This is a genomic window from Streptomyces sp. NPDC037290 (assembly GCF_055603245.1).
Genome location: NZ_JBVJVZ010000004.1, coordinates 66,492 through 178,398 on the forward strand (window position 1 = coordinate 66,492; position 111,907 = coordinate 178,398).

Genomic DNA, 111,907 nt, shown 5'->3' on the forward strand with positions numbered 1-111,907 from the left:
CAGCTTTTGCTCGCAACCTTCCGTAACCCCAAGCGAAGAACCGGTTGGTCCCCCCAGAGGCACGCGGCACCACAGCGGGCTCTGCTCCTCCGTCCCCCCCGGACCCGTCGACCCGTGTCTCACGCGGCGAGAGCGTGCCCCGGGTGGAGCACCACCTTGGTGTAGCCCTCGACCCGCTTGTCGAACTTCTCGTACGCCTGCGGTGCCTGGTCCAGGGGCAGCTCGTGCGAGACCACGAAGCTGGGCTTGGCCCGCCCGGCGATGATCATGTCGCGCAGCTGGCGGTTGTACCGCTTGACGTTGCACTGACCGGTGCCCATCTGCTGGCCCTTCTCGAACATCTTGCCGATGGAGACCAGCAGCTGGCCGTGCTTGGCGTGCTCGTCGGGACCACCGGGGTCCGAGGGCACGTACAGGCCCGGTACGCCGAGCATGCCGGTGGGGCGTACCGTCATGACGAGCTCGTTGAGGACGATGGCGGGTTCCTCGTGGCTGGCGTCGTGTGCCTGGGCCTGGTAGCCGACGGCGTCGACGCCCTTGTCGGTTCCCTCACCTCCGGTCTGTTCCTTGATCTGCTCGGCCGGGTCGCCCTTGGTGAAGTCGATGGGGATGGCTCCTATCTCCTCCGCCTTGGCGAGCCGCTCGGGCACCCGGTCGACGGAGAAGACCTTCGCCGCACCGCGCAGCAGCGCCGAGTAGGCCGCCATCAGACCCACCGGTCCGGCACCGAAGACGGCCACGCTCTCACCGGGGGAGACCTGGGCGAGTTCGCAGCCGTGGTAGCCGGTCGGGAAGATGTCGGCGAGCAGCACGAAATCGGTCTCGAACTCCTCGCCCGGCGGCAGCTTCAGGCAGTTGAAGTCGGCGAACGGCACCCGCAGCAGCTCGGCCTGGCCGCCCTTGTACGGGCCCATCGCCACATAGCCGTAGGCCCCGCCGGCGAATCCGGGGTTGACCGTCAGGCAGAAGCCGGTCTTTCCGGCGAGACAGTTCTTGCAGAATCCGCAGGCGACGTTGAAGGGCATCACGACGCGGTCACCCTCGGACAGGGAGGTCACGCCGCTGCCGACCTCCTCGATGATGCCGAGGTTCTCGTGTCCGAAGACGATGCCCGACTCGGCCGCCGTGCGGCCCTCGTACATGTGCAGGTCCGAGCCGCATATGGCGGTCGACGTGACCCGTACGAGCACATCGTTGGGATGCTGGATCTGAGGGTCCTGGACGTCCTTCACCGCCACGCTGAAGGGCTCTTCGTAGACGACCGCTTTCACCTCTGTCACCTCCGCGTCGAGCGCTGGACGACGGCGGAGAGGAGGGGTTGCTGCCGAGGGGACGCACGCGCGGGGACGCACCCGGGGACGCGGGCCCTCGGACTGTGCCGTGACCCCATGTGCCCGCTTCACCGCCGGTACTTCCAGGTAACGCCCGTACGAGAAGCGGTGCAACCCGCGTGGGACGGGTCCGCGGCCGAGGCGCTCACCCCCGTGTGCGAACGCATATTCGACAGTAGGGTTCGTTCCATGACCCTCACCGGCGCGGCCCCGCCCGAGGTGCCCCACAGCGCCCTCGCCGACACCGTGCTGGAGCGGCTGACGGCCGTGTACGGGGGCGCCGCCGAGCCCGAGCGGGCCGGCCCGATGCGGGCGTACATGAAGGACGTGGCGCCCTTCCTCGGCATTCCCGCCCCGGCCCGCCGCGCCCTGTCCCGCACCGTCCTCGCGGGGACGCCCGCGCCCGCCGAGGCCGACTGCGTCGCGATCGCGCTGCGCTGCTGGGCGCTGCCCGAGCGCGAGTACCACTACTTCGCCGTGGACTTTCTGCGCCGGAACGCGGGGCGGTGCGGCCCCGGCCTGCTGCCGGTGGCCCGGCACCTCGTCACGACCGTCTCCTGGTGGGACACCGTCGATCCGCTCGCCGCACACGTCGTCGGACGGCTGGTCGCCGCCGCCCCGTCGCTCACCGCCGCCATGGACACCTGGATCACCGCCGACGACCTGTGGGTGGTCCGTACGGCCCTGCTCCACCAGCTGCCCTACAAGGAACGCACCGACGCCGAGCGGCTGTTCAGCCACTGCCTGCTGCAGTCCGGGCACCCCGACTTCTTCATCCGCAAGGCCATCGGCTGGGCCCTGCGCGAGTACGCCAAGACCGACCCCGGGGCCGTACGGGCCTTCCTGGCCCGGGAGCGGGGCCGGTTCTCCCCGCTGACCGTGCGGGAAGCACTGAAGAACATCGGCGCCTGACCGGCTCCAACTCGCCGGCCGCCGAAAATCGTTCGACGCGGGACATCCGGTCGGCGATGATCGACCGCATGTTCCGGTACGCCTTCCTCCTCGCAGCATCCGCCGCCGCGGATGCGCCGAAGGCTGCCGTCATGATCCTCGTGGCCGCTGTCGACGGCGCCCGAAGCTGACCCTCTCCGGAACGTCCGGCGGACCCCGCAGGGGGAGGGCCGGCCAGTCCCGTGGGGTCCCGCATTCCCGTACGACCAGCAGAGGCTTCGAGGTACAGCCATGTCCAAAACGGCCTACGTGCGCACCAAGCCGCACCTGAACATCGGCACCATGGGTCACGTCGACCACGGCAAGACCACCCTGACCGTCGCCATCACCAAGGTCCTCGCCGAGCACGGCACCGGTACCTTCGTGCCGTTCGACCGCATCGACCGGGCCCCGGAGGAGGCCGCCCGCGGCATCACCATCAACATCGCGCATGTCGAGTACGAGACCGACACCCGGCACTACGCCCACGTGGACATGCCGGGCCACGCCGACTACGTCAAGAACATGGTCACCGGAGCCGCGCAGCTCGACGGCGCGATCCTCGTCGTCTCCGCGCTCGACGGGATCATGCCGCAGACCGCCGAACACGTGCTGCTCGCCCGGCAGGTGGGCGTCGACCACATCGTCGTCGCCCTCAACAAGGCCGACGGCACGGACGACGAGGAACTCATCGACCTCGTCGAGCTGGAGGTGCGCGACCTGCTCACCGCCCAGGGCTACCCCGGCGACTCCGTACCCGTCGTACGGGTGTCGGGCCTGCGGGCGCTGGAGGGCGACCCGCGCTGGACGGCGTCCGTCGAGGCGCTGCTCGACGCGGTGGACACGTACGTGCCGATGCCGGAGCGGTATCTGGACGCGCCGTTCCTGCTGCCGGTGGAGAACGTGCTCACGATCACCGGCCGGGGCACGGTCGTCACGGGCGCGGTGGAGCGGGGCACCCTCCGTCTGGGCGACCGGGTGTCCGTGCTGGGCGCCGACGTGGACACCGTGGTCACCGGCCTCGAGACCTTCGGCAAGCCGATGGAGGAGGCGCAGGCCGGGGACAACGTGGCGGTGCTGCTGCGGGGTGTGCCGCGGGACGCGGTGCGGCGGGGGCACGTGGTGGCGGCTCCGGGGAGCGTGCTGCCCGCCCGGCGGTTCTCGGCGCGGGTGTATCTGCTGTCGGGGCGCGAGGGGGGCCGTACGACGCCGGTCGCGAGCGGGTACCGGCCGCAGTTCTACATCCGTACGGCGGACGTGGTCGGGGACGTCGACCTCGGGGAGCTGGGCGCCGCCCGGCCGGGGGAGACGGTGACCATGACCGTCGAGCTGGGGCGGGAGGTTCCGCTGGAGCCGGGGCTCGGGTTCGCGATCCGGGAAGGTGGCCGGACCGTGGGCGCCGGGACCGTGACCGCTGTGGACTGAGCCCCACAATGGACGGGTGAACGAACCCATACCCGTCACCCGGACCACCGATCACGGCACCGCCAAGCTGATGCCCGATGTCGACCGGGCGCGGGCCTGGCTGCTGACCGTCGACGGGGCGCCGCAGTCGTACGTCGATCTCGACGAGCCCGCCCACCTGGAGTTCGAGTACGCGCGGCGGCTCGGGCACGTGCTGGACACCGTGGCCGTGAGCGGGCGGGCGCTGGACGTGGTGCACCTCGGCGGGGGTGCGCTCACGCTCCCCAGGTATGTGGCGGCCACCCGGCCGGGATCGCGGCAGGACGTCGTCGAGGCCGACCGGGAGCTGCTGGAACTGGTCGCCGAACACCTGCCGCTGCCGGAGGGCTCGGGCATCGCGCTGCACGCGGCCGATGCCCGGGCCTGGCTGGAGTCGGCGCCGGACGATCATGCCGATGTGCTGATCGCCGACGTGTTCGGCGGGTCCCGGGTACCGGCGCACCTGACCACGCTCGCCTACGCCCGCGAGGCCGAGCGGGTGCTGCGGCCCGGCGGGGTCTATCTGGCCAACCTCGCCGACGCGGCGCCGTTCGGGTTCCTGCGTTCCCAACTGGCCACGTTCGCCGCTGTCTTCGAGGAGCTGGCGCTGATCGCCGAGCCCGCCGTGCTGCGTGGGCGGCGTTTCGGGAACGCGGTGCTCGTGGCCTCGCACCGGCCCCTCGACACCGCCGCCCTGGCCCGTCGTACCGCGGCGGACGCCTTTCCCGCGCGGGTCGAACACGGGGCGGCGGTGCGGGACTTCACCGGTTCCGCGCGGCCCGTCGGGGACGCCGACGCGGTGCCGTCACCCGAGCCGCCCGACGGGGCGTTCGGCATCGGCTGACGCCGTCACCCGACCGGGGCTCCCCCAGTCGGCTGCGCTCGGGGCGAATTTGCTGGTGGGGGCGTGCATGGTGAGTCCATGAACACTGCACAGCACACCCCCGCCACGTCCGCCCACCCCGCCTCGCGCATGCGGCGAATATGCACGGCGACCGCCGTGAGCGCCGTCCTCGCCACAGCCTGGGTGGCGGGCTCCGCGAGCGCCGCATCGGCCGCGGCGCAGACGCCCGTTCCGCACGTCGCCGCCCAGGCCACCGTCGTCACACCGGCTCCGGCCCACGGCCACCCCGCCCCCGCGGCCCAGCGCGGCGGCGGCGACTACGGGGACGACGACGAGTGCGACGGTCTCATCATCGTCCTCTGCATCTGACGGTTCCCCGGCGGCACTTCGTACCGCGTCCCGCCCCGTCGAGGCACCGACGGGGCGGGACGCCCGACTTCTCGCCCGGGTCGGAGTCCTGCGACCGTTCCCCACCGTTGGGAGAGACGCATGACACGTGCGGCAGGCAGACCGCGGGGGTTCACGTCGCGAGCCACCGGCCTCGTCCTCCTGGTCTGTGCGGCGGCAGCCCTCGCGCTGGTACAGCCGGCTCCCGCCGTGGCGCGGCACGCCGCAGCCGTACGAGGCACGGATCCGTCCCCCGGCGACCACATGCCGATGCCTCCGGACGTCCACGGCGAGGTCGTGCCCGAGGCGGCGATGCGGCCGCCCGCTCCCACCCTGCCGCGGGACGGGTGGACCGCCGGCGCCGACAGCGAGGAGACCCAGGCCGGCGACCAGCGCGCCCAGATGGTCCTGGACGGCGACCCCGGCACCCTGTGGCACACCAAGTGGTCCGGTGACGGCCCGCCGCCGCACACCCTCGTCATCGACATGCACCGCATCGCGGTGGTCTCAGGGGTGGTCTACCAGCCGCGTCAGGACGGCAGCCCCAACGGCCGGATCGGCGAGTACGCCGTCTCGCTGAGCGGCGACGGCCGTCGGTGGGGGAAGCCCGTGGCCACCGGAACGCTGGCCGACGACGCGAGCACCAAGACGCTGCGGTTCGCCGCCGCCCGCACCCGCTATGTGCGGCTGACCGCCCGCTCCGAGGCCGGCGGGCGCGGACCGTGGACCTCGGCGGCGGAGATCAACCTGCTCGGGGACCCGGGCGGCCCCGCAGCCGGTGCCGACCTGCCGCGCGACGGGTGGACCGCCACCGCCGACAGCGAGGAGACCCAGGCGAAGCAGGACAGTGTCCGCAACGCCGTGGACGGCGACTCCGGCACCGTGTGGCACACCAGGTGGACCGGTGACGTCCCGCCGCTGCCGCACAGCATCACCATCGACATGCACCGCGCAGCGGTCGTCTCCGGTCTCACCTACGAGCCGCGTCTGGACGGCAGCCCCAACGGCCGGATAGGCCGGTACTCGATCACCACGAGCGTCGACGGCACCACCTTCGGGGAGCCCGTGGCGACCGGGACCTGGCAGGACGACGACACCGTCAAATCCGCCGCGTTCAGCCGCTCCGTCACCGCCCGCTACGTCCGGCTGACCGCCCTCACCGAGGCCGGCGGGCGCGGACCGTGGACCTCGGCGGCCGAAGTGCGCCTGAGCGGGCCGGCCGACCCCGCCGTACAGGGCCAGTGGGGCCCCGTGATCGGCTTCCCGCTGGTGCCGGTGGCCACCGCCGTCCTGCCCGACAACAAACTCCTGGCCTGGTCCGCCTACGCCCCCGACCGCTTCGGCGGAGCCAACGGCTACACCCAGACCGCCATCATGGACCTCGCCACCGGCAAGATCACCCAGCGCCGCGTCGACAACACCAAGCACGACATGTTCTGTCCCGGCACCGCGATGCTCGCCGACGGCCGCGTCATGGTGACCGGCGGCAGCAACGCCGAGCGCGCCAGCATCTACGACCCCGCCACCGACAAGTGGACCTCCACCGGCGACATGAACATCGCGCGCGGCTACCACGGCATGACCCTGCTCCCCGACGGTGACGCGTTCGTCATCGGCGGCTCCTGGCAGCAGGACAACGCCCCGGACAAGGAGGGGGAGGTCTGGTCGGCCGCCACCGGTACCTGGCGCAAACTGCCGGGCGTACCGGTCACCCCCATCCTGACCGCCGACCCGGCGGGCCCCTTCCGGGCGGACAACCACGCATGGCTGTACGCCACCTCCCAGGGACGCATGCTGCAACTCGGCCCCAGCAAGCAGCTCAACTGGATATCCACCGACGGGGACGGCAGCATCACCCCGGCCGGCACCCGCGCCGACAGCGCCGACGCGATGAACGGCGACGCCGTCGCCTACGACGTGGGCAAGCTCCTCACCCTGGGCGGCGCCACGGCGTACGAGGACGCGACGGCCACCAACCGCGCCTACACCGTCGACGTGACCGGCCACGACGGCAAACCCGTCAGCACCCGCACCGGTGACATGTCCTACGCCCGTTCCTTCGCCAACAGCGTCGTGCTCCCCGACGGCAAGGTCGCCGTCTTCGGCGGGCAGTCCTACGCCAAGCCCTTCAGCGACGGCCACTCCGCCCTCACCCCCGAGATCTGGGACCCCGCGACCGGCCGCTTCACCCCCATGGCGGCCATGGCCGTCCCGCGCAACTACCACAGCTCCGCCAACCTGCTGCCCGACGGGCGTGTCTACACCGGAGGCGGCGGACTGTGCGGCGACTGCCAGACCAACCACGAAGACGGCGCGATCTTCACCCCGCCCTCCCTCCTCAACCCCGACGGCACCGAGAAGTCCCGGCCCCGCTTCGTCGGAGACGTCCCCGCCACCATCGGGTACGGGCAGCGGCTGAAGGTGTCGACCGACGTGCCGGTGGCCACGTTCGCCCTGATCCGGGCCGCGGTCGCGACCCACTCCGTCGACAACGACCAGCGCCGCATACCGCTGACGCCCCGCAAGACCGGGACCGCCACCTATGAGCTCACCGTCCCGGCCGACTCCGGTGTGGCACTCCCCGGCACGTACATGCTCTTCGCGCTCGACGGCAAGGGCGTTGCCAGCAGAGCCGCGATGATCACGATCAAGGCCGCCGGCGCCCACTGAGCCCGATCCCGCCTCGTTCCAACTCGCCGTGATCCGCGCTTGTTTGACTGTCCGGTCGGCCCCTCTTAAGGTGATCAAGTCATGTCCATGATCATTTGTCAGGGCAATGACGTATATGCACCACAAGAGAAGAAAGGACCGTCATGCGCAAGCATGCCGCAGCCCTCATCGGTACGGCAGCGCTGATCGGCGCGGCCCTGCCCGCCCTTGTCGCGGCGCCCGCCTCGGCGTCCGGGGCGATCAGGTGCCAGCCCGTCGCCCACCGCTATGTCGTGACCAAGAGCAAGGCTCCCGTGCACAAGACGCCGCGCCCCGGCGGCAAGGTGATCGGCCACGTGGACAAGGGCCAGCACGTCGTCTCCAGGTACGAGTGCGACAACAGCGACGGCACCTGGGAGTGCATCTCCCGCTGCCAGGTCTCCGACAACGGGGACGACAGCTTCTGGGGCAACTGGGTCTACCGCGGCTACCTGCGGCAGGGCTGAGGCTCCACGGTGTTCCGGCCCGGCGTGCCACGGCGGGCCGGAAACACCCCGCGAGCTCACTGGTGCGTCGGGTCCCCGTGCAGCCGGACCGTGCTGAGGATCTTCAGCACGGTCGCCTTGGACACCTCGCCGTCCACCCCCGTGGCGCCGTAGAAGTCGAACGACACGTAGTCGTGCGCCGCGTTCTGGAAGCCGAAGGTGAGCGCCTTGCCGTCGGTGACGCACTTGCCCTTCCGCGGCGTGTGGGTCGACTGCGCCCACGCGTAACTGCCCTTGACGCCCGAGGCGGACGTGAAGGGAGTGGCCTTCTCGTCCCATGAGATGCTCTTCTTGTCCGGCATGGTGTAACCGCCGAACACCCACCAGGGCGGTGTGTTGAGGGCGATCTCGTCCGTGTTCTTGGCCCCGCTCGCCCCCTTGCTGCCCACGACCGCCAGCGAGGTGTCCTCGGTGCGGCCGTCCTTGTCGTCGTCCGAGGTGCACCAGTCGGACTTGTACTCGGCGAGACCCGACATGGTGATCCCCGTGTCCTTCTCGCCCTTGGGGAACGTGAAGTTGACCGCGACGCCGGGGCGCTGGACCTCCCACTCCGCCGGCACGTCGAAGGCGATGCCCCACTTGGGGTTCACCACGACCTTCCAGCCGGCGATGGTCGGCTTCTCCGCCCCGGTGCCGCGCGGGTCGTCCGTCGTCGAACCGGCCGTGGGCTGCGACGAGGGAGACCCGTTCGTGTGCTGCCCGTTCTTCCCGCCGCCGGCCTGGACCTTCTTGTCGTCCTTCCCGCCGAGGACGAGAAAACCGGTCACGCCGGCGGCGACCACGACCGCCGTGGCCGCGAGGATCGCGACCAGTTTCGTGCGGCCGCCGCCCTGCGGCGGCTGCGGAACGGGCGCGGTGGGTGGCTGCTGCTGCCCCCACTGCGACTGCTGGCCGTACTGCCCGGCCTGCGGATACTGCTGGTACCCCGGCTGCTGGTACGGGTTCGGCTGCTGGTAACCCGGCTGCTGATACGGATTCTGCTGCGGGTTGTGCTGCGGGTTCGGCGCGCCCCCTGGCGGCTGCTGATCTGGCCACATGGCCAGTAACCCTAGTGCCGCCAGGGACACGATTCGGTCACCGGGCCTCGTCAGGGTCGTAGCGAACGTGGGTGAGCGACGGCTCGTGCTGGTCAGATTCTGCTACTCGTGAGTAACATGGCGCCATGAGCGCAGACCAGATGTCGATCGGCGAGATGCTCGCCGCCACCGTGCCCATGGCCCGGACGCTGAACCTGGAGTTCCTGGAGACCACCGGGGACCGGGCCGTGGTGTCCCTGCCGGACCAGGGCGCGTACCACAACCACGTGGGCGGGCCGCACGCCGGCGCGATGTTCACCCTCGGTGAGTCGGCCAGCGGCGCCATCGTGCTGGCCGCCTTCGGGGACCAGCTCTCGCGCGCGGTGCCGCTCGCCGTGCGGGCCGAGATCGCCTACAGGAAGCTGGCGATGGGCGCCGTCACCGCGACCGCCACACTGGGCCGCCCGGCCGACGAGATCGTCGCCGAACTGGACGCCGGACAGTGTCCCGAGTTCCCCGTGGCGATCGAGATCCGGCGCGCGGACGGGGCCGTGACGGGCGAGATGACCGTCGTGTGGACCCTGCGCCCCAACCAGCAGGGCTGACGCACCTCACGTGAAGAGGGCCCCGCGCGGGGCCCTCTTGCCGCGTCCTGCGAGAGTCTTCCTCCCGCGCCCTCAGGCGGCGTGGCGGCCTTCCCGGAAGTCGCCGCGACCGTCCTGCAGTCCCGCCGCGAACTCCCTGAGCCGGCTGGTGAATTCAGGTCCGAGGTCCGGACGGGCGCAGGCCGGCCGGACCACCGTGCGCAGACAGCCGCCTTGTCGCCGGTGTCGTAGCGCAGACCGCCGAAGACGACCCCGTGCACGGTGCCGCCCGCCGCGAGGTCCCGGAGGGCGTCGGTCAGCTGGATCTCGCCGCCGCGCCCCGGGCGGGGTGCGCTCCAGGATGCCGAAAACGGCCGGAGCGAGGACATGGCGGCCCCTCCGGGGCGACCTCCGTCAACGCGACCACATGCCGCCCCTGCTGGGGGCCGCGGATGTGAGCAGGCCCGGAGAAACGTGGGGACCACCCGTGGACGTGATACCGCCGGTAACTATTGTCGATTTCCCTGACTTTGATGCCGAGTCAATCGAACTTCTTGTTTCCTGTGAGCCGCGTGTGCCAAGGTGAGCCTCCCCGCGGGAGGGCAAAGGCAGGCGTCGAGCGCCAGGGCCGGCCCTTTAGGTATGCACCAATTCGGCACTGCTTTCCGACAGGACGGCATTTCGTGTGCCGTCCTGCGGCTGGAAAGGAAATGGTTCCGTGCACCCCCCACACCCCCCACGCCCGCCGTATTCGCCCCTGCCCGGTTCGACCGGGGAGTCCGACCGCAATCTCGCCGCCGGGCTCGGCGGCCCGCACCCCGTCCGCCATCACGCCGTCGCGCTGCTGCTGGCCCGCCACTGGCGGGCCGCCCGCGACTACGCCGTCGTCTGCCTGACCTCCGCCGGTCCCACGGCCCACCTCGTGGCCACCGCCGCCTTCCACGAGGTACTCGGCCGTACGGCGGGCGGGGTGGCCGGCGGTGCCCTGCGCCCGCAACTGCTGGTGGTCGTCCGCGACATCGTCCGCGCCTGGGCGGACGACGACGCGGCCTGTGCGACTCTGCCGGAGTTGCGCAAACCCGCCGGCGGTCGCGCACTGCGTGCGACAAAGCCCGGAACGCCGGAAAGACGGCACCTCGCGGAACGCGCTTTCCATGCTCTGCCCGGCGCCTCGCAATGCCTTCTGTGGCACACCGAGGTCGAGGCGGAACCGATAAACGTACCCGCCGGTCTGCTGGGGATCGACCCGGCCACCGCCACGGCCGCCCTGGAGCAGGCCCGCGAGCAATTCCGCGCGGGGTGCGTACGCGCGCACCGCGAACTCGCACCCACCAGAGAATGCCGTTTCTACAACCGGCTCCTCGACGTCCCGCTGCGCCGTGGGGGCGCCCTGCTGCCGGACGTCCGGCAGCATCTGACGGCCTGCGCGTACTGCCGGCACGCCGCAGAAACCTTTGGGCTGTTGGACGAGAGTCCGGGGCTGCTGCTCGCCGAGACCGTCCTCGGCTGGGGAGCCCGCCGCTATCTCGACTCGCGCCCCGGGAGCGGCCCCGCCGAGGAGGCGCCGCCCGCGCCGGCCTCCGAACGGGCGGGAGCCGGGGCCGGCGGCAGGCACCGCACCGGGACCGGCGGTCGCCACCGCACGGCCCTGGCCGTCGGCGTCGGGCTGACCTCGCTCGCGCTGCTCGCCACCGTTCTCGTGGTCCGAAGCTGGTCCGATGACAACGGTGTCCCGGCGCCCGGCGCGACCTGGGGGGGGCTCCGGCCGGCCACACCGCACGCCGGGGCGGCAGCGGCGCCCGCTCCGCCGCCTCGCCCTCGACCGCCTCGACCGCCTCGTCGGCATCGAGCGCATCGTCTGCCTCGTCCGCCTCGGTCGGCGGACCCGTCGAGGTCGCCCACGGCAGCCCGCGCGGCCTCGCCTCCGGGCGCTGCCTGGACGTGGCCCGGGGCACCGTCGCGGCGGGCGCGGGCGCGGGCGCGGGCGCGGACGTCGCACTCGCGCCATGCTCGTCCGCCGCCTCGCAGCAGTGGCCGTACCGGGAGGACGGCTTGCTGCGCAGCGCCGCCGACCCGTCGCTGTGCCTGAACGCCGCCCCCGCGGCGAAGAGCGTCGTCCGGGCCGGATGCCTCGTGCACGCGGGAGAGGTGGCGTACGACGTCACCGTGCGGGGCGAGATCCTGCTCCGCCGTCCGCAGGACCTCGCGCTCGCTGCGGGAGGTTCGTCCATCCGGGTCGGGCCGGCGTCGCGCGACGGTTCGCCGGAGCGGCGCCGGGTGCTGGAGCCGGGAGCGGAGGCGGTACGGCGGCCCGGTACGGCACCGGGTGCGCCGGGCGCCGGCGACGGTCCGGGCGCACGGGACGGTGCCGGGCTGCCGGACGGGGCGGAAGCACCCGGTGACCGGCAACCGGGGCACGAGGAGGGGGGCGCCGGGGGAATCCCGTACGGGAACACCTCGCAAGGCCGGCCCGAGGGCGACGCGGGAGGGTCCGGGCCCGCGGGACACACCGGGCCGGGCAGGCCGGGGGCGGCGAACGAGACCCGGATCGCCCAGGTCCGCGCCGACCACGACCGCCGGCGCCCCCGGGCGGTGGCGGCCGGCGGGGCGATACGCGCGGTCGGCGAAGGTCTTCCGCGGGTGCGGACGCACGATGTCCTCCCGCGGGTTCGGGGGCACGAGGCTGTGCCGTTGGTTCGGGTGCGCGGGGCTCTGCCGCCGGTTCCGGCGCGCGGGCCTTTGCCGTCGGTGTCGCTGCGCGGGGCTCCGTCATCGGTCGCGGGGCGTAAGGGTCTGCCGTCGATTGCGGGCGGCGAGGCCCTTCCGTAGGTGGGGATGCGCGAGGTCTCTCCGCCCGGCCCGGTTCGCGCCACGGCGTCGACGGCAGGCGGGATTTACAGACTTCGCGTGGATGTCCGGGTGTGGTGCAGCAGGGTGGGTGAGCGGTGAACAGGCTGGGAGGTTTGCCGGGGTTGTGGGGATGTGGCGTGGGGGCCTGAAGGGTTCCGGGCCCGCCCCCGTGAAGGGAATGACCGTGTTTTCCGGTTCTTGCGCGGAATTCGTCCCGCTGGCCGAATCGATGTCACCGCGCACGAAAAGGACGCGACGTTATTGACCCGTGAGTAGGCCGGGGCTAGGTTCCGGTGCCCTCGCACCAGAGCGTTCCGCCGCACACCCCCCACCGTGCTGTCTCGCCGATCGTGCCGGAGCATCATGACCTCGCCTGTGCGCGCCCACGACCTCATCCTGTGCCTCACCCCCTTCGGAGCACCCGACGCCGGTCTCGCCGCCGCGGCCGGCGCCGCCGGCGCGCTCGGCGTCCTCGATCTCGGCGCCGGCGACCGAAGATCCCGGGAGGAGCTGTCGCGGCTGAGCCGTGCCGCTCCGGGGCCCTTCGGAATACGGGTGACCGGGCGCTGCGCCCTGACCGCGGCCGAGGTCGAAGACGCCCCCGACACCGTGGTCCTCACCCCGGACGCCACCTGGAGCCGATCCGAACTCCCCGCAAACTGGCGGGTGTTGACGGAGGTAACGGACCTCGGGCAGGCACGCGCCGCCATACGCGCCGGTGCCCACGGGCTGATCGCCCGGGGCAGCGAGAGCGGTGGCCGGGTCGGCGAGCTGAGCACGTTCGTGCTGCTGCAACAGCTGCTCGCCGACGAGGAGTTGAGCGGCGTTCCGGTCTGGGCCTGTGGCGGCATCGGGCCGCGCACGGCGGCGGCCGCCGTCGCCGGTGGTGCCCGCGGAGCCGTCCTCGACAGCCAGCTGGCCCTGCTCGCCGAGTCGGGCCTCACCGAGACGGTCCGGTCGGCGCTGCGCTCCCTGGACGGCTCGGAGACGGTGGTGCTGGGCGGCCACCGGGTCCTGCGGCGCCGGGGCCCGCACGCCCCGCGTCCGCCGGCCGACGACCCGGAGACGGTCGCGTCCCTGCTGGGCGCCGACGGTCTGCCCGGCCGGCTGCTGCCGCTGGGCCAGGACGGTTTCCTCGCCGCCCGCTTCGCCGAACGCTGCGGGGACGTACGAGGGGTGGTGCGGGAGGTGTCGGAGGCGATCCACGGCACCGGCCACGGCGATCCCGCTGCCGCCCTGCGTTCCGGGTCGGCCATGAGCAGGGCGCTCGGGACCCGGCTCCCCGTCGCGCAGGGGCCCATGACGCGGGTCAGCGACCAGGCCGGTTTCGCCGCCGCCGTCGCCGAGGACGGGGCGCTGCCGTTCCTGGCGCTGGCCCTCGCCGACGGCGAGCGCACCCGGACCCTGCTCACCGAGGCCCGCACCGCGCTGGACGGGCGGCCCTGGGGCGTGGGCGTGCTCGGCTTCGCGCCCGAGGGCATCAGGAACGCCCAACTGGACGCCGTACGGGAACTGCGGCCCACGCACGCGATCGTCGCGGGCGGACGGCCCTCCCAGGCCGAGACGCTGGAACGGGCCGGGATCCGCACCTTCCTGCACGTGCCCTCGCCGGGACTGCTGCGCCAGTTCCTGGACGCGGGCGTGCGCCGGTTCGTGTTCGAGGGATCCGAGTGCGGGGGGCACGTGGGACCCAGGGCCTCCTTCCCGCTGTGGGAGGCCCAACTCGCCGTGCTGGACGACTTCTTGGCGGACGCCGACGACACCGCCGGGCAGCTGGAGGTGTTCTTCGCCGGCGGCGTCCACGACGAGCGGTCGGCGGCGATGGTCGCGGCCCTCGCGGAGCCGCTCACCGCCCGGGGCGCCGCCGTCGGCGTACTCGTCGGCACCGCCTACCTGTTCACCGAGGAGGCCGTCGCGCACGGCGCCATCCGGCCCCTCTTCCAGCGGCAGGTCCTCGCCGCCACCACGACCGCCCTCCTGGAGACCGCCCCGGGCCACGCCACCCGCTGCGTCCCGAGCCCCTTCACCGGGGACTACCGCGAGCGGGAGGCCGCCCTACGGGCGCGGGGCCTGCCCGACCGAGAGATTTGGGAGAGCCTGGAACGGCTCAACGTGGGCCGGCTGCGCATCGCCAGCAAGGGCGTCGAGCGGGATGCCGCCGGCGCGCTGACGGCGGTCGGCGAGGAACGGCAGCTCACGGACGGCATGTTCATGGCCGGCGAGGTCGCCGTCCTGCGCTCGTCGACCACCACCCTCGCGGAGCTGCACCGCTCGGTGACCGAAGGCGCCGCCGACTTCCTGGCCCGGCGGGCCGCCCAGCCGAGCCGGCCCCTCGCGAACGCCGAACCGGCGCCGCCCGCACCGCTCGACATCGCGATCGTCGGCATGGCCTGCATGTTTCCGCAGGCCCCCGACCTCGCCAGCTACTGGGCCAACGTCGTCACCGGACGCGACGCCGTCACCGAGGTCCCGCCCGGGCGCTGGGACCCGGCCGTGCACCACACCGCCGGCAACACCGCGTCCCGATGGGGCGGCTTCCTGCCCCGCAACCCCTTCGACCCGCTGCGCTACGGCATCCCGCCCGCGTCCCTCGGCAGCATCGAACCCGTCCAGCTGCTGTCCCTGGAGGCGGCCCGCCGTGCGCTGGAGGACGCCGGATACGGCGAACGGGGCCGGGCGTTCGACCGCTCACGGACCTGCGTGGTCTTCGGCGCCGAGGCGGGCAGTGACCTGTCCAACGCCGTCACCCTGCGCGCCGTCCTGCCCTCGTACTACGGCAAGGTCCCCGATGGCATCGAACAGCAACTGCCCCGGCTGACCGAGGACTCCTTCCCCGGCATGCTCGCCAACGTCATCTCCGGCCGGATCGCCAACCGGCTGGACCTCGGCGGCGCCAACTTCACCGTCGACGCCGCCTGCGCCTCCTCCCTCGCCGCCCTTGACGTGGCCTGCAAGGAACTCGTCCTGGGCACCAGCGACCTCGTCCTGTGCGGCGGCGCCGACCTGCACAACGGCATCAACGACTACGTCCTGTTCTCCTCCGTCCACGCGCTCTCCCCGACCGGACGCTCCCGCGCCTTCGACGCCGCCGCCGACGGCATCGCCCTCGGCGAGGGTGTGGCCTGTGTGGTCCTCAAGCGGCTCGCGGACGCCGAGCGCGCCGGCGACCGGATCTACGGTGTGGTCAAGGGTCTCGGCTCCGCCAGCGACGGCCGCTCCCTCGGCCTGACCGCACCCCGCCCCGAGGGCCAGCGGGCGGCACTGGAGCGGGCCTACCGCAACGCCGGTGTCTCGCCCGCCGACGTCGGTCTGGTCGAGGCGCACGGCACCGGCACGGTGGTCGGCGACCGCACCGAACTCTCCGTGCTCGCCCAGGTGTTCACGGAGGCGGGCGCCACCACGGGCGGCTGCGCGCTCGGCTCGGTCAAGTCGCAGATCGGGCACACCAAGTGCGCCGCCGGACTGGCCGGCCTGATCAAGACCACCCTCGCCCTGTACACCGGGATCACCCCGCCCACCCTGCACCTGGACCAGCCCAACCCGGCCTGGACGGAGGACGACAGCCCGTTCGTCTTCCACACCCGCGCCCGGCCCTGGACCGCACCGGCCGCCGAACGCCTCGGCGGGGTCAGCGCGTTCGGCTTCGGCGGCACCAACTTCCACGCGGTGCTGGCCGCGCACGCCGACGCCGTACCGCCCCGGCTGGCCCTCGACGCCTGGCCGGCCGAGCTGTTCCTCTTCCGGGGCCGGGACACGGCGGCCGCCCACCGGCAGGCCGAGGAGATCCTCCGGGCCGCCGAGGCCGAGGGCCGCCCCTGGCGCCTGCGCGACCTCGCCCTGGCCGCGGCCCGCCGCGCCGACACCTCCCATGAACCGGTACGCGCCGCGATCGTGGCCCGCGACACCGGCGAACTCGTCGCGCTGCTACGGCGACTCCTCGCCGGGGAGCACGACCCGGCCGCCGGGATCCATGTGGCGGCCCCGGCGGGGGTTGGTGTCGCGGGTCTGCCGGGTGGCGGCTCGGTGGGAGTAGGTGTTGCGGGTCTGCCGGAGGGGGGCTCGGCGGGGGTTGGTGTCGCGGGTCTGCCCGGTGGCGGCCCGGTGGGGGGTGGTGTCGCGGGTCTGCCGGAGGGCGGCTCCGTGGGGGACGGCGTCGCGGCTCTGTCCGAGGGCGGCTCGGTGAGGGTCGGCGTTGCCGGCCCCGTGGGTGGCGGCGGTGGGGGCCCCGCGCGTGGCAAGGTCGCCTTCCTCTTCCCCGGCCAGGGCAGCCAGCGACCCGGCATGCTCGCCGACCTCTTCGTCCACCTCCCCGAGCTGCGGCACTACCTGGACCTCGGCCGCACCCACGCCGACACCGTCCACCCGCCGGCCGCCTTCGACGACGCGGCCCGTGAACGCCGCCGGGCCGCCCTCACCGACACCCGGACCGCGCAGCCCGCCCTCGGTATCACGGGCCTGGCCGCCCACGCCTTCCTCACCTCGGCCGGCATCCATCCCGACCAGGCCGCCGGGCACAGCTACGGCGAGCTGGTCGCCCTCGCCGCGGCCGGCGCCCTCGATCCCGGGACCCTGCTGGAGCTGAGCGGCGAGCGGGCCGGCGCGATCCTGGCGGCGGCCGGCGACGACCCGGGCACCATGGCCGCCGTCGGCGCCGCCGCCGAGACCGTCGTACGCACCCTGCACACGACCGGAGCGCCGGCCTCGGTGGTGGTCGCCAACCTCAACTCACCGGAGCAGACGGTCATTTCGGGGCCGACGGCGGACATCGAGACGGCCGTGGGCCTGCTGCGCGCGGCCGGGCTCGGGGCGCGGCGCATCCCCGTGGCCTGCGCCTTCCACAGCCCGCTCGTGGCAGCGGCGGGGGAACGGTTCGGCAAGGTCCTCGCGGACAAGACGGTACGGGCGCCCGAGTTCCCTGTCTGGGCCAACCGCACCGCCGCGCCCTACCCGCCGGACCCCGACGCGGTGCGCGCCGGACTCGCCGCCCAGATCGGTGCCCCGGTCGCCTTCGCCGCCCAGATCGAGGCGATGTACGAGGCCGGTGCGCGCGTCTTCGTCGAGGCGGGCCCCGGCACGGTCCTCACCCGGCTGGTCGGACGGATACTCGGGGACCGCCCGCACCACACGGTCGCCTGCGAGCCGGACCCCGACAGCGGCCTGCGCGGCTGGCTCGACGCCCTTGCCCGACTCGCCGTCGTCGGGCAGCCCGTACGCACCGCCTGGCTCCTGCGGGGCCGGGACGCCGTCGACGCGCTGCGCACCCCGGCGCCGCCGCGGCCCGGCTGGACCGTCGACGGACACCTCGTCCGCACCGCCGACGGAGCACTCCTGCCCGGTGCGCTCGCACCGGCCCGACGAGTCGTGGAGACGACCGTGACCACCGACCAGCCGCACGGCGCCCCGGCCGACCGGGACGCGCTCATCTCCGAATTCCTGCGCACCAGCCGGGAGATGATCGCCGCGCAGCGTGATGTCCTGCTCACCTACTTCGGCGCCACGCCCGGCGCCACACCGCCGTCGCCCGCCGCGCCCGTGCCGCCCCCGCAGACTGCGGCTCCTGAACTTCCCTCCCAGGAAACACAGTTGCTGGTCGGGCCGGACAACATGCAGCCGGCGGACGCCGTGCAGCCGGCGGACGACGTCGCGCGAGTCGTCCTGGAGATCATCAGCGAACGCACCGGCTACCCCGTCGACATGATCGAGCCCGACCTCGACCTGGAGGCGGACCTCAGCATCGACTCCATCAAACGGGCCGAGATCGCCGGCGAACTCGCCAGGCGCCTGGGCATCGCCGGCGGCGCCGAGGTACTCGCCGACGCCGAACTGGAGGAGCTGGCCAAGGCGCGTACGGCAGCGGCGGTGACGGGCTGGCTCACGGCGCGGGTGGGCGGGCAGACCGGCGACGGGGGCGGGGGACCCGGTGCGCGGGTCGGGCCGTCGGACCAGGGCGTGGGGAGCGGGCGGACCGAGTCGTCGCCCGCCCCGGTCCCCGGTGTGGCGCCCCAGCGGAGTGAGGTGCGGCCCGTGCCCCTTGCGGAGCCGGACGCCGAGGCCGGTCAGCACACCGCCCTGTCCGGCCGGCGGTTCGTGGTCCTCGGGGACGGTGAGGGTGTCGCGGCCGAGGTCGTGGCGCGGCTCGGGGCGCAGGGGGCGCAGGCCGTCACCCTCGGCCGGGGGCACCTCCTCACCGCCGCCGACGGCCCGGTCGACGGGGTCGTGTACCTGGGTGCGCTGCCCGGCCCGGACCTCCCCGTGCTGCCGGACGCCTTCCCGGTGTTCCGGGCGGCGCTCGGGCGCGGCCCCCGCCGGCTGCTGGCCGTCCGGGCCGCGGACCGCACGGGGGCGCTGCGGGCGGCCGGTCTGGACGGGCTGTTCCGCAGCGTCGCTCGCGAGTACCCGGACCTGCTCGCCCGGGTCGTCGCCGTGCAGGACACCGCCCCGGCGGCCGTCGCCGACGCCGTGCTCGCCGAGCTGCGCGCCCCCGAACCGGCCCCCGTCGTCCTGCGTACGGCGGCCGGGGCCCGGCAGGGGCTCGCGCTGGTGCCCGCACCGCTCGGTACGCTCGCCGCCACCGGCGCCGGACCCGCCGCGGACGGCGCCGCCGAAGCGGCCGCGCTCGGCCTCGACCAGGACTCCGTCGTGCTGCTCGTCGGCGGCGCCCGGGGCATCACCGCGAGGTTCGCCGCCACGCTGGCCGGCGCCTGCCGCTGCCGTATCGAGCTGCTGGGCCGTACTCCAGCGCCCACCGCGCCCGAGGACCCGCGCACCGCCGCGGCCCGTACCGCCGAGGAACTGCGTGCGGCGCTCGCCACCGGGTCCGGCGCGCTCGGCCCCGCCGCGATCAAACGGGACGCCGAACTGATCCTCGCCCAGCGGGAGATCACCACGACCCTCGCGGAACTCGGCGCGCTCGGCAGCGGGGCCCGCTACCGCTCGGTGGACTTCCGGGACCGGGACGCCGTCCTGCGGGCGGTCAAGGAGATCCACGCCGAACACGGCCGGCTCGACGGAGTCGTCTTCGCCGCAGGGGTGATCGAGGACCGGCTGATCGCCGACAAGACCCCCGAGTCCTTCCAGCGGGTGTACGGCACGAAGACGGCCGGGGCCGCCGCGCTGTTCGCCGCCCTGGACGACCTGCCCGGAGCGCCCGCGTTCACCGTGCTGTTCGGCAGCGTCGCCGCCGTCCTCGGCAACCGTGGCCAGGCCGACTACGCCGCCGCCAACGACGCCCTGGAAGCACTCGGCGCGGACCGGGCCGACCGGACCGGCGCCCGCACGCTGACCGTGCACTGGGGGCCCTGGGCGCCGTACGGTACGCACGGCGGCATGGTCGGCGCGGAACTCGCCCGCGAGTACGCCCGGCGCGGCATCGAGCTGATCGACCCGGACGAGGGCACCGCGGCCCTGCTGCGGGAACTCGCCTGGGGCGAACCGTCGGCCCGTGCCGTCGTCTACACCGCCTCGGGCTGGTGACATGACGCGACGTCAGGAACCCGTCGCGGTGGTCGGGATGGCGGTGCTGCTGCCCGGTGCCCGCGACCTCGACACCTACTGGCGCAACCTGCGCGACGGCGTCGACGCGATCCGCGACGTCCCCGCGGACCGGTGGGACGCCGCCCACTACCGGCCCGGCTCGGCCGCCGGGCCCGCCGTCGCCGGCGAGGTGTACTGCCGGCGCGGCGGCTTCGTGGACGGCCTGGCCGAGGTGGACGTCACCCGGTACGGCATCATGCCCGCCTCGGTGCCCGGCACCGAGCCCGACCAGCTGATCGCCCTCGACGTGGCCGCCGCCGCGATCGCCGACGCGGGCGGCGAGGACCGGCTCCCCGCCCGGGACAGGATCGGCGTGGCCCTGGGGCGCGGCGGATACCTCACCCCGGGCCTCGCCCGTCTGGACCAACGGGTCCGTACGGCCGGGCAACTCACCCGCACCCTGGGCGAGTTGTTACCGGAGCTCTCCGCCGCCCAGGTGGAGCGGATCCGCACGGCGTTCACGGAACGACTCGGCCCCGACAGCCCGGAGGCCGCGATCGGGCTGGTCCCCAATCTCGCCGCCTCCCGCATCGCCAACCGCCTCGACCTGCGTGGCCCCGCCTACACCGTGGACGCGGCCTGCGCCTCCTCCCTGGTCGCCGTGGACCACGCGGTCACCGAACTCGGCACCGGCCGCTGCGACCTGATGCTGGCGGGGGGAGTGCACCACTGCCACGACATCACCCTCTGGAGCGTCTTCGCCCAGCTGCGCGCGCTGTCCCCGAGCCAGCGGATCCGCCCCTTCCACCGCGACGCCGACGGCATCCTGATCGGTGAGGGCACCGGCGTCGTCGTACTGAAGCGGCTCGCGGACGCCGAACGCGACGGCGACCGCGTGTACGCGGTGATCCGTGGTACGGGCGTGGCCAGCGACGGCCGTACGGCCGGGCTCGTCTCACCCGACCCGGGCGGCCAGGCCAGAGCCGTGCGGCAGGCCTGGCGGGCCGCCGGACTCGACCCCGCCGCACCCGACGCCCTCGGCCTGCTGGAGGCGCACGGCACCGCCACCCCCGCCGGCGACGCGGCGGAACTCGCCACGCTGGCCGAGGTGTTCGGACCCCCCTCGGCCCGTGAGGGCGACGGTGGGCGCCCGGTCATCGGCTCGGTGAAGTCGATGATCGGCCACACCATGCCGGCCGCCGGGGTCGCCGGCCTGGTCAAGGCCGCCCTCGCCCTCCACCACGGCACCCTCCTGCCCACCCTGCACTGCGACGCCCCCCGCCCCGCGCTCGCCGCCACCCGCTTCCGCCCCCTGGACCGGGCTCGGCCCTGGGAGACCGACGCCCGGCAGCCGGCCCGCCGAGCCGCCGTGAACGCCTTCGGCTTCGGCGGAATCAACGCCCATGTGGTGCTGGAGGAGGCACGGGGGGAGACGAGGGGCACAGGCCGCACGGGGCTGTCGGGGGGGTTGGTTGCGGTGGGGGCGGTGTCGGCTGGTTCGGGGTCGGTGGGGATGGTGCCTGCGGGTTCGGTTTCGGCGGGGGCGGGGCCTGGAGGTTCGGTTTCGGCGGGGGCCACTTGTTCTCGTCCGGGGACCGCGGAGGCGGCGCCCGTCGTGCGCGCCGCGGCCGGTGCCGCCCAGGTCGCCGAGCCCGAGCGGATCCTGTTGCTCGCCGCCGACAGCGTCGCGGATCTCGCCGACCTGCTCGGCGCCGACGACTCGGCCGTCCTCGGCGCCGGTCTGGCCCCGGCCCGGCCGCACCCCGACGCCGGCCCCGTCCGGCTCGGGGTCGTCGCCCCGACCGCCAGACGGCTCGCCCTGGCCCGGCGCGCGGTCGCCAAGGGCCGTGCCTGGCAGGGCCGTAGCGACGTCTGGTTCCGGCCGGGACCGCTGCTGGGGCGGGCCGGCGGCCGGCTCGCGTTCGTCTTCCCCGGCCTGGAAGGCGACTTCGCGCCCCGCACCGACGACATCGCCGCCCACTTCGGCCTCACCCCACCGCCCGGCACGGACGTCCGGGTCGGCGACGTCGGGCGGCACGGCTTCGGGGTCGTCGGTGTGGGCCGCCTGCTGGACCAGGCCCTGCGCCTCATGGGTGTCGTACCGGACGCGGTCGCCGGGCACAGCGTCGGCGAGTGGACGGCCATGGCGGCGGCCGGGCTCTACTCCGCCGACCAGGTGGACGCGTTCATGGGCGAGTTCGACCCGGACGCGGTCACTGTTCCCGGTCTCGCCTTCGCCGCCCTGGGCGCCTCCGCCGCACAGGTCCGCGGCGCGCTCGCCGAGTCCTGGACGGACTCGGGGATCGTGCTCTCCCACGACAACGCGCCCCGCCAGTCCATGGTCTGCGGGCCCGGGACGGCGGTCGAGGACTTCGTGCGGTCCCTGCGCGCGCAGGGGGTGATCTGCCAGGTGCTGCCCTTCCGCTCCGGGTTCCACACACCGATGCTGGAGCCGTACCTCGCCCCCATCAAGGAGGCCGCCGACCGCTTCCGGCTGCACCCGCCGACCGTGCCGGTGTGGTCCGGGACGACTGCCGCGCCCTTCCCGCAGGCGGAAGCGGAGGTGCGCGCGCTGTTCGTACGGCACCTGGTGGAACCCGTCCGCTTCCGCGAGCTGACCGACGCCCTCCACGCCGCCGGGCACCGCGTCTTCGTCCAGGCGGGCCCCGGCCGCCTCACCTCCCTGATCGACGACACCCTCGGCGACCGCGACCACCTGGCCGTCGCCGCCAACACATCCGAACGCAGCGGCATGTCCCAACTGCGCCGTGTCGCAACGGCGTTGTGGGCGGCCGGTGCGCCCGTGGCACCGGCGATGCCACCGCGCCCCGCGAGGGCGTCCGCCGTGCGGCCCGTACCGCCGCTCCATCCGGAAGCGTCCGTGCCGACGACGGCCCCGCCCGTCCCTGCGGAAGCGTCCGCCCCGTCGGCGTTGCCGGCCCGTACCGCAGCGCCTCGGACGGCACACCGCCGCCCGGCCGTCCGGCTCGGCCTCGGAAGCGCCCTGGTCTCGTTGGAGGGACCAGTACTCGACACACTCCGCGCGGAACTGCGGGCACGGCCGCTCACCGCGCCTGCTCCGACCCCGTCTGACACGCACCCCATGACCCCAAGCCCCACGAGTGATCCCGGCCTCGGGGAACTCGACGGCCTCGCCGCGCGCCACCCGGCCGCCGCCGAGCTGGTCGCTCTGCTGCGGGACACCGCGGACACGGCGGCGCAGCTGATCAGCGCAGCCCGCCGCACGCCCTCCGGCGTCGCCCCGGCGCACGCCGGCCCTTCCCCCCTCGGCCCGAGCCGCGCCACCCCCGCGCCCACCCCGACCACGACCACCGTCCACGTGTCCCCGGACGCCATGCCCCACCTCCTGGACCACTGCTTCTTCCCGCAACGCCCCGGCTGGCCGGACGTCGAGGACCGTTGGCCGGTGGTCCCCGCCACCACGATCGTGCGGCACATGATGGACGCCGCGGAGGCGGCGGTCCCCGGCCTGCGGGCGATCGCCGTGCACGAGGCCCGTTTCGACCGCTGGCTCACCGCCACACCCCCCGTCGACGTACCGGTCACCGTCACCCCGTCCCCGGAACCCCCCGACCGTGCGACCGTAACCCCGTTCCCGGGCTCCCCGCACCGCGCCACCGCCACCCCTTCCCCAGGCGCCCCGGACGGCGCGCCCTCCGGCCACCCGCACCCCGCGACCGCCACCCCCTCCCCAAGCCACACGAACAGCAGCACCGCCACCCCAGCCCCGGGCCCCCCGAACAGCACCACCGCCACCCCAACTCCCGCCCCTCCCCACCGAGTCACCGTCGCCTTCGGTCCCACGGCGCGAGCCGTCGTCGAGCTCGCCGGCGACCATCCCGCACCGCCCGCACCCAGCCCCCTGCCGGCCGCCCCCGAGCGCCGCCCGGAGCACACCGCGGCCCAGATCTACCGGGAGCGGTGGATGTTCCACGGTCCCGGATTCCAGGGCCTCACCGACCTCACCGCGGTCGGTGAGCGGCACGTCCGCGGAGTGATCACCGCGCCCTCCGCCCCCGGTGCCCTGCTCGACAACGTGGGCCAGCTCCTCGGGTACTGGATCATGGCGACCCACACCGAGCGGACCGTCGTCTTCCCCGTGCGGATGCGGCACATGCGGTTCCACGGACCGCACCCGGCACCCGGCACCGAGGTCGGCTGCGTGCTGCGGATCACCTCCCTCACGGACACCGTCCTGGAGGCCGACGCGGAGCTCACCGTCGGTGGCCGGGTGTGGGCCGTGATCAGCGGCTGGCAGGACCGTCGCTTCGACAACGACCCGAGCACCCGGCCCGTTGAACGCTTCCCCGAGCGCCACACCCTGTCCGCAGCCATGCCCGGCGGCTGGGCTCTCGTGCACGAACGCTGGCCGGACCTCGCCTCACGCGAGCTGATCATGCGCAACACGCTCGGCGGCGGCGAACGGGCCGAGTACGCCGCGCGGCCCCCGCGCGGCCGCCGGCAGTGGCTGCTCGGCCGCATCGCGGTCAAGGACGCCGTACGGCAGTGGCTCTGGCGGCACGGCGAAGGCCCCGTCTTCCCGGCGGAACTGCGCGTGCACAACGACGAGTTGGGCCGCCCGTACGTCACCGGTGTGCACGGCCGCGCCCTGCCCCCGCTGGACGTCTCGCTCGCCCACCGAGCCGAGGCGGGCGTGGCGATCGTCCGGCCGCACAGCCCGCTGCCCGGTCCCGGCATCGACATCGAAGAGGTCACCGAGCGCGATCCGGCGACCCTCGCCACCGCGCTCGGCCCGGCCGAACTGCGCCTGCTTCGCGCCCGCTCGGGGGACGGCCCCGCCCCGGCGGCGGTGTGGTTCACCCGCTTCTGGGCCGCCAAGGAGGCCGTCGCCAAGGCCGAGGGCGTCGGATTCGGCGGCCGGCCACGGGACTTCGCGGTGCTGGAGACCTCCCCGGACGGCGACCGGCTCCTGGTGTCCGGGCGCCTGGAACGCCTCTACACCGTGCACTGCGCGTCCGTGGCCAATCCGCCCGCCCTGCCGCACCGCGCCTACGTGGTGGCCTGGACGCCCGGCCCCGGAGCCGACGACGGACCAACCGACGAAACCCCCCACCAGGCAGCCGAGGAGCATCCCCGATGAACCCCACCCAACCGGCCCCGATGAACCCCACCCAACCGGCCCCGACGAACCCCGCCCACCCGGCCCCGCCGCAGCCCACCACCGACGCCGTGCTCGCCGACGTCACCGGCATGCTCCGCACCGTGCTGGCCGAGCACGGAGACGACGACGTGGTGATCGGCCTGTCCACCACCTTCAACCGCGACCTGGAACTGGAGAGCATCGACCTCGTCACCCTGGCCGGCCTGCTGGAGGAGCGGTACGGGCAGCGCGTCAACCTCGCCGAGTTCCTGGCCGGCATGGAGTTCGACGAGATCATCGAGCTGACCGTGGGCCGTCTCGTGGAGTACGTGGTGTGGAGCCTGAAGACCACGCAGGCGGGCTGAGCGGTGGCGATGGTCGACGCAGGCGGCATCCGGCTGCACGTCCAGCGCATGGCCCCCGCCGGCGACGTCATCCCGCGCGCCACCGTCGTCCTGGTACACGGCCTGCTCACCGACAGCCTCGCCAGCTACTACTTCACCGTCGCGCCGGCCTTCGCCGCGGCCGGACTCGACGTCGTCATGTACGACCTGCGCGGGCACGGCCGCAGCGAGCGCCCGTCGCGGGGCTACACCCTCGACCACAACATCGACGACCTGGAGGCCCTGCTCGACCGGCTGGCCGTCACCGGCCCCGTCCACCTGGTCGGCAACTCCTACGGCGGCACCATCGCCTTCGGCTTCGCCGCCCGGCACCCCGAGCGCGCGGCCGGCCTGACGCTGATCGAGTCCGAGCCCGCGACGGCGGCGTGGGCGGCGAAGCTCGGCCGCATCCTCGACCGGGTCATGACCGAACTCGCGCACAACGAGCCCGACGCCCTCGCCTGGATCACCGCCCACCGGGGCCACAACACCGCCCGGCTGGCCAGGGGCGCGGCCCGGCTCGCCCGCGAGACCACCCTCGGCCGGGACATTCCCGCCAGCCGCGTCCTGACCGAGGACGCCATCAGGGCCGTACGCTGCCCGGTCCTCGGGGTGTACGGCGGCGAGTCGGACCTCGCCGATCTGGTGCCCCTGATGCGGGCGCTGCTGACGGACTACCGGGCGGTCGTCCTGCCGGGGCACGAGCACTCGGTGCTGGTGGAGGCGCCCTCGGCCGTCGGCGGACACATCCTGGATCTGATCCGCGCCGGGGCGGGTGTCGGATGAGCACCTTCCTCTTCGTCGTGCCGCCGCTGACCGGCCACGTCAACCCGGCCGTGGGTGTGGCCGCCCGGCTCGCCGGGCGCGGGCACCGGGTGGCCTGGGTGTGCCCCGACCCGGCGCTGGTGCGGCGGCTCGCCGGGGCGGACACCGAGGTGTTCGGGTGCGCGGGCCCCGTGCCGGGCGCCGGGGGCGTCGTACGACCGCCGGACCTGCGGGGTGCGGAGGCACTGAGGTTCCTGTGGGAGGGGTACCTGCTGCCGCTCGCCGACGCCATGGCACCCGGTGTCCGCGCGGCGGCCGGGACGCTCCGCCCGGACGTGGTCGTGGCCGACCAACAGGCCTTCGCCGGCGCCCTGGTGGCGGAACGCCTGGGGCTGCCGTGGGCCACCTCGGCCACCACCTCGGTGGAGTTCACCGGCGCCTACGACGGCCTCCCGAAGGTCGCCGAGTGGCTGCGGCACCGCCTCGCGGAACTGCGCGCCCGCATCGGCGACCGGTCCGGCACCGCCGATCCACGGTCATCGCCGCATCTCCTGCTGATCTTCAGCACCCCCGAACTCATCGGACCCCAGGCACCCTTGGCGCCCCACATCCACTACGTCGGCCCCTCACTCGCCGGCCGCCCGGCGGGTCCCGGCTTCCCATGGGAACGACTGTGCCACGCCCGGGCCAAGGTCCTGGTGACCCTGGGCACGGCGAACGCCGACGCGAGCGGCCGGTTCCTCGCCGAATGCCTCACCGCGTTGCGGCAACGCGCCGATCGCGTCCAGGCGGTGATCGCCGACCCGGGCGGCGTCCTCGCCGTGCCGCCCGACGACAAGGACGCCCTCGTCCTCGCTGCCGTGCCCCAACTCCCGCTGCTGTCACGGATGGACGCCGTCGTCTGCCACGCGGGACACAACACCGTGTGCGAGGCACTGTGGCACGGCGTCCCGCTCGTCGTCGCGCCGATCCGTGACGATCAGCCCGTGGTGGCCGGGCAGGTCGTGGACGCCGGCGCCGGCGTCCGCCTCCGCTTCGGCCGGGTCCGCGCGGACCGGCTGGGCGCGGCGCTCGACACCGTCCTCACCGACCCCGCCCACCGGGCCGCCGCCGCCCGGATCCGCGCCGCGTTCCGCGCGGCGGGCGGCGCCCAGGCCGCGGCGGCCCACCTCGAGCGACTCGCAGCGGAGGCCCGATGAGCGACCACGACGACAGGAAATCCCGGATCACCGCCCTGCGCCCCGCCTACCGGAAGGACCTGGCCGCGGGAACCGGCCGCTTCTTCGCAGCCCGGCGCGAGACGTGCCCCTGGTGCGGTTCGGACCGGCTCGCCACCCGCCTGCGCACCACCGACCTGCTCCAGCACAAACCCGGCCGCTTCACCCTCGACCAGTGCGCCGACTGCAGCCATACCTTCCAGAACCCCCAACTGAACGAGGAGGGCTTGGAGTTCTACTACCGGGACTTCTACGACGGCCTCGGTGAGCAGCGCATGAGCGGCACCTTCGGCGGCCGTGGCGCCATGTACCGGGGCCGCGCCGAGGCGATGCTGCCGTACGACCCCGCCCCGAAGACCTGGCTGGACGTCGGTACCGGCCACGGCCACTTCTGCGGGAGCGCCCGCACCGTCCTGCCCGGCACCTCCTTCGACGGGCTCGACTTCACCGACGGCGTCGAACTCGCCGCCCGCGAGGGCCGAGTGGACCACGCCTACCGCGGCGCCTTCCCGGACCTCGCCCCCGAACTCGCGGCCCGCTACGACGTGGTGAGCATGTTCCACTACCTGGAGCACAGCACCGACCCCGACCGTGAACTGCGAGCCGCCCACGAGGCCGTACGCCCCGGCGGTCACCTCCTCATCGAGGTGCCGGACCCCGAGAGCCGTTACGCCCGGTTGCTCGGCCGCTGGTGGCTGCCCTGGCTGCAGCCGCAACACCTGCACCTCCTGCCCGTGGCGGGCCTGAGGCGGCGGCTGACCGAGCTGGGCTTCACGGTGGTCGCCGAGCAGCACGCCGAGGCGCACGACCCGGTCGACCTGCTCGCCGCCGTCTGGCTGGCCCTGGACCACACCGCCCCGCGCGAGGACGCCCCCTGGCTGCCCGAGCCACCCGGCGCCCTGCGCCGTGCCGCGCGCGCCACCCTGCTCCTTGCCGGGGTGCCCGCGCTCCTCACCGCGACGCTCCTCGACCGTTTCGCGATACGCGCGCTGTCCCACCGCCTCGGCCTGTCCAACGCCTACCGCCTGGTGGCCCGCCGGAACTGACCATGGCACCGGTGCCTCGAAGGGCAGCTCGTGAACGGCCGAGTCGGCGGGTGCGTGGGAAAGCCGGGTTCACAGCACCTTCGCGCGGATCAGCGCCGACAACAGCAGGGAGCCCGGCAGCAGCGGCACCCAGTCGGTCAGCACCCGGTACCCGATGACCGCCGCGGCGGCCGGTGCAGGCGGGGAACCGAAGGCGACCAGCGTCCACACCAGCGCCGCGTCCACCGCGAGCCCGCCCGGCGCCGGGACCGCCCCGACCGCCGTGCCCGCCGCGAGGTAGGCGAGCACCACGTGCGCCCAGGGCAGCTCCAGTCCGAGCGCGGCACCGACACAGGCGAGGGCGGTGCCCTGCACCAGCGGCATCGCGACCGCCCCGCCCCACAGGGCGGCCACCCGGGAGGGCCGGGCGTGCACCTCCCGCGCGTCGGCGAGGGCGGAGCGCAGCAGCCCGGTCATCGGCCGCCGGAGCGGCCGTACGACCGTCACCAGCACCACCGCCACCGCGACGGCCGCGCCCACGACGCAGAGGCCCGGCACCACCATCCGTCCGTCCGGAACCAGCTCACCGAGGCGCCGCCGGGCCGGTGACGCCACCAGGAACACCACCAGCACCACGGTCTTCGCGCCGGACTTCGCCAGCGAGTACAGCCCGATCGACGCGGTGGCCCGGGCGGGCGGCACCCCGCGGCCCCGCAGGAAGCGCAGGGTGACGGCATGGGCGCCGAGCCCGCCCGGCAGCACGTGGTTCGCGGCGCCGGCCGCGAACTGCGAGGCCAGCAGCAGCCCCGGCGGCACCCGGTCGGGCAGGGCGCCCTGCCGGACGCACGAGGCCGCCACACAGTTCAGGCCGGTGAAGCCGGCCCCGGCCAGCAGCCACCACGGGTCGGCCGCCACGAGCCGCCGGACGCCCTCGTACATCACAGGGCGGTTGGCGACGGCCCAGCCGGCGGCCAGCAGCAGGGGGGCCACGCACAGGACCAGCCGTACGGGCGTGGCCGCCAGGAGGGACGGGGGCCGGGCGGCGGCCTGCGGCCCGGCGGACGGCGGGTCAGCGGACCCGGCGGGCGGGGGAGCCGCCGTCCGGGAGCACGGCGGAGAGGAGAGCGAGGGTGACGGGGACGGGGACAGTGAGGACACGGGGACGTCGTCCTTCCGCAGCGGGTCCCGCGGCGGGGACCTGGGGGAGGCGGGTCGGGCGAAACCGCGGGGAGCCTTCCCCACCCGTGTGACGCCGGGATGTCCGAAAACCGAAGGGGTGAGGGCGGGACGGTGCCGCCGGGCGAGCGCGCGCGGGCCGCCGTTCACCGCCGACCAGGTAGCCTTCCCTTGGGGCGCGCTTTACATACGGCACCCCGGAAGACAGGGACGGCGACAGGGGAGGAACCGGCGGTGCACGTCCAGGAATGGCTCGACACGGTGCCCGCGGCCGCCGTCTACGCCGTGGTGGCCCTGGTGATCGGTCTGGAGAGCCTGGGCATCCCGCTGCCGGGCGAGATCGTCCTGGTCTCCGCGGCGCTGATGTCCTCCCAGCACTCCGGCATCAATCCGGTCGTCCTCGGCGCCTGTGCGACCGCCGGCGCCGTGATCGGCGACTCCATCGGCTACGCGATCGGCCGCCAGGGCGGCCGCCCGCTGCTGGCCTGGCTCGGCAGGAAGTTCCCGGGACACTTCAGCGGTGGCCACGTGGCCACCGCCGAGCGGTCCTTCGAGAAGTGGGGCATGTGGGCCGTCTTCTTCGGCCGTTTCATCGCCCTCCTGCGCATTTTCGCGGGCCCGCTCGCGGGTGTCCTCCACATGCCGTACTGGAAGTTCCTGATCGCCAACGTCCTCGGCGGCATCTGCTGGGCGGGCGGCACGACGGCCGCCGTCTACTACGTCGGCGTGGTCGCCGAGGGCTGGCTCAAGAAGTTTTCCTACGTCGGCCTGGCGGCGGCGGTGGTGCTCGGCCTCGCCACCATGCTGATCATCAAGCGCAAGGCGAAGAAGGCCCAGCCGGCGGAACGAGAGGCAGAGCCCGTGAACGCCGGCGAGTGACCTCGCCGAACCGGCCTACTCGTGCACCCCGCGATGCGCCTTCGCCAAGTCCGCGTACATCGTGCCGTTCAGGGTGACCCCCTGCCGCTCCTCCTCGCTGAGCTCCCGCCTCACCTTCGCCGGCACCCCGGCCACGAGCGACCCCGGCGGCACCACCATCCCCTGCGGCACCAGAGCCTGAGCCGCGACCAGCGACCCCGCCCCGATCACGGCCCCGTTCAGCACGGTCGCCCCCATCCCGATGAGGCAGTCGTCCCCCACGGTCGCCCCGTGCACAACCGCGTTGTGCCCGATGGACACCCGTTCGCCCACGCTCACGGGAAAACCGGGGTCCGCGTGCAGGGTGACGTTGTCCTGCACATTCGCCTGCGCACCCACGGTGATCTTCTCGACGTCCCCGCGGACCACAGCGCCGTACCAGACGCTGGCGCCCGCGTGCAGTGTGACGTCCCCGATCACGGAAGCCGTCGGCGCCACGAACGCCTCCTGGTCGACCCGGGGCTCCTTGCCCCCGATGCCCACGATCAGCGCCTGCTGCGTCATCACCGTCTCCTCGCATCCGTAAGTACCCCGCACGGTACGACACGGCGTGGGGCAAAGATCACAGCAGCCCACCCTCTCGCCGAAGGCAACCGCTGAGTAACGTGACCCCGTGCCGAAGCGCAAGAACACGTTCTCATCCTGGAGGCAGGGCCTCGCCCAGCGGGCCGTACACGCGGCCTGGGCCTGGGCCCAGCGCACCGGCTCCGTCACCGCCGACCATCCCGGCCGTCTGAACTTCGGCTCGATCGGCGAAGCCACCCGGCTCGCCTTCCCGCTCGGCACCGTCTTCGGCGAACCCTGGATCCACCTCGGCTCGCACTGCATCATCGCCGAGCAGGTCACCCTGACCGCCGGCCTGATGCCGGACCTGGACCTCGGTCCGGACCCGATCCTGCGCATCGGCGACGGGGTGGTCCTCGGCCGCGGCAGCCACGTCATCGCGGACACCACGGTCACCATCGGCAGCGACTGCTACTTCGGCCCGTACGTCTACGTCACCTCCACCAACCACTCCTACGACGACCCGCACGAGCCCATCGGCCGGCAGTGGCCGCGCATGGAGCCCGTGGAGATCGGCCCGGGCTGCTGGATCGGCACCGGCGCGGTGATCCTGCCGGGCGCGCGGATCGGCCGGAACGTGGTCGTCGCGGCCGGTGCCGTGGTCCGCGGCCGGGTGCCCGATCACGCCGTGGTGGCCGGGGCACCGGCCCGGGTCGTCCGCCGCTGGACCCCCGAGGACGGCTGGCAGCCCCCACTCAGAACCCCGGCGCCGGTGCCGATCCCGGACGGGATGACACCGGAGCAACTGCGCGCGCTTGCGGAGCTGGACGAGGACGACGTGGCCCGCCTCGCGGAGCTGGAGCCCGAAGGCTGATTCGGCCGGGAGTTGAGGCCGGCCCAGCCGCAACTGGAGACCGGAGGCCGGCTTGGCCGCGCCTTGAAACCGGAGGCCGGCTCAGCCGGTTGCCAGGAGTAGCGTGCCGAGGAGGGCCAGGCCCGCGCCGGCCGCCTGGATCGCGCGCAGCCGCTCGCTGAGGAAGCCGCGGGCCGCCAGCGCGGTCACCACCGGGTAGAGCGAGGCGAGGACGGCCGCCACGGTGACGGGGCCGTGCTGGGCGGCGATCGCGTAGGTGCCGTTGGCGGCCACGTCGGCGAGTCCGACGAAGGCCAGCGCGGGCAGCGAGGCCCAGGGGAAGCCGCCCTCCGGCAGGGCCCGGCCGCCGCGCCGGACGGAGACGGCGAGCGCGGCCCCGCCGACCGCGACGTTCGTCAGCCGCTGCACGAACAGGGCGAGGAACAGGCCCGTGAGGGTGGTCGAGGCCTCCGTGATCAGGGCGAAGACCGTGCCGAATCCCAGTGCCGCGACCAGCGTGAGCAGGATCGTCCGCCGCTGTACGGGCGCGCCGCGCAGCTGAGGGCCGCCCGCGAGGACCACACCCGTGACGGCGACCGCGATGCCGGCGACCTGGAGCAGCCCGGGCCGCTCGCCGAGCACGAGGCCCACGCCGACCGGCACGGCCACACTCAGCGTCGCGAGCGGCGAGACGACCCCCATGGGCCCGAGTGCGAGGGCCTGGTAGAAGGAGAGCAGGGCCACCGGACCCACCAGCCCCGCTGCGCATGCGAACCACAGACGGGGCCCGGCCTCGCTCCACCCGCCGGTCGCCACGACGATCGCGCCCAGCACGGCCGCCGCGATGGCCTGCGAGACGACCACGACCGTCAGGGCGGGCGTACGCCGGGTCAGCAGTCCGCCGCCGAAGTCGGCCAGCCCCCACAGGAGGCTGGTGGTCAGGGCGAAGAATGCTGTCACGGCCGGCCTCGCAGTACAGTTCGGTGAACGATCAGGTGCACGCCACCGTAGTTCAGTCAAGTGAACTCCGTCATCCCATATATTTAACCTCCATCGATGGACGTGATGTGTCGGACCTCGACCTGCTGACCCAGTCCCTGGCGCGCAACGTCAAGCGCTGGCGCACCGAGCGCGGCTTCACCCTGGACGCGCTCGCCGCCCGCGCGGGAGTCAGCCGCGGCATGCTGATCCAGATCGAGCAGGCCCGGACGAACCCCAGCATCGGCACGGTCGTCAAGATCGGCGACGCCCTCGGCATCAGCATCACCACCCTGCTCGACTACGAACAGGGCCCCACCGTCCGCATCGTCCCCGCCGAGCAGGCCGTGCGCCTGTGGCACACCGACGCCGGCAGCTACAACCGCCTCCTCGCGGGCACGGAGGCCCCCGGCCCGCTGGAGATGTGGGACTGGCGGCTGATGCCCGGCGAGCAGAGCCCCTCCGAGCCGCATCCGGCGGGCACGGTGGAACTCGTCCACGTCACCGCCGGCGAACTGACCCTCACCGTGGACGGAGTCAAGCACCTGGTGCCGACCGGCGCGAGCGCCACGTTCGAGGCGAGCACGTCGCACACGTACGGCAACGAGGGCGACGTCCCGATGGAGATGGTGATGGCCGTCTCCGTGCCGCCCGTGCGCTGAACCGCCGTCCGTGCGCTGAACCGTGCCGCGGCGGGCTGTTAGCGTGCGGCCATGCGCGCACCCATCGGAGACTTCGAGACCGCCATCCCCGTCCCGGACTGCCGTCAGGAGCTGATCACCCCGGTCGCCGACGCCGTACGCCACTGGCGGGGCGCGGTCCCCGCCGACCGCATCCTCTATGTGGAGACCGACCCGCAGTGGGCGGACACCGCCGCCTTCGTGGAGCACTACGGCCGCGATCTGCTGGAACAGTCCGCGAACTGCGTGGTCGTCGCGGGCAAGCGGGGCGGCGAGAGCACCCTCGCCGCGTGCGTGGTGCTCTCCACCACCCGGGTCGACGTCAACGGCGTCGTCCGCCGCCAACTCGGCGCACGCAAGGCCTCGTTCGCCTCGATGGAGACGGCGATCGGCGAGACCGGCATGGAGTACGGCGGCATCACCCCGCTCGGACTGCCGGCGGGCTGGCCGGTGCTGATCGACTCGGCCGTGGCCGACCTGCCCTACGTGCTCGTCGGCAGCGGACGCCGGCGCGGCAAGCTGCTGGTGCCCGGCAAGGCCCTCGCGGAACTGCCGGGCGCGGTGGTGCTGGAGGGCCTCGGGGTCGCCTGAGGCCGGTGACTGGCGGATCTGTTCCACCGGCCCCGGCGAGAACCGGAGGTCAGGACCGGGCGGGAACGGCCCCGGCCGGAACGGATCTGCCGATCACACCGTCAGGTGGTGAGCCAGGGCGAGATGCGGGTCCGTCTCGCCCGGCACCGGCGCGGGGTCGGCGTGCACCAGGGCGGCCGTCAGCCTCGGTACGGCGTGCAGCAGGGCGTGTTCGGCCTCGACGGCGATCGCGTGCGCCTGCCGCAGCGTCGCCTCGCCGTCCACCACCACCGCGAGTTCGGCCCGCAGCCGGTGCCCGATCCACCGCAGCCGCAACTCACCCACCTCGCGCACGCCCGGCACCGCCCGCACCGCTCGCTCGGCCAGGTCCACCAGCGCCGGGTCGACGGCGTCCAGCATCCGCCGCACCACCTCGCGCGCCGCGTCCCGCAGCACCAGCACGATCGCGGCAGTGATCACCAGCCCGACGACCGGGTCGGCCAGGTGCAGGCCGAGGGCCGACCCCCCGGCGCCCACCAGCACGGCCAGCGAGGTGAAACCGTCGGTACGGGCATGCAGCCCGTCGGCGACGAGCGCGGCCGAACCGATCTCTCGGCCCACCCGGATCCGGTACCGCGCCACCCACTCGTTGCCCACGAACCCGACCAGCGCGGCCACCGCGACCGCCGGCAGATGCGTCACCGGGCGCGGATCGAGCAGCCGCCCCACGGCGGCCCACGCCGCGAAGGCCGCCGACGCGGCGATGGTCAGCACGATCACCAGCCCCGCGAGATCCTCCGCGCGCCCGTAGCCGTAGGTGAACCGCCGGCTCGCAGCCCGCCGGCCCAGGACGAAGGCGATCCCGAGGGGCACGGCGGTCAGGGCGTCGGCGGCGTTGTGCACGCTGTCCCCGAGCAGCGCCACCGACCCGGACACGGCCACCACGGCCGCCTGCGTCAGCGCGGTCGCCCCGAGGACTGCCAGCGAGACCCACAGCGCCCGCATCCCGCGCGCCGAGGCCTCCATGGCCGGGTCCAGCTTGTCGGCGGTGTCGTGGGAGTGCGGGGTGAGGAGGTGCACGAGACGGTGCCGCAGCCCGGAGCCGTGGGCGTGGCCGTCGTGGCGGTGTCCCTGCGTGTGGGCGTGCGTGTGCTCGCTGTGTCCGGGCGTGCCCCTCCCCGTCTCGTGCCCGTGCCGATGAGGGTGCCGGTCGTTCACGTGCGTCCCCTTCCGGTGTGCGGGAGTGGACGCGTGGCGCCCACGGGACCATTATGTGCGTATGAGCGCACGCATGCACCTGTCACCTGCACACCATGCGCACCCGCGTACCCCGGGCGAGGAGCAGTTCGCGCTCGCCGCCGAGCTGATGGCGCTGCTCGGCGACCGCACCCGCCTCACCCTGCTGCACGCCCTGGCGGCCGGCGAGGCCGACGTCACGACGCTCACCGAGGCGTGCGGCGCGGCCCGTCCCGCCGTCAGCCAGCACCTGGCCCGGCTGCGGCTCGCGGGCCTGGTGAAGACCCGCAAGGAGGGCCGCCGGGTGATCTACTCACTTCCGCACGGGCATCTGCGCCGCCTGGTGGAGGAGACCCTGAAGACGGCGGACCACCACCTCGCCGACCGGCACGCCGCACCTCAGTAGGCGACTGCCGTGCCGAGGTACTGCTCGGCGAAGGCCGCCGCCGCGGCCGGCGAGGTGAACAGCCGGCGCAGCCGGGCCAGCGTGGTGCCGGCGCGGAACGGGTCGTCCGACGCGACACCGTGGTAGATGTCCGAGAGCCACTGCGAGAACTCCTGGTAGTCCCACACCCGGCGCAGACACGCCGCCGAGTAGCCCTCCAGGCCGCCGCCGTCGCCCTTCGTGACGTATGCCGCGAGCGCGTCGCCGAGCAGGAAGGCGTCGTGCAGGGCGAGGTTCATGCCCTTCGCGGCGATGGGCGCGACCAGGTGACCGGCGTCGCCGGCCAGGAACAGCCGTCCGTGGGTGAGGGGTTCGACGACGTAGTGGTGCATGTCCAGGACGCGCTTCTCGATCAGCCGGCCTTCGGTGAGCGGTGGCGCACCAGCCGCGGCGAGCCGCTCGTGCAGCTCGCTCCAGACCCGGTCGTGCGACCAGTGCTCCGGGTCGTCGCCGGGCGGGCACTGCAGGTAGAAGCGGGTCACCTCGGGGCTGCGGGGCATCTGCCCGGCGAAACCGCGTGGGTGGACGCCGAACAGGACGCAGTCCGTGGACGGCGGCACCTCCGCGAGCAGCGCCAGCCAGCCGATGCCGTCGTCCCGCCGGGCGATCCGTCTGGCCTGCGCGGGTATCGCGTCCTGTGTCACCCCGCGCGCCCCGTCGCAGCCCGCGACGAAGTCGCAGCGCAGCAGCCGCCGTTCACCCGTCTCCGGGCACCGGTACGACACCGCCGGCCGGTCGGAGTCCAGGTCGTGCAGCCGTACGTCACGTACCCCGAAGCGGATGTCGCCGCCGCGTGCGTCGGCGTACTCCCGCACGAGGTCCGTCACGAGCAGCGGCTGCGGGTAGACGTAGTGGTGGCTGTTCGTCAGGTCGGCGTAGGGGAAGCGGTAGCGCTCGCCGCCGAAGCGGAACTCGCAGGAGTTGTGCGCTTCGGCCAGCTCGGGCAGCCGTCCGGTCAGTCCGCGCCGCCCGAGTTCGCGCACCTCCCACTCCTCGATGACACCGGCCCGGGGCCGCGTCTCGATGAACTGCCGGCTCTCGGTCTCCAGGACGACACAGTCGACGGAGGCGGCCCGCAGGATGTTGCCGATGGTGAGCCCGGCGGGCCCGGCGCCCACGACGACGACCGTACGGCGTTCGTCGGGCGCGGAGTTGAGGTGGGGGGACGGGAAGATCACCCCCGCATTATGACGGTGTCCCGTCAGCCGGGGGTCGGCTGACGGGACACCGTCACGGGGTGCGGGGTGGTCAGTGCGCCGGAGCGTCGGTGACCACGACCTCCTCGATGTCGCGCTCGATCTGCTCGGGCTTGGAGGCGGTCGCCTTGGCCCAGTAGTAGATGCCGAGCGAGAACACCGCGACGACCAGGATGTCCCACCACAGCGGCAGGTCACCGTTACCGCCGAAGGTGCTCAGGTAGGAGATCACGCCGATGCCCAGGAGGTAGGGCGGCAGCCACTGCGCGGCCTTGAAGTCCAGGCGCGGCGCGTTGGGCAGGTTCTTGCGGATCGCGTACCAGGCGTAGGAGCCGAGCAGCACGTAGCCGATGAGGATCGCGAAGCCCAGGCGCCACAGGGTGTCCCAGCCGGACCAGAAGATGATCAGGTTGGCGACCACGAAGGACAGCGGCGAGATGATCTTGCCGGCGGGCAGCCTGTACGGACGCTCGTGGTTCGGCAGCCGGTCGGCGAAGACGCCGTAGGCCAGCGGGGCGCCCGCGTACATCAGCACGCTCGCCGAGGTGATGAAGCTGACCAGGGTCTGCCAGCTCGGGAACGGCAGGAAGCAGATCACACCGGTGACGAACGAGATCGCCAGACCGAACCACGGCACGCCGCGGGTATCCGTCTTGGCGAACACCTTCGGGGCGTAGCCGTTCTTCGCCAGACCGTAGGAGATACGGGACGTGGCGGTGGTGTAGATCAGGCCGGTGCCGCCGGGGGAGATGATCGCGTCGGCGTACAGGACCCAGGCCAGCCAGCCCAGGCCGACCAGCGAGGCGAGACCCGCCCACGGGCCGCTGATGCCGGCGTAGGCCAGGTTCGCCCAGCCCTTCGCGAAGGAGGCGTGCGGCAGGGCGCCGATGAACACGACCTGGAGCAGGACGTAGATCACGGCACCGATGGCGACCGAACCGAGCGTCGCGCGGGGCAGGTCACGCTTCGGGTTGCGGCTCTCGCCGGCCAGCTGGATCGCCTGCTCGAAGCCGAGCAGGGCGAAGATGATGCCGCTGGAGCTGATCGCGGTGAGGACACCCTTGGCGCCCATCGGCGCGAAGCCCTCGGAGGTGAAGTTGGCCGGGTGGAAGTTGCCGATGGCGATGATGAAGATCGCCGCGAGCGGGACCGCGATCTTCCACCAGGTGGCGGCGCTGTTGGTGTGCGCCAGCACACGGACGCCCAGGAAGTTGACCGCGACGAACACGGCCATGAGGAGCACCGCGACGACGATGCCGCTGGTGGTGAGCGTGCCGTTGGCGTTCTGCAGGCCGTCGGCGAAGTGCCAGTGCTTGGCATAGCCGATCATGGCCTCGACCTCGATCGGGGCCACCGTCGCGGCCTGCAGCCAGGAGAACCAGCCGAACGACATGCCGGCCAGGCCGCCGAAGGCGTAGTGCGGGTAGCGCGCGGTGCCGCCCGCCACGGGGAACATGCCGCCGAGTTCGGCGTGCACGAGGGCGAGCAGCACGATGGCCACCGCGCCGATCACCCACGAGATGATCGCGGCGGGGCCGGCCACCGTGACCGCTTTCTCGGCACCGAAGAGCCAACCGGAGCCGATGATGGAGCCCACCGAGGCCCACATCAGACCGATGAGTCCGACGTCGCGGCGCAGACCACCGGTATCGCTTGTGGCTACCGGTGCAGCCTGGTCGACATTCGCCATGTCAAGTGGCCTCTCAGATCGTAAACGCAGGATTAATGAGCAAGGAGGCCACAGGCTAGGGATGCTTTCCAAGTGAGCAAAAGACTGTTAACCAAATTTTGACCCGGGATCTTAGGTGTCTTGGGCGCACGCTCAGTCACAGCCTTGTCACAGGTCAGACGCCTATGCGAATGTCAATATTCAGCGGAGAATTGTAAGTAGAAGGAGAGATTCGCTAGCGCAGACGGGGAATTTCGATGGCCGGGCAGCGGTCCATGACCATGTCCAGGCCGGCCGACCGGGTCCGCGCGTAGGCGGCCGGGTCCATGACGCCGAGCTGGAACCACACCGCCCGCGCGCCCTTGACCACGGCTTCGTCCGCCACCGCGCCGGCCAGCCCGCTGTTCACGAAGACGTCGACCACGTCCACGTCGAAGGGGATGTCCGCGAGCGAGGCGTACCCCCGCTCGCCGTGCACCGTCTCGGCCCTCGGGTGCACCGGCACGATCCGCTTGCCGAACCGCTGCAGCACCTGCGCCACCCCGTACGCGGCCCGGCCGCGGTTGGCGGACAGGCCGACCACCGCCCAGGTGTCGCCCGACTCGGTCAGGATCCTGCGGATCGTCGCGTCGTCGCCGTACACGGTGCCTCCTCGGGCCACGGGGAACTCTTCGCCTTGGCAACAGCACCCCGGCGGTCCGGATTCCCGTCCCTCGGCCGCCACCATGTCCGGAATCGGCGCAAGGTGCCTGCGCGGGACCGCCCGCCCGCCTACGCTCGCCCCGTGCTGCGCATCCTCGACGCCCGAACCGGTGAGCCCGTTCCCGCCGCGCCCGCCCGCCGCGGTCTGACCCGCATCGAGGCCTACGCCTCCGGTCTCGACCCGACCGCCCTGCGCGTGCTGCTCACCGCCGACCTTCTCGTTCGCGCCCTGGAACTTTCCGGCACCCCCGTCTGGACGATCCTGACCGCCCCCCACCGCCACGCCGAGCTCCGCACAGCGGCGGCCACCCTGTCCGTCCGCCCCTTCGAGGACGGCCGTGACCTGGCATCGGGACTGGGAGAGGCCCAGGCGATCCACGTGACGTCCGAGCCCACGGACGTCCTGGGCGCCGGTCCGGTGATGCGGGTGGCACCCGTGGAGTGGAGGCCGGGTCCGCCCGACGGCCCGGCACCGGATACGCCCCAGCTCACCGAGCCTCCCGCGCACCCGGCGCTCCCCGCCCTGCTCGCCGCCCCCGACGCCCTCCGCCTGGCCCTGCTGTCCGTGCCGCGCGGCGAACCCGTCCGGCTGGACGCCGCGGTGCTGGGCGAGGCCGCCGGGCGGCTGGCCGGGTGGCGGCGGGCCGTGGCCGGGTGGGCGCGGCAGCCGTCGAGACCGGTACCCGACGAGGTGCGGGCCCGGCTGCGCTCCGCGTGGGAGGACGATCTCGACCTGCCGGCGGTGCTGGACGTCCTGAGCTCCGTGGCCGGTGCCGCGGACCTGCCCGACGGAGCCCGCTTCGAGACGTACGCCTACGCCGACCGCCTGCTGGCCCTCGACCTCGCCCGTGACCTCGGGAGCCTCGCGTGATCGCGCGGGCGGGCGCGGGCCCGCTGCGCCGGCTGGTGGTGCTGCGGCATGCCAAGTCCGCCTGGCCCGAGGGCGTCGAGGACCACCGCAGGCCGCTCGCGCCGCGCGGCCTGCGTGACGCCCCGGCCGCCGGACGGGCCCTCGCCGACGCCGACTGCCTCCCCGACCTCGCCCTGTGCTCCACGGCCGTACGCGCCCGTCGCACCTGGGAACTGGCCTCCGCCGAGTGGGGCACTCCGCCGCCGGTGCGCTACGACCGGCGGCTGTACGCGGCCGGCGTACCCGAGCTGCTGGAGGCGGTCCGCGAGGCGCCGCCCGAGGTGGAGACCCTGCTGCTCGTCGGGCACAACCCCGGTCTGGAGGACCTGGTCCTGGAACTGGCCGGGGACGGCCTCGACGACACCCTGGACCGGCTGCGGACCAAGTTCCCGACCTCCGCGATCGCCGTCCTGTCCTGGCACGGCACCGGCTGGCCGGCCCTCGGCCCCGGTGTGGCCCTCCTGACGGCGCTCACCGTGCCCCGCGGACGAAAGGGCTAGCACCCGAAGGGGCGCGGGTGAACCGCGCGACCGGCCACGACCTACCCGCGGACGACCGGCACCCCGGCCGTGCACCTCCCGTCCCGGCCCTCCCGGCGGAGCGCATACGCTGGCGGGATGCAGGACGAGTACCGCACGGCAGCCCGCACGGGCGTGCACGAGATCGAGATCAACCGCTCCCGCTTCCTGTGCGCCCTCGCCCCGGCCGCCACCGAGCAGGAGGCACAGGACTTCATCGCCTCCGTGCGCAAGGAGCACGCCGACGCCACCCACAACTGCTGGGCGTACGTCATCGGTGCCGACGCCTCCGTGCAGAAGGCCAGCGACGACGGCGAACCGGGCGGCACCGCCGGCGTGCCCATGCTCCAGATGCTGCTGCGCCGTGAGATGCGCTACGTCGTCGCGGTCGTCACCCGCTACTACGGAGGCGTCAAGCTCGGCGCCGGCGGACTCATCCGCGCCTACGGCGGTGCCGTCGGCGAGGCCCTCGACACCCTCGGCACGCTCACCCGGCGCCGCTTCCGGCTGGCCACGGTGACCGTCGACCACCAGCGCGCGGGCAAGGTGCAGAACGACCTGCGCGCCACGGGCCGCGAGGTGCGCGACGTCAGCTACGGCGAGGCCGTGACGATCGAGATCGGCCTGCCCGACGCCGATGTGGCCGCCTTCCGCGCCTGGCTGGCGGATGTGACGGCGGGCACGGCGCGGTTCGAACTCGGTGGTGAGGCGTACGGTGACGCGTGAGTCAGGACGGTGACGGCTCCGGGGTCAGACGCTCCTCGCCGATCTGCCTGCCCGACTCGTAAATCGTCACGACACCGCCATGGATGACATAGCGGTACACGCCGTTGCGGGCCTCGTAACCGTCGCCCGTCGCCTTCGCCTCCATGGCGATCCCCTGCTCCCGTCCGTCGCTGAACTCGCCGTAGTAGTACAGCGATCCGGCGGTCGTACGGCACAGGGTGATCTGCTTGTTCTTCGTGCGGAACGCCTGGACCAGCTCGGCGCCGTCCCCGTCGGGCAGCTCGGCGGCGATCCGGTCCGGGCAGGTCGGCGCGACGCTGGTGCCGCTCGAGCCGTCGGACCGCGCCGAGCTGTCGCAGCCCCGGGCCACCAGACCGAACAGGAAGAGCACGACGAAGACCCCGATGCAGCCGCTCAGACAGCCTCCGGTGCCGGACTTCCTGGCGGGCGGGGTGTACGGCGCTCTGGGCGGCGGGGTGCGGACGGGACGCGGGGGCGGGGCGCTCGGAACATGCGGCGAGGTCGGCCGGTAGCCGGTGGTGTCGGACGTGGGGAAGAAGACGCCTGTCTCGGTGCGCGGCCGGTACGCGCCGGACGAGGTGCCCCCCCGCCCGCCCGCCGTACCGGACGTGCCCGCACGCGGCGTCCGCGGTGCGCTTGGGGGCGTGGTGGGGGAGGAGGCGGTGCTGCGCGGCGTGGACCGGGGCGTCGAGGACGACGGGGGCGTGCTCCGGGGCGTGGACGTCCTGGGTGGTGCCTTGCGGGGCGTTGGTCTCTTGGCGGCCGGATCCCCGGGCGCCGGCGGCTTCGGGGTGGTCTTCCTCGCAGCCTTCCAGGCCGTGCCGCACGCGATGCACGACAGGTCCGTGCGCGCGTTGTTCGTGTCGCACGCGGCGCAGCGCCAGGGGCCAGGCGGGCGTCCGGCACCCCCGGGGCGTTTCGCGGCGGGGCGCGCGGCGCCCCCGCCGGAGCCCGGCTTCTTCGCTGCCGGCTTCGCGCCCGGTTCCGGCCGTGGCTTCGCGGCCGGCTTCGGCCCGGACCCGCGGGGGAGCGGCGCGGTGTCACGCCGGGTCCCGCCACAGGTCGTACAGGACGTATCCGCGGGTGCGTTGAACGTGTCGCAGTCCCCGCAACGCCAGTTGGCCGATGCCGCCACGTCGTGCCGCCCTCCTTCTCGTGTCCGTACGGGCGCGCGGTCAGCCCGTGTCGCTGTCGACCCGGGCCGTCACCGCGGCGAACAACTCCTCCGACGCGGCGGAGGCGGGCGCGATCAGCCACTCCGCGGTGTCGAGCGGCACTCGCTTCAGCTCGGGCTCCTCGGCGGTGTCCGGCGCGTGTTCCGGGATGCCGAAGCGCCGCCGCAGCAGCTCGGTGTAGTCCTCCGCCTCCTTCTGCCGGTCCGCGGGGACGTCCACCCGGACCACCAGGAGCCCGGGCGTCGGCCCCTCGGGGAAGCGCAGATGGAAGACCCACTGGGACAGCCCGTCCGAGCCCTGCGGCAGCAACCGCAGCTGCGAGCAGTGCCGCACGAGCGACCTGACCCGGCCGTAGCGGTGCCACTGGAACGTCAGGTAGCCCGATTCGTCGCAGTCCAGCTCGAAATCGGGCCAGTCCAGCTTCACAGGCTGTTCGCGATCGTCTCGATGATCTCGTCCATCTCGAACTCCTCCAGGCCCTGTCCGGCCTTGGACGCGAAGTGCAGCGTGAGGTCCCACTCCTCGGCGATCGGATCGGACCACGGCGCCTGGTCCGGCGCGAACAGCACCAGACGCTTCGCCGACTGTTCCATCACCGCGGTCTGGCTGCGCGCGTACCCCCACTGCTCGAACAGCTCGTCCAGGCTGCGCGGGATCCCTGCCGGGTACCCCTGCACCGAGGCGTGCTTGCCCAGTGCGTGCGCCGGGGCGTCGGTGAACATCACGATGACGTGACGCCTGCGGTCGAGCCCCTGCTCCCAGGGCGAGTTGACGGCCAGTGCGAGTGCCTCCAGCCCCGACTCGGGAATGTCGCCTCCGCCGGAGGCGTCGATGCCGCGCACGAACTCCTCGAAGTCCCTGGCCTGTTCGGGCAGGTGCAGGAACCCGGTCTGCTGGACGGCGTTCGAGGCGTCGTCGCCGAAGTCGCGGAAGGCGATGACCTTCAGCCGCAGCTGGCTGATCGCCTTGCCCTTCTTCGCCATCACGTCGTTGAGCCGGTCGTGGAACTGCAGGGCGCTCGACTTCACCGTGTCGAGAACGGGGAACATGCTGCCCGTCGCGTCGATGCACAGCACGATGTCGACGGCGTACTGCAGATTCCCCTGGTACTGCTCGACGTTGCTCATATGGAGTCTCCTGGGTGGTACGGGCGGGTGCGTCGGTCGCCGGTGCGACCGGTGTCAGGACGAGCCGGGGCGCGGGCGCCGGTCGCCGAGGTTGATGCGCACGCGGGAGGTGCGTTCCGCCGGGGCGTCGGTGGCCGGCGGTGTCGCGGGGGTCGCCGGTGGGGCGGGCGGTGCCGGCGGCTCGGGAGTCGCCGGGGGCGCGGGCCTGTCGGTCTCGGCGGGGGTGCGGGGCCGCTCCGGCCGGGGCGGCCTGGTGCCGGGACGCGGGGCCGGGGTGAGGTTCTTGGCCTTGATCCGGCTGGTGCGCGTGCCCGGAGGGGAAGGCTTCGCGGATCCGGGCGTCGGACCGGGTGGGTCTGCCGGGGGCCTGACCTTGGCGGTCCCCGGCCGGCGGGGCTGCAGGGCGCACACCTTCGGGTCGGACAGCGTCTTGAGGAACGTCGCGATCCGCGGGCGGCTGCCCGGGGCGCGGGCGGTCATCGCGCGCAGCAGCCCGAGTATGTCGTCGGACAGCCGGGTGTCCAGGTCGAGGTGTTCGCCTGCGTTGACGGCGTCGGCCGGCGAGCCGTACCGGCTGTCGTGGTGCGGCAGTTCGCCCGTCAGGTACAGATGGGTCATCAGCCCGAGCGCGAAGACGTCCACCGCACAGGTCAGGTGCTGGGGGCCGACCGAGTCGTCGCGCTGCATGTAGCGGCGCCACTCCGGGGCGCCGTAGACCGAGTCGCCCGCGATGTCGTCGGGCTCCGGCGGCCGCCCCGAGACGTAGGAGTCGTCGAAGTCGATCAGCTTCGCCGTGTGGAACGTGGCGCCGTCCCGCTTCTGTACGAGCACGTTCAACGGTTTGAGGTCGCCGTGCACGATGTCGATGTCGTGCAGCTGCTTCAGACTGTTGCCCAGCGTCTTGAGCAGCACCATCTTCTGGCGGGGGTCCAGGGCCTGCGGCTTTTCCAGGCTGGTCGTGTCGATCCGCTCGGTGACCTTGTAGTAGGTGCTGCCCTCGTGGAAGAAGTCGGTGGCCAGCACCAGGTTCCCGCCGCCGCGGGCGTCCGGGCGCAGCCGCTCCATGATCGTGCGGTGCCGCTCCTCGAACTCGCGGGCCAGCTGGCGCCGTATGCGCACGCTCTGTGAATCCGCCGCGTCGTCACGGGGCCGCTTGGGCTCCAGGAACCGCTTGACGAAGTACTGGTTGCCCCCCTTCTCGGCGAACGCCCATATGCATTTGCCGCCGTTGGCGTTCGTGGGCTCGCTGATGATGCGGTAGCCCCCGATGACATCGCCCTGCTTCATGCGTGCTCCTCGGGTGCCGGGGGAAGATGGGTCTCGTAGCCGGGCCGGTAGGTGTGCCAGGTGCTGTCCTGCCAGGCGCGGACCCGGGCCGGGAGGTCCGCGAGGTCCTCCGGTGCGGCGGCCGGGCCGGGCCCCGCCCCGGCGGCGGAGAGGCGGTCCAGGCCGCGTGGTCGGGTGCGCACATAGCGGTCGGTCAGCTCGTCCAGACGCGCGGTGAACTGTTCGCGCAGGTCCTTGAAGCCGTGATAGCCGAGCGCCACGAGGGCGAGGGAGGCGTCGTCCGCGGTGCAGGCCTGTACCGCCCGGCGGATGAGGTCGGACCACTCCTCCACGGTGCCGGCATCGTGCAACGTGCTCAGCAGCAGGGCTTCGAAGTCGGCCGGGGTGTGCACATAGCCGAAGAACCCGTCGGTCGCCGCCAGCAGGACACACGGGAACGGGTGGATCAGCAGCTGACCGCCGACCTCGAAGTCCCGGTCCGCACACACCAGATTGGTCATCGGCGGGTCCGTGCGCAGCAGTTCCAGGGCGTCGCTCTCCCGGGTGTGGTCCCGGGTGAGCACCTGCAGACCCGTGTCGGGACGCAGCACGTACGCGCGCGAGTCACCGGCCCACAGCGGCCGCAGCTCCAGCTGCGGCTTGTCCTGGGGGCGCACCAGCCGGTAGTGCACGCCCGCGAGGGTGGTGGGCAGCTGGCGGCGCATGGTGCCGCTGATCTTGCTGCGGCGCTGCGGCGCATGGCCCAGGAAGTACTGGAGGTAGTTGCGCAGGGTGTCCGGGGCCGCCAGTTCGCCCTCCGCCGCGACGTCGTGGAACCAGTGGTCCGTGGCCAGCCGCGCGACCCGCGAGCCCACCCAGGCGCCGGTACGGCTCTCCCCGTCGGAGGCCTGCCAGACGGGAGCGGCGCCGGCACCGCCCGATCCGTCGAAGACCGCGAGCATGCCCTGGTCACTCTCCTTGTGATGGGCCACGAACGGCTCCGCGTCCTCGCCGCGCCCCGGCACCTGCTCGGTCCACACGGACACCGCCAGCAGCCCCACGTGGTCCACGCACCAGATCCGCTGCGGCAACGGCCGCCCGGCCGGCCCGCCGTCCGGTGGCGCGGCGGACGGGGACAGCGCGCCTTCGGCCGGGGGCGGCGGTGGGGCGGCGGCCGGTGAACCCTGCCCGTGCGGGAGAGCCGGGTACCCCGCCGGCGCGCCGACCGGGGCCGGGGGCTGCGCGGTGTGTTCCTGGTGGCCGGTCATCGACGCTCCCCGTTGCTGTCGGACGTGTCCGGGCGCTGCCTCTTGGCCGTACCCCGTACGCGGCTCACCCTGGAGGCGGTGCCGTCCGCACGCCGCTCGGCCGTACCGCCGTCGCCGTCGGTACGCCGCTCGGCCGTACCGCCGTCGCCGCGGGCACCGGCACGGTCCGCCGTACCGCGGTCGGTGCGGCGTTCGTCGCGGAGACCGGGTTCCGTACCGCCGTCGGCACGCCAGTCGTCCCGGGAATCGGCTGCCGTACCGCGGTCGGTGCGGAGTTCGTCAAGGGCACGAGGTGCCCAGTCGTCGCCGTGCTCAGCTCGTGAGGCGCGGTCCTCGGCGGCGCGTCCGCCCGTCGCGCCGGGCAGCGGCTCGTCCTCAGGCGGTCCCGTGGGCCGCTCCGACCGGGGGCGCCGGCTGCCGGTGCCGGACAGCCGGGAGCCGGCTGCGCCCTCCTCCCAGGGGCGGGCACCGTCCGGGGCCCGCTCGGCGTCGTAGCCGTACCGGTCCCGCAGCACCTCCCCCTTGAGCGGCTCGCGCTCTGCGCCGCGCCCGCCCCGGTCCTCGTCGCGGTCGTCGGCACCGGGCTCCAGAGCGCGGGCGAGACTGCCGCGCAGCCGCCCGCGCCGGGTGGCCGTGTCGAACAGGCCGTCGCCGTCCCGCAGTACCTCCTCCAGCACGGCGCGCTCCAGCTCCGCCTGCTCGAAGGGTTCCCGGTCCGCGTCACCGCGCTCCAGGACCATGCGCATGACCTCGCGCCGGACCTCCCGCTTCTCCGCCTCGCCCTTCTCGATCCAGGCGAGGGCGGCCCGCGGGCCCTCCTTCTCCATGAGCCCGGCGATCAGGCTGTCGACCCCCTCCTCGCGGATCATGTCCAGGTGCCGTCTGCGGCGCATGCCCTCGAGCCGGGTCTCGCGCACGACGTCCCGGTACTCGCGCCCGCTGCCGGCGATCTCCTCCTCGTCGACGAGGAGCTCGATCTGAATGTTGCGCAGCCGGATCGCGTCGTCGCCGGTGAAGGCGGTCAGGGCCGCGTTCAGCGCCATCTCCGTCTCGTGGAACTCGCCGATGTCGTAGTTCCGGGCGACCGACTGCAGCTGCTTGCGCAGATAGCCGTAGAGCGCGCCGCTCATGTCACGGATGCCGCGCGCGACCACCTGGGCGGGGTCGGCGACCCGGCACACGAGGTCCACGCGGCTGCGGAACGAGAACGTCGCGTCACGGCTGAGCAGCGGGATGTCCAGGATCAGCCGGTGCTCGGTCATGTCGACGGTGAACACACTGCGGTACGCCCCGAAGCGCGCCGAGGGGATCTCCTCGCCGCTGCGGACCGTCAGCGAGGGGCCGCTGTCCCGGACGAGGACCAGGGCCCGGCCGGGAGCCGGTGCCCGCAGCGGGTTCACCAGCCGCCACTTGGGTATGTCGTCGCTGCTCAGGACCGGGTCGTAGGTCTGTTCCTGCATGTCTCCCCCTCCTTCGGTGCTGTCGCGGACAGCGCCCGCGCGGTGGGCCTCACCGGGCGTGGTCGAGTGTGCGGAGCAGGCGGGCGGCGCCTGCCGAGGGCTTGTCGCGGTCGTGGGCCCACTTCTCCAGCCACCAGGTGAGCCGCTCGCCGTGCCGTCCGGGCCGGCGGGCGACGGCCCGCAGCAGCGCGCCGATGGCGTCGAGGGAGCCCGGGCTCTTGCCGGCGTGGTCGTCGATCCACGCGTGCAGTGCTTCCAACGCGGCGTCCTGCACCGGCCGGCGGGCCAGGGCGCGCGCCCACAGCTCGACGAGCCGGTCGTGGTGCCGCGGCAGCTCGCTGAGCAGGACGGGCACGCCGGGCACGCGTGCGTGGCCGCGGTCGTCGGTGGTGCCGACGACCGGCTTCTCGTACGGCTGGGACACCGCGAACACGAACGCCGACAGCGACTTGACCACCATGGGGGACAGGTCCTGCGGTTCGGACCAGTTCAGGTAGGCCTCCAGGACCGCCGCGGTCTGCCCCTGGTGGATGAGGTGGACGCCGCCCCAGGCCACCGACGGCAGGGTGCCCCAGTCGTCCTCCCGGTCCAGTGCGCTGCGCAGGACGGCCACGGCCCGGTCCGGGTCCGCACGGCCGAGCAGCCCGCCCACCGCGTTCGCAGCCGTGCCCGCAAGCCGGCGCTGGTGGGCGGAGGCGTCGCCGCGGGCCCACTGGTGCAGCAGCTCCCACACCGCCTCCGCCGTCTCCGGGCGGCTGCCCGCCACCCCGAGGGCGGTGGCGGCGGCCTGCCGCAGCGGCCAGGAGGTACTGCCCGCCCAGGTGGTGAGGAACCGGTGCACCGCGTACTGCGGATCGGTCCGCGCCAGTACGCCGGCCGCGACCGCGGCCCGGGCCCGCACCTCGAGGTCACGGTGGCTCAGCAGGCCGCGCAGCCAGCCCAGCAAGGCCTCGCGGCGCCCGTCGAGCAGGTTCCAGGCGTAGGTCAGGATGGCCTGCCCCAGCAGCGCGTTGCGGAACCGGACGCGCGGAGCGGCGAAGCCGCCCTCGCCGGGCACGTCGAGCCGGATCCACTGCTGTTCATGCCCGAGCCGGTCCCCGAACCGGAGGTCGGGCGGGGCGGCTTCGGGGGCGACCAGGGCCGCCCGCAGCCTCACCGCGGCGTCCGCGACGGTGAGGTAGCCGCACTCCTCCAGCACGGCGGCCGCGAGCGCGAAGGCCACCGCGTCCGGGACGCGGTACCGGTTGAACCAGGCCCGCACCTGTTCGCTCGGGTCGCGCAGCTGGGCCACCTCGGCGGTCACGTCACCGTCCGCGCGGATCACCGAGGCGAGCCGGGCGGCGTTGCGCGCCGCGGGTTGCTCCCGCAGCGCCGTCCCGGCACCGGTGCGTTCCAGCAACCGGTGCAGATCGGCGTACGCGTCCGGGCTGCCGCCGTGGCCGAGCACCCGCCGTTCGACGATGGCCAGGGGGTCGACCGGGACGAGGGTGTGCCGGGCCACCTGGTCGCCGCCCGGTCCGGCCGCGAGGACGTCCAGGTCGTGACCGCCGGTCAGGACCAGGAAGCAGCCGGAGGCACGCAGCGCGGCGACGATCGCGGCCCACTGGGCCGTGCCGTGGGTGTGCCCACCGAGGAAGGCGGAGGTGAACGTGTCGTCGACGCCGGGTCCGTCGTCGAGTGCCGCAAGGTAGCCGGAGTTCTTCACCGGTGGTTCCCAGCCGGCCTCCAGCACGGTCGCGGGTCTCAGCAGTCGGTGGCAGCCCCCGCCGCCGCCGTCCATGGCCAGCGCCTCCGCCAGCAGGTTCACGGCGACGGCCGTCCGGCCGCCGCCCGGCGCGGAGGTGAGCACCAGCACCCGCTGTTCGCGCAGGGCGTCCAGCACCTCGCCGTAGCCCTCCGGTGCGACGAACAGCTCGGTGTGATCGGCGATGTCGGTGGCGTCCATGGCGAGCACGGACACGCCACCCGCTCGCGGTCCCCCGGCAGGGGCGCCGCCGCTGTGGAAGCCGCCGCCGAAACTCACGTCCGCGTTGAACAGCGCGAGTGTCCCGATGCTGGTCCCGGAGGCGTCGGCGCTCAGCCGCCGGGCGATCTCGTCGGCGATGGCCCCGGCCCGCAGCGCCTCGGACCGCTCGGCGCCGGCCCGCCCGCTGCCTTCGGTCAGGGAGCGCAGGGCGTCCTTCTCGCTGACCGGACCGTCGTGCTCCTCGGTGTCCGCGGGCCGGGGCTCGGGGTCCGGCGCCGTGGTGTCCTTCTCGGGCTCCGCCGCACCTGCCTCCGCGCCGTGGCCCCGCTTGGCTGGTTCCCCGTCCTTGCGCCGGGGCGGATCGCCCGTGCGGTCCGCGGAGTCGGCCAGGGACCGGGGAGCAGCGGAATCGCTGTCCTCGCTCATGATCTTGTTTCTTCGGCCTTCGAATCTAGCGGTGCGGTCGGTGGCGTGGCCGCCGTGCGCACGGCGGCCACCCGGCACGCTCGCGCGTGCCCCGGGCCAGGTGGCGGAAGGAGGACGGGGGCCCTGCCGTGCACCGGACATCCGGCCGGTCCGGCGGCAGTGGCGGAGTTACGACGTCGTCCAGTTCCCCTGGACTTCGACGTTGCCGTTGATCACGTGGGCGTTCTTGATGACCGCGGCGCTGATCTGGGCCCCGGACCGGCCCTGCGCGGCCACGGCCTCGTCGACGAACCGGCGGACCTCCGCCTCGAAGTCCGGGTCGAGCAGCATGTGCGCGGCGAGCTGCCGCTGCAGCGCCTGCTGGGCGCCCTCGTCGCCCGGGGATTCGGTGAGCCGGCCCAGGGCGTTCTCCGCGTCCGCGTTGCCCCGGAAGCGCGCGCGGATCCGTTCCAGCAGGCGGGTACCGCCGGCCCAGCCCGAGCGGCCGGCCTCGTGTCCCGCCGTCTCCAGCGCCCCCTTGATCACGAGCGCTACTCCCGCCGCTGCCACGGTCGTCACCGGATCCATCGCGTTCCCCCGAAATCCCGCCCGAACAGGGCAGCCAATCTAGGCGACGCCGACGGGCCACGGAGTGCTTCTTCTCACATTGGCTGAAATTCGCCGAACCTGAACCGTCTCCGAGCAATCCGACCGCTCGCCGACGATTGCCCGCAAACGGCAACCGGGACCACGGCGTTCGCCGGCACGGCAGGGCCGGTACGGGAGGAGAAGGGTGAAGTGACGAGGACGGGAGCAACCGCTCAATGCCTCCGTCGGACGCCGGGCCGCGCGAGTCGGTCAACTGGGCGGCGACGCGGACCGGTTGGGCAACCGGCCCGGCTCGCGCTCAGCGGCGTCCGTGGCGGCGCTCGGCCCGGTTGCGGGGCGGGAGCGGTCGGGCGGCCTCGGCCCGCTCCTCCTGCTCACGCACCCGGCGCTCGTAGTCCTCGCGGGCGCCGATCTCGGCGGCGGTGCGGCGCGCGAGCGCCGGGGCGGCCCAGGTGCCGATCGCCCAGGCGATGGTGGCGGGCAGGACGGGCGCGAGGAGCAGCAGCGTCCAGCGGCCGCCGGCGGCCGAGGCGGCGTTCCTGCGCTGCCGGGAACGGTGCTCCCGCCATGCCTGTTCGGGGGTGGGGATCTCCACCGGTGCGCGCCGGGCGCGTACGAAACCCGCGACGAGGCTGAGCAGGCAGGCGACCGCCGTCACCGCGTACACCGCGGTACGCGCGGAGCGGGGCACCCGCACCGCTTCCCAGAACCCCGCGTAGAAGGCGGTCACGACGAGCCCGGCGAACAGCAGCAGGGCGAACTGGAAGCAGCCGTGTGCGATCCGGCGCAGCCAGTACCCGGCGCCCCGGTCGAACCAGGTGGTGCCCAGGCGCGGAATCGCCGCCGGCTCCACCTGCTCCCCGGGGACACCGTCCGCCGTACTTTTCATGTCGTCCCCACCAACATCAGAAGATCTTGTGCCACAGCGCCTTGGACTTGTCGCCGATCCAGTGGCCGGCGCCGGTCACCATACCCTCGCCCGCATGCCACGCCTCGGTCCCGGAGTGGCCGATGCCGTACAGCGTGCCCACGACCGCGCCGTGGTCGTCCCAGTCCTCGCTCCAGTGCTCGTGGAACAGCTTGTCGGCGAAGGTTCCCACGCCGACGACGACCGCGCCGCCGACCGCGGCCGTGGCGACCACCCCGTCCACCGGGATCGAGGCCGCGAGAGCGACACCGGCACCCAGGCCCACCAGGCCGCCGCCTACGTCGACGAGCACCGAGTGGCCCCAGGACCAGCCCTCGTCGTGGTCCTGCTTGGCCTCCAGACCACCGACGGCCACCGTGGCCGCGACGTCGATGACCGGGATCTCCTTGAGGAACCGGGGAGCGCCCTCGGCGAGTTCACTGCCTCGCAGGACGTCCGCCATCTTGTAGTTGAGGTACCGGTCGTACGGCATATGGGAGCTGCCGTTCTCCAGCCCGGCCAGCCGCCCCTCCAGGCTGTCGAGCTGGTCGGCCGCGGCCTGCCACTCCCCGCGCAGCTTGAAGGCCTTGGGGAGGTTCGCGTCCGCCGTCCGGAACTTGGCCTCCTCGTCCTTCAGCGCGGACAGTGCCTTGTCGTGCTCCTCCTGGGCGTGCTTGATGTCGTCGGCCATGTCCAGGCCGAGCGCCCGGTCGCCCTCCGCCCCAGCGGTCCACAGGCCGCGCAGGTAGTCGGCGACCACGATCTTGTCGCCCTTCTGCATCGGCTCGCTGGGGTCGATCTCGGCGTAGAGCCGGCCGATGCGCTCGGCGGCGAGGAGCCGGGCACGCTGGGCCTGGTGCATCAGCTCCGTGTAGAGGGTGGCGTAGTCGTTGTTGTCCTTTATTGCCTGCTCCTCCTTCGCGGAGGGCGGGTTGTTCGTCGCGAGGGGGACGGGCTCCCCCTTCGGCCCCACGGACACGCCCTTCTTCTGGGCGACATGGGCGGCGTTCTGCAGTGCCGTGTTGGCCGAGGACAGGTTGGTGGAGAGGCCGGTGAGCTCCTTACCCACTGCGTACACCAGTTCGGCGAAGCCGCCGGCGGTGATCGCGTCCTTGGCCCAGGCAGCCTCGAACTTCTCGGCTGCCTCACCCTTCCAGCCCGCGTCCTTGACGAGCTTGTCGACTCCCTTGCTGAGCGGCTTGACGATGTCGTCCAGCTGCTCCTTGGCGCCGGTGAGGGCGGTGCCCATGGCGGCCAGACCGTCGATGTCGCCGCCCACCCAGGAATCCGTCACAGCGTGTGTCCCCCGTCTCGCTATCCCATCAGGTCTTCGAAAAGCCCGTGCACGTCGATGTCGCGGTGCGTCAAGTGCTTGACCGCGGCGTCAAGGAGATCGCCGTGCTCCTCGATCCGGCCGGCGAGCCTGGCGTGCAGACCGGAGATCGCGTCCATCATCGACCGGATCGTGTGGTCAAGACCGTCATCGCCTGAGCTTGCGACGGCGGGGCTCACGGAGGTGTGGAGTTGCGCGTAGGACTTGGCCTCGGTGTGAAACGTGGCCGCCATGTTTGTCACGTCCGACGTCACGATTTTCAGGTCGGTCACTGGACTGCCTCCGTGTAGCTTCTGACGTCCTCGGCGCTCCAGACCCGTACACCGGGCGGGAGTTGCGGATCGACGCGAACCGGGCCGAGCCCGTTGTCGTGCATCGCCCGGGCGAACCATCCGACCGGCACCGCCACCCACGGCTGCGCGTCGCCGAGCGCGGCGACCAGCTTCGCGGGGCTGGTGAACGCCACCGCCACCGGGTTTCCGTCGGCACCCTGGAGGAGTTCGAAACCTATCGCGGGGCGGCGCCCCGGATCCGCGGCGTACCGCGGGTGTGCGGGGACGAGTACCTCCGTGTCCGGTTCGATCGGTGCTTTCGGACGCTCGGCGGGCGGCGTCAGATTCCGGTCGTAGCCATCGAACGGAGAGGAATATGAAGTAGACATGCGCACCTGGGATCGACACCGGTCGTGGGCGTGATTGTGGAATTACGCCGGCTCCTTGGCACTTTACGCGCGTTCGAAACACCAGGGGAACGCGAGACAGGGCGACGCCCCATCAAGGTTCTGCAAAAAGCGAGTTGACGGCGTGCTTTTGCGCAGACAACTCCATCCGTGTCATTTTTCCCACTGGCTGGCAATCCACTGGAAAGGCAGTGAATCGCCTTTTTTGCCCACCGCCGGCGCGGGCCGGGACGCGCTGGAACCATGAGGAGTCCTCCGGGGTCATCTGGCAGCCGGGCAGCCAGGAGGAGCGGCTGCCCTCCTGGCGCGACATTCGATATCAGAACGGGCAAAAGCTTCCCGTGTCTCGCCGGACCGCCTTCCGGTGATCGACGGAATTGGAGGCGTCCGGGCCGGGAGATCGCGATGTGGGGTCAGTGGTGAATCAGGTGCCGGCAGGCGCTAGCGTGATGAGTGCCGGCCTGGGCTTCCCGTCCCGGCTTGTGTTGGTTTTGGGGCGTTACCGAGAGAAACAGGCAGGTCAGGGCCGTTTTATGAGATTGCTGCACACGTCCGACTGGCATCTCGGCCGGGCCTTCCACCGGGTGAACATGCTCGGGGCCCAGGCCGAGTTCATCGGTCACCTCGTCACCACCGCGCGTGAGCGCGAGGTGGACGCGGTGGTCGTGTCGGGCGATGTGTACGACCGCGCGGTGCCCCCGCTCGCCGCGGTCGAGCTGTTCGACGACGCCCTGCACCGCCTCGCGGACCTCGGCGTACCCACGGTGATGATCTCCGGCAACCACGACTCGGCCCGCCGGCTCGGCGTCGGCGCCGGACTCATCGACCGTGCCGGCATCCACCTGCGCACCGAGCCGTCCGCCGTCGGCACCCCGGTCGTGCTGGCGGACGCCCACGGCGACGTGGCCTTCTACGGCCTGCCCTACCTCGAACCCGCCCTCGTGAAGGACGAGTTCATGGTGGACAAGGCCGGTCACGAGGCCGTGCTCGGCGCCGCCATGGACCGGGTCCGCGCCGACCTCGCCACCCGCGCGCCCGGCACCCGCTCGGTCGTCCTCGCCCACGCCTTCGTCACCGGCGGACAGACCAGCGACAGCGAGCGGGACATCACCGTCGGCGGCGTGGCCGCCGTACCGGCCGGAGTCTTCGACGGCGTCGACTATGTCGCGCTCGGCCATCTGCACGGCTGCCAGACGCTCACCGAGCGCGTGCGCTACTCAGGCTCCCCGCTCGCCTACTCCTTCTCCGAGGCCGACCACCGCAAGAGCATGTGGCTCATCGACCTCGACGCCGACGGCACCGTCCTCGCCGAGCGCCTCGACTGCCCGGTGCCACGCCCGCTGGCCCGGGTCAAGGGCAGGCTGGACGACCTCCTCGCCGATCCGGAGCTGGCCCGCCACGAGGACGCCTGGGTCGAGGCCACCCTCACCGACGCGGTCCGTCCCGCAGATCCCATGGCCCGGCTCACCGAGCGCTTCCCGCACACCCTGAGCCTGGTCTTCGCACCCGAGCGCGCCCCGGACGACCCCCAGGTGTCGTACGCCCGGCGCCTCGCGGGCCGCAGTGACCAGCAGATCGCCCAGGACTTCGTCGCCCATGTGCGCGGCGCCGGGCCCGACGAGCGGGAGGCGGCGGTACTGCGTGAGGCGTTCGACGCCGTGCGCGCCGACCACGCCGTACGGGAGGTGGCCCGGTGAGGCTGCACCGCCTCCACATCACCGCCTTCGGGCCCTTCGGCGGCTCCCAGGGCGTCGACTTCGACGCCCTGTCCACAGCCGGGCTGTTCCTGCTGCACGGACCCACCGGCGCAGGCAAGACCTCCGTCCTGGACGCCGTCTGCTATGCCCTGTACGGCTCCGTGCCCGGTGCCCGGCAGAGCGGCCAGGGCATGCACCTGCGCAGCGACCACGCCGAGCCGCGTACCCGCACCGAGGTCCGCCTCGACCTCACCGTCGCCGGGCGCCGGCTGGAGATCACCCGGCAGCCGCCCTGGGAGCGGCCCAAGCTGCGCGGCAAGGGCACGACCGTCGACAAGGCCCAGACCTGGCTGCGCGAGTACGACGCGGCGACCGGTGTCTGGAAGGACCGCAGCCGCTCCCACCAGGAGATCGGCGAGGAGATCACCCAGCTGCTCGGCATGAGCCGCGAGCAGTTCTGCCAGGTCGTGCTGCTGCCCCAGGGCGACTTCGCCCGCTTCCTGCGCGCCGACGCCGAGGCCCGCGGCCGGCTGCTGGGCCGCCTCTTCGACACCCAGCGGTTCGCCGACGTCGAGAAGCGCCTCGCCGAACGCCGCCGTGCCACCGAGGCACGCGTGCGTGAGGGCGACGCGGCACTGCTCGCCGACGCGCACCGTATGCAGCAGGAGGCCGGCGACGCGATGGATCTGCCGGAGCTGGCCCCCGGCGACCCTGGCCTCGCCGACGCCGTGCTCGGCGCCGCCGCCGTCGCCCGCGCCACCGCCCGCGAACGCCTCACCGTCGCCCACTGCCGTCTCGCCGCCGCCGAGTCCGCCCACGCCGAGACCCGGCGCGTTCTGGAGGACGCGCGCGAACTCGCCCGCCTGCAGAGCCGGTTCGCCGAGGGCCGCCGGCGCGCCGAGCGGCTTCAGGAGCGGTCCGGAGCCCACCACGAGAACCGGCAGCGCATGGAGCGGGCCCGCAAGGCCGAGGCGGTCGCGCCCGCGCTCGAGCTGCGCGAGGCCGCCGAGGAGGAGCACCGCGGGGCGGCCAGGGCCGAGGCACACGCGCGTGGCATGCTCCCCGACCACCACGCCGACGCGGGTGCCGGCGGGCTCGCCGCCGCCGCCCGCCGGGCGGCCGAGGAGCTGGGCGGCCTGGACGCGGCCCGGCGCGCCGAGCGGCGGCTCGCCGAGCTGGCCGAGGAACGGTCCGGGCTCGACCGGCAGGAGCGCGCCGACGAGGACGTGCTCCGCGAGGCCGAGGCATGGCTCGCCGAATGGGACACCACGCGCGTGGCACTGCAGTCCCGCGTCGCCTCCGCGCAGGAGGCCGCCGCCCGGGCCGAGCAGCTCGCCGTCCAGCGGGAGCCGATGCGCAGGCGCCTGGGCGCGGCCCGCACCCGGGACGAGCTGGCCGCGGACCTGGAGGATGCCTGGCGTGCGGCGCTCGCCTCCGAGCAGCGCGCCCTCGACGCCCGCGCCCACTGGCTCGATGTCAAGGAACAGCGCCTGAACGGCATCGCCGCCGAGCTGGCCGCCCACCTCACCGACGGCGAGCCGTGCGCCGTCTGCGGAGCCACCGAACACCCCGCGCCGGCCCGCAAGATCGCCGGACACGTCGACCGCGACACCGAGGACCGGGCCCACCAGGCCTGGCAGCAGGCCGACGCCCGGCGCACCGAGGATGAACGGCGCCTCGGCGTCGTCCGCGAGGCCCTGGCCGCAGCCACCGCCGAGGCCGGCGACACGCCCACCGGGCAACTCGAAGCGCTCACCGTCGAGTTGGAGGAGGAGTGCACCCGCGCCCGCCGCGACGCCTCCGCGCTGCACGCCGCCCACGAGCAGCTGCGGCGGGCCGAGCGGGAGCGCGAGCAGCGCCTCGCCGACCGCCAGCAGGCCGCCGTACGGGCCGCGTCCCGGCTCACCCGGCGCGAGACCCTGGAGCGCGAACAGGCCCAGCTGGAAGCGGAGTTGACCACGGCACGCGGTGGCTCGGGCAGCGTGGCCGCACGCGCCGCGCAGCTGGAGCGGCAGGTGGCGCTGCTCACCGAAGCCGCCGACGCGGCGCGCACCGCCGAGGACACCGCCCAGCGACTGAAGGACGCCGACGCCCGCCTCGCCGACGCCGCCTACCGCGCCGGTTTCGACACCCCGCAGGCCGCGGCCGACGCCCTCCTGGACCCCGCCGCCCACCGCGAGCTCCAGCACCGCCTGGACGCCTGGCAGACGGAGGAGGCCGCCGTACGCGCGGTGCTGGCGGAGGCCGACACCGCGGCCGCCGCCCAGCGCCCGCCCGCCGACCTGGCCACGGCCGAGCGCGCGGCGGCCACGGCCGAACACCTGCTGCGCGAGGCGGCGTCCGCGCGCGACGCGGCAGCCCGCTGCAGCACCGAACTGGACCGCCTCTCCGCACGCGCCACCGAGGCCGTACGAGAGCTCGCCCCGCTCCGCGAGGAGTACGACCGGATCGCCCGCCTCGCCGCCCTCACCGCGGGCACCTCCGCCGACAACGAACGCAAGATGCGCCTGGAGTCGTACGTGCTGGCGGCCCGCCTGGAGCAGGTCGCCGCCGCCGCGACGGCACGGCTGCAGCGCATGTCGTCGGGCCGTTACACCCTCGTCCACTCCGACGACCGCACCGGACGGGGCCGCAGCGGACTCGGGCTGCACGTGGTCGACGCCTGGACCGGACGCGAACGCGACACCGCCACCCTGTCCGGCGGCGAGACCTTCTTCGCCTCCCTCGCGCTCGCCCTCGGCCTCGCGGACGTCGTCACCGACGAGGCCGGCGGCGTCCGGCTCGACACCCTCTTCATCGACGAGGGCTTCGGCAGCCTGGACGACCAGACCCTCGACGAGGTGTTGGACGTCCTGGACTCCCTGCGCGAACGCGACCGCAGCGTCGGCATCGTCAGCCATGTCGCCGACCTGCGCCGCCGGATCCACGCCCAGCTGGAGGTCGTGAAGGGAAGATCGGGGTCTGCGCTGCGGCAGCGGGGAGTGTGACGGCTCGCGAACCGGCACCTGGCGGCCGTCACGTGAGTCGGGCCTGGGGGCGTGTCCGCAGCTGCTGGTGGCGATTGGTGGAGGATTCGATTGACTACCGCTTTGAGTTCGCGATCTTTGGGGGGTTGCATGCGTAGAGCTCGGTTCGACTGCCGAGGTTTGGGCGGATGGTCCACTCTTGCCCTTAGCTCTCGTCGAGTCGCCAGGCAGCCGCGATGCCTCCTTGTGCGCTCCATCCGTAGCGATCAAGCTGTTCGGCTTCCGCGGTACGGCCGAGCTCGTGCAGGCTGATCACGGCGAGGTGCGCGGCCAGTTCACTGCCTGCCGCGACAGCGCGTTCGCACCAGGAGAAGGCCTCGGCCCACCGGTCTTCGTCCGCGAGTCGTTGGGCACCCCACATCAGGGCACTGGCATCGCCGGCTGCAGCGGCCTCTTCAGCCCATGCCAATGCTTTGTCCACCTCGCCTGCATCCGCCAGGCGTCTGGCCGTGGCCAAGGGCTGGGCTTCTGCCTTGGCGGCAGCACGTGCTGCCCATTCGGAGACCTCGCCGAGCTGACGGATGGGTGTGGGTCGGTCGTGCTTCGGCGGGCTGGTATCGGCGGATCCCGCTGTGGGAGCTCGTGGGGCCTGGGTCGAGGCGTCCTGGGGCTCGCCCGCTCTCGCCATCTCCTCGAATGCCAGTCGGAGACCCCCTGTGGGCCCTGCTTCCTCGGCGCGCTCCACCCAGGACCGTGCTTCGTCCATACGTTCGGCATCCCATAGCCGTTCGGCCGCGGCCGCGTAGGCGTCGGTGTCACCAGATGTGGCGGCCCGCTGGAACCAGGAAAGTGCTTCTGTCAGCCGACCGTTGTCCGCCAGCGCCCCGGCTGCGGCCAGCAAGCTGTCGGTGTCCCCTCCCGCTGCGGCGCGTTCGAACCAGGGCAGGGCGGCATCGATCCGTCCTGCCTCGGCCAAGGTCTCGGCGATCCGCCAATTGGCCTGTGCGGAGTCGATTCCCGGGCTGAGTTGGTACCACTGCGGCACCTCGTCCAGTCGGCCCGCGCGTGCCAACTCCTTGGCGGCCAAGGGGGCGGCCTGGGTATCCCCAGCTCTGTGTGCTTGCTCGAGCCACGGTATGGCTTCGTTCAGGCGGCCCGAGTCTATGAGCAATTGGGCGATCTTCCTGTGCTCGCCGGCCTTGGCCCACAATCGGCAGGCTGTCTCTGTGAGCCCACGGGCGGCTGCTGCCGAGGCGAGGTCCCGTGCGGCTTCGCCCTCGCAGTGCCATATGGCAGCCTTCCAGAACAGTGGAGGGATGGGTTGCGCCCGTCGCGCGGCTCGGAAGTGGTCTACGAGGAAGTCGGCGAGCCTGTACGTCTGGCCACATGCGGCAGACGGAGAGCCGACGGAGCCACGAGGGCGTTTCTGGCGGTGCAGCGGGCCGCGTGCTCCCTTCACCGGTCTGGTGAGCTGCGTCAAGGCCTGTTCGACCCAGTCCTCTGGCAGCAGATCCCATTCGGTGTCGGTGAGGTAGGCCTCGGCTGCCGTGGCCAGAAAGGGGAGGGGGAGGCCGAGCGGGTGGCCTAGCCGGCGGGCGTCGATCGCCGCGTCGAGGAGGGCCCTTGGCCCGGGGGAGGCTTCGCTGTGTAGGGCGACCAACTCGAATCCCGCGGCCAGGTACTGAGTGACCATGCCGTCGTGAGCGGCGCGTGCGGCTGTGGCCAGCCGCGGGTCATTCGACCTGCTGATCTCCTCAATCTGGGAAGGAGTGAAAGCCGTGGGGACGTGTAGGTCTCGCCCGGCGAGCAGGACTCGGGCCTGTCCGTATGGGTCCTTGTGTCCGGGTGGACGACGCGGCGGTACTGGTCCGTCTGGGCCCGTGCCGCCCGGCTGAGGGGTCTCCCGCAAGTCGTCGAAGTATCCGGGGCCAGGCCAGATGGTGCCCAGGATCAGGACCGGAGCCCGGGTGGAGTCGGCCAGCAGGGTGCGCAGTCCAGCAGCGATCGGCTCGCCATGCTGGGGGTCCAGCAGATAGTGGTGAGCTTCGTTGAGCCAGACAACGGTCTTCGGGCCAACCCTGTGGAGGTCAGCGAGAGCAGCCTGGCGCCGATCAGGGTCGATGGGATGCCACAACCGCCAGCCGTCCGGAAGCTGCTGGATGGCTTCGAAGCAGGCACGGGTCTTCCCCGACGATGACGTGCCAACCAGCATCACCAGCCGGCTGTTGCCCGCGATGGCTTCGGCCACGATGCGCCGCAATTCGACGTCGTGGCCGCGCTCCACATAGGTCGGCAGGCCGACAGCCCCTCGCACGGTGATCGCGTGATGGACCTCCAGGTCGTAGGGATCAATATCGCTCACCGGGCGGCCGAGCGGCTCGGCAAGCTGTATCTGCGTCCATAGTGCAGCGGCCTCTCGGGCAGCCTGCTGAGTGTTGCCGCCCACCATGCGCGTCAGGGCGGTGATCAAAGCGACGATGTCCGCCTGCTTCGCGGGTGCTGTCGGGTCCCCAATGATGCGGTTGATCGTGTCCCGAGCAGGACTGGCGGTGAGTTTGTCATCGGCGGCGATCGCTCTCGCCATGGTGTCCAGAGTGGGCGCGCCAGCCGCGACGTAGGCCTTGTAGATCAGCTTCTTGAGCGTGCGCAGCGGCCCTGGTGGCACCACGGGCCGGGCAATCAGCCTGCGTGCGCCCGTGGGCCTGCTGTCTCCCACCCCCGCTCCGTCGCGTTTCATCGCACCATCGTGCCCATGTGGCACCCGATACGTCTCTGAACTGGGCGATCTCCGGCGCTGATGGGGAAGTCGTCGCAACTCGGAAGGGCGTGTCGGCAGGCTGTGACGGTGGAGAGCAAGCCGGCTGGCCGCCCTATCCGCCACAAGGTCAGGACACCACCATGCCCCGTACCCGTACGAACCGCCGGGCTGACAACGATGTGTGTCACGTAATCCTCGGCGCCGCTGTCTCCGGCCTCATCCGCTTCATCCTGGACCAGCTGTCCGGTCTTCTCTGACTGATGTCATCCCGCGCGTGCACTGCACGCGCGGGGTTTGCACGTCGCCATGGGGGATCCGCATCCGGTTCTGAACATGCGCCCTGCGACCTCAGGGCCGGCGACGCCTAAGACGCCATTTCACTTGGTGGGTCTGCGGTGGCATATGAGGGTCGCTGCGATGGCGGTGAAGGCGAGGGAGTGCTCCGGCTTGCGCTCGTAGCGGCGGTGAAGGCGTCGGCAGCCGGACAGCCAGGACACGGTCCGCTCCACGAGCCAGCGGTGCCGGCCCAGGCGCCGGGATGAATCGACTCCCTTACGGGCGAGACGGTGCCGGATGCCGCGGAGCAGGGGGGTGAGGGCCTGGCTGTCGTGGAGGTTGGCAGCGGAGATGCCGACCGACAGGGGCAGCCTGGCGGTCCACGATGAGGTGGATTTTCGAACCCTCTTGCCGCGGCCGGTCGGATTCGGTCCTGTCAGCTGCCCCCTTTGAGCACCCGGACGCTGACAGAGTCGATCGCGCACCGCGACCGGTCGAGCTCACCCCGGGCGCCGAGTTCGTCCAGGACCAGGCGCTGGGGCTTGGGTTCCAGGTGCAGCCCGAGGTGGCCACGAAGACGATCGCGGCCAGCACCTCGCGGTCCCCTCGCCGGCGGTGCCCTCCACCCTGCGGGCGAACCGGTGCCTGCGGCACCACTCGATGGAACAACGTCCACAGCTCTTCCGGTGCCATCCGCTCGACAAGCGCAGCAGTCATCACCCCGGACTGTCGCAAGATCACGCCAACTGAAATGGCGTCTAAGCGGCTTTGGCCAAGTCCACTGCTGATCGCTGAACCCCCTGTGCCTTGGCGGGTGAGTGTCTGGGCGATGGATGCGCCGTGATAGGGATTCAGGCATGCGCATCCTCCTTCCGCTGCCGGACCGGGACTTCGATGTCACCGAGGTCGCCGTTCCCTGGCGGCTGCTGCGCGACGCCGGACACGAGGTGGTGTTTGCCACCGAGCGCGGCGGCCGGCCCCCGCAGGCCGACCCGCTGCTGCTCACCGGTGTGCTCTTCGGGCAGCTCGGCGCGGAGCCGGAGCCGAAGGAGTTCTACCGTGAACTCACCGGCGAGGCCGCCTTCCGGGCTCCGCTCGCCTGGGACGCCGTGGAACCGCAGGAGTACGACGGGCTGCTCCTGTCCGGCGGGCACGCGCCCGGGATGCGGCAGTATCTCGGCTCCCGCACCCTGCAGGCGAAGGTCGCCCGTTTCTGGGCCACCGGCAGGCCGGTGGGTGCCATCTGCCACGGCGTCCTCGTGCTCGCCCGCAGCGTCGATCCGGCCACGGGCCGCAGCGTCATCGCCGGCCGGCGCACCACCTGCCTGCCCAAGTACATGGAGCGCAGCGCCTATTACCTGACCGCGTGGCGGCGTGGCCGCTACTACCGGACGTATCCGGCCTACGTCCAGGACGAGGTGGTTGCCGCGCTCGACGACCCCGCGGACTTCGAGCGGGGGCCGGTCGAACTGCGGCGGCGCGGTACGGCCACCGACGACACCCCGGCCTTCGTCGTCGAGGACGGCCGGTACCTGTCCGCCCGCTGGCCCGGTGACGCCTACCTCTTCGCCCGGCGCTTCGCCGCCCTACTGGAATAGTCCGCGTCCGCTGGCAAGGTCTTGCCGAGAGAGCGATGGGTGGACGGGCTCATGGGCGCAGATGGGCCAGGATCCCGTCGCTCACGGGGTAGGGACGTTCACGGGGCAGGAGCTGCCGTGCGGCGTCCAGGTCTCCGTCTCTTACATGCGCGTGGATCGTGCGGGCGAGCGATGTGACGTCGGTGATGGAGACGGTCCACTCATCGGCGTAGAGGCGTGCGGCTTCGCCGGCGAGGCCGAGCTGGAGCGATCGGTGGCCAAGCGGCTGAAGGTGCAGGTCGCGTTCGGGGTCCCATTGCACCCGGGCCGGAGCCCGCTTCAACTCGCGCTTCCACGCGGCGCGGTCGGCGTGAAGCTCATGCTCGTAGTGGGACAGGCAGGCGTGTTCCAGTGCCCACTCGAAGCCGTCGCGGGAGATCTCGACGGCGAGGACGGTCTCCTGTGCTTCTTTGGTGCCCCACCCGCAGCGGTACATCATCCACAGGAACGACGGCTTGATCCACGTCATCCGGTCCCGCTGCCACACCGCCGGGAAACGGCCCTCCCGCGCCGCCGGCAGGCCTATTTCCGGGGCGTACGCCTGGTAGACAGTGACTGTGGAGTCCGTGTGCAGGGCTCGGATCTGGTGTTTGGGTTCTGCCACGGGGACCAGGGTGGCCACACCGTTCCGTACGCGCCATCGAATTTTGTCGCCGTGGAGCTTGGCGGGTCGTCGGGTCTCCCACTCGTCGCTGCGGACAAGGCCGGCATCCGTGCGGCACGCTCGACCCCCGGAACGGCCGAACGTCAACTGGTCACCGCGTCTCCGGATCAGCGGCCCAGTGCGCGCCGGGGCAGCGGGGAGGAGTAGACGACGCTGGTGGTCACCGAGCCCAGTGCGCCGATCTTCCCGGAGACCTCCTCCAGGTGCGCCATGGACCGGGCGGCGACCTTGATGACGAAGCAGTCGTCGCCCGTCACACGGTGCGCCTCCAGGATCTCGGGCGTGGCGGCCACCAGGTCGTGAAACGGCTTGTAGTTGCCGTTCGGGTACCGCAGCCGTACGAACGCCAGGATCGCCAGTCCGAGCCGCTCGGGGTCGACGACCGCCGCGTACCCCTGGATCACGCCCGCGTCCTCCAGCCGCCGGACCCGTTCGGTGACGGCACTGGGCGACATGGAGACGGCGCGCGCCAGCTCGGCGTAACTGGCCCGTCCGTTCCGCTGGAGGACCTCGAGAATGCGCCAGTCGGTGGTGTCCGGGGAATACACGGTCATCCGGGATGAATAGCAGGGGAATCCCGGCCGGGACAAGGGGGAGACCGTGGATTTCCACTTCAGGCGGCCGGGTCCGGCGCCGTAGATTTCCCGTCATGATCACCAATTCCTCTGGGCACGCCGTGACCTCCGAGAACCCCGTCCTGCGCGTCGCCCCCGCCCCGCCCGCCGAGGCCGCCGCCCACTTCCGGGCGAGCCTGGCCTTCCACGCCGACGTCTCCGACGTGGCCGCCGCGCTCGCGGCCGACGGCGATCCCGGCTTCGTCGTCGTGGACTCCCGCTCCACCGCGTCCTGGGACCAGGGCCACATCCCCGGCGCGATCCACCTGCCCACCGCGCTCATCCCCGAGCAGGCCGAGCAGCTCCTCGACAGGTCCGTGCCCGTGGTGACGTACTGCTGGGGCCCCGGCTGCAACGGCGCGACCCGTGCCGCCCTCGCCCTCGCCGAACTCGGCTACCAGGTCAAGGAGATGCTCGGTGGCTTCGAGTACTGGGCGCGCGAGGGCTTCGCCCACGAGACCTGGCAGGGCACCGCGCGGCGCGACCCGGACCCGCTGACGGCGCCCGTCGAAGGCGAGTGCGGCTGCTGACCCGCGCCCGTGTAGGTTCTCTGCCCATGGCTCGATACGCGGATCCAGGCGCGCTGGAGTGGGTGGAATCGGGCGGCGGCCCGCTGATAGCCGTCCCGGAGACGGTGCTGCCGTTCTGGGCGGGCGCCGACAGCGAGGAACTCGACACCGACTACGACCGGGCGTGCGAGGTCGACGGATACGTCGGTCTGCTTCCGGTCGGCGACAGCGCGGCGCTGGTGTTCGGTGACGAACCCGCCTCCACCTCCTTCCTGCCGGACCACGCCGCCTTCGTACGCTGGTCCGCCGCGAACTCCGAGGCAGAACTGCTCGCCCACGTCCCCGCCGCCCTCGACGCGGCGGTGTGGGGGAGCGAGGTGCGCTGGCGGGTGCCCGGCCCGGTGCTGCTGTTCGACTCGGCATGGCCGGGCCGGGAGGCCGACCGCACCGAGCACCTCCGGGTGCCGCTGGAGGCGGGCACGTACGCGGTGCGGGCCGCGTACGTGCAGCCGGGGCCGGAGACCTGGGTCGGACTGGTCCAGCTCAGCCGCGTCGGGCACTGACCGAGGTCAGCGCACCCCGTCGAAGGCGACGTTCAGATGCCGGGGACCTCGCAGCACCGCGTTCTGGCGGTACGGCGGCGGGTCCTCGACCAGACGGGGATTCTCCAGCCGCCGGGCCAGTTCGGCCAGGGCGATCTGGGCCTCCAGCCGGGCCAGCGGAGCGCCGAAGCAGCTGTGGATACCGCTGCCGAACCCGAGGTGCTGGATGTCCTGGCGGTCCGGGTCGAAGCGGTCGGGGTCCGTGAACCGCTCGGGGTCCCGGTTGCCCGCGGCCAGGACGAGCCAGATGCGGGAACCCTTGGGAATGGTCACCCCGCGCACCTCGATGTCGGCGATGCAGGTGCGCTGTGGCAGGAGTTGCACCGGCGGCTCGTAGCGCAGCAGCTCCTCCACGATCCTCACCGACAGGCCGGGATCGCCGCGCAGCCGCTCCAGGACCTCCGGGTGGCGCAGCAGTGTGAGCATGCCGTTGGCGATGAGGTTGACGGTCGTCTCGTGGCCGGCGATGAGCAGCAGCACCGCCGTGCTGAGCACTTCCATCGTCGTCATGGCGCCGTCCGGACCCGTGCTGTCCACCAGGTCGGACAGCATGTCGTCGCGAGGTTCCTTGGCGCGCTGCTCCACCAGCCCGTTCAGGTACATGCCGAGCTGCAACCGTGCCTCCTGCGCGGTCCGCTCGGATTCGGCGCTCGTGCGCGTGTCGGGGTCCAGACCGGCGACGATCGGGTCGACCCAGGCACGGAAGCGGGGCTCGTCCTCGCGCGGCACACCGAGCAGCCGGCAGATCATGGTCACCGGGAAGGGATAGGCGAACTGGTCGACCAGGTCGATCTGCCGCGCGTCCCCGAAGCCGTCGATCAGCCCGGTGACGAGCTCACCCAGTCCGCCCCGCATGTTCTCGATCCGGCGCGGCCGGTGCGGTGGCCCGAAGGACCTGTTGGCGATCCTCCGCAGCCGGTCGTGCTCCGGCGGGTCGAGCCGGATGAAGCTGGGAGGCAGTCCCGTCGCCTCCGGCCCGGACAGCTCGTCGTCCCGGCCGGCCGCCAGGTTCGAGGCGTCGGAGCTGATCCGCGGGTCGTGGAGCAGGGCCTCGATGTCGTAGTACGAGCTGATGACGTAGGGGCCGTCCTCCTCCTCGTGGAGCACCGGCGTCTTACGGAGTTCCTCGTAGAGCGGATACGGGTTGGCGCGGTTCGCGAAGTCGGTGATCTGGCGCAACATCGAGGCGTGCGGCATGGCAGGTCCTTGAAGCGTCGGGGCCGGACGGAGGTCAGTGGCGGGCGGGGTGGAAGACCAGCTGCTGGTCGGCCGGTGAGTAGCCGCTGAGGGTCACCATGGGGCCGTGGGTCGGCAGGGACGGGTCGGGGAAGTCGGCGTCCACCGGCTGCCGGCCCTCGGGCCGCCGGTCCACCGTCGCGAACTCCACCGGAAACGGCGCGCCCCGCTCGATCTGCCGCGCGTAGAACTCCAGCCACCGGGTGTTGTCGAAGGTCACGGCGGCCACGATCCGGCCCTTGTAGCCGTACACGCCGGCGAACCGGCGCTCGGCGAGCGAACCCTGAGTGATCATGATCTGCTCGCCCATCGGCGGCACGCCGACCGACTTGATGTTCACGCCGAACATCGAGGACCAGAAGGCGGGCATCCACAGGTGCGGTCGACGGTCGGCGCCGTGGCAGATCATGTTGTGCGCGGCCGTCTCCGCCTGGGCGACCGCGTTGCCCCAGTGTTCCAGCGAGAGGAACTGGTAGCCGAACAGCGCGTGCGGGGAGCGCGCGACGTCACCGGCCACGAAGACGTCGTCCGTGACGATGCCCCGGAAGTCGAAGGCACGGCAGCCCGCGTCACAGGCGATGCCCCGGGGACCGGCGCCCAGCCCCGATCCGGTCAGCCAGTCGGTGTTGCGCACCGAGCCCAGCGAGACCACGACCACGTCCGCCTCGACGACACTCTCGTCGGACAGGTGGACGGCCCGCACCCGGCCGGCCGAGTCGCCCTCCAGCCCCGTCACCGTGACGTGGGTGCGCAGATCGACGCCGTTCTCGAGCTGCAGGTCGGCGGCGACCGCGCCGATCACCCCGCCGAGCGCCCCCACCAGCGGGGCACCCGCACGCTCCGCCACGGTGACGGGCAGACCCATCTCCCGGCAGGCCGACGCGACCTCCGAACCGGCGAAGCCCGCGCCGATGATGAACACCCGGCGCGGCCCCGCCTGCAGCCGCTGGTACAGATCGGCCGCGTCGTCCCGCGTCCGCAGCAGACAGACGCCGTCCAGACGGGCCTCCTCCTCCTTCGGCCAGGGCCGGGCGCGGACGCCGGTCGCGATGAGCAGCCGGTCGTACTCCACCTCGTCGCCGTCGGCCAGCCGGACCCGCTTGGCCGTCAGGTCCAGACCGGTCGCCGGGACACCGAGCCGCCACTTGGCGTCGATCTCCCGGCGGTGCGGCAGTTCGGTGTGGCGCGGGGAGGCCATGCCCAGCAGGACGGACTTGGACAGCGGCGGCCGGTCGTACGGCTCGTACGGCTCGTCACCGATCAGGGTCAACTCGCCGGTGAAGCCCTCGGCGCGCAGGGTCTCGGCGGCCCGCAGACCCGCCAGCGAGGCGCCCACGATGACGATACGGCCCTCACGCCTGAGCCGGTCGACATGGTCAGCGGGCATCGGAAGCCTCCTGGGCGGACCCGGCCTCGGCCTCGGCCACCGTGCCGTCCAGCCCGTCCGCCGTGATCGCCTGCACCGGGCAGGCGGCGACCGCGCGGGCCAGCCGCTCCCGCTGCTCCTCGGGTGCGTGCGGGTTGTAGACCAGTGACTCCTCGCCGTGCATGGCGAAGACATCGGGAGCGAGGAACGCGCACTGGGCGTACCCCTGGCATTTGTTGAGATCGACGACGAGCCTCATCGACGCTCCGCCCTTCCGGTGGCCAGGTCCGGTGGCGCCGGCCGCTTCGCGCGGCATTACCGGACGGCGGTCATGTCCCGTCTGCCAGCATGAGTGCGGCGCGGCAACATCGCCCGTCGGGAAACCCCATTCGGGCTGCCCCCGGATCCGCTGGTCAGGGGGTCGCGGTGGTACGGGCGGCGGTGCGACCGCTCGCCAGGATGATGTGCACGCTGAGCACCAGCGACCACGCGGGGAAGACCAGCTCCGCCCAGGGCACGTTGGGCGAGCCGAGGAGCAGGGTGAGGGCGGTCAGGAAGCCCAGGACCGACAGCCAGCGGGGCAGGACGGCCAGCCGGTGGCCGATCACCGACATGGAGGAGACGAAGACGGCCGCCATCCGCGTGGCGTACTCCGTCATCAGCGTGTACGCGAGATGCCGTCCGAAGTCCCAGGTGGTCAGGGCCGACGCCGTGCCGGTCGGCGGTCCGACCGCGAGGAGGGACCGCGCGGCAGCGGCAGCGGCGAAGATCGTCGCGGTGAAGACGAGGCCGCTGCCGAGGAAGACGGTGGCGAGGAACCTGTCCTCGGCCGCGCCGACGTACGACCGCACCACGCCGATGAACCACAGGAAGAAGATGCCGGCGAACGGCACGAGCGCGAGGGCGGCACGCAGGGCGTTACGGCGCGCGGAGTCCGTGAAGTCCCCGGCGGTGACCGCGCCGGACCCTTCGGGGATACCCAGCCGGACGAGGACGATCGCCGCCGCGAACAGCAGCGCGAACACCACTCCCGCCAGCCCGGCGGCCCGCGGTGTCGTCAGTACCCGCTGCCCCTGCCCCTGCTGCATTCCGGCCCGCCTCCTCCGCATCGCCCGCGGCACCAGCTAGCCGCTGCGCGCTCGCGTGCGCCACCGGGGGACGGCCGGACGGCCGAGCGGGTGCCGTCCGGCGGCACAGCCGAGAGGAGACTCACCACCGGCGCGGTACGGTCACAGCGCCGAGGCTGCACGGTCACAGCGCCGAGGGTGTACGGCTATGACGCCGGACGTTGCGCGGCTGTGACGCGACGCTGCACCCCCACCACGCCGGACGCTGCACGCCACGACGCCGCCGGTCGGCCCGAGCCGCTCGTCCCGAGAGGCTTACCGCCGGGGGCGACGCCGGCCGGACCTCCGACGGCCGCGCCGGGGCCCGGATGCCGGTGCGGCGCGGGGCCGAGGCCCGGGGACGACGCCGGGTGCCGCCGGTCGTGTCCACCCGTCCCGCCCGGCGGCACCCGGCCCCGCCGCCCAGGACGGAGCGGCGTACGCTCCTGCCCTGGCCGGTGCCCACATGTCAACGGGCAAGACGGGCCGCGGCGTTGAGGCGGACCATCAGAGGCGGGCCAGTTCGTCGACCAGGTCGTCGAGGCCCAGCGAGCCCTGCGACAGCGCAGCCATGTGCCAGGCCTTCAGGTCGAACGCGTCGCCGTGCCGCTCGCGCGCCTTCTCGCGGCCCAGCAGCCACGCACGCTCGCCGAGCTTGTAGCCGATCGCCTGGCCCGGGATCGTCAGGTACCGGGTCAGCTCGCTCTCCACGAAGTCCGCCGGCCGGCTGCTGTGCGCACCGAAGAACTCCTGCGCCAGCTCCGGCGTCCACCGCTCACCGGGGTGGAACGGCGAGTCGGCGGGGATCTCCAGCTCCAGGTGCATGCCGATGTCGACGATCACCCGGGCCGCCCGCATCATCTGCGCGTCCAGATAGCCGAGCCGCTCCTCGGGATCGGTGAGGTAGCCCAGCTCGTCCATCAGCCGTTCCGCGTACAGCGCCCAGCCCTCGGCATTGGCGCTCACCCCGCCGACCGTCGCCTGGTAGCGCGAGAGGTTCTCGGCCACGTGCGCCCACTGCGCGAGCTGGAGGTGATGCCCGGGCACGCCCTCGTGGTACCAGGTGGACACCAGGTCGTACACCGGGAAGCGGGTGTGGCCCATCGTGGGCAGCCAGGTACGGCCGGGGCGGGAGAAGTCCTCCGACGGGGCCGTGTAGTAGGGGGCCGCCGCGCCGCCGGGCGGGGCGATGCGCGACTCCACCCTCTTCACCCGCTCGGCGAGTTCGAAGTGCGTGCCGTCCAGATCCTCGATGGCCTTCTCCATCAGGCCCTGCAGCCACTCCCGCACCTCCTCCACACCCTCGATGTGCCGGCCGTGCTCGTCGAGGTGAGCGAGCGCCACCCACGGGGTCTCGGCACCGGGCAGGATCTTCTCCGCCTCCTGCCGCATCTCGCTGAGGATCCGGTGGAACTCCGCCCAGCCGTACGCGTACGCCTCGTCCAGATCCAGATCGGTGCCGTTGAAGTAGCGGGACCAGCGCGCGTACCGCTCGCGGCCCACCGTGTTCGGGGCGTCCTGGATCGCCGGCGCGTACACGTCCCGCAGCCAGTCCCGCAGCTCCACCAGGGCGCGGGTCGCCGTGCGGGCCGCCTCGTCCAGCTCGGTGCGCAGCGCCTCGGGACCGGCGGCGGCGAAGTCCTCGTACCAGCCACGGCCCTTGCCGTCCGCGTCCGTCCATTCGGTGAGCTGCTGGATGTACGTCGCCGTCGGCCGGGGAGCGGCGAACAGCTTGCGGTCCAGGCCCAGTTGCAGCGACTCGCGGTAGCCTGCCAGCGCCCCCGGCACCGCGCGCAGCCGCTCGGCGATGGCCGCCCAGTCCTCCTCGGTCTGGGAGGGGGTGACCGTGAAGATGTCCCGCACCGAGTGGCCCGGCGTGTCCATGTTGCCGACCGCGCGCAGGTGCTCGTCCGCGTCGTGCACGGCCAGTTCGGCGGTCAGCCGCTCCCGCAGCAGCCGCCCGCAGCGCCGCTCCACGTCACTGTCCGCACCGGGCTGCCGCTCCGCCTCGTCCAGCTTCCCGAGGGTGGCCCGGGCCAGCTCCGCGAGGGCCTGCCGGCCCGCGGGCGAGTAGTCGGGCAGCCGGCTCGAACTCTCCGTCACACCGAGGTAGGTACCGGTCACGGGGTCCAGGGCGATGAGATCGTCCACGTACGCGTCGGCCACCTCACGGGGCAGCGGGCTCTTGGTATCAGACATGCGGCCCATCCTCGTACGCGGAGGATCACCGCGTCACCCACGTTTCCGGGGATTCAGCTCTGGGCGTGGCCGACGGGCAACAGCGGTCCGCACTCCCACTGCTGGAAGATCAACCGGGTTTCCACCCGGGCCACTTCGCGCCGTGACGTGAACTCGTCGATCACCAGCCGCTGCAGATCCGCCATGTCCGCGACGGCCACATGCACCAGATAGTCGTCCGGCCCGGTCAGATGGAACACGGTCCGTGCCTCCGGAAGCGCCCGGATCCGCTCCACGAACGGTCCCACCAGCTCCCGGCGGTGCGGCCGGACCTGGACCGACAGCAGAGCCTGGAGCCCGCGCCCCAGTTTGGCCGGATCGAGTCGCAGCTGATGACCGAGGATCACGCCTGCGCGGCGCAGCCGGGTCACCCGGTCCAGGCAGGTCGACGGCGCCACGCCCACCTGCGTGGCCAGATCGCGGTAGGTGGTCCGTGCGTCGTTCTGCAGCAGCCGCAGCAGATGGAGGTCCACCGGATCCAGTACGACAGATTCGGCCATGGCCCGAACGTAGCACGGTGTTCGAATTCGGTGAACCGTTCACTGTTCACCCTTCCGCGCATGGACACACCGCGCACCGGTGCCTACGACGGCGTAGGCACCGCATGGAGAGCTCTTGCCACCGAGGCCGTGCACGCCGGCCGTGACGATCTCGCCCGCCAGGGCCTGCACGCCCCGCCGATCGACCTGTCCACCACCTACCCCTCCTACGACAGCCGTGGTGAGGCCGCCCGCATCGACGCCTTCGCCACCGACGGCGCCGACCCGGCCGGACCGCCCGTCTACGGCCGTCTCGGCAACCCGACCGTCGCCCGCTTCGAGACCGCTCTGGCCCGGCTGGAGGGCACCGAGTCCGCCGTCGCCTTCGCCAGCGGCATGGCGGCGCTCAGCGCGGTCCTGCTGGCCCGGTCCGCCATGGGCCTGCGCCATGTGGTCGCGGTACGGCCCCTGTACGGCTGCAGCGACCACCTCCTCACCGCCGGGCTGCTCGGCACGGAGGTCACCTGGACCGACCCGGCCGGCATCGCCGACGCGCTGCGCCCCGACACCGGCCTGGTGATGGTCGAGTCGCCGGCCAACCCGACCCTCGCCGAGCTCGACCTGCGGGCCGTCGCCCATGCCTGCGGTTCGGTCCCGCTGCTCGCCGACAACACCTTCGCCACGCCCGTGCTGCAACGCCCGGCCGAGCACGGTGCCCGGATGGTGCTGCACAGCGCCACCAAGTACCTGGGCGGCCATGGTGATGTGCTGGCCGGAGTGGTCGCCTGCGACGAGGAGTTCGCGGGCCGGCTTCGGCAGATACGGTTCGCCACGGGGGGAGTGCTGCATCCGCTGGCCGGATATCTGCTGCTGAGGGGTCTGTCCACGCTCCCGGTCCGGGTCCGTGCAGCCTCCGCGAACGCCGCCGAACTGGCCCGCCGGTTCGCCGCCGACCCGCGCGTGGCCCAAGTCCGCTATCCGCGGCTGGGCGGCGCGATGATCGCCTTCGAGGTGCACGGCGATCCGCACGAGGTCATCTCCCGGGTCCGGCTCGTCACCCCGGCGGTGAGCCTCGGCAGCGTCGACACGCTCATCCAGCACCCCGCCTCCATCAGCCACCGCATCGTCGACGCCGACGACCGGCGCGGAGCCGGGGTGAGCGACCGGTTGCTGAGGCTCTCGGTGGGTCTGGAGGACGTGGACGACCTGTGGACGGACCTCGACCAGGCACTGGGGGAGCCGGTCCCGACACCGGCCCCGCTGCGGGAGGCGGTCCCGGCACCGGTCCCGCTGCGGGAGGCGGTGCGCTGAGCGGTGGCGGGCGGTGGGGGCGGTGACCGACGGTGGCGGCCGGTGGCGGGCGGTGGCGGGCGCCGGTGAGCCCGGCCCCGCTGGCCACAACCGTTACGGCGGATGGCCGTCGCGGCGGATTCATGGTGCGGCGGTCTTCGCGGAGCGCCGGGGCTCGACCGCTCGCGCTCGACCAGGGTGGGCGGGGCCCGAGTGCTCTGGGCTCGAGTGTCCAGGGGCAGCGTGCTGGGACCGTACCGGGGTGGGTTCGGTCGCCGGCGGACAACGAGATGGTGGCTGAGAGCCATTGCGACGGAGTCATGGTGCGGCCGTCTTCACAGGGCGCCCGCGCCCGATTCCCGTGCCCGACCCCTTCGCCCGATCCCCGCGCCCCGGCCGCCCGGGGCTGGAGCGCCCGCGCCGGGCCACCCGGGGCGCGACTGCGGGGGCTCGACTGCCCAGGCGCCCGGCCCGCCTGGGGCGCACTCCCGTGGCCCCGCCGCACAGGGCTGGAGCGCTCGGGACCTGAGTGCTCTGGGCCCGACCGCCGATCGCGGTTCCGGTCGCAGCCCCTGGCTCTTGGCCGCGACCCTGACCCCGAGGCCGGCCCGGCCCCGACTGTCGGGCCCGGGCTGCCGCTCCGGCCCGCCCTCCCGTCCTGCCCCGTCGTGCCCCGTCCTGCCCCTCCGGCCCGGCCGCCCCACGTGCCTTGAGGTGCCAGGCCCGGAGCGCGGCGGGCCGAAGGGTGGGCGGGGCCGGGGCGCGGCTCAGTCGTGACGGGCCGGGTCGCCGGCGTGGTGCAGGCCGGTGCCGTGCGGCGAGCGCTGCGCGACCGGTACGGCGTGCAGGCGGGCCGTGATGACCAGCGTGCCCTCCTCGATCTGGTAGTCCAGGGGCAGCCCGAGGCCGCGCATCGCGGCGACCATGCCGGTGTTGGACGCCTGCGTCACGGCGTACACGCTCTCGCAGCCGGCCTCCACGGCCATCGCCACCAGCCGGTCCAGCAGCTCGCCGCCGATGCCGCGCTGCTGCCAGTCGTCCTCGATCAGCAGGGCGACCTCGGTCTCGTCGCCGTCCCACAGCAGATGCCCGAGGCCGACGATCCGGCCGGAGGTGGTCTCCGCGGCCAGGGTGCGGCCGAAGCGGGGGCTGAGCAGGTGGTTCAGATAGCGGTCCGCGTCGCCGACCGGGCCGTGGTAGCGCATGCCCAGGGTGCGCGGCGAGCACCGCTCGTGCATCGCCCGCGCAGCGGGCAGGTCGGAGGTGTCGACCCGGCGGACGGCGATGTCGTTGCCCTCGGGCAGCGTCAGCACGTCCTTGCCGTGCGGGATCCGCGGACCGAGCCGGTTGTCCAGGTCCACCAGAGCCCGGGCCCGCGCGAACTCCGTCGGCGTGAACGGCAGGTACGGCCGTTCCACGGTGAGCACCCCGCCCTCCGGCGCCGGCAGCCGCATCACGGTGTCCTCCAGCACGCCCTCGACCGGCACCGGCTCCGGTCCGTGGCCACCGCCGACCGGTGTGCCGGGCAGCGAGCGGATCGTGCACCGGCCCAGCAACTGGCGCAGCGCCAGCGGCAGTTCGGCGGCGTCCAGCGCCGTGCGCGCGGCCAGCCCGAGCACGCGGGTGGGGGCGTCGACCAGGTCATGGGCGTCGGCTCGCTCGATCCAGGTGGACGCGCCACCGGCCTGCGACACCGCCCGGGTCAGCTCGGCCGCCTCCAGCGCGCCCGGCGCCCGCAGCAGGAACTCGTCCACGGTGCCGTCGGCCAGCGGGTGCGTCTGGAGGCTCAGGATGTCCACGTGCCGTTCGGCCAGTGCCGTGCACAGCACCGCCAGCGAGCCCGGCTCGTCCTTCACGGTGGTCCGCATCCGCCACAGCACGCCGGTGCCGGCCACGTCCTCCTCGGTGGCGTCCGGCTGCTCGGAGGGCCCGGCCGGCCGCGTCTCGACGGCCGGCCGGGCACCGGTATCGTCAGCCGGCGGTGCGTGCCCGTGGCGCCGTGCCCACCAGGTGTGGAAACCGGCCGTCGCCACCAGCGCGAGCGCCGAGACCACCAGCAGCGCGGGACCGTCGGGACCGTGCCCGATCAGGTTCGCCACCGCGTCGGCGACCGCGACGGCCGTGAACAGGGCGGCGAGCTCCACGAGGTCCCTCCGCCAGTGGTGTACGGGACGTCCGTGCTTCGCCCGGGTCACATTCGACATGTCTGCAGTCATGCAGCCACTGTGAAGGAAGGGTGTTGCGTGATCACGAACGGTTTGTGACCGATGGGTAAAGCATGCTCCGTCCCTTTTGTTGGATTTTCTATGGCCGGGTCGTCCGCGCCGCCGGGCTCCCTACTGGCCCACCCGGCCCGGCTGGAGCGTCTGCGTGAACAGCACCGTGCCGTCGTACTCGCGCAGCCGGACCGTCAACTCGCCGCTGTCGCCGTCGATGTCGACCTCGCCGAAGAACTGGTAGCCCTGCGCCGGGGAGACGTTGGAGGCGGTCGGCGCCTTGACGAACACGCGGTCCGGGCCGAACGTGCCGTCCAGCGCGTTGGCCGGGAAGGCGCCCGCGTTGAGCGGTCCGGAGACGAACTCCCAGAACGGCTCGAAGTCCTTGAACGCGGCCCGCGACGGGTCGTAGTGCTGGGCGGAGGTGTGGTGCACGTCGGCCGTCAGCCACACCGTGCCGGTGATCCGCCGGTGCTTGACGAAGCGCAGCAGCTCGGCGATCTGCAGCTCGCGGCCGAGCGGAGCGCCCGGGTCGCCCTGCGCCACCGCCTCGAAGTTCGGCTTGCCCTCGACGGGGTCGGGTACGACGAGGCCGAGCGGCATGTCGTTGGCGATCACCTTCCACACCGCCCGGGACTTCGCCAGCTCCCGCTTGAGCCACTCGAGCTGCTCGCGGCCGAGGATGCCCTGGGGGTCCACGGTCTGGTTGTCGGGGGAGTTGGCGTCGCGGTAGGTGCGCATGTCGAGCACGAACACGTCCAGCAGTGGACCGTGGTGGACGGTGCGGTAGATCCGGCCGTCCGGGCGGCCGCTGATGGTGGAGATCGGGAAGTACTCCGAGAAGGCCTGGCGGGAGCGCAGCGACAGGTCGTCGAGCTTCGTTCCGGCCGGGTAGGGGGTGCCGCTGCCGATGACCTCGCCCGGGTACCAGTTGTTGCGGACCTCGTGGTCGTCCCACTGGATGATGTTCGGCACCTGGGCGTTGAACCGGCGCAGCGCCGAGTCCAGCAGGTTGTAGCGGAAGTTTCCCCGGTAGTCGTCCAGGGTGATGGCGACGTGCGACTTCTCCTCGGTCGTCACGTTCCGGTAGACGCTGCCGTCGGGCAGGGCGGCGGTCGACGAGATCGGACCGTCGGCGTAGATGTTGTCGCCGCTGCACAGGAAGAAGTCCGGATCGACCTTCGCCATGGCGTCGAAGATGCGGTAACCGCCGATCGACTCGTTGATGCCCCAGCCCTGTCCGGCCAGGTCGCCGGACCACACGAACCGCACACCCTGGCGCCGTTTGGCGGGCGCGGTACGGAAGGTGCCGGTCACCGGCTCGCCCGTGCGGCGCGGGTCGTCCGGGTCGGCGAGCAGCACGCGGTAGTGGATCTGCTCGCCGGACGGCAGGCCGTGCAGCCGGGTGGTGCCGGTGAAGTCCGTGCCGGAGCCCAGCAGCGGGCCGTGCCAGGTGCGCGGGTTGCGGAACGACTCGGTGGCCGAGGTCTCCACGATCATCCGGGCCGGCCGGTCCGAACGCACCCATAGCAGGCCGGAGTCGGAGGTCACATCGCCCGCCTGCACGCCCCAGCCCGCCTGGGGGCGCCCGGAACGGGCGAACGCCGGGGCCGCGCCGGGGCCGACGGGCAGGGTGAGGGCCGCCGACGCGGCGAGGGAGCCGCGCAGAACGCTGCGGCGGCCGGGGAACGGACGGTCGGACATGGCTGCGCCTCCGGTGATGGGATCCGGCCAGTGTGCAGAGCCACACCTACTGGGACGCTGCGGCGCGCGCGGAAACCGGAAGTGAACAACGGGCCTTGGGGCGGGACCGACGACGGGCGGCCATGGCCGCGAACACCGCGCCCGCGGCTGGGTGGCGGCGCTCGGTGCATACGGTGCCCCGTGCATGCGGTGTCCGGCGCACCGGGTGCCCGGTGCATGCCGTGTCGGGGCCGTCGGCGGACAGCTTCCCGCCCCCCGGCAGGCACGCGCGCGTACGGCGCGGTCGGTGGGCCCCGTCACCGGCTCGGCATCGTGGCAGGGCCGGGTGCCCTCGGTGCGGCTGGTACCGGTGGCCGGTGCCAGCCGCGTCAGAGAGGCGTGCCAGGCCTGGCGGCCGCGTCCGTCGGCCTGTTCAGCGGCTGCCGTCCAGGATGACCCGTGCGACCAGCGCCGGGTCGTCGTTCATCGGGCAGTGGCCGCAGCCGGGCAGCCGTACCAGCCGGGCGTGCGGGATCAGTTGCTTGGCCCGCACGCCCTGGCGGCGGACGAGGAGCCGGTCCCTGGTGCCCCAGGCCACCGTGACCGGCAGGCCCGGCAGAGCGTCGGTGAACTGCACCCTGACGCCTGCCCGCAGCGTCGCCTCGAACCCGGTGGCACCCACCAGCGCGAGGGTTTCGGCGACCACGGCCTCCGGGGCGCGGCGCGCCGGGCGCGCGTAGATGGTGCTGGTCAGCGCGGTACGGCCGGCCGCCGTACGCGACAGCCGCTCCACCAGCGGCAGCGGAAGCCGCTGGGCGATGCCCCGCATCGCGAGCAGCACCGCGAAGGCGTACCGGCGCTCGGCCTCCGTCCAGAAACCGGCCGGCGACAGCGCCGTGACGGAGCGTACGAGCTTGTCCCGCCCCAGCTCCAGGGCGAGCAGGCCGCCCAACGAGTTGCCCGCGATGTGCGGGCGGTCCAGCTCCAGCGCCTCGAACAGGGCGCCGAGCACGGAGTTGGTGGTCGGCAGGTCGTAGGCGAGGCCGTCCGGCAGGCCCGGTGAGGCGCCGAAGCCCGGCAGGTCGACCGTGATCACGTCGCGCTCGGTGGCGAGGATGTCCACGACCGGGTCCCAGGCCTGCCGGTGATGGCCGATGCCGTGCAGCAGGACCAGAGGTTCGCCGTGCCCCACGCGCGCGTAGGACACGGCCACGTCCTTCGGGCCGTGCGGAGTGGGGACCTTGAAGGAGACGACGGTGGCGGACATGGGGTGCTCCTCGTCTGGTGCTGACGGACGCCATAGACAGTTTGTCAGCAATGGCTACCGGTCGGTAGCCCCCGGTTGGCGTACGTGCTCCGCCAGGGGTCCTCAATCCGCCCGGCGTACCTCGATGTTGAAGTCCGCGGTCCCGAACTGCCGCATCATGGTGAGCCACAGCGGCAGGTACATCTCCGTCGCCCGCGCGGCGCTGATCCCGCCCAGGTCCAGCACCCGCTCCGCCGGCCACCCGAACTCCCCGAGCAGGTCCGTCACCTGCTGCTTGGCCCCTGCGTCCTGACCGCACACGAACAGGTGGTGCGCGCCCGGCACCCGCCGCGGATCCACCATCACCTGGCAGTTGACCGTGTTCAGCGCCTTCACCACGCGCGCGTGCGGGAAGGCCCGCTGGATCTGCTCGCCGACGCTGTCCGACTCCACCGGATCCAGACGCGCCTGGCCGTCCTCGAAAGCCAGGGGATTGGAGACGTCCACCAGGACCTTGCCGTCGAGGTGCTCCGCGCCGGCCGCCCGCAGCGCGTCGAGCGCCACCCGCCCGCCCACCGCGTTGATGACCACCTCGGCCGAGGCGGCCGCCTCCGCGAACGTGCCCGCACGGGCGCGCTCCGCCGCGGCCGTCGCCCACTCCAGCGCCACCGGGTTGTCCTTGACGCGAGACCCGAGGGTGACCTCGTGTCCCAGTTCCACCAGCCTGCCGCCCAGCGTGCGGCCCACCTCGCCCGTGCCCAGCACCGCGTACCGCATCGGCCACCTCCAGGTCACCGACCGCCGACCCCCGGCGGTCCGCGGTCATTGTGATCCGGACCGCTGCCGGACGGGCCGATTCCGGGTGGACACACCCGGCGCGTGTCGGATGGGATGGACCGGTGACCGCCGACGCCGCGACCGACCTCTTCGAAGACCACCGCCCCCTGCTCATGGGGGTCGCCTACCGCATGCTCGGTCGGGTGGCCGACGCCGAGGACGTGGTCCAGGACGCCTGGCTGCGCTGGTCCCGCGCCGACCGCTCGGCGGTCCGTGAACCGCGCGCCTACCTGGTGCGGGTCACCACCCGCCTGGCCATCGACCGGCTGCGCCAGGTGCAGGCGCGCGGCGAGGCGTACGTCGGGCCGTGGCTGCCGGAGCCGTACGTCACCGAGTTCGGCGAAGCCGCCCCGGACGCGGCGGACCGTGCCCTGCTCGCCGACAGCGTCTCCCTCGCCGTGCTGGTCGTCATGGAGTCGCTGTCGCCGCTGGAGCGGGCCGTCTTCGTGCTCAGGGAGGCGTTCGGCTACCCGTACGCCGAGATCGCCGCGCTGCTCGACCGCACCGAGACGGCGGTACGGCAACTCGCCGGACGCGCCCGTCGGCACGTGGACGAACGGAGGCCGCGCTACGACGTCGACCCCGCCCGGCGACGCGAGCTGACCGAACGTTTCCTCGCCGCAGCGGGCGGCGGTGACCTGGACGGGCTCATGTCCCTGCTCGCCCCGGACGTCCGCCTGGTCGGCGACAGCGGTGGCAAGGCCAAGGCGCCGCTGCGGATCCTGCACACCGCCGACAAGGTCGGCCGCTTCCTCATCGGCGTGGCGCAGCAGCAGGTCCAGGCGGCGCCGGCGTACCGCTTCCTGGAGACCAACGCGGGCCCGGCGCTGCTGATCCTGTCCGGCGGCAAGCCCGACAGCCTGGTACAGGTGGACGTCGCCGACGGCCGCGTCACGACCGTGTACGTCGTCCGCAACCCGGACAAGCTGCGGCACCTCGCCGACCGCTGACCCCACGCGCCCCGCGAGCCCCCGTCCCGCGACGGGGGCTTTGCCGCGATGTCACACGCACCGCCACGTACGAACGCCTCGTGAACGCTCCACGGCACGACACCTGTGGGTTGCCGAAGGGGCCGAGGATTGGTCTTGACCAAGGGTGACGGCCGCCCTATGGTCGCAGAGAACTGCAACAACCTTTAATAAACAAGGGCACTAAAAACTGCCGGACCACGGCTCTCGCGGAGGACAGGGTGGGGACCACGCAGCTGGAATCGGTGCCGGAACCGAAGTACTGGCACCTCAAGACCGTGCTGAGCGAAGCACTGGACTCCGAGTTCTCGGTCGGCGAGATCCTGCCCAACGAGCGCGATCTGGCCGCCCGCTTCGGCGTGGCCCGTGCCACGCTCCGCCAGGCCCTCGAACAGCTGGAGCTGGAAGGCCGGCTGCAGCGCCGCCGCGGCGTCGGCACGACCGTCGCACCACCGCGCGTGGGCGTGGCCGTCGGTACCGAACAGCACGCCTGGCCGGGCGCCGCCTCCGACGCCTGGCAGCCTGTCGACTGCGACCAGTCGGCGCCGCCAGCGGCCGTCGCCACGGCCTTGGAGACCGGCGTGGACGAGCCCGTCCACGTCGTGCGCCGCTCCCGGACGTCCCATGGCCAGCCGGTCGCCACCGAGCTGCTCTACGTCCCGGCGGCCTCGGTGCCCGACCTCAGCGCGATCGACGCGCCGTCCGGCTCCTCACGCGCGCGTGCGGTGCTGCGCGAGCTGCAGCACCTGACCCTCGAGGGCCAGGACCGCGCCGTCGAGCTGGGCTCCGCCCGCGCGGACGACGCCAAGGAACTCGACCGGCTCCCCGGTTCCCCCGTCCTCGTCGTTACCACGCGCTTCTTCGCCGGGGGCCGCACCGCGGCGCTGTCCGTCGCGACCTACCGCGCCGACACCTGCCGGCTGACCTTCGGCGACACACCGGACGTGGAAATACACCACGACCCGGAACGCCGGGCTTCCTGACCACGCCGTACCCACCGACGCCGGGCAGAGCCAGTGTGCCGTGCCCGGCCCGGTCAAAGCCGGCGCCGCGTCCCGGACCACGGTCAATGCTCAGCGCCGCGTCACCGTGCCGTCGACGGCGAACAGCTGTTCCTCGACGTGGTCCAGAGCCAGGCGCAGCGCCCCCGTTGCCACGGCCGCCTCACCCAGCAGTGACAGCGTCACCCGAGGCGGCCGCAGGCAGTAGCGGGCCAGTTCGCGGCGCAGTGGTTCCAGGACGCCGTCGAGACCGGCCGCCCATCCGCCGATGACGACCAACTCCGGATCGAGTGCCAGCACCAGCGCGGCCACGTCGTGCACGAGCCGCTGGATGAACCGCTCCACGGCCGCCCGCGCCCGCTGGTCGCCCTCGCGCGCCAGCGCGAACACCTCGGCGACCGCCTGCTCGTCCAGCGGGTGCAACGGCTCGTCGGTGGTGGACAGCAGCGTCTCCGGAGTCGCCTCCCGGCCCAGCAGATGCAGCGCGCCGATCTCCCCGGCCGCCCCGCCGTAGCCGCGGTGCAGCCGACCCCCGATCAGCGAACCCGCTCCCGGGCTCAGCCCGGCCAGCACGAACACCACGTCGTCCGAATCGGTCGCCGCGCCCTTCCAGTGCTCGGCGACGGCCGCCGCGTTGGCGTCGTTCTCCACCAGCACCGGGCACTTGAAGGAACGGCTGAGCCGCTCGCCCAGCCTCAGGCCCGTCCACTGCGGCAGCGCCGTGCTCAGCCGCACCGTCCCGTCGGCCTCCACGATCCCCGGCGTACCCACGCCCACGGCCCGCAGCGAACCGCGGGCGACCCCGGCCCGCCGCAGCAACTCGGCGACCGCGCCGCGCAGCCGGTCGAGCCGCTCGTCCGCCGTGGCCGTCTCGTCGACCTCCTTGGCCTGTGTGCCCAGCACCCGGCCGTCCAGGTCGGACAGCAGTGCGGCGACCCGGTGCGGCCCGATCTCCAGGCCCAGCAGGTGCCCCGCCTCGGCACGGAACCGGAACCGGCGTGCCGGCCGTCCCTGACGGCGCGCGGCGCCCTCGTCGGCCGCCGTCTCCACGACGAGCCCGCCCTCGATGAGCCCTTCGACCACCCCCTCCACGGTCGGCCGGGACAGTCCGGTCACCCGGGTGATCTCGGTGAGTGTCGCGCAGTCCGTGGCACGCAGCGCGTGCAGCACCACCGCGGAGTTGATCCTTCGCAGCAGCGAAGGATCGCCGCCGGTCAGCTGCCCCACCGTCCGTCCTTCCAGCTCGCGGGCGTGTTGGCCGGATCGTACTCGGCCCGGCGCACCCCGGCGAGTGCCGGGTTCCGCATCGGCGGCGGCTCACCTCGTTCGATGCCCTCCAGCAACGGCATACGGACGGGTGTCGCGCCCGGCAGGGGATGGCGCACCTCCAGGGCGAGCGTGCAGGGCTAGCGTGCCGTCGCCGACCGGGATCCCGGCGCGCGGGTCCCAGCAGCGGCACCCCGGACGGCGTCAGGTCCCGGGCGCACCACGCCAGTTCGAAGCACCCGGGGTGGGCCCGGCGGCCCGGGGGGTGGACCCTGCGGCGCAGGGACGCCTGACGGCACGCCAATTGTCAGTGGTGCCCGCTTTACTGGGTCGCATGGACATCGCGAAGTGCCTGACCGTCATCGACGTGCTGTGTGCCCGGGAGTTCCCCACGGCCCACGGCAGGACGGAACACGGCGAGAGCGGGCCCGGCTATCACATAGCCGCCTTACAGACGAGTGGTGACTTCTGGGAGGGCGACGGCACGGAAGGGGAGGGGACGGCGGAGCAGTACGAGGCCGACCGGGACGGCCTCACGGAGCGGCTCAGCAGCCGGTGGGGCCCACCGCAGCGCTTCAGCCTGCGCAGCGTCCTCCTGCGGACGATGGAAGGCGAGGACATCGAGGAGCCCTGGGCCGGGCTGAGCGAGCACGTGCCGGACGTTCACCTGTGGAAGGCCCCCCTGGCGGAGAGATGGTTCGCCCTCGGGGTGTCCCACGGGTACGCGGAGCTTCCGTTCCAGCTCCTCGGCATAGTGACCGAGACCGACCCGCCGTGACCGGCTAGACGGACGCCGCGTCCCGCAGCCGCGCGAACTCCTCCGCCATGGTCGCCGCCGTCCAGTGCGCGTTCAGCCCGCTGGGATTGGGCAGCACCCACACCCGGGTGTCCCCGATGGTCCGCTCCTGCGGTCCGACCCGTGCGGTGCGGTCGCCGAAGGCGGCCCGGTACGCGGTCACCCCGACCACGGCCAGCCACCGCGGCCCCAGCCGGGTCACCTTCTCGGTCAGCAGCCGCCCACCCTCGGCGTACTCCTCGGCGGTCAGCTCGTCGGCCCGCGCGGTCGCCCGCGCCACGACGTTCGTGATGCCCAGTCCGTACGACAGCAGCTCCCGCTGCTCGGCCGGCTCCAGCAGCCTCGGGGTGAAGCCCGACAGGTGCAGCACCGGCCAGAAGCGGTTGCCGGGGCGGGCGAAGTGGTGGCCGGTCGCGGCCGTCATCAGCCCCGGGTTGATGCCGCAGAAGAGCACCCGGAGGCCGTCCGCGACGACGTCCGGTACGAGACGGTCGCGGGCGGCCTCCAGATCCGCCTTGGTGAAGCGGGGTGAGCGGGGCGCGCGGGTCAGAGGATCGCTCCGGGGGTGTAGCCGGCGGCCTCCGGGTGCTGCTTGACGATCTCCTCGATCCGGCCGGCGACGACACCGACCTGGTCGGCGGCGGCACCGGTGAAGGACAGCTTGTCGGCCATCAGCGCGGCCAGCTGGTCGCGGTCGAGGGGCAGACGGCCGTCGGCGGCGAGCTTGTCGAGCAGGTCGTTGCGCTCGGCGCCCTGCTCACGCATCGCGAGCGCGGTGGCGACGGCGTTCTCCTTGATCGCCTCGTGCGCGACCTCGCGGCCCACACCGGCCCGCACCGCGCCCATGAGCACCTTGGTCGTGGCGAGGAACGGAAGGTAGCGGTCCAGCTCACGGGCGACGACGGCCGGGAAGGCGCCGAACTCGTCGAGCACGGTCAGGAACGTCTCCAGCAGTCCGTCCAGTGCGAAGAAGGCGTCCGGCAGCGCGACCCGGCGCACCACCGAGCAGGACACGTCGCCCTCGTTCCACTGGTCGCCCGCCAGCTCGCCGGTCATCGAGGCGTAGCCGCGCAGGATGACCATGAGGCCGTTGACGCGCTCGCAGGAACGGGTGTTCATCTTGTGCGGCATCGCGGAGGAGCCGACCTGGCCCGGCTTGAAGCCCTCGGTGACCAGCTCGTGCCCGGCCATCAGCCGGATCGTCCTGGCCAGCGACGACGGCGCCGCCGCCAGCTGTACGAGCGCGGTGACGACCTCGTAGTCCAGCGAGCGCGGGTAGACCTGGCCGACCGAGGTGAACGCCTGCGAGAAGCCCAGGTGCCCCGCGATCCGCCTCTCCAGCTCGGCGAGCTTGGCCGCGTCGCCGCCGAGCAGGTCGAGCATGTCCTGCGCGGTGCCGACCGGGCCCTTGATGCCGCGCAGCGGGTAGCGGCCGAGCAGCTCCTCGACACGGCCGTGGGCGACCAGCAGCTCGTCGGCGGCGGTCGCGAAGCGCTTGCCGAGGGTCGTGGCCTGCGCGGCCACGTTGTGGGAGCGGCCGGCCATGACCAGCTCGGCGTACTCGCCGGCCAGCTTGCCGAGGCGCGCCAGCACGGCCACCGTACGGTCGCGCATCAGCTCCAGCGAGAGCCGGATCTGCAGCTGCTCGACGTTCTCCGTGAGGTCACGGGAGGTCATGCCCTTGTGCACGTGCTCGTGCCCGGCGAGGTCGTTGAACTCCTCGATCCGCGCCTTCACATCGTGCCGGGTGACCTTCTCACGCTCGGCGATCGAGGCCAGGTCGACGGTGTCGAGGACACGCTCGTAGTCGGCGATCGCCTCGTCCGGCACCTCGATGCCGAGGTCCTTCTGGGCGCGCAGCACGGCGAGCCAGAGCTGCCGCTCCAGCTTCACCTTCTGCTCGGGCGACCAGAGCGTGGCGAGCTCGGTGGAGGCGTAGCGTCCGGCGAGGACGTTCGGGATGCGGGGCTTGGCGGGCGCAGAAGTCACGTGTCCAGATTCTACTGGCGGTTTGTGCAGGCCAACGCCATGCCCCTGTTCGGCGGAAACTACGAGAGAACCGTCACGGGCTACGCCTGAGCCTCGTACGGCAGCAGTTCCGGTCGCTTCGCCGGGCGGCCGTCCCCCGAGGAGCGGCCGGTCAGGCGCCGGCCTATCCACGGCAGCAGGTACTGCCGGGCGAAGCGCACGTCCGCGATCCGGCGGGTCACCCAGCCCGGCGGGAGCGTGGCGGCCATCGGCACATGCCACTCGCTGTCCTCCGGCTCGTACCCGAGGGCCTGCCACACCGCCTCGGCGACCCGGCGGTGCCCCTCCGCCGTGAGATGCAGCCGGTCCACGTCCCACAGCCGGGGGTCGCCGAGCGAGGGCGCCCCGTAGAGGTCGACCACGACCGCGCCGTGCTGTGCGGCCAGTTCGTCCACGCAGGCGAACAGCTCCTCCATGCGCGGCCGGAACCGCTCCAGCACCGGGCCCTGCCGGCCGGGGCTGCGCATCAGCACCAGTTGCCTGCAGGACGGTGCGAGGCGCTCGACGGCCTCGGTCAGCAGGCCCTTCACGCGGCCCATGTCGCACTTGGGCCGCAGGGTGTCGTTGAGCCCGCCGACCAGCGTGACGACGTCGGCGTTCATGGCCGCCGCCGTGCCCACCTGCTCGTCGACGATCTGCCCGATCAGTTTCCCGCGCACGGCCAGGTTGGCGTACCGGAAGCCCGGTGTGCGGGCGGCCATCCGCGTGGCGAGCAGGTCGGCCCAGCCCCGGTAGGAGCCGTCGGGCAGCAGGTCCGACATGCCCTCGGTGAAGGAGTCGCCGACCGCGACCAGGCTGCTGTACGGGGGAGGAGTGGGATTCGTCTGCATGGCGTGAGCGATGGTATCCCGGCTCCATACCCATCGGTCGGTCGGCCCCTGGACCACGCGTGCGATCACCCCGGAGCGGGCTGCCCGAACAGCTCCCGCAGCACGTCCTCCATGGTCACCAGGCCGGACAGCCGGCCGTCGTCGCCGAGCACCGCCGCGACATGCGTACGGCTGCCGCGCATCGCCGTGAGCACGTCGTCCAGCGGAGTGCCCTCCCGCACGCGCGCGATGGGCCGCATGTCCCGAAGCCGCAGCGGCACGTCCCGCGGCGAGGCGTCCAGCGCGTCCTTGATGTGCAGATAGCCCACGATCCGGCGGCCCACGTCGACCACCGGGAACCGGGAGAAGCCCGATTCGGCCGACAGCCGCTCCAGCTGCTCCGGGGTGACGCCCACGCGCGCGTACACCACGCGCTCCAGCGGGACCACGACGTCCCGCACCGGGCGGCTGCCCAGCTCCAGGGCGTCGTGCAGCCGCTCCTGCGCCCGGTCGTCGATCAGTCCCGCCTGGCTGGCGTCCTTGACGATCTCGGCGAGTTCGGTGTCTGTGAAGGTCGCCGCGACCTCGTCCTTCGCCTCCACCCTGAGCAGCTTCAGCAGCCCGTTCGCGAAGGCGTTGACCGCGAAGATCACCGGGCGCAGGGCCCGGGACAGCGCGACGAGCGGTGGGCCGAGCAGCAGCGCGCTGCGCACCGGCTCGGCGAGCGCGATGTTCTTGGGCACCATCTCGCCGAGCAGCATGTGCAGATAGGTCGCGAGGGCCAGCGCGATCACGAAGGACACGGCGTGCCCCGCACTCACGGGCACCCCGACCGCGTGGAACACCGGCTCCAGCAGATGCGCGATCGCCGGCTCGGCGACCACACCCAGGACCAGCGTGCACAGCGTGATGCCGAGCTGGGCGGCGGCCAGCAGCGCCGAGACGTGCTCCAGGCCCCACAGCACGCTCCTCGCGCGCCGGTCGCCCTCCTGGGCCAGCGGCTCGACCTGCGAGCGGCGTACGGAGATCAGCGCGAACTCGGCGCCGACGAAGAACGCGTTGACGATCAGGGTCGACAGACCGATCAGCAGCTGTACGACGGTCATCGCGCCCCCTCCGCGCTCTCACGGGCCTGTTCGTCGTCCAGCGGCGCGTGCAGCAGCACCCGCGCCGCCCGGCGGCCCGAGGCGTCCACCACGTCCAGCCGCCAGCCCGCGACCTCGACCGTGTCACCGATCCGCGGTATCCGGCCCAGCAGCGTGGCGACCAGGCCGGCCAGGGTCTCGTACGGCCCCTCGGGCACCCGCAGACCCACGCGCGCGAGCTGGTCGGTGCGGGCGGCACCGTCGGCCGAGTACAGGGCCCGGCCCTCCTCGTCGGCTCCGGCGGGGGCCAGGTCGGGTGTCTCGTGCGGGTCGTGCTCGTCGCGCACCTCGCCGACGACCTCCTCGACGATGTCCTCCAGGGTCGCCACGCCGGCCGTGCCGCCGTACTCGTCGATGACGACGGCCATGGTGCGCCTGCCGCCGAGGCGGTCCAGCAGCCGGTCGACGGTCAGGGACTCGGGGACCAGCAGCGGCTCGCGCATCACCTGGGCGACCGTGCGGTGGCGCCGCTGGTCGGCGGGGACGGCCAGCACGTCCTTGATGTGGGCGGTCCCGACGACCGAGTCCAGGGTGCCCCGGTAGACGGGGAACCGGCTCAGACCGGTGGCCCGGGTCGCGTTCGCCACGTCCTCGCAGGTCGCCTGGGTGTCGAGGGCGACGACCTGGACGCGCGGGGTCATCACGTTCTCCGCCGTCAGGTCGGCCAGGTTCAGGGTCCGTACGAACAGCTCGGCGGTGTCCGGCTCCAGCGCGCCCTCCTTGGCGGAGTGCCGTGCGAGCGCCGCCAGCTCCTGCGGTCCGCGCGCCGAGGCCAGCTCCTCGGCGGGCTCGATGCCGAGCCGGCGCACGAAACGGTTGGCCGTGTTGTTGAGGTGGGTGATGAAGGGCCGGAAGGCCGCGCTGAACCAGCGCTGGGGAGTGCCCACCCGCTTGGCCACGGCCAGCGGCGAGGAGATCGCCCAGTTCTTCGGCACCAGTTCGCCGACGACCATCAGGAACACCGTCGACAGGGCCGTACCGAGCACCAGGGCGACCGAACTCGCCGTGCCGCCCGACAGCCCCATCGCCCGGAACGGCCCGGCGAGCAGCTTGGCGATGGACGGCTCGGCGAGCATGCCGACCACCAGGTTGGTCACGGTGATGCCGAGCTGGGCGCCGGAGAGCTGGAAGGTCAGGTTCCGTGCGGCTTTCAGGGCGCCCGGGGCGCCGCGTTCGCGGCGCTCGGCGGCTCGCTCCAGCTCACCGCGCTCCACCGTGGTCAGCGAGAACTCCGCCGCCACGAAGGCGCCACAGGCGAGCGACAGCAGGATTGCCACCATAAGGAGGAGCACTTCGGTCATCGGGTCACCCCCGTCCCATGATCGGACAGCGCAGGACGGGTCGCGCGGTGGTGCGTACTGGGAGGCTCGCCCATGGGCGGACGCTCACAACCTTTCATAGAGAGCCGAGTGCTCCCTCAATGGTAAAGGATGAGCAAAGAGTGTCCCGGCGCCTCAGTCGGTGAGCGGCTTCACCCAGCGCCGCCAGTGCTCCTCCGCGCCGTAACCCGCGGCGCTCCAGGCGTGGTGCGCGGTCGCGTTGCGAACCAGCACCATCGCGTCCGCGCGCCGCCCGCCGAGCCGTACGAACCGTTCCTCGGCGGCGACGAGCAACGCCGAGCCGATGCCCCGTCGGCGCCGCTGCGGATGCACCGCGAGCCGGTACAGGTGGCAGCGCCAGCCGTCGAAGCCCGCGATCACCGTGCCCACCAGCTCGCCGTCGAGCTCGGCGAGGATCAGCGCCTCCGGGTCGCGGGCGACCAGCCGCTCCACCCCCTCCCGGTCGTCGCTGATGCTGGTGCCCTCGGCGGCCGTCTTCCAGAAGGCGAGCACGGCGTCGAGGTCGGCGTGGCCTGCTGGGCGTGTCTGCAGATCGGTCATGTGATCATCGCAGCACGGAGCGGGGGCCCGGGACGGGGATTTCCATCATGCGGACTCCTCGCGCAGCCGCTCCGTCACCGGCGCGAAGGCCTCCATGCAGGGCTCCTGGACGGACGCGGGCTTCCGGGATCCGGCGCTGCCGGCCCGCGACAGTCCCGGGTGCCGCTGCTGATCGGCGCCAACGGTGACCGGATGCCGGCGCTGACCGCCGGACGCGCGGACATCGGCGCCTTCACCGGAGCCCGGCCGGGCAGGACACCGGGCGGAGGCGGCGACCACGGACGCGCTCACCGGCGGGCGCCTCGAACTGGGGCCGGGCACCGGATGTGTGCCGGCCGAGCACGAGAGGGCCGGGCTTGTGTACGGCTCGCCGGGCGAGCGGGAGGACCACCTGCGCCGTACGGTCGCGGAACCGGACCGGCTGCTCGGCTCCCCCCGAACACCGGCCGCGCCCCACGCAGGTGATCCGGGACGAGGATCACGCCGTACCCCAGTTCCCCGGCGCGCCGGCACCTCGGGCGCCACTCGGCGGCAGGCGCGGGCGTGAGCGGATCGCCCCCGAAGCGGAGCGGAGGCGGCATGAACTCTCCCCGGCCTGCGCCGGACCACGGTGACTTGAGCCCGGACCCGCGATTCCGTCACGTCGGCCGTACGCCCAGGAGGGCGCCTCACTCGTGGGCGATCGCCGCCAGCACGTTCATCCGCGACGCCCGCAGCGCCGGCAGCAGAGCCGCCACCACGCCCACCACCGCCGCACCGATCACGACGGCGACGATCGTCGTCCAGGGGAACGCCAGCGCCGTCAGCCCGCGCAGGGCCAGCACCTGCTGCATGCACACGCCCCACACGAGCCCCAGCGCCAGCCCGAGAACCGCGCCGAACACCGCGATGACCACCGACTCCAGCCGGATCATGCGGCGCAACTGCCGTCGCCCCAGCCCGATCGCGCGCAGCAGCCCGATCTCCCGGGTGCGCTCGACCACCGACAGGGCGAGGGTGTTGACCACACCGAGCACGGCGATGACGATCGCCAGGCCGAGCAGCGCGTACACCAGGTAGAGCAGGACGGCGATCTGCTTGTGGACCAGCTGCTTGTAGTCGGTCTGGTTGCGCACCTGGACCTGCGGGAAGGGCGTGAGCGCCCGTTCCAGGCGGGGCCGAAGGTCCTGCGCTTTCGTCCCGGTGGCCGCGTTGACGTAGAGGGCGGAGTCCTGGGCGTCCGGCGCGTACTTCGCGAGGGTGGTGAGGCCGAAGTAGAGGCCTCCCTCGGTGCCGAAGCCCTGCGTCGTCCGCTGGTTGGTGAGTGCCGCTACGGTCAGCTCGGTGTGCCGTCCGCCCGGGAACTCGACCGGGACGACGCTGCCGAGGCGCACGCCGTGGTCCCTGGCGAAGTCGCTGTCCATGGCGAGGTGACCGGACGCCAACGCCTCCCGTGAACCGCCCTGCGCGTAGGGGGTGTGCACGACGTCGTCGAACCCGGGTCCGTACGCCGCCGCGGTCGTCCGCACCTCTTCGCCGTCCGGCAGCCGTACGGCGACGGGAGTCAGCCGCTGCGCCACCACGAGCCCCACGCCACGCGTCGCGGCCACGGTGGCCCGGACCTGCCTGGTGAACGGGGCGAAGTTGGTGTTCTGCACGATGAAGTCGGCGCCGAGCGTCTTGTCGATCTGCCGGTCGAACGACGCGGACATCGAGGCGCTCGCCACCGACATACCGCCGACCAGGGCGAGGCCCACCATCAGCGCGGCGGCCGTGGCGCCCGTACGCCGCGGGTTGCGCAGGGCGTTGCGCTGACTCATCCGGCCGACCGGGCCGAACAGCGCGGGAACGGCCGCGCCCAGCACCCGGATCACCGGCCGCACCAGCAGCGGGCCCGCCACCACGGTCGCGATCAGGGTCAGGATCACGCCGAGCCCCAGCAGCGAGGCCGCCTGCGCGATCTTGGTGGCCGCCGCGCACCCGGCCAGCGCCGCCGCTCCGGCCGCCCCGACCACCGCGCCCACGACCGCCCGCACCTTCAACGGCTTGCCCACACCGGCGACCTCGGCGTCGGCGAGCGCCGCCATCGGCGAGACGGCCGCCGCGCGCCGCGCGGGCAGATAGGCCGCCACGAAGGTGACGCCGACACCGACGACGTACGCGGCGACGGGCGTGCCCCAGCCGATGACCATCTCCGTGGCCTTCAGGTTCATCCCGAACGCGCTCATCACCCGGATCAGCCCCAGCGCCAGTCCGATACCGGCCAGGAGGCCGAGCGTCGAACCGACCAGCCCGAGCAGCAGCGCCTCCGTGAGCACCGAGCGCCGTACCTGCCTGCGGTCCGCACCCAGTGCCCGCAGCAGTCCCAGTTCGCGCGTGCGCTGGGCGATCAGCATGGAGAAGGTGTTGACGATGAGGAAGACGCCCACGAGCAGCGCGACACCGGCGAAGCCCAGCATCACGTACTTGATCACGTCCAGGAACGTGCCGAGGCTGGCCGCCGCCGACTTGGCCTGTTCCCCGGAGGTCTTCAGGTCGTAGGTGCCCGTGCCGATCGCCTGGCCGACACGCCGTTTGAGCTGCGCATCGGACACCCCCTTGGCGGCGTCCACCGAGATGCTGGTCGCCTTCGCGGCCGACCCGAGCAGTTCGCGGCCCGCCACCGCCGGGTCCAGGAAGACCAGGGCCGCACCGGGGTTGGTGGTGGTGAACGTGGCGATGCCGGTGACCCGCACCCGGAGCGTCCCCGGCTGCGCCTGGACGGTCAGCGGGTCGCCGATCCGTACGTGTCTCCTGGCGGCGGTGTCGGCGTCCAGCAGCGCCTCGCCCGCGCCGTGCGGCGCATGGCCCGAGGTGAGCTTCACCGGGCTGCGGTGCGTGACGTACCAGGCCATCGCGATGGTCGGGGCGCCGGTGGTCGGGCCGACCGGCTTGTTGCGCGCGTCGACCACGACGGCGTTCTCCACCGAGACCTCGGCACGGGCCGCCGCGACCCCGTCGACCTTCGCCACGCGGTCCCGCAGCGTGGCGGGCAGGGTCTGCACCGAACCGCTCAGCCGGGCCGACCGCAGATCCTGCTTCGGCTGGACCGTCACATCGGCGGCGGTGGAGGCGAACAGCCGGTCGAAGGTACGCGTGACCGTGTCGGAGAAGATCAGACTGCCCGCGACGAACGCCACGGACAGGACCACGGCCAGCGCGGACAGCGCGAGCCGCCCCTTGTGCGCGAGGAAACTCCTCAGGGTCGCCTTGAGCACCGGCTCAGTCCTCCCGGACGGTGGCGTCGTCGCCGAGTCGGCCCCGGACCAGATCGGCCTTGGGGGGCTGGGGGTTCGCCCCAGGAAAGACGCGCATGCGTTCCAGTACCGCCTCCGCCGTCGGCTCCGCCATCTCGTCCACGATCCGCCCGTCGGCGAGGAAGAGCACGAGGTCGGAGCGGGCGGCGGCGCCCGGGTCGTGCGTGACCATGACGACCGTCTGCCCGAGATCGTCCACCGCGCCCCGCAGGAAGCCCAGCACCTCCAGGCCGGCCCGCGAGTCGAGGTTCCCGGTCGGCTCGTCGGCGAAGATCAGCTCCGGCCGGGAGGCCAGCGCCCGGGCGCAGGCGACCCGTTGCTGCTGACCACCGGAGAGCTGGGCCGGCCGATGGGTCAGGCGCCCCCGCAGCCCCAGCGTGTCGATGACCTGGTCCAGCCACCGCTGATCGGGCTTACGGCCCGCGATGTCCATCGGCAGGGTGATGTTCTCGGCGGCCGTCAGGGTCGGGATCAGGTTGAACGACTGGAACATGAACCCGACCCGGTCCCGCCTGAGCCGGGTCAGCTCCCGTTCCTTCAAACCGGTGATCTCGGTGTCGCCCAGCCAGACCTGACCGGCCGACACCGTATCGAGCCCCGCCAGACAGTGCATGAGCGTGGACTTCCCCGACCCCGAGGGGCCCATCACGGCGGTGAAGCGGCCGCGCGCGATGTCCACGTCCACCGAGTCCAGGGCGATGACGGCCGTCTCACCGGAGCCGTACGCCTTGGTCAGTCCGCGGGCGCGGGCCGCGATTCCGCCGTTCGGCGTGCGGCCCGGGGCGTGCTGCGCAGCTGGTGTGGACAAGACAGCCTCCCGGTCGTTCGAACGGCCCGTTCCGGGCGAGCGTAAGGGACAGGCCGGCCCGGCGCAGCGCCTACGCGCGCCCTTGCCTTGCTAGCACCCTGGCGCTAGCGTCGAAGCATGGCGAAGACCCAGCTGAACGTGCGCGTGGACGAGGGCACCGCCCGCGCGGCCCGCGAACGCGCCCTGGCCCGCGGCATCAGCGTCAACCGCTACATCGAAGAGCTGGTCAGACAGGACACCGGGGAAGCCGGCCGGACGTTCGTCGAGGCCGCCGCCGATTTCATGAAGCAGTACGAGTCGGTGTTCGCCGAGGAGTTCACCGAGACCCGCGGCACCGGTACCGGGGACGGCCGCTGATCCCTTGAACGAGCTCAGCATCGACCTCGCCTGGCTCCTCATGCTCGCCGAACGGAAAACGCCCGGGGACCCGCAGGTCACCGACTGGGGCGCGCTGGTCGCCGCCGTCGCCCGGCACCGTGCCGAGATATTCGGCGTACCGGTCTACGACAACCCGCACGCCCGTGCCGCCGCCCTGCTCCAGCTGCTCATCCACCTGCCGGCGCTGGAACGCTCCAACGCGCTGTTCGCCGCGGCGGTCGCCTACGCGTACCTGGTCGCCAGCGGAGTGAAGGTGGTCACCACACCCGAGCAGGTGCGCGACCTCGCCCGGCTGGTGAAGGAGGGCACGGCCGACGTGGACGACATCGCGCGGGAGCTGCGGCGCTGGAGCCTGTGATCAGCGCCCGGCCGGCTCGTCCGGGCGCCAGGCGACGCCGAGCGCGCAGTACGACGACGGCAGCGCCGGCCCCTTCTCCGGCATCATCACCCGTCGGTGCGGGCCGAGTGCGAACCCGGCCTCGCGCAGCGCGGACACCGGCCGGCGGGCGACGTGACACCCGGCGGTCAGCAGGGGCCACACGGTCCGGTCCAGCGTGCGCTGGGTCAGCGTCATCAGAGGACCACCGCCCTGGCCGTGCTCGAAGAACCGCACCTGGCCGCCCGGCCTGAGCACGCGCCGTACCTCGCCCAGCGCCCGTGGCACGTCCCGCACGCTGCACAGCACCAGGGACAGCACGGCCGCGTCGAAGGCCTCGCTCTTGACCGGCAGCGCCTCCGCGGCCCCCGGCACCACGTCGACCGGGACCTGGGCACGCAGGGCCGACTCGAGCGCCAACTTCCTGAGCAGCGGCTCGGGTTCGATCGCCACGACCTCCGCGACCGTGCCCGGATAGTGTGCGAAGTTCAGTCCGTTGCCGGCGCCGATCTCGATCACCCGCCCGGACAGCCCGGCAAGCAGCCGCTCGCGCACGCCGGCCATGCCCAGCCGGGTCTCGGCGCTCACGCTGCAGCGTGCGTAGCACCGGGCGAACAGTGGGTGGTGGACGGGACTCGGCGCCCCTTTGTCGAAGCCGGACAGCAGCCGCATGGCGAACCTCCCGGACGGACGGCCTAGGAGGAGTGTCCCCCGCGAAAGGCCACCGCACCCCCGGCGCACGCCACGGGAGTCCTCCGCACCCCGTCAGGGCCCCGTCCCGCCCGCCCTCGATCCGCCTCGGGCGGCCGGAGGGCGGGCGCAAGGGGTCACTGTGCCGCCCCTGCTACGGCGCCTCCCGGACCCTGAACGCCTCCGCGTCCCAGGTGCCGTCCAGACGCGGAGCGAGCCACGCCGGTGCCGCTGCGCGGAAGTCCGTGGGGGGAAGTGCTCCCGCCCCGGAGGGGATAGCGCCGAGGAGCGGGGCGTCCGCGACCTCCGGCAGGTCGACGACGTTGCAGCGGGTGGCCAGATCGGGGGAGTCCGGCCAGCTGCCGATCACGACGCCCGCCAACTCCAGGTCACGGCGGCGCAGTTCCAGTGCCGTCAGCTCCGTCGTGTTGAGCGTGCCCAGACCGGCCTGGGCGACGACCAGCACCGGTGCGTCCAGCAGCCGGGCCGCGTCGGCCAGGGTGCCGCCGGCCGCGTCGAACCGGACGAGGAGTCCGCCCGCTCCCTCGACCAGCACCAGATCGTGCTCGGCGGCCAGCTTGGCTGCCCGGTCGGCCACCTCGTGCGGGTGGACGGGGGCCATGCCCGCCCGCCTGGCGGCCGTGCCGGGTGCCAACGGCTCGGGGTAGCGGGCCAGTTCGGTCGCCGTCACCGGTCCCGCGAGCCGCGCGACCTCGTCGGCGTCCCCGCGTTCGTGAGGCCGTACCCCCGTCTGGGCGGCCTTGAGCACGGCCACCGAGCGCCCGGCCGCGAGCGCGGCGGCGGCGACGGCGGCGGTGGTGACCGTCTTGCCGACCTCCGTGCCCGTCCCCGTGATCACCAGTACCGGCATGTCATCCCTCCCGCGCCGCGGCGCACACCGCGCGCCCGATCCTTGCCACGTCCTCGTCCGAGGTGATGTACGGCGGCATCGTGTAGAGCAGGTCACGGAACGGGCGCAGCCACACGCCCTCCCGCACGGCGGCCGCGGTGGCCGCGGCCATGTCCACCTCGTGGTCGAGCTGGACGACGCCGATCGCCCCGAGCACGCGGACGTCCCGCACGCCGGGCAGCTCACGCGCCGGGGTCAGACCCTCGTGCAGGCCCGCCTCGATCCGCTTGACGTCGGTCCGCCAGTCCTGCCCCAGCAACAGCTCGATGGAGGCGCAGGCCACGGCCGCCGCGAGCGGGTTGCCCATGAACGTCGGTCCGTGCGCGAGGACCGGCACCTCGCCCCGCGAGATGCCGTCGGCGATCCGCGCGGTGCACAAGGTGGCCGCCAGCGTCAGATAGCCGCCGGTCAGCGCCTTGCCCACGCACATCACATCCGGCGTGACGCCGGCGTGCTCCGCCGCGAACAGCGCACCGGTGCGGCCGAAGCCGGTGGCGATCTCGTCGAACACGAGGAGCACGTCGTGCGCGTCGCAGGCCTCGCGCAGCACCCGGAGGTACGCGGGGGAGTGGAAGCGCATCCCGCCCGCGCCCTGGACGACCGGCTCCACGATCACCGCGGCCAGCTCGTCCGCGTGCCGGGCGATCAGCTCGCGCAGATGGCCGGCGTACGACTCCTCGTACTCGACGGGGGGCATGTCGGCGAAGACCTGGCGCGGCAGCACGCCCGACCACAGCGCGTGCATCCCGCCGTCGGGGTCGCACACCGACATCGGCGTCCAGGTGTCGCCGTGGTAGCCGCCCCGCCAGGTCAGCATCCGATGCTTGCCGGGCCGGCCGAGCGAGCGCCAGTACTGCAGGCACATCTTCACCGCGACCTCGACCGACACCGAACCCGAGTCGGCCAGGAAGACGTGCTCCAGGCCCTGTGGCGACATGTCGACAAGGTGTTTCGCGAGCCGTACGGCGGGCTCGTGCGTGAGCCCGCCGAACATCACATGGCTCATCCGGCCCAACTGGTCGCGCGCCGCCTCGTTGAGGACCGGGTGGTTGTAGCCGTGGATCGCCGACCACCAGGAGGACATGCCGTCCACCAGCTCACCCGCGTCACCCGCGAGCCGCAGCCGGACCCCGCTCGCCGACTCCACGACCAGCGGTTCGGCACGTCCGGGCATGGGGCCGTACGGATGCCACACGTGCCGTCGGTCCAGCTCCTGCAGCTGGGGCACGCTCAGGCCGGGCAGGTCAGGCATTGGGCGCCAGGTCCGTTCCGGCGCCCCGGCGGCGGACGGCCACGAGGTCGGTGCGGGCCTCCTGCATGGCCTGGGCCGCCGCCGTACCCGCCGTGCCGCACGCGTGGGCCGTCGTACCGCACGCCTCCGCGTCCTCGTGCGAGCCGCAGCCCTCGTGCGAGCCGCACACGGAGCCGCACCCGGCGCTCTCGTGCGAGCCGCAGCCGCCCGCGGCCTCCACCCGGTGCTCCGGCAGCGTCACCTCACCGGCGCCCTCCACCTCGAACCCGGCGTCCGCGATCATCTCCAGGTCGGCCTTGCCGGCCTGGCCCTCGCTGGTCAGGTAGTCGCCGAGGAAGATGGAGTTGGCCAGGTGCAGCGCGAGCGGCTGCATCGTGCGCAGATGGACCTCGCGGCCGCCCGCGATACGGACCTCCACGTCCGGGCAGACGAACCGGACCATCGCGAGGATCCGCAGGCAGCGCTGCGGGGTGAGGTTCCACTCCTTGGCCAGCGGGGTGCCCTCGAACGGGATGAGGAAGTTCACCGGCACCGAGTCCGGGTCCAGTTCGCGCAGTGAGAACACCACGTCGACCAGGTCCTCGTCGCTCTCGCCCATGCCCGCGATCAGACCGGAGCAGGCGGACAGGCCGGCCGCGTGCGCCTTGTTCACCGTGTCCACCCGGTCGGCGTAGGTGTGGGTGGTGGTGATGTCCCCGTAGGTGGACTCCGAGGTGTTGAGGTTGTGGTTGTAGGCGTCCGCGCCCGCCTCGCGCAGCCGCTCCGCCTGGCCGTCGGAGAGCAGACCGAGGCAGGCGCACACCTCGACGGCCTCGTTCTGCTCCTTGATCGCCTTGATGGTGTCCGAGACCCGGTCCACGTCCCGGTCGGTCGGGCCGCGCCCGCTGGCCACCAGACACACCCGCTTGGCGCCCCCGGCGAGCCCCGCGGCGGCCGCCTGGGAGGCCTCGTCCGGCTTGAGCCACGTGTACTTCAGGATGTCGGCCTTGGAGCCGAGGCGCTGGGAGCAGTAGGAGCAGTCCTCCGGACACAAGCCGGACTTGAGGTTGACGAGGTAATTCAGTTTCACGCGGCGGCCGAACCAGTGCCGGCGCACCTTGCCGGCCGCGGCCACCACATCGAGCAGGTCGTCGTCGGAGGTGGCCAGTACGGCGAGTGCTTCCTCGCGGGTCGGCAGCTCGCGCCGAAGCCCCTTGTCCACCAGCGTGTTCAGCAGGTCCATGAGGTCCGATCCTGTCCTACGGGACCGCCCCGGGCCAAGGAGAGATCGCACAACGGAGACGGATCACCGTGTGGGTATTGCCACACCCTGGGCGGCTGGTCGTGCCGCTAGTGTCTGTCCGCTACCTACAAAACCATCGGAGGAGCCATGGCGTTCGGCTGGATCGGGGAGCAGGCAGAGGCGCGTCGCCGCGCCGGACTCGTACGGACCCTGCGCCCGCGCCCCGCCGACTCGCCGCTGCTGGACCTGGCGAGCAACGACTACCTGGGCCTCGCCCACCACCCCGAGGTCACCGAGGGGGCCGCGCAGGCCGCCCGGGTCTGGGGCGGCGGCTCCACCGGCTCCCGGCTGGTCACCGGCACCACCGAGCTGCACACCGAGCTGGAGCGCGAGCTGGCCGCGTTCTGCGGTTTCGAGGCGGCGCTGGTCTTCTCCTCCGGCTACGCCGCCAACCTGGCCGCGGTCACCGCGCTCGGCCCGCACGGCTCGCTGATCGTCTCCGACGCCGGCAACCACGCCTCCCTCATCGACGGCTGCCGGCTCGCCCGGGGCGAGCGGCAGGTCGTCGGGCACGCCGACCCGGAGGCGGTGCGCAAGGCCCTGGCCACCCGTCAGGGGCCGGCGATCGTCGTCTCGGACACCGTGTTCTCGGTCGACGGGGACCAGGCACCACTGGCCGCGCTGGCCGAGGCGTGCCGGGCGTACGGCGCGGGGCTGGTCGTGGACGACGCGCACGGGCTCGGGGTGCTGGGCGACGGCGGCCGGGGCGCGCCGCAGGCGGCCGGGCTCGCGGGCGCCGAGGACGTCGTCGTCACCGCCACCCTGTCCAAGTCGCTGGGCAGCCAGGGCGGCGTGGTGCTCGGCCCGGCACAGGTGATCGACCATCTGGTCAACGCGGCCAGGACCTTCATCTTCGACACGGGGCTGGCCCCGGCGGCGGCCGGCGCCGCGCTCGCGGCACTGCGGCTGCTCGTCCGCGAACCGCGGCGCGCGGCGCGCGCCCGTGAGGTGGCTGCCGAACTGCACGCACGGCTGACCGCCGCGGGTTTGGAAGCGGTACGTCCGGACGCCGCGGTGGTCTCCGTGCGGGCTCCCTCCCCGGAACAGGCCGTGCGCTGGGCGGCCGACTGCCGTACGGCAGGGCTCGCCGTGGGCTGTTTCCGTCCTCCTTCCGTGCCCGACGGCATCTCACGGCTGCGGCTGACCGCCCGCGCGGACCTCTCCGGGGCCGAGATCGAACGCGCTGTACGTGTGATCGGCGAAACGCGACCATGAGTCGGCGTGACACGGCCGTGCTTCGCGCGTGGTCGTCTTCGGGGGAGGGGGCGTCTTCGGGTCAGAGGGCGGCGAGGAACCCGGTCCAGCTCCCGGCCGAGAAGAGCAGCGCGGGTCCGGCCGGGCTCTTGGAGTCGCGCACGGCGAGCAGTCCGGCCCAGGGGCCGGAGCGCGGCCGGGCCGCCTCCACACAGTTGTTGGCTCCCGTGCTGTAGCTGCTGCGCAGCCATTGCACGTCGTGCAGGTCGGTACTGGCAGGGACGTTCCGAGGCAGTGCTGACATGGTGCCTCCTTACGCGCCGTCACCTATTCCGGCGATGTAATCCAACGTGTCCTCGGGTGAAAGGGCATGCATCCGAAGGGTGTCGAAGGCCTCCGAGTAGGCCATGAGGTCTTCTTTCCGCTCCAGGTAGAGGCTACTCGTCAACTGGTCGAGAACAACCACGTCCAGATCAGAAGTGCTCGGAAATGAGAAGATAACGAAAGGCCCGGTGAGGCCGACATGCGCCCCCGCCCCGAACGGCAGCACCTGCAGCCGTACCTGTGGCAGGCGGGCGGCCTCCAACAGCCGCTCCAGCTGCCGGTTCATCACCTCGGGGCCGCCGACCTGGCGCCGCAGCACCGCCTCGTCCAGCACCGCGCAGAGCTTCAGCGGCGGGTCGCTGCGGAGCACGTCCTGCCTGGCCAGCCGCACCTCCACCAGCGTGTCCAGGCGTTCGTCGTCCAGGTCGTGCACGGCGGCCCGGGTCACCGCGCGGGCGTACTCGGGCGTCTGCAGCAGGCCGGGTACGACGGTGGTCTCCAGGGTGCGCATCGCGCTCGCCTGCGACTCCAGGCTGATGAAATCCCGGTACGTCGGCGGCAGCACCCCGCGGTAGGCGTGCCACCAGCGGTGCCGGTCGCCCGCGTCCTCGGAGCCCGCCAGCATCAGCAGCAACTCGCGCAGCTGGCCGTCCAGCACCCCGTAGGCGTCGAGGAGTAACCGCACATCGGCTGGTTTCACGCCGCTGGCGCCGGTCTCGATACGGCTCACCTTCGACTGGTGCCAGCCGACCAGCCGCGCTGCCTCACCGCTCGTGAGCCCAGCACCGGTACGCAGCGTGCGCAGTTCGGCGCCCAATTTGCGACGGCGCACCGCCGGCCCGTTCTGCATGGGCTCCTCCTTACTCCTTCCGGGCCGCCCAAATACGGTCTCGCGTGGCAGAGTTCACCGCTTTGGGCGACAGATATATGCATATCTTGGTGGATCGCTCCCCGTGACCGGCCCCGTGATGGCAGTCTGACGAGCAAGCACCAGTCCGGGACCGTACTCGAACCATCCGCTCCGTGTCGGACTGCGGTCCCGTGGGAAAAGGACGACATCGCCATGGCAGACCATTTGGAAGCATCCGTCACTCTGCCGAGCGATCCCGCCTCGGTGCCCGCCGCCCGCAGCTATGTCGTGGACACGCTCGTGGAGTGGGGTCTCCCCTCGGACACCGACGTCGCCGACACCGTGCGGCTCATCGTCTCCGAACTCGCCACGAACGCCGTACAGCACACCTTCGGCCAGTCACCCACCTTCACGGTCGACATCGCGCTGGACCGTGACGAACATCTGCGTATCGGGGTCACGGACAGCCACCCCCGCTTCCCGAAGAGGCTGCCCGCGGCGGTCCAGCAGGACAACGGCCGCGGCATGGTCATCATCCGCTGGCTCACCGCCGAGTGCGGCGGCACACTCCGCGTCCGCCCCACCCGCGAGGGCGGCAAGACGGTCTGCATCGAACTCCCCTGGATCATCCCGGCCGAGCCGGTCCCGGCAGGGGGCCCACAGGAACCGTAGCCCTCCGGGCGGGGCGGGCTGGCGCGCTGCGGTCGGCTTCGGAGCACTGCAGGTGGCCCTTGCGGGGCACGCCCGCGTTCAGGAGCCCGTGGCGCGGGTCGCTCGGCCGAAGGCGCCCCGCAGGAGGGCCCGGAAGGCGTCCGCGGCCGGAGTTGTCTCGTCCGTGCGGTGGGCCACCGAGATCGTGCGGTGGAGGCGGCCCGCCTCCAGGGGGCGCAGCCCGACCGGAGTGGCCGCGGTGCGGGCCACCATCTCCGGGACGACGGCCACACCGAGCCCCGCGCTGACGAGGGCGCACACCACGGCGTAGCCCGGGGTCGGCACCAGAAGGGCCGGTGTGGCGCCCGAGGCGGACAGCAGGGCCTCGATCTCGCGGCGGGCCGGATGGTGCGGCGCCATGCTGATCAGCGGCTGCCCGGCCAGCTCCGCCAGCGGCAGCCGGGACGAGGCGCCGCTCAGCGCGTGTCCGGGCGCGGTCACCAGGACCAGTTCCTCCACCAGAACCGGTTCCAGCCGCACCGACGACGGCACGGGGACGGGCTCGGCCGGGTGGTAGGTGTGGGTCAGCGCCAGGTCCACCTCGCTGGCCGCCACCGCCGTGACCCCGGCCGGTGGGTCGTAGTCCGCGACGGACAGCGTCACGTCCGGGTGCGCCCGGCGGAACGCGCTCAGCGCCGGTGGCAGCAGATGCACCCCGGCGGTCGGGAAGGTGCCGAGACGCAGGGTGCCGCCCGTGAGTCCGGTGAGCCGGGACAACTCGTGCCGGGCCTGCGCCAGCTCGTCGAGCACCCGCCGGGCCCGTGCCACGAGCAGCTCGCCCGCCTCGGTCAGCCGGGCCCCGCGGTGGTGGCGGACCAGCAGTGCCGTGCCCGCCTCCCGCTCCAGCTTGGCCAGTTGCTGGGAGAGGGCGGGCGGGGTGTACCCGAGCCGGTCGGCCGCGCGGGTGATCGAGCCGGCCTCCGCGACGGCCACGAGAGCCGCCAGCCGGGTGGGGTCGTACATGGGAGCAGCCTAAAGCACTGCTTAAGGCCTACCCCATTGAAATACCTGGTGAAGGCCGGTTCGAGGCAGGCTGGCCGCATGGACGGACAGCTCATCGCCTTCACCGGGATCGCCGCCGGACTCGTCGCCGTGCCGGGCGCCGACTTCACCGTGGTCGTACGCAACGCGCTCGTCTCGCGTCGGGCCGGCGCGGTGTGCGGGCTCGGCATCGCGGGCGGACTTCTGGTACACACCACCCTGGCGGTGGCCGGGGTCGCGGCCGTCCTGGTGGCCGTGCCCGCCCTGTTCCGGGCCCTGCAGCTGCTGGGCGGCGCCTATGTGCTGCACCTCGGGGGGCGCACCCTGTGGGCGCTGCGGCGGCCCGCGGACAACCCCGAGGAGACGGCGGCCGAGGCGGCGCATCCGCTCCGGCAGGGCTTCGTCACCAACGTCCTCAACCCGAAGGCCTCGCTGACCTTCCTCAGCCTCCTGCCGCAGTTCGTGCCCGCCGGGAGCGCCGCCCTGCCCCGGACGCTGCTGCTCGCGCTGATCGTGTGTGGGCTGGCGCTGGTGTGGTTCCAGGTCGTCGCGGTGCTGGTGGACCGGCTGGGCAGGTGGCTGCGCCGGCCCCGGGCCGCCCGTGGGCTCCGGGCGGGGACCGGGGTTGCGCTGACGGTGCTGGGAGCGGCCCTGTTGCTGGAGCCGCTCCTGCCCTGACGGCGGGTCAGCTGACCCGGCCGTACCAGACGCTCCTGGTCCAGATCTTCTGGAGCCGCACCACGTCCCCGGTCCTCGGCGCGTGCCAGATCTTCCCTTGGCCGGCGTAGATACCGACGTGGTAGACGTTGGAACCCGAGTGGAAGAACACCAGGTCACCGGCCTTACGGCTGCCGGCGGAGATGTGGTGCGTCTTGTTGTACTGCTGGGCTGCGGTGCGCGGCAGCGCCTTGCCCGCCTTCTTGAACGAGTAGAGCGTCAGCCCCGAGCAGTCGAACCGGCGCGGCCCGGTGGCCCCCCACTGGTACGGGGCGCCCTTCTTGGAGGCCGCGACCTGCAGTGCTTTCGTCGCGAGCGTGGCGGCCGAGGCGTCGGCCGAGAGGCCTGGGACCGCGATCGAGCCGCCGACGGCGGCGAGGGTGAGGGCCGAGGCCGTGCCAGCCCGGGCCATGAGCGACGGGACACGATTCAGCGCAGTCATGCGCAACCCTTCGTCAGCCGCCTGTGAAGGATGACCTGTCGGATTCGGGCTGGCGAAGTTGCCCGGCCGCGTAGCGGCTTCACCCCAAGAGCTGCTCGGAACCTCCGGCCGTCTGCCATGACGCACAGACGAACGTCCGTTCCGGCAACCCGTCTTGCTCGGGTCCTCCACTCCTGCCGATCCACTCCTGTCGACCGGTCATCCGGGCGGCGGCAGGACTCGGCGTCCGCCCGGACCGCCCCGCCGTGGTGGCGGGGGCTTGTCGTCAGACAGGGATCTTCACTCACGACTGTCTGAAAATCCCAACGGAACCCCGGATTTGTGGCGTTACTCACCACTCGCCCGTTCGAGTGGACAGGCCTGCGTTCGAGGCGACGTCAGATCCCGCTCGTAGTCTCCGACCTGGGGCGGAGCGGCTTCTCGCGCGCTCGGAACCCGCGCCGTGCGCAAGTCGGGAGGCGCCGAAATGGTTCTGGATATACACCGCTCGGGGGTACGCCGTTCGGGCCGTTTCGTGTCCGCCCCGAGCGGCGAGTGTCGACATCCGGGTCCGTCGGGCCGGTCGGGCGTCCGGATCAGCCGACGCCGTCGGGCGGGAGCGCGACGCGAGCGGTGCGGCGTGTACCGTCCAGCACCCGCAGGGCCCGTGCCAGCGTGTCCCCGTGCAGCTCCGTCTCGCCCCGCTGGTGCATCAACGCGAGGGCGTCACGCAGCTCTGCGGCCTTGCGCACCAGGGCCTGGGCCGCGCGCAGACCCCGGTACGTGTCCCCGTCCCGCGCCGGATTGATCCTGCCCAGCAGGTCGACCGTGTCGAGGTAACGGTCGATCAGGTCTCCTTCGGCGCGCGTCAGTGCGGGCAGCGGCGGAAGTTCCGGCAGCATCGGCGGCTCACCTCGCGTCCGGTGCGCCGGGCGTGCTCCGCCGGCCGGGCACGATGCCGTCCACCAGACCGTAGGCCAGCGCGGCGGGGGCGTCCAGCACCAAGTCCCGTTCCAGGTCGTCGCGCACCTGCTCCGCCGTGCGCCCGGTGTGCCGTACGAGCATCTCCTCCGTCAGCGCGCGCGTACGGGTCAACTCCTCGGCCTGGATGAGCAGATCGCTGGGCCGGCCCTGCACCGGCTCGGCGAGCCGGGGCTGCCCGACGACCAGCCGCGCGCCCGGCAGCGCGAACCGCTTGCCCGGAGCGCCGGCCGCGACCAGCAGCGCGGCCTGGGACGCGGCCTGGCCCAGGCAGTAGGTGGCCACGTCGCAAGTGACGTAACGCATCGTGTCGTAGACGGCCGTCAGCGCACTGAACGAACCGCCCGGGGAGTTGACGTACAGCGTGATGTCCCGCTCGGGAGCCGTGTGTTCCAGGTACATGAGCTGCGCCATCACGTCGTTCGCGGCCGTGTCGTCGAGCGTGGTGCCGAGGAAGACGATCCGGTCGTCGAAGAGCTTGCCGTAGGGGTCGAGCGTGCGCGCCCCGCTGCTGGTGCGCTCGGTGAACTCGGGCAGGACATAGCGGGCGAACGCTTGGGACATGGGCATACCCCTCCTCATCGCACGGCCTCCGACGGCTCGGCTTCTGTAAAAAATGTACAGGACGTACGTGACGTGGGGGTACTCCTAGTGATCACTAAGTAGCCGGTGAGATGGTCGGCGGCGAAGCGGAGGTCCTCCGCAACGGGGTGGACGTACACGCGCTTCGTGAAGTCCGTGCTGACGTGCCCGGCCCACGCCGCGAGAGCCGTGTCCGGTACGCCGTTGACAGCGAGGAACGTCAGGCATGAGTGCCGCGCGTCGTACAGCCGCACCTTCCGTAGCTCCAGCTCCTTCATGACGGAGTAGGAGTGCTCCCGAAGATGCCGGGTCGTCAGCGGGTGGCAGTGCCTTACGCACCGGCTCGGGCAAGGGGAGAGCTCGTGCGCCGGCCTCCGTCTTGGAGTCCTTCTCGGCTACCTCGGCATTCCCGGTCATCGTGCGCGTGATGTCGATGGCCAGGGTCCCGCCGTCCAGGTCGATGTCCGTCCACCGGAGGCCGGCCACCCGGCCGGGCCCCGGACAACAGCATCACCCCGCCGGCGTCCCCAGCCTCATCCCCAACCGCCAACTCAAGCCCGAGACGGTCATCTCCCGGCTACTCCGCGGTTGGGATCTCGACCAGGCCACGACACAGCCTGCCCGGCGACGTGGCGCCCGCGAGGGAGCGCCACCGGCGCGCTCTCTACGCCGCACCGCGAAAGCCGGGCCTCGCACCGGCCTCGCTCACCGGCGCACCGCCTTCCGCCCCGCCTCCGGGGTTGAGACGGGGCGGACGTGCGGCTGGGCGTGCGCCGCCGCTCGGCGGGTACTGCAGCGGCCGGTGCTCGCCCGTCCCGGTCGTTGCCTCGGGCTGTCCGGAGGATGCGGTCGGTGTGACGCCCGGCTGGACTGATCTTCCTATCTACGTTGCGCACCAGACGGGCCGAACAGGGTCCAACGAGTGCACATGGAGCACGATGTCTCTGCGTACAGCCCGAGAGGCGAGGAACAGACGCGCGCTGACCGCGGTCACGGTTGCGGCGATGACGGCAGCGGTCGGCCTGAGCGGCGCGGCCCCGGCCCAGGCGGCCCCGGTGATCCGGGTGCGTTGTCCGACCCAAAGCCTTCAGGCCGCGATCGGCAGTGCCCCCGACGGTGCGACGCCAACAACAACGGCACGGTGACGTTGAACAACTCCACAGTGAGCGGCAACAGCGCGCCATATGGCGGCGACATCTTCAACGCAGGATCCGGCGCAACAACACTCACTAACTTCACGGTGCAGGGCAACACGGCGTCGCAGCTCGGCGGTGGTATCTGTAACGACTCGTCAAGCACTTTGCAGTTGACGGGCTCTTCTGTGCACAACAACACCGCCGTCTACGGCAGCGGCATCTACAACAACCCCGGCGGCACGGTCACGCTGACCCAATCCCGGGTGAATGGCAACTCCCCAAACAACTGCGCCCCACCCGGGACCGTCCCCGGCTGCACCGGCTGACCACACGCGGCCCGGAAGACGGTCGCGACGCAGCAGAGCCCCGGCACAGTGCGGCGTTGCCCACTAGCTGGGGCTCTTCGACGCTGGGGCCGGACATCAGGGCGCAGTCCGGAGCTCGCGGCGCGCTCACCCTCCGCAGCACCGCGCCGTGCTGTTCTTCTCAGCGCAAGTAGGTCGGCCGCAGCAGACCCGTCGAATCGTCAACCCGAACAGCTACTCCGTACGCTCTGGCGAACCGGTTGGCCTCCGTGATCGATCCGCTGATCGAGCGAAGGTGGAGCACATACGCGACCGACTCGATCTGCTCTTGGGTCAGGCACATCGTCCATCGGTTGTTCGGCCGGTTGAAGAAGGCCGTACGCGCCCGCTCGGCAAGTCCATCGGCCGACGGCACCCGCAGCTCAGGCCGGATGCTCAGGTACACGCGCAGCGCGTCCATCTCCACCGGCCGCAGTTCGATCAGCTGCTCCGCGTCTGCCGGCTGAGCCCGCGGTGCCGGTGCAGGACTGGCCTCCGCATATGCCAGCGCATCGTGTGCCTCGGCGGTTAAGCGGGCTGCCCACAAGACAGGCCGCCCCTCATAGGCGGACAATTCCGCGCGCAAGTCCCAGTCCTCCAGCTGCACCAGACCCTGTCGAGCAGCACCCTCTGCCGCCTGCTGCAGGCCCGGAGACAGGCAGCTGGATAACACCCACCCCTGCTGACCCTCCTGCTGGCGGACGCGTAGCTCCCGAAGCAACTCGACGCGAGACGACTTGTCGCGCATCCTCCACTCCACCCCTCTACCGCATACGTCGGTGACTAGACCGTAGGCGCTGAGGCGTGTGCGAGTGCCGCGGCGCACCAGCCGATGACCATCCAGATCACCCACGCCCGGTAGCGGGTTGCCACGTACACGACGACGAGCGCGCCGGCGCCGACGGATTTCCAGCCGAACCGGCTGAGGAGACGGAGCAGGAGCACGCGCACGAGGTCGAGCTCCACGAGGCGCTCCAAGCCCTGCACGCACTCTTCCCGGGTATTGGCCTGCACTGCGAAACGGATCGCCATGAACCCAGTGTGGCGGGGGTGGGCGGGTGTTACCGGTTCGAGCGGATTCGGGTCACGGATCAGTGACAGCGCCCTCACGCCATCCACACGCGAGCGCATCATGCGTGCACGCACCAACAAGCCTTGGGGGGACCATGAGTAACACCACGCCGCCACCCGACTTCCCGCCGCCGCTCCCGCCCGAACCGCCCACACCAGCAAAGAAGAACCGCACCAACCTCGTCATCATCGGCTCTGCCGCCGCCGTGATCGCCGCTGTCGTCGCCACTGGCATCGTGGTCGTGCAGTCCAGCAACGCCCACACCAAGCCGGCCGCCACCGCCAAGCCAAGTGCCACGGCCGAGGACACCGCGACCGCTACTACCGAAGACTCGACGCCGACGTACGACGAGGTCACCGCCGATAGCTTCACGATCAAGCTGAAAACCACCTCGCGGCAGTGCTTCGGGTCGGCGGGCTGCAATCTCAGGGTCGAGCCGAACCTGACCTACCAGGGCGCCAGCAACAGCATCGACCCGAACGCCGTGTACGAGATCACCTACGAGATCCACGGCGACGACTCCGGTCCGGTCATCGAGACGGCTGAGCTGTCGGATCAGACAAGCCTGAACTACACGCCATCCATGATCAGTACGGCTTCGGCGAGTACGAAGGTGTCCGTGAAGATCACCGAGGTGGTGAAGCAGGGCGCTTGAGGCGTTGCAGGTCAGGCGCGCAGCGGCCCCGCACCGGATCCTGCGGGCGGGGTCGTCGTCATGCCGTGGATTCCCCTGAGGCGCGCCGGTCGCCGGGGAGACGCCACTCGTCACGGAAGTCAGGGTTTGCGCGGTACGGGCCGACAGCCAGACACAGCGCCGTCCAGGCGACGTCCCGCGTGGATCTGTACGCGTCGTAGGCTTCGTCGCCGGCGATCAGACGGCATTCCAGCTCAGTGACCCGGTGCCGCATCTCCTCGACGGTCGGATCGATGCGGGCGGGGTCTTCCTCGTCGTAGTGGGTGAGTGAGAACTCGACGAGCGGATGGCTCACGTGGTGGGCTCCTCGCCCGGGCGCACCGCGCCCTCCCTGTAGAAACCTTCCAGTTGTACGTTCAGCTCCGCCAAGTCCGGATGCTCGGCCAGCTCTCGCCTCTCTGCGTCCGGAGGAAGCTCGGCGAAGCGCCTCACCGAGCGGGTGGCAGCGCCGCTTCGGCTGCGATGTCTGGTGCCGTGACCGGGATGGTTCGCCGGGTTGACGTCCACGCCAACCGAGGCCATCCGTCTTGACACGGAGTGCGATCACATAAGTTGTGGCTCCTCGAAGATGCACGAGAAGGAGTGACAGTGGGCGAAAATTCCCAGGTGACAGCGCTCGCGAAGGTTCTGCCAACGACGCACGGCGTGGATGAGCGGATCGACTGGAGCGCGGTCGAGGAGATCTGGGGGACCGGGTTTCCGGCGGACTATGTCGCCTTCATGGAGGCGTACGGGGCAGGCAGCGTCAGCAGGGAAGTTGGAATACTGTTGCCGGTTCCGCGATCCGATACCTATTCGGACGGGTCCGGCCTGCGGCAGGAGACAGCCAACGCCCGCGGCACATGGGAAATGCTCGGTGGTAGAACGGCCCTGGACGTGGACCCCGATTCCATCGTGGCGTGGGGTGTCACGAGCGGTGCAGACATCTACTGCTGGCTGACCACTGCCGACGATCCCGACCGATGGCCCGTGCTCGTATGCGGCCGGCACACGAATCCCACCTTCCAGGTCCATCCTTTCGGGATGGCGGAGTTCCTGCGCAGACTGCTCACCGATGGTGAATTCCAGGAGGAGGCGATCAGTGTCGTCCTTCCGAAGGAGCGCACTTTCGTCAACTGGCGTGAGCAGAAGCGTCGCTTGGAGGCGGGCTTGGACCCCGCCACGGGCGAACCCTGGGATTAGCAGCTCCTGGAGCCTGACAGGGCGGCGGCCGTTGGCGTTGCGCCGGCGCAGGTAGCGGTGCAGGGCCAGGGTCTGCGAGGGATGGCTGCGATGGTTCGAGTTGGCCAGTGTGAACTGCCGCAGCGGGCCGAAGTGCGCCTAGATGGGGTTGGCCCAGGACGCGTAGGTCGGGGTGAAGCACAGCTCGACCTTGTTCTTCTTCGCCCAGCGGCCGATGTCCGCGCCGGTGTGGGCGGAGAGGTTGTCCACAATGATGTAGATCGGTGCGCCGTCGGGCCGGGCGGCGCGGATCGACTTCAGTGCGGCCAGACTGCTGGCGGTGCCCTTGCGGCGGCGGTTGACGCTCCACAGGGTGTCGTCGCCGACGGAGTAGCAGCCGTGGAAGTAGGTGACGCCGTGGGTGCGGCGGTAGGTCGCTGGCAGGCGGTCGAACTCCTCGAAGGCGAAGACCCGGTCCGGGAAGCGATCCGGCACCTGCTCGATCCGGTCGAGCTTGGCGTCGCGCTCGGGGTCGGGGGACTCCTTCCAGGTCTTGGTGCGCTGGAACGTGGTGCCGCGGCGCAGGTGAGCGGCGAGTTTGCGGACCGACCAGCGCGCAGCCGCTGCCCCTCCTGATCGGTCAGTCTGCGCACCCGCACAGCCTCGGCCACTCACACCTCCCGGCGATCCGAACGGAGTTCACCCGCCCATCCAACGGCCCCAACCTCGACCCGGTAGACCTTCCTGGTCACGGCACTAGCTCGGCGGCACGCTTGCGGTGCAGGGCCGCCAGAATGCGGAGTTGTCGCGCCCTCAGCTCGTACCGGTCTGGCTTCTCATCCATGCGGACTTCTCCTCGCTGCTCGCCGGGCGCGTTTCGAGCACGCTCACTCTGGGTGGCCGCTTCGGCTCACCCTGGGGCTGCCTCGCCTGGGTGCCGGCGTTCGGCGTGTCTGCCGTCGAACGTACCGTCACAACTCCATCACATCACTTCCATGTATCGTGCACACGTCGCATGATCTGCCGGTGAACAGAACCCTCACCGCCGCGGCGACCGCCGTCCTCCTGGCCGCGCTCGCCGCCTGCAACAGCTCGAACCCTTCCAGCTCCACCGGGTCGAGCGGCAACAGCAAACCCAGCGCCGCGGCCGCCGCGAGCAAGCCGCTGACTGCGAACACCGCGTTCACACAGATCTCAGCGAAGGTCAGCACTGCGAAGCTCTCCGGGACCGTCACTGCGGAGAACGACCCAAACCATCTCCTCGGCCGGCCGAACCAGTACACGTCGAAGATCACCTTCACGGACAACCGGATAAAGGCGAGCGACGTCGAGGGCACAGACAAGGGCGACGTCGACCGCGGCGGCGCAATCGAGGTCTTCGGCAGCCCGTCGGACGCGCAGATCCGAGCGAAGTACATCCAGGCCGTCACCAAGTCGATGCCGGCCCTCGCCGAGTACGACTACGTCCACGGCACCGTGCTCGTGCGGGTCTCCCACTACCTGACCCCGGCGCAGGCCGCCGTGTACAAGTCGGCCGTCGACGGATTGAGCCGAGGGTGACCATGAATTGATCACTCACCGGCTGCGTGGTCACGGCCCTCGCCGCGCTCATACCGGTCGGCTGCTCCAACGGGCCCAGCGACAACGACAAGAAATACGCGGGCCTCGTCACGGTGGCTGACCCGGATGACTTCGGTGGGATCGACGGCAACACGCTCGCCGCCACGTTGAGTGGCGAAGGGCCCACCCTGTGCAAGCAGCTGCACTCTTCCTTCGCCGACGCGGTCGCCTACGCAAAGCTGGGCTATTCCACCAAGGAGACGACCGCGTTGATCTCTGCGGCCGTGGTCGTGTACTGCCAGGATCAGAAGAGCAAGCTCCCGGCGGGCTGAGGCACCATCCGGCTGCCGCTGTCCGAACAGCGAACCGCTGCCTCCGGGTGGCGGGGGCTTCTTCCGTTCTACGCGGCCACGGCACCGGTGCGGGCGGCGCACTCTCGCGCGCCCTCCACTCGGGTCGGCCCGTACAGCAGGCCCGCGGTCAACGCCCGGAGCGCGGGCCGACGCACCTCTTGCGGTGCCTCGTGCTCGACTTGCGGTGCCTCGTGCTCGACGCGCTGCAGGGCGGCGAACGTCTGCGGTGCGTCGCCGAGCGCGTTCCCCATGCGTGCGATGTCGGTCCATGCTCGCGCGCGCCGCTCCACCGTCGGCATGCGGTCCACGTCCAGCCGGGCCGCGATGCCGACGCCCTCGTCCGGAGTGCCGAGGGCGTTCAGCACGCTGATCCGGTACGCATCCACCTGCGCGCGGGTGGCCTCGACGGTGAACAGCCCCTCCACGGCCGGCCTGCGGTCGGCTTCCTCTCCCGCCTCTTCCAGCAGGGAGAGGGCCGTCGTCCGGTCCTTGCCTGCGGCCGCCGAGTCAATGCGGCCATCGGCCTGGCTCAGCTCGACCACTTCGAGAGGGCGGAGACCATCCGCCGCATCCTGTGGCGGGCCTACCGGCGAGCCCTCGCCGGCCTGGACGGCGTGCGCCTGGTCGACGTCGATGTGGACCGCTCCGTGCCGCACCTGTGCCAGGTCCTCATCCCCGACC

Annotated in this window: 102 protein-coding genes and 5 pseudogenes (1 of these 107 running past the window's edge); 43 read left to right on the plus strand and 64 right to left on the minus strand. The window is 72.5% G+C overall.

The window, feature by feature from the left end; all coding sequences use genetic code 11:
* Nucleotides 1-119 precede the first annotated feature (119 nt).
* Nucleotides 120-1,271, minus strand: coding sequence for a glutathione-independent formaldehyde dehydrogenase (locus ACZ7HQ_RS15185; RefSeq protein ID WP_470989217.1), 1,152 nt, complete (start codon nt 1,269-1,271; stop codon nt 120-122).
* 249 nt (nt 1,272-1,520) lie between these two features.
* Between ACZ7HQ_RS15185 and ACZ7HQ_RS15190 the strand changes: the two genes are divergently transcribed.
* The 6 genes from ACZ7HQ_RS15190 (at nt 1,521) to ACZ7HQ_RS15215 (ending at nt 8,090) form a co-directional block, all read left to right on the plus strand.
* Nucleotides 1,521-2,243, plus strand: coding sequence for a DNA alkylation repair protein (locus ACZ7HQ_RS15190; RefSeq protein WP_470989220.1), 723 nt, complete (start codon nt 1,521-1,523; stop codon nt 2,241-2,243).
* A 270-nt stretch (nt 2,244-2,513) separates the two neighbouring features.
* The gene (gene tuf / locus ACZ7HQ_RS15195) at nt 2,514-3,686 is read left to right on the plus strand and encodes an elongation factor Tu (RefSeq protein WP_470989223.1); all 1,173 of its coding nucleotides are present in this window, start codon (nt 2,514-2,516) and stop codon (nt 3,684-3,686) included.
* A gap of 16 nt (nt 3,687-3,702) precedes the next feature.
* Nucleotides 3,703-4,548, plus strand: coding sequence for a spermidine synthase (locus ACZ7HQ_RS15200; RefSeq protein WP_470989226.1), 846 nt, complete (start codon nt 3,703-3,705; stop codon nt 4,546-4,548).
* 78 nt (nt 4,549-4,626) lie between these two features.
* The gene (locus tag ACZ7HQ_RS15205) at nt 4,627-4,917 is read left to right on the plus strand and encodes a hypothetical protein (protein WP_470989229.1); all 291 of its coding nucleotides are present in this window, start codon (nt 4,627-4,629) and stop codon (nt 4,915-4,917) included.
* A gap of 120 nt (nt 4,918-5,037) precedes the next feature.
* Nucleotides 5,038-7,605: a discoidin domain-containing protein gene (locus tag ACZ7HQ_RS15210; protein WP_470989231.1), complete on the plus strand. Its 2,568-nt coding sequence runs from the start codon at nt 5,038-5,040 to the stop codon at nt 7,603-7,605.
* Between the two features lie 143 nt (nt 7,606-7,748).
* Nucleotides 7,749-8,090: a hypothetical protein gene (locus ACZ7HQ_RS15215; RefSeq protein WP_470989234.1), complete on the plus strand. Its 342-nt coding sequence runs from the start codon at nt 7,749-7,751 to the stop codon at nt 8,088-8,090.
* A 56-nt stretch (nt 8,091-8,146) separates the two neighbouring features.
* Here the strand turns inward: ACZ7HQ_RS15215 and ACZ7HQ_RS15220 are convergent, their stop codons facing one another.
* Nucleotides 8,147-9,166, minus strand: a complete 1,020-nt coding sequence (locus ACZ7HQ_RS15220) for a DUF8017 domain-containing protein (protein WP_470989238.1) — start codon at nt 9,164-9,166, stop codon at nt 8,147-8,149.
* Between the two features lie 125 nt (nt 9,167-9,291).
* On the opposite strand from ACZ7HQ_RS15220, the gene ACZ7HQ_RS15225 reads away from it, so the two are divergent.
* Complete coding sequence (locus ACZ7HQ_RS15225; protein ID WP_470989241.1) at nt 9,292-9,750, plus strand: DUF4442 domain-containing protein; 459 nt, start codon at nt 9,292-9,294, stop codon at nt 9,748-9,750.
* Nucleotides 9,751-9,822: 72 nt separating this feature from the next.
* Here the strand turns inward: ACZ7HQ_RS15225 and ACZ7HQ_RS15230 are convergent.
* Nucleotides 9,823-10,125: pseudogene (locus tag ACZ7HQ_RS15230) on the minus strand (UTP--glucose-1-phosphate uridylyltransferase); the annotation flags it as partial.
* A gap of 1,545 nt (nt 10,126-11,670) precedes the next feature.
* Between ACZ7HQ_RS15230 and ACZ7HQ_RS15235 the strand changes: the two are divergent.
* The 7 genes from ACZ7HQ_RS15235 to ACZ7HQ_RS15265 all read left to right on the plus strand — a co-directional run bounded on the left by ACZ7HQ_RS15235 (nt 11,671) and on the right by ACZ7HQ_RS15265 (nt 28,585).
* Entirely contained in the window at nt 11,671-12,558 is an 888-nt protein-coding gene (locus ACZ7HQ_RS15235; protein ID WP_470989243.1) for a ricin-type beta-trefoil lectin domain protein, read from the plus strand.
* A 384-nt stretch (nt 12,559-12,942) separates the two neighbouring features.
* Nucleotides 12,943-20,052, plus strand: a complete 7,110-nt coding sequence (locus ACZ7HQ_RS15240; protein WP_470989245.1) for an SDR family NAD(P)-dependent oxidoreductase — start codon at nt 12,943-12,945, stop codon at nt 20,050-20,052.
* A 1-nt stretch (nt 20,053) separates the two neighbouring features.
* Nucleotides 20,054-25,174 carry a type I polyketide synthase gene (locus tag ACZ7HQ_RS15245; protein WP_470989248.1) on the plus strand — a complete coding sequence of 1,707 codons (5,121 nt, stop codon included), beginning with the start codon at nt 20,054-20,056 and terminating at the stop codon, nt 25,172-25,174.
* Nucleotides 25,175-25,284: 110 nt separating this feature from the next.
* A complete protein-coding gene (locus ACZ7HQ_RS15250) occupies nt 25,285-25,539 on the plus strand; it encodes an acyl carrier protein (RefSeq protein WP_470990667.1) in 255 nt (84 codons plus the stop codon).
* A gap of 9 nt (nt 25,540-25,548) precedes the next feature.
* The gene (locus tag ACZ7HQ_RS15255) at nt 25,549-26,343 is read left to right on the plus strand and encodes an alpha/beta fold hydrolase (RefSeq protein ID WP_470989251.1); all 795 of its coding nucleotides are present in this window, start codon (nt 25,549-25,551) and stop codon (nt 26,341-26,343) included.
* Nucleotides 26,340-27,521: a glycosyltransferase gene (locus ACZ7HQ_RS15260; RefSeq protein ID WP_470989255.1), complete on the plus strand. Its 1,182-nt coding sequence runs from the start codon at nt 26,340-26,342 to the stop codon at nt 27,519-27,521. Before ACZ7HQ_RS15255 ends, ACZ7HQ_RS15260 begins: the two co-directional genes overlap by 4 nt.
* Nucleotides 27,518-28,585 (plus strand): class I SAM-dependent methyltransferase, encoded by a 1,068-nt coding sequence (locus ACZ7HQ_RS15265; protein ID WP_470989258.1) that lies wholly within the window; start codon nt 27,518-27,520, stop codon nt 28,583-28,585. Before ACZ7HQ_RS15260 ends, ACZ7HQ_RS15265 begins: the two co-directional genes overlap by 4 nt.
* 69 nt (nt 28,586-28,654) lie before the next feature.
* On the opposite strand, the gene ACZ7HQ_RS15270 is transcribed toward ACZ7HQ_RS15265, so the two are convergent.
* Nucleotides 28,655-29,722, minus strand: coding sequence for a lysylphosphatidylglycerol synthase transmembrane domain-containing protein (locus tag ACZ7HQ_RS15270; RefSeq protein ID WP_470989261.1), 1,068 nt, complete (start codon nt 29,720-29,722; stop codon nt 28,655-28,657).
* Between the two features lie 252 nt (nt 29,723-29,974).
* Between ACZ7HQ_RS15270 and ACZ7HQ_RS15275 the strand changes: the two genes are divergently transcribed.
* Nucleotides 29,975-30,619, plus strand: a complete 645-nt coding sequence (locus ACZ7HQ_RS15275) for a DedA family protein (protein ID WP_470989264.1) — start codon at nt 29,975-29,977, stop codon at nt 30,617-30,619.
* Between the two features lie 15 nt (nt 30,620-30,634).
* On the opposite strand, the gene ACZ7HQ_RS15280 is transcribed toward ACZ7HQ_RS15275, so the two are convergent.
* Entirely contained in the window at nt 30,635-31,162 is a 528-nt protein-coding gene (locus ACZ7HQ_RS15280) for a gamma carbonic anhydrase family protein (protein ID WP_470989266.1), read from the minus strand.
* A gap of 109 nt (nt 31,163-31,271) precedes the next feature.
* On the opposite strand from ACZ7HQ_RS15280, the gene ACZ7HQ_RS15285 reads away from it, so the two are divergent.
* On the plus strand, nt 31,272-32,036 hold the full coding sequence (locus ACZ7HQ_RS15285; protein ID WP_470989269.1) for an acyltransferase: 765 nt from the start codon (nt 31,272-31,274) through the stop codon (nt 32,034-32,036).
* An 81-nt stretch (nt 32,037-32,117) separates the two neighbouring features.
* On the opposite strand, the gene ACZ7HQ_RS15290 is transcribed toward ACZ7HQ_RS15285, so the two are convergent.
* Nucleotides 32,118-32,975 (minus strand): EamA family transporter, encoded by an 858-nt coding sequence (locus ACZ7HQ_RS15290; protein WP_470989272.1) that lies wholly within the window; start codon nt 32,973-32,975, stop codon nt 32,118-32,120.
* Between the two features lie 107 nt (nt 32,976-33,082).
* Here ACZ7HQ_RS15290 and ACZ7HQ_RS15295 point away from each other — a divergent pair, with 107 nt between their 5' ends.
* The gene (locus tag ACZ7HQ_RS15295; RefSeq protein ID WP_351621424.1) at nt 33,083-33,655 is read left to right on the plus strand and encodes a helix-turn-helix domain-containing protein; all 573 of its coding nucleotides are present in this window, start codon (nt 33,083-33,085) and stop codon (nt 33,653-33,655) included.
* A 51-nt stretch (nt 33,656-33,706) separates the two neighbouring features.
* Nucleotides 33,707-34,264: a YbaK/EbsC family protein gene (locus ACZ7HQ_RS15300; RefSeq protein ID WP_470989274.1), complete on the plus strand. Its 558-nt coding sequence runs from the start codon at nt 33,707-33,709 to the stop codon at nt 34,262-34,264.
* 93 nt (nt 34,265-34,357) lie between these two features.
* Here ACZ7HQ_RS15300 and ACZ7HQ_RS15305 read toward each other — a convergent pair whose 3' ends face one another.
* Nucleotides 34,358-35,461: a cation diffusion facilitator family transporter gene (locus ACZ7HQ_RS15305; protein WP_470989277.1), complete on the minus strand. Its 1,104-nt coding sequence runs from the start codon at nt 35,459-35,461 to the stop codon at nt 34,358-34,360.
* A gap of 61 nt (nt 35,462-35,522) precedes the next feature.
* On the opposite strand from ACZ7HQ_RS15305, the gene ACZ7HQ_RS15310 reads away from it, so the two are divergent.
* Complete coding sequence (locus tag ACZ7HQ_RS15310; RefSeq protein WP_470989280.1) at nt 35,523-35,885, plus strand: ArsR/SmtB family transcription factor; 363 nt, start codon at nt 35,523-35,525, stop codon at nt 35,883-35,885.
* Here ACZ7HQ_RS15310 and ACZ7HQ_RS15315 read toward each other — a convergent pair.
* From ACZ7HQ_RS15315 to ACZ7HQ_RS15325, 3 genes are all read right to left on the minus strand, one after another.
* Entirely contained in the window at nt 35,879-37,102 is a 1,224-nt protein-coding gene (locus tag ACZ7HQ_RS15315; protein WP_470989282.1) for a 4-hydroxybenzoate 3-monooxygenase, read from the minus strand. The genes ACZ7HQ_RS15310 and ACZ7HQ_RS15315 overlap by 7 nt on opposite strands.
* Before the next feature lie 70 nt (nt 37,103-37,172).
* Nucleotides 37,173-38,810, minus strand: a complete 1,638-nt coding sequence (locus tag ACZ7HQ_RS15320; RefSeq protein WP_470989285.1) for an APC family permease — start codon at nt 38,808-38,810, stop codon at nt 37,173-37,175.
* A gap of 214 nt (nt 38,811-39,024) precedes the next feature.
* Nucleotides 39,025-39,432, minus strand: coding sequence for a CoA-binding protein (locus ACZ7HQ_RS15325; RefSeq protein ID WP_470989288.1), 408 nt, complete (start codon nt 39,430-39,432; stop codon nt 39,025-39,027).
* Between the two features lie 141 nt (nt 39,433-39,573).
* On the opposite strand from ACZ7HQ_RS15325, the gene ACZ7HQ_RS15330 reads away from it, so the two are divergent.
* The 3 genes from ACZ7HQ_RS15330 to ACZ7HQ_RS15340 all read left to right on the plus strand — a co-directional run bounded on the left by ACZ7HQ_RS15330 (nt 39,574) and on the right by ACZ7HQ_RS15340 (nt 41,645).
* Nucleotides 39,574-40,362, plus strand: coding sequence for a hypothetical protein (locus ACZ7HQ_RS15330; protein WP_470989290.1), 789 nt, complete (start codon nt 39,574-39,576; stop codon nt 40,360-40,362).
* Entirely contained in the window at nt 40,359-40,901 is a 543-nt protein-coding gene (locus ACZ7HQ_RS15335; RefSeq protein ID WP_470989293.1) for a SixA phosphatase family protein, read from the plus strand. The genes ACZ7HQ_RS15330 and ACZ7HQ_RS15335 overlap by 4 nt, the downstream gene beginning before the upstream one ends.
* A gap of 117 nt (nt 40,902-41,018) precedes the next feature.
* Nucleotides 41,019-41,645, plus strand: coding sequence for a YigZ family protein (locus ACZ7HQ_RS15340; RefSeq protein ID WP_470989296.1), 627 nt, complete (start codon nt 41,019-41,021; stop codon nt 41,643-41,645).
* 1 nt (nt 41,646) lies between these two features.
* Here ACZ7HQ_RS15340 and ACZ7HQ_RS15345 read toward each other — a convergent pair whose 3' ends face one another.
* The 12 genes from ACZ7HQ_RS15345 to ACZ7HQ_RS15400 form a co-directional block, all read right to left on the minus strand.
* The gene (locus ACZ7HQ_RS15345) at nt 41,647-42,036 is read right to left on the minus strand and encodes a hypothetical protein (RefSeq protein ID WP_470989298.1); all 390 of its coding nucleotides are present in this window, start codon (nt 42,034-42,036) and stop codon (nt 41,647-41,649) included.
* 805 nt (nt 42,037-42,841) lie between these two features.
* The gene (locus ACZ7HQ_RS15350; protein WP_470989301.1) at nt 42,842-43,267 is read right to left on the minus strand and encodes a hypothetical protein; all 426 of its coding nucleotides are present in this window, start codon (nt 43,265-43,267) and stop codon (nt 42,842-42,844) included.
* Nucleotides 43,264-43,968: a vWA domain-containing protein gene (locus ACZ7HQ_RS15355; RefSeq protein ID WP_470989304.1), complete on the minus strand. Its 705-nt coding sequence runs from the start codon at nt 43,966-43,968 to the stop codon at nt 43,264-43,266. The genes ACZ7HQ_RS15350 and ACZ7HQ_RS15355 overlap by 4 nt, the downstream gene beginning before the upstream one ends.
* A gap of 54 nt (nt 43,969-44,022) precedes the next feature.
* Nucleotides 44,023-45,255 (minus strand): protein kinase domain-containing protein, encoded by a 1,233-nt coding sequence (locus ACZ7HQ_RS15360; protein ID WP_470989307.1) that lies wholly within the window; start codon nt 45,253-45,255, stop codon nt 44,023-44,025.
* Nucleotides 45,252-46,502 carry a PP2C family protein-serine/threonine phosphatase gene (locus tag ACZ7HQ_RS15365; RefSeq protein ID WP_470989311.1) on the minus strand — a complete coding sequence of 417 codons (1,251 nt, stop codon included), beginning with the start codon at nt 46,500-46,502 and terminating at the stop codon, nt 45,252-45,254. Before ACZ7HQ_RS15365 ends, ACZ7HQ_RS15360 begins: the two co-directional genes overlap by 4 nt.
* The gene (locus ACZ7HQ_RS15370; protein ID WP_470989314.1) at nt 46,499-47,962 is read right to left on the minus strand and encodes a hypothetical protein; all 1,464 of its coding nucleotides are present in this window, start codon (nt 47,960-47,962) and stop codon (nt 46,499-46,501) included. Before ACZ7HQ_RS15370 ends, ACZ7HQ_RS15365 begins: the two co-directional genes overlap by 4 nt.
* Before the next feature lie 49 nt (nt 47,963-48,011).
* Nucleotides 48,012-50,354, minus strand: coding sequence for a hypothetical protein (locus ACZ7HQ_RS15375; protein ID WP_470989317.1), 2,343 nt, complete (start codon nt 50,352-50,354; stop codon nt 48,012-48,014).
* Nucleotides 50,355-50,522: 168 nt separating this feature from the next.
* Entirely contained in the window at nt 50,523-50,921 is a 399-nt protein-coding gene (locus ACZ7HQ_RS15380) for a hypothetical protein (protein WP_470989320.1), read from the minus strand.
* Nucleotides 50,922-51,240: 319 nt separating this feature from the next.
* Nucleotides 51,241-51,831 carry a hypothetical protein gene (locus ACZ7HQ_RS15385; protein ID WP_470989323.1) on the minus strand — a complete coding sequence of 197 codons (591 nt, stop codon included), beginning with the start codon at nt 51,829-51,831 and terminating at the stop codon, nt 51,241-51,243.
* Between the two features lie 16 nt (nt 51,832-51,847).
* Complete coding sequence (locus ACZ7HQ_RS15390; RefSeq protein WP_470989326.1) at nt 51,848-53,143, minus strand: WXG100 family type VII secretion target; 1,296 nt, start codon at nt 53,141-53,143, stop codon at nt 51,848-51,850.
* A 20-nt stretch (nt 53,144-53,163) separates the two neighbouring features.
* A complete protein-coding gene (locus tag ACZ7HQ_RS15395; protein WP_470989328.1) occupies nt 53,164-53,454 on the minus strand; it encodes a DUF6317 family protein in 291 nt (96 codons plus the stop codon).
* Complete coding sequence (locus ACZ7HQ_RS15400) at nt 53,451-53,843, minus strand: SAV_915 family protein (protein WP_470989330.1); 393 nt, start codon at nt 53,841-53,843, stop codon at nt 53,451-53,453. Before ACZ7HQ_RS15400 ends, ACZ7HQ_RS15395 begins: the two co-directional genes overlap by 4 nt.
* 551 nt (nt 53,844-54,394) lie before the next feature.
* Here ACZ7HQ_RS15400 and ACZ7HQ_RS15405 point away from each other — a divergent pair.
* On the plus strand, nt 54,395-55,558 hold the full coding sequence (locus tag ACZ7HQ_RS15405) for an exonuclease SbcCD subunit D (RefSeq protein WP_470989333.1): 1,164 nt from the start codon (nt 54,395-54,397) through the stop codon (nt 55,556-55,558).
* Nucleotides 55,555-58,545 carry an AAA family ATPase gene (locus tag ACZ7HQ_RS15410; RefSeq protein WP_470989336.1) on the plus strand — a complete coding sequence of 997 codons (2,991 nt, stop codon included), beginning with the start codon at nt 55,555-55,557 and terminating at the stop codon, nt 58,543-58,545. The genes ACZ7HQ_RS15405 and ACZ7HQ_RS15410 overlap by 4 nt, the downstream gene beginning before the upstream one ends.
* Before the next feature lie 184 nt (nt 58,546-58,729).
* Here ACZ7HQ_RS15410 and ACZ7HQ_RS15415 read toward each other — a convergent pair whose 3' ends face one another.
* From ACZ7HQ_RS15415 to ACZ7HQ_RS15425, 3 genes and pseudogenes are all read right to left on the minus strand, one after another.
* Entirely contained in the window at nt 58,730-61,261 is a 2,532-nt protein-coding gene (locus tag ACZ7HQ_RS15415) for a tetratricopeptide repeat protein (RefSeq protein WP_470989339.1), read from the minus strand.
* Nucleotides 61,262-61,659: 398 nt separating this feature from the next.
* Nucleotides 61,660-62,096: pseudogene (locus tag ACZ7HQ_RS15420) on the minus strand (transposase); the annotation flags it as partial.
* An 8-nt stretch (nt 62,097-62,104) separates the two neighbouring features.
* Nucleotides 62,105-62,275: pseudogene (locus tag ACZ7HQ_RS15425) on the minus strand (transposase); the annotation flags it as partial.
* A gap of 140 nt (nt 62,276-62,415) precedes the next feature.
* Between ACZ7HQ_RS15425 and ACZ7HQ_RS15430 the strand changes: the two are divergent.
* On the plus strand, nt 62,416-63,156 hold the full coding sequence (locus tag ACZ7HQ_RS15430) for a type 1 glutamine amidotransferase domain-containing protein (RefSeq protein WP_470989343.1): 741 nt from the start codon (nt 62,416-62,418) through the stop codon (nt 63,154-63,156).
* A 49-nt stretch (nt 63,157-63,205) separates the two neighbouring features.
* On the opposite strand, the gene ACZ7HQ_RS15435 is transcribed toward ACZ7HQ_RS15430, so the two are convergent.
* Complete coding sequence (locus ACZ7HQ_RS15435; RefSeq protein ID WP_470989346.1) at nt 63,206-63,799, minus strand: DUF4291 domain-containing protein; 594 nt, start codon at nt 63,797-63,799, stop codon at nt 63,206-63,208.
* Nucleotides 63,800-63,966: 167 nt separating this feature from the next.
* A complete protein-coding gene (locus tag ACZ7HQ_RS15440; protein ID WP_470989348.1) occupies nt 63,967-64,413 on the minus strand; it encodes an Lrp/AsnC family transcriptional regulator in 447 nt (148 codons plus the stop codon).
* Nucleotides 64,414-64,508: 95 nt separating this feature from the next.
* Here ACZ7HQ_RS15440 and ACZ7HQ_RS15445 point away from each other — a divergent pair, with 95 nt between their 5' ends.
* Both ACZ7HQ_RS15445 and ACZ7HQ_RS15450 read left to right on the plus strand, forming a co-directional pair.
* Nucleotides 64,509-65,003: a rhodanese-like domain-containing protein gene (locus tag ACZ7HQ_RS15445; protein WP_470989350.1), complete on the plus strand. Its 495-nt coding sequence runs from the start codon at nt 64,509-64,511 to the stop codon at nt 65,001-65,003.
* A gap of 26 nt (nt 65,004-65,029) precedes the next feature.
* The gene (locus ACZ7HQ_RS15450; protein WP_470989353.1) at nt 65,030-65,545 is read left to right on the plus strand and encodes an immunity 21 family protein; all 516 of its coding nucleotides are present in this window, start codon (nt 65,030-65,032) and stop codon (nt 65,543-65,545) included.
* A gap of 6 nt (nt 65,546-65,551) precedes the next feature.
* On the opposite strand, the gene ACZ7HQ_RS15455 is transcribed toward ACZ7HQ_RS15450, so the two are convergent.
* The 6 genes from ACZ7HQ_RS15455 to ACZ7HQ_RS15480 form a co-directional block, all read right to left on the minus strand.
* Nucleotides 65,552-66,781, minus strand: a complete 1,230-nt coding sequence (locus ACZ7HQ_RS15455; RefSeq protein ID WP_470989355.1) for a cytochrome P450 — start codon at nt 66,779-66,781, stop codon at nt 65,552-65,554.
* A gap of 34 nt (nt 66,782-66,815) precedes the next feature.
* Nucleotides 66,816-68,207: an NAD(P)/FAD-dependent oxidoreductase gene (locus ACZ7HQ_RS15460; protein WP_470989358.1), complete on the minus strand. Its 1,392-nt coding sequence runs from the start codon at nt 68,205-68,207 to the stop codon at nt 66,816-66,818.
* The gene (locus ACZ7HQ_RS15465; RefSeq protein WP_470989361.1) at nt 68,197-68,445 is read right to left on the minus strand and encodes a ferredoxin; all 249 of its coding nucleotides are present in this window, start codon (nt 68,443-68,445) and stop codon (nt 68,197-68,199) included. Before ACZ7HQ_RS15465 ends, ACZ7HQ_RS15460 begins: the two co-directional genes overlap by 11 nt.
* 154 nt (nt 68,446-68,599) lie before the next feature.
* Nucleotides 68,600-69,274, minus strand: coding sequence for a hypothetical protein (locus tag ACZ7HQ_RS15470; protein WP_470989364.1), 675 nt, complete (start codon nt 69,272-69,274; stop codon nt 68,600-68,602).
* A gap of 525 nt (nt 69,275-69,799) precedes the next feature.
* The gene (locus ACZ7HQ_RS15475) at nt 69,800-71,491 is read right to left on the minus strand and encodes a DUF885 domain-containing protein (protein ID WP_470989367.1); all 1,692 of its coding nucleotides are present in this window, start codon (nt 71,489-71,491) and stop codon (nt 69,800-69,802) included.
* 53 nt (nt 71,492-71,544) lie between these two features.
* Nucleotides 71,545-72,030, minus strand: a complete 486-nt coding sequence (locus ACZ7HQ_RS15480; protein ID WP_470989370.1) for an Lrp/AsnC family transcriptional regulator — start codon at nt 72,028-72,030, stop codon at nt 71,545-71,547.
* A 60-nt stretch (nt 72,031-72,090) separates the two neighbouring features.
* Here ACZ7HQ_RS15480 and ACZ7HQ_RS15485 point away from each other — a divergent pair, with 60 nt between their 5' ends.
* Nucleotides 72,091-73,320, plus strand: coding sequence for a trans-sulfuration enzyme family protein (locus tag ACZ7HQ_RS15485; protein WP_470989373.1), 1,230 nt, complete (start codon nt 72,091-72,093; stop codon nt 73,318-73,320).
* A 746-nt stretch (nt 73,321-74,066) separates the two neighbouring features.
* Here ACZ7HQ_RS15485 and ACZ7HQ_RS15490 read toward each other — a convergent pair.
* From ACZ7HQ_RS15490 to ACZ7HQ_RS15505, 4 genes are all read right to left on the minus strand, one after another.
* The gene (locus tag ACZ7HQ_RS15490) at nt 74,067-75,515 is read right to left on the minus strand and encodes a GNAT family N-acetyltransferase (protein WP_470989376.1); all 1,449 of its coding nucleotides are present in this window, start codon (nt 75,513-75,515) and stop codon (nt 74,067-74,069) included.
* Between the two features lie 120 nt (nt 75,516-75,635).
* Nucleotides 75,636-77,219, minus strand: coding sequence for an alkaline phosphatase D family protein (locus ACZ7HQ_RS15495; protein ID WP_470989378.1), 1,584 nt, complete (start codon nt 77,217-77,219; stop codon nt 75,636-75,638).
* Nucleotides 77,220-77,631: 412 nt separating this feature from the next.
* Nucleotides 77,632-78,465, minus strand: a complete 834-nt coding sequence (locus ACZ7HQ_RS15500) for an alpha/beta fold hydrolase (RefSeq protein WP_470989381.1) — start codon at nt 78,463-78,465, stop codon at nt 77,632-77,634.
* A 102-nt stretch (nt 78,466-78,567) separates the two neighbouring features.
* Entirely contained in the window at nt 78,568-79,221 is a 654-nt protein-coding gene (locus ACZ7HQ_RS15505) for an NADPH-dependent F420 reductase (protein ID WP_470989384.1), read from the minus strand.
* A 122-nt stretch (nt 79,222-79,343) separates the two neighbouring features.
* Between ACZ7HQ_RS15505 and sigJ the strand changes: the two genes are divergently transcribed.
* On the plus strand, nt 79,344-80,231 hold the full coding sequence (gene sigJ, locus ACZ7HQ_RS15510) for an RNA polymerase sigma factor SigJ (RefSeq protein ID WP_470989389.1): 888 nt from the start codon (nt 79,344-79,346) through the stop codon (nt 80,229-80,231).
* A gap of 239 nt (nt 80,232-80,470) precedes the next feature.
* Nucleotides 80,471-81,232, plus strand: a complete 762-nt coding sequence (locus ACZ7HQ_RS15515) for a GntR family transcriptional regulator (RefSeq protein WP_470989392.1) — start codon at nt 80,471-80,473, stop codon at nt 81,230-81,232.
* 90 nt (nt 81,233-81,322) lie between these two features.
* On the opposite strand, the gene ACZ7HQ_RS15520 is transcribed toward ACZ7HQ_RS15515, so the two are convergent.
* Both ACZ7HQ_RS15520 and ACZ7HQ_RS15525 read right to left on the minus strand, forming a co-directional pair.
* Complete coding sequence (locus ACZ7HQ_RS15520; protein WP_470989395.1) at nt 81,323-82,477, minus strand: ROK family transcriptional regulator; 1,155 nt, start codon at nt 82,475-82,477, stop codon at nt 81,323-81,325.
* Nucleotides 82,465-82,635 (minus strand): hypothetical protein, encoded by a 171-nt coding sequence (locus ACZ7HQ_RS15525; protein WP_470989398.1) that lies wholly within the window; start codon nt 82,633-82,635, stop codon nt 82,465-82,467. Before ACZ7HQ_RS15525 ends, ACZ7HQ_RS15520 begins: the two co-directional genes overlap by 13 nt.
* 215 nt (nt 82,636-82,850) lie before the next feature.
* Between ACZ7HQ_RS15525 and ACZ7HQ_RS15530 the strand changes: the two genes are divergently transcribed.
* The gene (locus ACZ7HQ_RS15530; RefSeq protein ID WP_470989401.1) at nt 82,851-83,294 is read left to right on the plus strand and encodes a hypothetical protein; all 444 of its coding nucleotides are present in this window, start codon (nt 82,851-82,853) and stop codon (nt 83,292-83,294) included.
* Between the two features lie 4 nt (nt 83,295-83,298).
* Here the strand turns inward: ACZ7HQ_RS15530 and mug are convergent, their stop codons facing one another.
* The 7 genes from mug to ACZ7HQ_RS15565 form a co-directional block, all read right to left on the minus strand.
* Nucleotides 83,299-83,736, minus strand: coding sequence for a G/U mismatch-specific DNA glycosylase (gene mug / locus ACZ7HQ_RS15535; RefSeq protein WP_470989403.1), 438 nt, complete (start codon nt 83,734-83,736; stop codon nt 83,299-83,301).
* 122 nt (nt 83,737-83,858) lie between these two features.
* Entirely contained in the window at nt 83,859-85,301 is a 1,443-nt protein-coding gene (gene purB, locus ACZ7HQ_RS15540; protein ID WP_470989406.1) for an adenylosuccinate lyase, read from the minus strand.
* Nucleotides 85,302-85,381: 80 nt separating this feature from the next.
* A complete protein-coding gene (locus ACZ7HQ_RS15545) occupies nt 85,382-86,170 on the minus strand; it encodes an SGNH/GDSL hydrolase family protein (protein WP_470989409.1) in 789 nt (262 codons plus the stop codon).
* A gap of 65 nt (nt 86,171-86,235) precedes the next feature.
* The gene (locus ACZ7HQ_RS15550; protein ID WP_470989411.1) at nt 86,236-87,255 is read right to left on the minus strand and encodes a hemolysin family protein; all 1,020 of its coding nucleotides are present in this window, start codon (nt 87,253-87,255) and stop codon (nt 86,236-86,238) included.
* A complete protein-coding gene (locus tag ACZ7HQ_RS15555; RefSeq protein ID WP_470989414.1) occupies nt 87,252-88,595 on the minus strand; it encodes a hemolysin family protein in 1,344 nt (447 codons plus the stop codon). Before ACZ7HQ_RS15555 ends, ACZ7HQ_RS15550 begins: the two co-directional genes overlap by 4 nt.
* A gap of 153 nt (nt 88,596-88,748) precedes the next feature.
* Entirely contained in the window at nt 88,749-89,174 is a 426-nt protein-coding gene (locus ACZ7HQ_RS15560) for a GNAT family N-acetyltransferase (protein WP_470989417.1), read from the minus strand.
* Between the two features lie 45 nt (nt 89,175-89,219).
* On the minus strand, nt 89,220-89,465 hold the full coding sequence (locus tag ACZ7HQ_RS15565; RefSeq protein ID WP_470989420.1) for a hypothetical protein: 246 nt from the start codon (nt 89,463-89,465) through the stop codon (nt 89,220-89,222).
* On the opposite strand from ACZ7HQ_RS15565, the pseudogene ACZ7HQ_RS15570 reads away from it, so the two are divergent.
* A pseudogene (locus ACZ7HQ_RS15570) lies at nt 89,440-89,635 on the plus strand (LLM class F420-dependent oxidoreductase); the annotation flags it as partial. The gene ACZ7HQ_RS15565 and the pseudogene ACZ7HQ_RS15570 sit on opposite strands and share 26 nt — an antisense overlap.
* Nucleotides 89,636-89,842: 207 nt before the next feature.
* On the opposite strand, the gene ACZ7HQ_RS15575 reads toward ACZ7HQ_RS15570, so the two are convergent.
* Both ACZ7HQ_RS15575 and ACZ7HQ_RS15580 read right to left on the minus strand, forming a co-directional pair.
* Nucleotides 89,843-92,410: an ABC transporter permease gene (locus ACZ7HQ_RS15575; protein WP_470989423.1), complete on the minus strand. Its 2,568-nt coding sequence runs from the start codon at nt 92,408-92,410 to the stop codon at nt 89,843-89,845.
* 4 nt (nt 92,411-92,414) lie between these two features.
* On the minus strand, nt 92,415-93,257 hold the full coding sequence (locus tag ACZ7HQ_RS15580; RefSeq protein ID WP_470989426.1) for an ABC transporter ATP-binding protein: 843 nt from the start codon (nt 93,255-93,257) through the stop codon (nt 92,415-92,417).
* Nucleotides 93,258-93,374: 117 nt separating this feature from the next.
* Between ACZ7HQ_RS15580 and ACZ7HQ_RS15585 the strand changes: the two genes are divergently transcribed.
* Together ACZ7HQ_RS15585 and ACZ7HQ_RS15590 are read left to right on the plus strand one after the other, a co-directional pair.
* The gene (locus tag ACZ7HQ_RS15585; RefSeq protein WP_470989429.1) at nt 93,375-93,614 is read left to right on the plus strand and encodes a toxin-antitoxin system HicB family antitoxin; all 240 of its coding nucleotides are present in this window, start codon (nt 93,375-93,377) and stop codon (nt 93,612-93,614) included.
* Nucleotides 93,615-93,618: 4 nt separating this feature from the next.
* Nucleotides 93,619-93,993 carry a fic family toxin-antitoxin system, toxin component gene (locus tag ACZ7HQ_RS15590; protein WP_470989431.1) on the plus strand — a complete coding sequence of 125 codons (375 nt, stop codon included), beginning with the start codon at nt 93,619-93,621 and terminating at the stop codon, nt 93,991-93,993.
* On the opposite strand, the gene ACZ7HQ_RS15595 is transcribed toward ACZ7HQ_RS15590, so the two are convergent.
* From ACZ7HQ_RS15595 to bioB, 4 genes are all read right to left on the minus strand, one after another.
* Nucleotides 93,994-94,683, minus strand: coding sequence for a class I SAM-dependent methyltransferase (locus ACZ7HQ_RS15595; RefSeq protein ID WP_470989433.1), 690 nt, complete (start codon nt 94,681-94,683; stop codon nt 93,994-93,996).
* A gap of 172 nt (nt 94,684-94,855) precedes the next feature.
* Nucleotides 94,856-95,572 carry a dethiobiotin synthase gene (gene bioD, locus ACZ7HQ_RS15600; RefSeq protein WP_470989437.1) on the minus strand — a complete coding sequence of 239 codons (717 nt, stop codon included), beginning with the start codon at nt 95,570-95,572 and terminating at the stop codon, nt 94,856-94,858.
* A 1-nt stretch (nt 95,573) separates the two neighbouring features.
* A complete protein-coding gene (locus ACZ7HQ_RS15605; protein WP_470989439.1) occupies nt 95,574-96,863 on the minus strand; it encodes an adenosylmethionine--8-amino-7-oxononanoate transaminase in 1,290 nt (429 codons plus the stop codon).
* The gene (gene bioB / locus ACZ7HQ_RS15610; RefSeq protein WP_470989443.1) at nt 96,856-98,085 is read right to left on the minus strand and encodes a biotin synthase BioB; all 1,230 of its coding nucleotides are present in this window, start codon (nt 98,083-98,085) and stop codon (nt 96,856-96,858) included. The genes ACZ7HQ_RS15605 and bioB overlap by 8 nt, the downstream gene beginning before the upstream one ends.
* 147 nt (nt 98,086-98,232) lie before the next feature.
* On the opposite strand from bioB, the gene ACZ7HQ_RS15615 reads away from it, so the two are divergent.
* On the plus strand, nt 98,233-99,360 hold the full coding sequence (locus ACZ7HQ_RS15615; RefSeq protein WP_470989445.1) for an 8-amino-7-oxononanoate synthase: 1,128 nt from the start codon (nt 98,233-98,235) through the stop codon (nt 99,358-99,360).
* A 61-nt stretch (nt 99,361-99,421) separates the two neighbouring features.
* On the opposite strand, the gene ACZ7HQ_RS15620 is transcribed toward ACZ7HQ_RS15615, so the two are convergent.
* Both ACZ7HQ_RS15620 and ACZ7HQ_RS15625 read right to left on the minus strand, forming a co-directional pair.
* Nucleotides 99,422-99,643 carry a DUF397 domain-containing protein gene (locus tag ACZ7HQ_RS15620; protein ID WP_470989448.1) on the minus strand — a complete coding sequence of 74 codons (222 nt, stop codon included), beginning with the start codon at nt 99,641-99,643 and terminating at the stop codon, nt 99,422-99,424.
* Nucleotides 99,644-99,652: 9 nt separating this feature from the next.
* On the minus strand, nt 99,653-100,513 hold the full coding sequence (locus ACZ7HQ_RS15625; RefSeq protein WP_470989450.1) for a helix-turn-helix domain-containing protein: 861 nt from the start codon (nt 100,511-100,513) through the stop codon (nt 99,653-99,655).
* 213 nt (nt 100,514-100,726) lie between these two features.
* On the opposite strand from ACZ7HQ_RS15625, the gene ACZ7HQ_RS15630 reads away from it, so the two are divergent.
* Nucleotides 100,727-101,185, plus strand: a complete 459-nt coding sequence (locus ACZ7HQ_RS15630; protein ID WP_470989452.1) for an ATP-binding protein — start codon at nt 100,727-100,729, stop codon at nt 101,183-101,185.
* Between the two features lie 78 nt (nt 101,186-101,263).
* On the opposite strand, the gene ACZ7HQ_RS15635 is transcribed toward ACZ7HQ_RS15630, so the two are convergent.
* A complete protein-coding gene (locus ACZ7HQ_RS15635) occupies nt 101,264-102,187 on the minus strand; it encodes a LysR family transcriptional regulator (RefSeq protein ID WP_470989455.1) in 924 nt (307 codons plus the stop codon).
* A gap of 78 nt (nt 102,188-102,265) precedes the next feature.
* On the opposite strand from ACZ7HQ_RS15635, the gene ACZ7HQ_RS15640 reads away from it, so the two are divergent.
* Nucleotides 102,266-102,883, plus strand: coding sequence for a LysE family translocator (locus ACZ7HQ_RS15640; RefSeq protein ID WP_470989457.1), 618 nt, complete (start codon nt 102,266-102,268; stop codon nt 102,881-102,883).
* Between the two features lie 7 nt (nt 102,884-102,890).
* Here ACZ7HQ_RS15640 and ACZ7HQ_RS15645 read toward each other — a convergent pair whose 3' ends face one another.
* The 4 genes from ACZ7HQ_RS15645 to ACZ7HQ_RS15660 form a co-directional block, all read right to left on the minus strand.
* Nucleotides 102,891-103,364 carry a C40 family peptidase gene (locus ACZ7HQ_RS15645; protein ID WP_470989459.1) on the minus strand — a complete coding sequence of 158 codons (474 nt, stop codon included), beginning with the start codon at nt 103,362-103,364 and terminating at the stop codon, nt 102,891-102,893.
* 575 nt (nt 103,365-103,939) lie between these two features.
* Nucleotides 103,940-104,245 carry a hypothetical protein gene (locus tag ACZ7HQ_RS15650; RefSeq protein WP_470989462.1) on the minus strand — a complete coding sequence of 102 codons (306 nt, stop codon included), beginning with the start codon at nt 104,243-104,245 and terminating at the stop codon, nt 103,940-103,942.
* Nucleotides 104,246-104,252: 7 nt separating this feature from the next.
* Nucleotides 104,253-104,888, minus strand: coding sequence for an ATP-dependent Clp protease proteolytic subunit (locus ACZ7HQ_RS15655; protein WP_470989465.1), 636 nt, complete (start codon nt 104,886-104,888; stop codon nt 104,253-104,255).
* Nucleotides 104,889-104,902: 14 nt separating this feature from the next.
* Entirely contained in the window at nt 104,903-105,184 is a 282-nt protein-coding gene (locus ACZ7HQ_RS15660) for a hypothetical protein (protein WP_470989468.1), read from the minus strand.
* Nucleotides 105,185-106,047: 863 nt separating this feature from the next.
* Between ACZ7HQ_RS15660 and ACZ7HQ_RS15665 the strand changes: the two genes are divergently transcribed.
* Nucleotides 106,048-106,368 (plus strand): hypothetical protein, encoded by a 321-nt coding sequence (locus ACZ7HQ_RS15665; protein WP_470989471.1) that lies wholly within the window; start codon nt 106,048-106,050, stop codon nt 106,366-106,368.
* A 160-nt stretch (nt 106,369-106,528) separates the two neighbouring features.
* Here the strand turns inward: ACZ7HQ_RS15665 and ACZ7HQ_RS15670 are convergent, their stop codons facing one another.
* Together ACZ7HQ_RS15670 and ACZ7HQ_RS15675 are read right to left on the minus strand one after the other, a co-directional pair.
* On the minus strand, nt 106,529-107,134 hold the full coding sequence (locus ACZ7HQ_RS15670; RefSeq protein WP_470989474.1) for a DUF6417 family protein: 606 nt from the start codon (nt 107,132-107,134) through the stop codon (nt 106,529-106,531).
* Between the two features lie 35 nt (nt 107,135-107,169).
* A complete protein-coding gene (locus ACZ7HQ_RS15675) occupies nt 107,170-107,418 on the minus strand; it encodes a hypothetical protein (RefSeq protein WP_470989477.1) in 249 nt (82 codons plus the stop codon).
* Between the two features lie 134 nt (nt 107,419-107,552).
* Between ACZ7HQ_RS15675 and ACZ7HQ_RS15680 the strand changes: the two genes are divergently transcribed.
* Nucleotides 107,553-108,113 (plus strand): hypothetical protein, encoded by a 561-nt coding sequence (locus tag ACZ7HQ_RS15680; RefSeq protein ID WP_470989480.1) that lies wholly within the window; start codon nt 107,553-107,555, stop codon nt 108,111-108,113.
* A gap of 58 nt (nt 108,114-108,171) precedes the next feature.
* Here ACZ7HQ_RS15680 and ACZ7HQ_RS15685 read toward each other — a convergent pair whose 3' ends face one another.
* Nucleotides 108,172-108,447: a hypothetical protein gene (locus tag ACZ7HQ_RS15685; protein WP_470989483.1), complete on the minus strand. Its 276-nt coding sequence runs from the start codon at nt 108,445-108,447 to the stop codon at nt 108,172-108,174.
* A 293-nt stretch (nt 108,448-108,740) separates the two neighbouring features.
* Here ACZ7HQ_RS15685 and ACZ7HQ_RS15690 point away from each other — a divergent pair, with 293 nt between their 5' ends.
* Nucleotides 108,741-109,334, plus strand: a complete 594-nt coding sequence (locus tag ACZ7HQ_RS15690) for an SMI1/KNR4 family protein (RefSeq protein ID WP_470990668.1) — start codon at nt 108,741-108,743, stop codon at nt 109,332-109,334.
* A 24-nt stretch (nt 109,335-109,358) separates the two neighbouring features.
* Here ACZ7HQ_RS15690 and ACZ7HQ_RS15695 read toward each other — a convergent pair.
* Nucleotides 109,359-109,943, minus strand: a pseudogene (locus tag ACZ7HQ_RS15695) (transposase); the annotation flags it as partial.
* A 396-nt stretch (nt 109,944-110,339) separates the two neighbouring features.
* On the opposite strand from ACZ7HQ_RS15695, the gene ACZ7HQ_RS15700 reads away from it, so the two are divergent.
* Nucleotides 110,340-110,873: a hypothetical protein gene (locus ACZ7HQ_RS15700; RefSeq protein WP_470989485.1), complete on the plus strand. Its 534-nt coding sequence runs from the start codon at nt 110,340-110,342 to the stop codon at nt 110,871-110,873.
* Nucleotides 110,874-110,899: 26 nt separating this feature from the next.
* Entirely contained in the window at nt 110,900-111,205 is a 306-nt protein-coding gene (locus ACZ7HQ_RS15705) for a hypothetical protein (RefSeq protein WP_470989488.1), read from the plus strand.
* 68 nt (nt 111,206-111,273) lie between these two features.
* On the opposite strand, the gene ACZ7HQ_RS15710 is transcribed toward ACZ7HQ_RS15705, so the two are convergent.
* Nucleotides 111,274-111,768: a hypothetical protein gene (locus ACZ7HQ_RS15710; RefSeq protein WP_470990718.1), complete on the minus strand. Its 495-nt coding sequence runs from the start codon at nt 111,766-111,768 to the stop codon at nt 111,274-111,276.
* Between the two features lie 18 nt (nt 111,769-111,786).
* Here ACZ7HQ_RS15710 and ACZ7HQ_RS15715 point away from each other — a divergent pair, with 18 nt between their 5' ends.
* Nucleotides 111,787-111,907, plus strand: partial view of a DegT/DnrJ/EryC1/StrS family aminotransferase gene (locus tag ACZ7HQ_RS15715; RefSeq protein WP_470990670.1) — the 5' portion only. It continues 245 nt past the right edge of the window; 121 of the gene's 366 nt are visible here — the first part of the coding sequence; the start codon lies at nt 111,787-111,789; its stop codon lies off the right edge, out of view.

Bases quoted from the DNA above. Each gene is read 5' to 3' on its own strand.
- ACZ7HQ_RS15190 (WP_470989220.1), top strand. From the start codon at position 1,521: ATGACCCTCACCGGCGCGGCCCCGCCCGAGGTGCCCCACAGCGCCCTC.
- tuf (WP_470989223.1), top strand. From the start codon at position 2,514: ATGTCCAAAACGGCCTACGTGCGCACCAAGCCGCACCTGAACATCGGC.
- ACZ7HQ_RS15205 (WP_470989229.1), top strand. From the start codon at position 4,627: ATGAACACTGCACAGCACACCCCCGCCACGTCCGCCCACCCCGCCTCG.
- ACZ7HQ_RS15210 (WP_470989231.1), top strand. From the start codon at position 5,038: ATGACACGTGCGGCAGGCAGACCGCGGGGGTTCACGTCGCGAGCCACC.
- ACZ7HQ_RS15215 (WP_470989234.1), top strand. From the start codon at position 7,749: ATGCGCAAGCATGCCGCAGCCCTCATCGGTACGGCAGCGCTGATCGGC.
- ACZ7HQ_RS15220 (WP_470989238.1), bottom strand. From the start codon at position 9,166: ATGTGGCCAGATCAGCAGCCGCCAGGGGGCGCGCCGAACCCGCAGCAC.
- ACZ7HQ_RS15225 (WP_470989241.1), top strand. From the start codon at position 9,292: ATGAGCGCAGACCAGATGTCGATCGGCGAGATGCTCGCCGCCACCGTG.
- ACZ7HQ_RS15240 (WP_470989245.1), top strand. From the start codon at position 12,943: ATGACCTCGCCTGTGCGCGCCCACGACCTCATCCTGTGCCTCACCCCC.
- ACZ7HQ_RS15245 (WP_470989248.1), top strand. From the start codon at position 20,054: ATGACGCGACGTCAGGAACCCGTCGCGGTGGTCGGGATGGCGGTGCTG.
- ACZ7HQ_RS15250 (WP_470990667.1), top strand. From the start codon at position 25,285: ATGCTCCGCACCGTGCTGGCCGAGCACGGAGACGACGACGTGGTGATC.
- ACZ7HQ_RS15255 (WP_470989251.1), top strand. From the start codon at position 25,549: ATGGTCGACGCAGGCGGCATCCGGCTGCACGTCCAGCGCATGGCCCCC.
- ACZ7HQ_RS15260 (WP_470989255.1), top strand. From the start codon at position 26,340: ATGAGCACCTTCCTCTTCGTCGTGCCGCCGCTGACCGGCCACGTCAAC.
- ACZ7HQ_RS15265 (WP_470989258.1), top strand. From the start codon at position 27,518: ATGAGCGACCACGACGACAGGAAATCCCGGATCACCGCCCTGCGCCCC.
- ACZ7HQ_RS15280 (WP_470989266.1), bottom strand. From the start codon at position 31,162: ATGACGCAGCAGGCGCTGATCGTGGGCATCGGGGGCAAGGAGCCCCGG.
- ACZ7HQ_RS15300 (WP_470989274.1), top strand. From the start codon at position 33,707: ATGCGCGCACCCATCGGAGACTTCGAGACCGCCATCCCCGTCCCGGAC.
- ACZ7HQ_RS15310 (WP_470989280.1), top strand. From the start codon at position 35,523: ATGAGCGCACGCATGCACCTGTCACCTGCACACCATGCGCACCCGCGT.
- ACZ7HQ_RS15320 (WP_470989285.1), bottom strand. From the start codon at position 38,810: ATGGCGAATGTCGACCAGGCTGCACCGGTAGCCACAAGCGATACCGGT.
- ACZ7HQ_RS15340 (WP_470989296.1), top strand. From the start codon at position 41,019: ATGCAGGACGAGTACCGCACGGCAGCCCGCACGGGCGTGCACGAGATC.
- ACZ7HQ_RS15355 (WP_470989304.1), bottom strand. From the start codon at position 43,968: ATGAGCAACGTCGAGCAGTACCAGGGGAATCTGCAGTACGCCGTCGAC.
- ACZ7HQ_RS15360 (WP_470989307.1), bottom strand. From the start codon at position 45,255: ATGAAGCAGGGCGATGTCATCGGGGGCTACCGCATCATCAGCGAGCCC.
- ACZ7HQ_RS15365 (WP_470989311.1), bottom strand. From the start codon at position 46,502: ATGACCGGCCACCAGGAACACACCGCGCAGCCCCCGGCCCCGGTCGGC.
- ACZ7HQ_RS15370 (WP_470989314.1), bottom strand. From the start codon at position 47,962: ATGCAGGAACAGACCTACGACCCGGTCCTGAGCAGCGACGACATACCC.
- ACZ7HQ_RS15375 (WP_470989317.1), bottom strand. From the start codon at position 50,354: ATGAGCGAGGACAGCGATTCCGCTGCTCCCCGGTCCCTGGCCGACTCC.
- ACZ7HQ_RS15380 (WP_470989320.1), bottom strand. From the start codon at position 50,921: ATGGATCCGGTGACGACCGTGGCAGCGGCGGGAGTAGCGCTCGTGATC.
- ACZ7HQ_RS15385 (WP_470989323.1), bottom strand. From the start codon at position 51,831: ATGAAAAGTACGGCGGACGGTGTCCCCGGGGAGCAGGTGGAGCCGGCG.
- ACZ7HQ_RS15400 (WP_470989330.1), bottom strand. From the start codon at position 53,843: ATGTCTACTTCATATTCCTCTCCGTTCGATGGCTACGACCGGAATCTG.
- ACZ7HQ_RS15405 (WP_470989333.1), top strand. From the start codon at position 54,395: ATGAGATTGCTGCACACGTCCGACTGGCATCTCGGCCGGGCCTTCCAC.
- ACZ7HQ_RS15415 (WP_470989339.1), bottom strand. From the start codon at position 61,261: ATGAAACGCGACGGAGCGGGGGTGGGAGACAGCAGGCCCACGGGCGCA.
- ACZ7HQ_RS15430 (WP_470989343.1), top strand. From the start codon at position 62,416: ATGCGCATCCTCCTTCCGCTGCCGGACCGGGACTTCGATGTCACCGAG.
- ACZ7HQ_RS15440 (WP_470989348.1), bottom strand. From the start codon at position 64,413: ATGACCGTGTATTCCCCGGACACCACCGACTGGCGCATTCTCGAGGTC.
- ACZ7HQ_RS15445 (WP_470989350.1), top strand. From the start codon at position 64,509: ATGATCACCAATTCCTCTGGGCACGCCGTGACCTCCGAGAACCCCGTC.
- ACZ7HQ_RS15450 (WP_470989353.1), top strand. From the start codon at position 65,030: ATGGCTCGATACGCGGATCCAGGCGCGCTGGAGTGGGTGGAATCGGGC.
- ACZ7HQ_RS15455 (WP_470989355.1), bottom strand. From the start codon at position 66,781: ATGCCGCACGCCTCGATGTTGCGCCAGATCACCGACTTCGCGAACCGC.
- ACZ7HQ_RS15460 (WP_470989358.1), bottom strand. From the start codon at position 68,207: ATGCCCGCTGACCATGTCGACCGGCTCAGGCGTGAGGGCCGTATCGTC.
- ACZ7HQ_RS15465 (WP_470989361.1), bottom strand. From the start codon at position 68,445: ATGAGGCTCGTCGTCGATCTCAACAAATGCCAGGGGTACGCCCAGTGC.
- ACZ7HQ_RS15470 (WP_470989364.1), bottom strand. From the start codon at position 69,274: ATGCAGCAGGGGCAGGGGCAGCGGGTACTGACGACACCGCGGGCCGCC.
- ACZ7HQ_RS15475 (WP_470989367.1), bottom strand. From the start codon at position 71,491: ATGTCTGATACCAAGAGCCCGCTGCCCCGTGAGGTGGCCGACGCGTAC.
- ACZ7HQ_RS15480 (WP_470989370.1), bottom strand. From the start codon at position 72,030: ATGGCCGAATCTGTCGTACTGGATCCGGTGGACCTCCATCTGCTGCGG.
- ACZ7HQ_RS15485 (WP_470989373.1), top strand. From the start codon at position 72,091: ATGGACACACCGCGCACCGGTGCCTACGACGGCGTAGGCACCGCATGG.
- ACZ7HQ_RS15490 (WP_470989376.1), bottom strand. From the start codon at position 75,515: ATGACTGCAGACATGTCGAATGTGACCCGGGCGAAGCACGGACGTCCC.
- ACZ7HQ_RS15495 (WP_470989378.1), bottom strand. From the start codon at position 77,219: ATGTCCGACCGTCCGTTCCCCGGCCGCCGCAGCGTTCTGCGCGGCTCC.
- ACZ7HQ_RS15500 (WP_470989381.1), bottom strand. From the start codon at position 78,465: ATGTCCGCCACCGTCGTCTCCTTCAAGGTCCCCACTCCGCACGGCCCG.
- ACZ7HQ_RS15505 (WP_470989384.1), bottom strand. From the start codon at position 79,221: ATGCGGTACGCGGTGCTGGGCACGGGCGAGGTGGGCCGCACGCTGGGC.
- ACZ7HQ_RS15530 (WP_470989401.1), top strand. From the start codon at position 82,851: ATGGACATCGCGAAGTGCCTGACCGTCATCGACGTGCTGTGTGCCCGG.
- mug (WP_470989403.1), bottom strand. From the start codon at position 83,736: ATGACGGCCGCGACCGGCCACCACTTCGCCCGCCCCGGCAACCGCTTC.
- ACZ7HQ_RS15545 (WP_470989409.1), bottom strand. From the start codon at position 86,170: ATGCAGACGAATCCCACTCCTCCCCCGTACAGCAGCCTGGTCGCGGTC.
- ACZ7HQ_RS15550 (WP_470989411.1), bottom strand. From the start codon at position 87,255: ATGACCGTCGTACAGCTGCTGATCGGTCTGTCGACCCTGATCGTCAAC.
- ACZ7HQ_RS15555 (WP_470989414.1), bottom strand. From the start codon at position 88,595: ATGACCGAAGTGCTCCTCCTTATGGTGGCAATCCTGCTGTCGCTCGCC.
- ACZ7HQ_RS15560 (WP_470989417.1), bottom strand. From the start codon at position 89,174: ATGACCGATCTGCAGACACGCCCAGCAGGCCACGCCGACCTCGACGCC.
- ACZ7HQ_RS15585 (WP_470989429.1), top strand. From the start codon at position 93,375: ATGGCGAAGACCCAGCTGAACGTGCGCGTGGACGAGGGCACCGCCCGC.
- ACZ7HQ_RS15595 (WP_470989433.1), bottom strand. From the start codon at position 94,683: ATGCGGCTGCTGTCCGGCTTCGACAAAGGGGCGCCGAGTCCCGTCCAC.
- bioD (WP_470989437.1), bottom strand. From the start codon at position 95,572: ATGCCGGTACTGGTGATCACGGGGACGGGCACGGAGGTCGGCAAGACG.
- ACZ7HQ_RS15605 (WP_470989439.1), bottom strand. From the start codon at position 96,863: ATGCCTGACCTGCCCGGCCTGAGCGTGCCCCAGCTGCAGGAGCTGGAC.
- bioB (WP_470989443.1), bottom strand. From the start codon at position 98,085: ATGGACCTGCTGAACACGCTGGTGGACAAGGGGCTTCGGCGCGAGCTG.
- ACZ7HQ_RS15615 (WP_470989445.1), top strand. From the start codon at position 98,233: ATGGCGTTCGGCTGGATCGGGGAGCAGGCAGAGGCGCGTCGCCGCGCC.
- ACZ7HQ_RS15620 (WP_470989448.1), bottom strand. From the start codon at position 99,643: ATGTCAGCACTGCCTCGGAACGTCCCTGCCAGTACCGACCTGCACGAC.
- ACZ7HQ_RS15625 (WP_470989450.1), bottom strand. From the start codon at position 100,513: ATGCAGAACGGGCCGGCGGTGCGCCGTCGCAAATTGGGCGCCGAACTG.
- ACZ7HQ_RS15630 (WP_470989452.1), top strand. From the start codon at position 100,727: ATGGCAGACCATTTGGAAGCATCCGTCACTCTGCCGAGCGATCCCGCC.
- ACZ7HQ_RS15635 (WP_470989455.1), bottom strand. From the start codon at position 102,187: ATGTACGACCCCACCCGGCTGGCGGCTCTCGTGGCCGTCGCGGAGGCC.
- ACZ7HQ_RS15640 (WP_470989457.1), top strand. From the start codon at position 102,266: ATGGACGGACAGCTCATCGCCTTCACCGGGATCGCCGCCGGACTCGTC.
- ACZ7HQ_RS15645 (WP_470989459.1), bottom strand. From the start codon at position 103,364: ATGACTGCGCTGAATCGTGTCCCGTCGCTCATGGCCCGGGCTGGCACG.
- ACZ7HQ_RS15650 (WP_470989462.1), bottom strand. From the start codon at position 104,245: ATGCTGCCGGAACTTCCGCCGCTGCCCGCACTGACGCGCGCCGAAGGA.
- ACZ7HQ_RS15655 (WP_470989465.1), bottom strand. From the start codon at position 104,888: ATGTCCCAAGCGTTCGCCCGCTATGTCCTGCCCGAGTTCACCGAGCGC.
- ACZ7HQ_RS15660 (WP_470989468.1), bottom strand. From the start codon at position 105,184: ATGAAGGAGCTGGAGCTACGGAAGGTGCGGCTGTACGACGCGCGGCAC.
- ACZ7HQ_RS15670 (WP_470989474.1), bottom strand. From the start codon at position 107,134: ATGCGCGACAAGTCGTCTCGCGTCGAGTTGCTTCGGGAGCTACGCGTC.
- ACZ7HQ_RS15675 (WP_470989477.1), bottom strand. From the start codon at position 107,418: ATGGCGATCCGTTTCGCAGTGCAGGCCAATACCCGGGAAGAGTGCGTG.
- ACZ7HQ_RS15680 (WP_470989480.1), top strand. From the start codon at position 107,553: ATGAGTAACACCACGCCGCCACCCGACTTCCCGCCGCCGCTCCCGCCC.